104 protein-coding genes, 1 pseudogene, 2 riboswitches and 1 other annotated feature are annotated in these 100,686 nt (G+C 31.0%); of the genes and pseudogenes, 83 read left to right on the forward strand and 22 right to left on the reverse strand.

The genetic code is table 11. The annotated features are described in order from the left end of the window. From F553_RS0103175 to F553_RS0103195, 5 genes are all read left to right on the forward strand, one after another. Positions 1-296, forward strand: a 296-nt coding sequence (locus F553_RS0103175; RefSeq protein WP_018998966.1) for an IS3 family transposase, incomplete at its 5' end; no start/stop codon positions are given. A gap of 295 nt (positions 297-591) precedes the next feature. Continuing rightward, positions 592-1,191, forward strand: a complete 600-nt coding sequence (locus F553_RS0103180) for a cytidylate kinase-like family protein (protein WP_018998967.1) — start codon at positions 592-594, stop codon at positions 1,189-1,191. 49 nt (positions 1,192-1,240) lie between these two features. Beyond that, positions 1,241-2,653 (forward strand): glycoside-pentoside-hexuronide (GPH):cation symporter, encoded by a 1,413-nt coding sequence (locus F553_RS0103185; protein ID WP_008538160.1) that lies wholly within the window; start codon positions 1,241-1,243, stop codon positions 2,651-2,653. Positions 2,654-2,826: 173 nt separating this feature from the next. Further along, positions 2,827-3,333 carry a hypothetical protein gene (locus tag F553_RS0103190; protein WP_018998968.1) on the forward strand — a complete coding sequence of 169 codons (507 nt, stop codon included), beginning with the start codon at positions 2,827-2,829 and terminating at the stop codon, positions 3,331-3,333. A 144-nt stretch (positions 3,334-3,477) separates the two neighbouring features. Beyond that, the gene (locus F553_RS0103195) at positions 3,478-4,023 is read left to right on the forward strand and encodes a flavodoxin family protein (protein ID WP_018998969.1); all 546 of its coding nucleotides are present in this window, start codon (positions 3,478-3,480) and stop codon (positions 4,021-4,023) included. Between the two features lie 53 nt (positions 4,024-4,076). On the opposite strand, the gene hcp is transcribed toward F553_RS0103195, so the two are convergent. The 3 genes from hcp to F553_RS0103210 form a co-directional block, all read right to left on the reverse strand. Further along, positions 4,077-5,711 (reverse strand): hydroxylamine reductase, encoded by a 1,635-nt coding sequence (gene hcp, locus F553_RS0103200; protein WP_018998970.1) that lies wholly within the window; start codon positions 5,709-5,711, stop codon positions 4,077-4,079. A gap of 164 nt (positions 5,712-5,875) precedes the next feature. Beyond that, positions 5,876-6,925 carry a YeiH family protein gene (locus tag F553_RS0103205; RefSeq protein ID WP_018998971.1) on the reverse strand — a complete coding sequence of 350 codons (1,050 nt, stop codon included), beginning with the start codon at positions 6,923-6,925 and terminating at the stop codon, positions 5,876-5,878. 113 nt (positions 6,926-7,038) lie between these two features. Continuing rightward, complete coding sequence (locus tag F553_RS0103210) at positions 7,039-7,860, reverse strand: carbon-nitrogen hydrolase family protein (protein WP_018998972.1); 822 nt, start codon at positions 7,858-7,860, stop codon at positions 7,039-7,041. Between the two features lie 94 nt (positions 7,861-7,954). Between F553_RS0103210 and F553_RS0103215 the strand changes: the two genes are divergently transcribed. The 17 genes from F553_RS0103215 to F553_RS0103295 all read left to right on the forward strand — a co-directional run bounded on the left by F553_RS0103215 (position 7,955) and on the right by F553_RS0103295 (position 21,577). Next, the gene (locus tag F553_RS0103215) at positions 7,955-8,644 is read left to right on the forward strand and encodes a DUF305 domain-containing protein (protein ID WP_018998973.1); all 690 of its coding nucleotides are present in this window, start codon (positions 7,955-7,957) and stop codon (positions 8,642-8,644) included. Between the two features lie 119 nt (positions 8,645-8,763). After that, entirely contained in the window at positions 8,764-9,705 is a 942-nt protein-coding gene (prmA, locus tag F553_RS0103220) for a 50S ribosomal protein L11 methyltransferase (protein ID WP_008538154.1), read from the forward strand. Then, on the forward strand, positions 9,702-10,442 hold the full coding sequence (locus F553_RS0103225) for a 16S rRNA (uracil(1498)-N(3))-methyltransferase (RefSeq protein ID WP_018998974.1): 741 nt from the start codon (positions 9,702-9,704) through the stop codon (positions 10,440-10,442). The genes prmA and F553_RS0103225 overlap by 4 nt, the downstream gene beginning before the upstream one ends. A gap of 127 nt (positions 10,443-10,569) precedes the next feature. Next, positions 10,570-11,871, forward strand: coding sequence for a tRNA (N(6)-L-threonylcarbamoyladenosine(37)-C(2))-methylthiotransferase MtaB (gene mtaB / locus F553_RS0103230; RefSeq protein ID WP_018998975.1), 1,302 nt, complete (start codon positions 10,570-10,572; stop codon positions 11,869-11,871). Between the two features lie 168 nt (positions 11,872-12,039). Continuing rightward, a complete protein-coding gene (locus F553_RS0103235; RefSeq protein WP_018998976.1) occupies positions 12,040-12,387 on the forward strand; it encodes a histidine triad nucleotide-binding protein in 348 nt (115 codons plus the stop codon). 132 nt (positions 12,388-12,519) lie between these two features. Continuing rightward, positions 12,520-12,702, forward strand: coding sequence for a 30S ribosomal protein S21 (gene rpsU / locus F553_RS0103240; RefSeq protein ID WP_008538150.1), 183 nt, complete (start codon positions 12,520-12,522; stop codon positions 12,700-12,702). A gap of 26 nt (positions 12,703-12,728) precedes the next feature. Then, complete coding sequence (locus F553_RS0103245) at positions 12,729-13,178, forward strand: GatB/YqeY domain-containing protein (protein ID WP_018998977.1); 450 nt, start codon at positions 12,729-12,731, stop codon at positions 13,176-13,178. A gap of 79 nt (positions 13,179-13,257) precedes the next feature. Beyond that, on the forward strand, positions 13,258-14,619 hold the full coding sequence (locus tag F553_RS0103250) for an MATE family efflux transporter (protein ID WP_008538147.1): 1,362 nt from the start codon (positions 13,258-13,260) through the stop codon (positions 14,617-14,619). 123 nt (positions 14,620-14,742) lie between these two features. Next, positions 14,743-15,375: an NfeD family protein gene (locus F553_RS0103255; protein WP_018998978.1), complete on the forward strand. Its 633-nt coding sequence runs from the start codon at positions 14,743-14,745 to the stop codon at positions 15,373-15,375. Between the two features lie 23 nt (positions 15,376-15,398). Next, positions 15,399-16,397 (forward strand): flotillin-like protein FloA, encoded by a 999-nt coding sequence (gene floA / locus F553_RS0103260; protein ID WP_018998979.1) that lies wholly within the window; start codon positions 15,399-15,401, stop codon positions 16,395-16,397. Between the two features lie 6 nt (positions 16,398-16,403). Continuing rightward, positions 16,404-16,907, forward strand: a complete 504-nt coding sequence (locus tag F553_RS0103265; RefSeq protein WP_244263930.1) for a hypothetical protein — start codon at positions 16,404-16,406, stop codon at positions 16,905-16,907. Positions 16,908-17,122: 215 nt separating this feature from the next. Then, positions 17,123-18,136, forward strand: a complete 1,014-nt coding sequence (locus tag F553_RS0103270; protein WP_018998981.1) for a PhoH family protein — start codon at positions 17,123-17,125, stop codon at positions 18,134-18,136. 47 nt (positions 18,137-18,183) lie between these two features. Further along, positions 18,184-18,648, forward strand: a complete 465-nt coding sequence (ybeY, locus tag F553_RS0103275; RefSeq protein WP_018998982.1) for an rRNA maturation RNase YbeY — start codon at positions 18,184-18,186, stop codon at positions 18,646-18,648. Between the two features lie 15 nt (positions 18,649-18,663). Continuing rightward, positions 18,664-19,560, forward strand: a complete 897-nt coding sequence (gene era, locus F553_RS0103280) for a GTPase Era (RefSeq protein ID WP_018998983.1) — start codon at positions 18,664-18,666, stop codon at positions 19,558-19,560. Between the two features lie 20 nt (positions 19,561-19,580). Next, positions 19,581-20,258 carry a DUF502 domain-containing protein gene (locus F553_RS0103285; protein WP_018998984.1) on the forward strand — a complete coding sequence of 226 codons (678 nt, stop codon included), beginning with the start codon at positions 19,581-19,583 and terminating at the stop codon, positions 20,256-20,258. A 26-nt stretch (positions 20,259-20,284) separates the two neighbouring features. Further along, positions 20,285-21,025: a DNA repair protein RecO gene (recO, locus tag F553_RS0103290; protein WP_008538138.1), complete on the forward strand. Its 741-nt coding sequence runs from the start codon at positions 20,285-20,287 to the stop codon at positions 21,023-21,025. Between the two features lie 129 nt (positions 21,026-21,154). After that, positions 21,155-21,577, forward strand: coding sequence for a universal stress protein (locus F553_RS0103295; protein WP_018998985.1), 423 nt, complete (start codon positions 21,155-21,157; stop codon positions 21,575-21,577). Between the two features lie 75 nt (positions 21,578-21,652). Here F553_RS0103295 and priA read toward each other — a convergent pair whose 3' ends face one another. After that, a complete protein-coding gene (gene priA, locus F553_RS0103300; protein ID WP_018998986.1) occupies positions 21,653-24,079 on the reverse strand; it encodes a primosomal protein N' in 2,427 nt (808 codons plus the stop codon). A 248-nt stretch (positions 24,080-24,327) separates the two neighbouring features. Here priA and F553_RS12175 point away from each other — a divergent pair, with 248 nt between their 5' ends. Next, a complete protein-coding gene (locus tag F553_RS12175) occupies positions 24,328-24,594 on the forward strand; it encodes a hypothetical protein (protein ID WP_018998987.1) in 267 nt (88 codons plus the stop codon). 49 nt (positions 24,595-24,643) lie between these two features. On the opposite strand, the gene metK is transcribed toward F553_RS12175, so the two are convergent. The 3 genes from metK to clpB form a co-directional block, all read right to left on the reverse strand. After that, a complete protein-coding gene (gene metK / locus F553_RS0103310) occupies positions 24,644-25,828 on the reverse strand; it encodes a methionine adenosyltransferase (RefSeq protein ID WP_018998988.1) in 1,185 nt (394 codons plus the stop codon). A 96-nt stretch (positions 25,829-25,924) separates the two neighbouring features. Further along, positions 25,925-26,029, reverse strand: a riboswitch (SAM riboswitch). 140 nt (positions 26,030-26,169) lie between these two features. Next, positions 26,170-28,056, reverse strand: a complete 1,887-nt coding sequence (locus tag F553_RS0103315; RefSeq protein ID WP_018998989.1) for a glutamine synthetase — start codon at positions 28,054-28,056, stop codon at positions 26,170-26,172. Positions 28,057-28,491: 435 nt separating this feature from the next. After that, positions 28,492-31,080 (reverse strand): ATP-dependent chaperone ClpB, encoded by a 2,589-nt coding sequence (gene clpB, locus F553_RS11645; protein ID WP_018998990.1) that lies wholly within the window; start codon positions 31,078-31,080, stop codon positions 28,492-28,494. 251 nt (positions 31,081-31,331) lie between these two features. Here clpB and F553_RS0103325 point away from each other — a divergent pair, with 251 nt between their 5' ends. Further along, a complete protein-coding gene (locus tag F553_RS0103325) occupies positions 31,332-31,841 on the forward strand; it encodes a DNA-deoxyinosine glycosylase (RefSeq protein WP_018998991.1) in 510 nt (169 codons plus the stop codon). A 59-nt stretch (positions 31,842-31,900) separates the two neighbouring features. Here F553_RS0103325 and lepB read toward each other — a convergent pair whose 3' ends face one another. Further along, complete coding sequence (lepB, locus tag F553_RS0103330) at positions 31,901-32,437, reverse strand: signal peptidase I (protein ID WP_018998992.1); 537 nt, start codon at positions 32,435-32,437, stop codon at positions 31,901-31,903. Positions 32,438-32,512: 75 nt separating this feature from the next. After that, positions 32,513-32,854 carry a 50S ribosomal protein L19 gene (gene rplS, locus F553_RS0103335; protein ID WP_008538128.1) on the reverse strand — a complete coding sequence of 114 codons (342 nt, stop codon included), beginning with the start codon at positions 32,852-32,854 and terminating at the stop codon, positions 32,513-32,515. 163 nt (positions 32,855-33,017) lie between these two features. Then, positions 33,018-33,124: riboswitch (TPP riboswitch) on the forward strand. Between the two features lie 71 nt (positions 33,125-33,195). Here rplS and F553_RS0103340 point away from each other — a divergent pair. The 18 genes from F553_RS0103340 (at position 33,196) to F553_RS0103425 (ending at position 55,102) form a co-directional block, all read left to right on the forward strand. Further along, positions 33,196-34,422, forward strand: a complete 1,227-nt coding sequence (locus F553_RS0103340; protein WP_018998993.1) for a cytosine permease — start codon at positions 33,196-33,198, stop codon at positions 34,420-34,422. Positions 34,423-34,504: 82 nt separating this feature from the next. Further along, positions 34,505-34,676 (forward strand) — a binding site (T-box leader). A 66-nt stretch (positions 34,677-34,742) separates the two neighbouring features. Next, entirely contained in the window at positions 34,743-35,621 is an 879-nt protein-coding gene (glyQ, locus tag F553_RS0103345) for a glycine--tRNA ligase subunit alpha (RefSeq protein ID WP_008538126.1), read from the forward strand. A gap of 2 nt (positions 35,622-35,623) precedes the next feature. Continuing rightward, a complete protein-coding gene (glyS, locus tag F553_RS0103350) occupies positions 35,624-37,681 on the forward strand; it encodes a glycine--tRNA ligase subunit beta (protein WP_018998994.1) in 2,058 nt (685 codons plus the stop codon). Between the two features lie 272 nt (positions 37,682-37,953). After that, the gene (cas10, locus tag F553_RS0103355; protein WP_018998995.1) at positions 37,954-40,437 is read left to right on the forward strand and encodes a type III-A CRISPR-associated protein Cas10/Csm1; all 2,484 of its coding nucleotides are present in this window, start codon (positions 37,954-37,956) and stop codon (positions 40,435-40,437) included. A 6-nt stretch (positions 40,438-40,443) separates the two neighbouring features. Then, complete coding sequence (csm2, locus tag F553_RS0103360) at positions 40,444-40,839, forward strand: type III-A CRISPR-associated protein Csm2 (protein ID WP_018998996.1); 396 nt, start codon at positions 40,444-40,446, stop codon at positions 40,837-40,839. Next, on the forward strand, positions 40,839-41,534 hold the full coding sequence (gene csm3, locus F553_RS11650) for a type III-A CRISPR-associated RAMP protein Csm3 (RefSeq protein ID WP_018998997.1): 696 nt from the start codon (positions 40,839-40,841) through the stop codon (positions 41,532-41,534). Before csm2 ends, csm3 begins: the two co-directional genes overlap by 1 nt. Then, positions 41,534-42,556, forward strand: a complete 1,023-nt coding sequence (gene csm4, locus F553_RS0103370) for a type III-A CRISPR-associated RAMP protein Csm4 (RefSeq protein WP_018998998.1) — start codon at positions 41,534-41,536, stop codon at positions 42,554-42,556. Before csm3 ends, csm4 begins: the two co-directional genes overlap by 1 nt. After that, positions 42,549-43,733 carry a type III-A CRISPR-associated RAMP protein Csm5 gene (gene csm5, locus F553_RS0103375; RefSeq protein ID WP_018998999.1) on the forward strand — a complete coding sequence of 395 codons (1,185 nt, stop codon included), beginning with the start codon at positions 42,549-42,551 and terminating at the stop codon, positions 43,731-43,733. The genes csm4 and csm5 overlap by 8 nt, the downstream gene beginning before the upstream one ends. A gap of 2 nt (positions 43,734-43,735) precedes the next feature. After that, positions 43,736-44,506, forward strand: a complete 771-nt coding sequence (cas6, locus tag F553_RS0103380) for a CRISPR system precrRNA processing endoribonuclease RAMP protein Cas6 (RefSeq protein WP_018999000.1) — start codon at positions 43,736-43,738, stop codon at positions 44,504-44,506. A gap of 722 nt (positions 44,507-45,228) precedes the next feature. Then, positions 45,229-45,933 carry a CRISPR-associated endoribonuclease Cas6 gene (gene cas6, locus F553_RS0103385; protein WP_018999001.1) on the forward strand — a complete coding sequence of 235 codons (705 nt, stop codon included), beginning with the start codon at positions 45,229-45,231 and terminating at the stop codon, positions 45,931-45,933. 167 nt (positions 45,934-46,100) lie between these two features. Then, complete coding sequence (locus F553_RS0103390) at positions 46,101-46,541, forward strand: FHA domain-containing protein (protein WP_008538123.1); 441 nt, start codon at positions 46,101-46,103, stop codon at positions 46,539-46,541. A 5-nt stretch (positions 46,542-46,546) separates the two neighbouring features. After that, complete coding sequence (locus tag F553_RS0103395; protein WP_018999002.1) at positions 46,547-47,254, forward strand: Stp1/IreP family PP2C-type Ser/Thr phosphatase; 708 nt, start codon at positions 46,547-46,549, stop codon at positions 47,252-47,254. Continuing rightward, a complete protein-coding gene (locus tag F553_RS0103400; protein WP_018999003.1) occupies positions 47,251-48,495 on the forward strand; it encodes an FtsW/RodA/SpoVE family cell cycle protein in 1,245 nt (414 codons plus the stop codon). The genes F553_RS0103395 and F553_RS0103400 overlap by 4 nt, the downstream gene beginning before the upstream one ends. Before the next feature lie 2 nt (positions 48,496-48,497). Continuing rightward, positions 48,498-49,919 (forward strand): peptidoglycan D,D-transpeptidase FtsI family protein, encoded by a 1,422-nt coding sequence (locus F553_RS0103405; protein ID WP_018999004.1) that lies wholly within the window; start codon positions 48,498-48,500, stop codon positions 49,917-49,919. A 1-nt stretch (position 49,920) separates the two neighbouring features. After that, complete coding sequence (gene pknB / locus F553_RS0103410) at positions 49,921-51,729, forward strand: Stk1 family PASTA domain-containing Ser/Thr kinase (RefSeq protein ID WP_018999005.1); 1,809 nt, start codon at positions 49,921-49,923, stop codon at positions 51,727-51,729. A 52-nt stretch (positions 51,730-51,781) separates the two neighbouring features. Beyond that, entirely contained in the window at positions 51,782-52,507 is a 726-nt protein-coding gene (queC, locus tag F553_RS0103415; RefSeq protein ID WP_018999006.1) for a 7-cyano-7-deazaguanine synthase QueC, read from the forward strand. 4 nt (positions 52,508-52,511) lie between these two features. Beyond that, on the forward strand, positions 52,512-53,300 hold the full coding sequence (gene folE2 / locus F553_RS0103420; RefSeq protein WP_008538116.1) for a GTP cyclohydrolase FolE2: 789 nt from the start codon (positions 52,512-52,514) through the stop codon (positions 53,298-53,300). 155 nt (positions 53,301-53,455) lie between these two features. After that, on the forward strand, positions 53,456-55,102 hold the full coding sequence (locus F553_RS0103425) for a glycoside hydrolase family 36 protein (protein WP_018999007.1): 1,647 nt from the start codon (positions 53,456-53,458) through the stop codon (positions 55,100-55,102). 1 nt (position 55,103) lies between these two features. On the opposite strand, the gene F553_RS0103430 is transcribed toward F553_RS0103425, so the two are convergent. Continuing rightward, on the reverse strand, positions 55,104-55,949 hold the full coding sequence (locus F553_RS0103430) for an AraC family transcriptional regulator (RefSeq protein ID WP_018999008.1): 846 nt from the start codon (positions 55,947-55,949) through the stop codon (positions 55,104-55,106). A gap of 181 nt (positions 55,950-56,130) precedes the next feature. Here F553_RS0103430 and F553_RS0103435 point away from each other — a divergent pair, with 181 nt between their 5' ends. The 9 genes from F553_RS0103435 to F553_RS0103475 all read left to right on the forward strand — a co-directional run bounded on the left by F553_RS0103435 (position 56,131) and on the right by F553_RS0103475 (position 63,290). Continuing rightward, positions 56,131-56,994, forward strand: a complete 864-nt coding sequence (locus F553_RS0103435; protein ID WP_018999009.1) for a PHP domain-containing protein — start codon at positions 56,131-56,133, stop codon at positions 56,992-56,994. A gap of 154 nt (positions 56,995-57,148) precedes the next feature. Beyond that, the gene (rd, locus tag F553_RS0103440) at positions 57,149-57,310 is read left to right on the forward strand and encodes a rubredoxin (protein WP_008538112.1); all 162 of its coding nucleotides are present in this window, start codon (positions 57,149-57,151) and stop codon (positions 57,308-57,310) included. Between the two features lie 91 nt (positions 57,311-57,401). Next, positions 57,402-58,187, forward strand: coding sequence for a metal ABC transporter ATP-binding protein (locus F553_RS0103445; protein ID WP_018999010.1), 786 nt, complete (start codon positions 57,402-57,404; stop codon positions 58,185-58,187). After that, a complete protein-coding gene (locus F553_RS0103450; RefSeq protein ID WP_018999011.1) occupies positions 58,187-59,032 on the forward strand; it encodes a metal ABC transporter permease in 846 nt (281 codons plus the stop codon). Before F553_RS0103445 ends, F553_RS0103450 begins: the two co-directional genes overlap by 1 nt. 93 nt (positions 59,033-59,125) lie before the next feature. Beyond that, positions 59,126-59,764 carry an endonuclease III gene (gene nth, locus F553_RS0103455; protein WP_008538108.1) on the forward strand — a complete coding sequence of 213 codons (639 nt, stop codon included), beginning with the start codon at positions 59,126-59,128 and terminating at the stop codon, positions 59,762-59,764. Positions 59,765-59,790: 26 nt separating this feature from the next. Then, complete coding sequence (locus F553_RS0103460; protein WP_018999012.1) at positions 59,791-60,243, forward strand: N-acetyltransferase; 453 nt, start codon at positions 59,791-59,793, stop codon at positions 60,241-60,243. Positions 60,244-60,408: 165 nt separating this feature from the next. Continuing rightward, the gene (locus tag F553_RS0103465; protein ID WP_018999013.1) at positions 60,409-62,115 is read left to right on the forward strand and encodes a DUF262 domain-containing protein; all 1,707 of its coding nucleotides are present in this window, start codon (positions 60,409-60,411) and stop codon (positions 62,113-62,115) included. A gap of 49 nt (positions 62,116-62,164) precedes the next feature. Continuing rightward, on the forward strand, positions 62,165-62,347 hold the full coding sequence (locus tag F553_RS0103470) for a hypothetical protein (RefSeq protein WP_018999014.1): 183 nt from the start codon (positions 62,165-62,167) through the stop codon (positions 62,345-62,347). Positions 62,348-62,414: 67 nt separating this feature from the next. Further along, the gene (locus tag F553_RS0103475) at positions 62,415-63,290 is read left to right on the forward strand and encodes a DUF5131 family protein (RefSeq protein ID WP_018999015.1); all 876 of its coding nucleotides are present in this window, start codon (positions 62,415-62,417) and stop codon (positions 63,288-63,290) included. Between the two features lie 40 nt (positions 63,291-63,330). Here the strand turns inward: F553_RS0103475 and F553_RS0103480 are convergent, their stop codons facing one another. Further along, on the reverse strand, positions 63,331-63,735 hold the full coding sequence (locus F553_RS0103480; protein ID WP_018999016.1) for a C-GCAxxG-C-C family protein: 405 nt from the start codon (positions 63,733-63,735) through the stop codon (positions 63,331-63,333). Positions 63,736-63,848: 113 nt separating this feature from the next. On the opposite strand from F553_RS0103480, the gene F553_RS0103485 reads away from it, so the two are divergent. Continuing rightward, positions 63,849-64,595, forward strand: coding sequence for a copper homeostasis protein CutC (locus F553_RS0103485; protein WP_018999017.1), 747 nt, complete (start codon positions 63,849-63,851; stop codon positions 64,593-64,595). Between the two features lie 58 nt (positions 64,596-64,653). Continuing rightward, positions 64,654-66,567, forward strand: coding sequence for an LTA synthase family protein (locus F553_RS0103490; protein ID WP_244263931.1), 1,914 nt, complete (start codon positions 64,654-64,656; stop codon positions 66,565-66,567). Between the two features lie 52 nt (positions 66,568-66,619). On the opposite strand, the gene F553_RS0103495 is transcribed toward F553_RS0103490, so the two are convergent. The 4 genes from F553_RS0103495 to F553_RS0103510 form a co-directional block, all read right to left on the reverse strand. Beyond that, entirely contained in the window at positions 66,620-67,378 is a 759-nt protein-coding gene (locus tag F553_RS0103495; protein ID WP_018999019.1) for a DeoR/GlpR family DNA-binding transcription regulator, read from the reverse strand. 55 nt (positions 67,379-67,433) lie between these two features. Beyond that, positions 67,434-68,288, reverse strand: coding sequence for a 23S rRNA (guanosine(2251)-2'-O)-methyltransferase RlmB (gene rlmB, locus F553_RS0103500; RefSeq protein WP_008538099.1), 855 nt, complete (start codon positions 68,286-68,288; stop codon positions 67,434-67,436). Positions 68,289-68,320: 32 nt separating this feature from the next. After that, positions 68,321-69,007, reverse strand: a complete 687-nt coding sequence (gene thyX / locus F553_RS0103505; protein WP_026296914.1) for an FAD-dependent thymidylate synthase — start codon at positions 69,005-69,007, stop codon at positions 68,321-68,323. A gap of 140 nt (positions 69,008-69,147) precedes the next feature. Continuing rightward, positions 69,148-70,065, reverse strand: a complete 918-nt coding sequence (locus F553_RS0103510; RefSeq protein WP_018999020.1) for an NAD(P)/FAD-dependent oxidoreductase — start codon at positions 70,063-70,065, stop codon at positions 69,148-69,150. A 195-nt stretch (positions 70,066-70,260) separates the two neighbouring features. On the opposite strand from F553_RS0103510, the gene F553_RS0103515 reads away from it, so the two are divergent. From F553_RS0103515 to F553_RS0103525, 3 genes are read left to right on the forward strand one after another with little or no spacing between them, the layout of a single operon-like run. Then, complete coding sequence (locus tag F553_RS0103515; RefSeq protein ID WP_008538096.1) at positions 70,261-70,590, forward strand: plasmid mobilization protein; 330 nt, start codon at positions 70,261-70,263, stop codon at positions 70,588-70,590. Beyond that, positions 70,542-71,657, forward strand: a complete 1,116-nt coding sequence (locus tag F553_RS0103520) for a relaxase/mobilization nuclease domain-containing protein (protein WP_018999021.1) — start codon at positions 70,542-70,544, stop codon at positions 71,655-71,657. Before F553_RS0103515 ends, F553_RS0103520 begins: the two co-directional genes overlap by 49 nt. A gap of 14 nt (positions 71,658-71,671) precedes the next feature. Further along, positions 71,672-72,538 (forward strand): DMT family transporter, encoded by an 867-nt coding sequence (locus F553_RS0103525; protein WP_026296915.1) that lies wholly within the window; start codon positions 71,672-71,674, stop codon positions 72,536-72,538. A 32-nt stretch (positions 72,539-72,570) separates the two neighbouring features. Here the strand turns inward: F553_RS0103525 and F553_RS0103530 are convergent, their stop codons facing one another. Beyond that, positions 72,571-73,215 carry a lactate utilization protein gene (locus tag F553_RS0103530; protein ID WP_018999023.1) on the reverse strand — a complete coding sequence of 215 codons (645 nt, stop codon included), beginning with the start codon at positions 73,213-73,215 and terminating at the stop codon, positions 72,571-72,573. A gap of 192 nt (positions 73,216-73,407) precedes the next feature. On the opposite strand from F553_RS0103530, the gene trpS reads away from it, so the two are divergent. The 5 genes from trpS (at position 73,408) to folK (ending at position 79,305) form a co-directional block, all read left to right on the forward strand. Next, positions 73,408-74,502: a tryptophan--tRNA ligase gene (gene trpS, locus F553_RS0103535; RefSeq protein WP_018999024.1), complete on the forward strand. Its 1,095-nt coding sequence runs from the start codon at positions 73,408-73,410 to the stop codon at positions 74,500-74,502. A 481-nt stretch (positions 74,503-74,983) separates the two neighbouring features. Continuing rightward, the gene (locus tag F553_RS0103540; RefSeq protein ID WP_018999025.1) at positions 74,984-77,032 is read left to right on the forward strand and encodes an OPT family oligopeptide transporter; all 2,049 of its coding nucleotides are present in this window, start codon (positions 74,984-74,986) and stop codon (positions 77,030-77,032) included. Positions 77,033-77,155: 123 nt separating this feature from the next. Further along, entirely contained in the window at positions 77,156-77,644 is a 489-nt protein-coding gene (locus F553_RS0103545) for an HD domain-containing protein (RefSeq protein WP_018999026.1), read from the forward strand. 18 nt (positions 77,645-77,662) lie between these two features. Continuing rightward, complete coding sequence (folP, locus tag F553_RS0103550; protein ID WP_018999027.1) at positions 77,663-78,481, forward strand: dihydropteroate synthase; 819 nt, start codon at positions 77,663-77,665, stop codon at positions 78,479-78,481. Beyond that, on the forward strand, positions 78,481-79,305 hold the full coding sequence (gene folK, locus F553_RS0103555; protein ID WP_008538086.1) for a 2-amino-4-hydroxy-6-hydroxymethyldihydropteridine diphosphokinase: 825 nt from the start codon (positions 78,481-78,483) through the stop codon (positions 79,303-79,305). Before folP ends, folK begins: the two co-directional genes overlap by 1 nt. A gap of 54 nt (positions 79,306-79,359) precedes the next feature. Here folK and F553_RS0103560 read toward each other — a convergent pair whose 3' ends face one another. From F553_RS0103560 to def, 3 genes are all read right to left on the reverse strand, one after another. Then, positions 79,360-80,127, reverse strand: a complete 768-nt coding sequence (locus tag F553_RS0103560) for a DUF116 domain-containing protein (RefSeq protein ID WP_018999028.1) — start codon at positions 80,125-80,127, stop codon at positions 79,360-79,362. 89 nt (positions 80,128-80,216) lie between these two features. Further along, positions 80,217-81,152, reverse strand: coding sequence for a methionyl-tRNA formyltransferase (gene fmt / locus F553_RS0103565; protein ID WP_018999029.1), 936 nt, complete (start codon positions 81,150-81,152; stop codon positions 80,217-80,219). 12 nt (positions 81,153-81,164) lie between these two features. Beyond that, positions 81,165-81,623, reverse strand: a complete 459-nt coding sequence (def, locus tag F553_RS0103570; protein ID WP_018999030.1) for a peptide deformylase — start codon at positions 81,621-81,623, stop codon at positions 81,165-81,167. Positions 81,624-81,752: 129 nt separating this feature from the next. On the opposite strand from def, the gene F553_RS0103575 reads away from it, so the two are divergent. From F553_RS0103575 to F553_RS0103650, 16 genes are all read left to right on the forward strand, one after another. Beyond that, positions 81,753-82,316 (forward strand): NYN domain-containing protein, encoded by a 564-nt coding sequence (locus F553_RS0103575; protein WP_018999031.1) that lies wholly within the window; start codon positions 81,753-81,755, stop codon positions 82,314-82,316. Positions 82,317-82,531: 215 nt separating this feature from the next. Beyond that, positions 82,532-82,978, forward strand: a complete 447-nt coding sequence (locus F553_RS0103580; RefSeq protein ID WP_018999032.1) for a ribosome maturation factor RimP — start codon at positions 82,532-82,534, stop codon at positions 82,976-82,978. A 28-nt stretch (positions 82,979-83,006) separates the two neighbouring features. Further along, a complete protein-coding gene (gene nusA, locus F553_RS0103585; protein ID WP_008538080.1) occupies positions 83,007-84,122 on the forward strand; it encodes a transcription termination factor NusA in 1,116 nt (371 codons plus the stop codon). Between the two features lie 19 nt (positions 84,123-84,141). Next, complete coding sequence (rnpM, locus tag F553_RS0103590; RefSeq protein ID WP_018999033.1) at positions 84,142-84,408, forward strand: RNase P modulator RnpM; 267 nt, start codon at positions 84,142-84,144, stop codon at positions 84,406-84,408. Further along, on the forward strand, positions 84,401-84,715 hold the full coding sequence (locus F553_RS0103595; RefSeq protein ID WP_018999034.1) for a L7Ae/L30e/S12e/Gadd45 family ribosomal protein: 315 nt from the start codon (positions 84,401-84,403) through the stop codon (positions 84,713-84,715). The genes rnpM and F553_RS0103595 overlap by 8 nt, the downstream gene beginning before the upstream one ends. 19 nt (positions 84,716-84,734) lie before the next feature. Then, the gene (gene infB, locus F553_RS0103600; RefSeq protein ID WP_018999035.1) at positions 84,735-87,032 is read left to right on the forward strand and encodes a translation initiation factor IF-2; all 2,298 of its coding nucleotides are present in this window, start codon (positions 84,735-84,737) and stop codon (positions 87,030-87,032) included. Positions 87,033-87,043: 11 nt separating this feature from the next. Then, complete coding sequence (gene rbfA / locus F553_RS0103605) at positions 87,044-87,400, forward strand: 30S ribosome-binding factor RbfA (RefSeq protein ID WP_008538075.1); 357 nt, start codon at positions 87,044-87,046, stop codon at positions 87,398-87,400. Next, positions 87,400-88,353 (forward strand): DHH family phosphoesterase, encoded by a 954-nt coding sequence (locus tag F553_RS0103610; RefSeq protein WP_018999036.1) that lies wholly within the window; start codon positions 87,400-87,402, stop codon positions 88,351-88,353. The genes rbfA and F553_RS0103610 overlap by 1 nt, the downstream gene beginning before the upstream one ends. Then, on the forward strand, positions 88,346-89,218 hold the full coding sequence (gene truB, locus F553_RS0103615; RefSeq protein WP_018999037.1) for a tRNA pseudouridine(55) synthase TruB: 873 nt from the start codon (positions 88,346-88,348) through the stop codon (positions 89,216-89,218). The genes F553_RS0103610 and truB overlap by 8 nt, the downstream gene beginning before the upstream one ends. A 113-nt stretch (positions 89,219-89,331) precedes the next feature. Continuing rightward, complete coding sequence (locus F553_RS0103620; protein WP_018999038.1) at positions 89,332-90,063, forward strand: pseudouridine synthase; 732 nt, start codon at positions 89,332-89,334, stop codon at positions 90,061-90,063. After that, complete coding sequence (locus F553_RS0103625) at positions 90,063-91,301, forward strand: BaiN/RdsA family NAD(P)/FAD-dependent oxidoreductase (protein ID WP_018999039.1); 1,239 nt, start codon at positions 90,063-90,065, stop codon at positions 91,299-91,301. Before F553_RS0103620 ends, F553_RS0103625 begins: the two co-directional genes overlap by 1 nt. Before the next feature lie 98 nt (positions 91,302-91,399). Further along, entirely contained in the window at positions 91,400-91,819 is a 420-nt protein-coding gene (locus F553_RS0103630) for an RrF2 family transcriptional regulator (RefSeq protein ID WP_008538069.1), read from the forward strand. Positions 91,820-91,911: 92 nt separating this feature from the next. After that, on the forward strand, positions 91,912-92,694 hold the full coding sequence (locus F553_RS0103635) for an EcsC family protein (RefSeq protein WP_018999040.1): 783 nt from the start codon (positions 91,912-91,914) through the stop codon (positions 92,692-92,694). Positions 92,695-92,708: 14 nt separating this feature from the next. Continuing rightward, on the forward strand, positions 92,709-93,695 hold the full coding sequence (locus F553_RS0103640) for a Gfo/Idh/MocA family protein (RefSeq protein WP_018999041.1): 987 nt from the start codon (positions 92,709-92,711) through the stop codon (positions 93,693-93,695). A gap of 160 nt (positions 93,696-93,855) precedes the next feature. Beyond that, on the forward strand, positions 93,856-94,740 hold the full coding sequence (locus tag F553_RS0103645) for an amidohydrolase family protein (protein WP_018999042.1): 885 nt from the start codon (positions 93,856-93,858) through the stop codon (positions 94,738-94,740). Further along, on the forward strand, positions 94,733-95,236 hold the full coding sequence (locus F553_RS0103650; protein ID WP_008538065.1) for an LptA/OstA family protein: 504 nt from the start codon (positions 94,733-94,735) through the stop codon (positions 95,234-95,236). The genes F553_RS0103645 and F553_RS0103650 overlap by 8 nt, the downstream gene beginning before the upstream one ends. Positions 95,237-95,297: 61 nt before the next feature. On the opposite strand, the gene F553_RS0103655 is transcribed toward F553_RS0103650, so the two are convergent. Next, complete coding sequence (locus F553_RS0103655) at positions 95,298-96,380, reverse strand: iron-containing alcohol dehydrogenase family protein (RefSeq protein ID WP_018999043.1); 1,083 nt, start codon at positions 96,378-96,380, stop codon at positions 95,298-95,300. Between the two features lie 177 nt (positions 96,381-96,557). Here F553_RS0103655 and F553_RS0103660 point away from each other — a divergent pair, with 177 nt between their 5' ends. Together F553_RS0103660 and F553_RS0103665 are read left to right on the forward strand one after the other, a co-directional pair. Then, positions 96,558-96,719: a hypothetical protein gene (locus F553_RS0103660; RefSeq protein WP_018999044.1), complete on the forward strand. Its 162-nt coding sequence runs from the start codon at positions 96,558-96,560 to the stop codon at positions 96,717-96,719. Between the two features lie 3 nt (positions 96,720-96,722). After that, on the forward strand, positions 96,723-97,175 hold the full coding sequence (locus F553_RS0103665) for an ImmA/IrrE family metallo-endopeptidase (RefSeq protein WP_008538062.1): 453 nt from the start codon (positions 96,723-96,725) through the stop codon (positions 97,173-97,175). A 44-nt stretch (positions 97,176-97,219) separates the two neighbouring features. Here F553_RS0103665 and F553_RS0103670 read toward each other — a convergent pair whose 3' ends face one another. Next, positions 97,220-97,780, reverse strand: a complete 561-nt coding sequence (locus tag F553_RS0103670; RefSeq protein ID WP_018999045.1) for a flavodoxin family protein — start codon at positions 97,778-97,780, stop codon at positions 97,220-97,222. Positions 97,781-97,882: 102 nt separating this feature from the next. Between F553_RS0103670 and F553_RS0103675 the strand changes: the two genes are divergently transcribed. Further along, entirely contained in the window at positions 97,883-98,224 is a 342-nt protein-coding gene (locus tag F553_RS0103675) for a winged helix-turn-helix transcriptional regulator (RefSeq protein WP_018999046.1), read from the forward strand. 38 nt (positions 98,225-98,262) lie between these two features. On the opposite strand, the gene F553_RS0103680 is transcribed toward F553_RS0103675, so the two are convergent. Continuing rightward, positions 98,263-99,096 carry an AraC family transcriptional regulator gene (locus F553_RS0103680; protein WP_018999047.1) on the reverse strand — a complete coding sequence of 278 codons (834 nt, stop codon included), beginning with the start codon at positions 99,094-99,096 and terminating at the stop codon, positions 98,263-98,265. Positions 99,097-99,217: 121 nt separating this feature from the next. Here F553_RS0103680 and F553_RS12270 point away from each other — a divergent pair. The 3 genes and pseudogenes from F553_RS12270 (at position 99,218) to F553_RS0103690 (ending at position 100,595) form a co-directional block, all read left to right on the forward strand. Further along, positions 99,218-99,898: pseudogene (locus F553_RS12270) on the forward strand (glycoside hydrolase family 32 protein). Further along, entirely contained in the window at positions 99,886-100,053 is a 168-nt protein-coding gene (locus tag F553_RS12725; RefSeq protein WP_367997742.1) for a GH32 C-terminal domain-containing protein, read from the forward strand. Before F553_RS12270 ends, F553_RS12725 begins: the two are co-directional and overlap by 13 nt. An 11-nt stretch (positions 100,054-100,064) precedes the next feature. Further along, on the forward strand, positions 100,065-100,595 hold the full coding sequence (locus tag F553_RS0103690; protein ID WP_018999049.1) for a PTS transporter subunit EIIB: 531 nt from the start codon (positions 100,065-100,067) through the stop codon (positions 100,593-100,595). Positions 100,596-100,686: the final 91 nt, after the last annotated feature.

The raw sequence follows: 100,686 nt of genomic DNA on the forward strand, positions 1-100,686 counted from the left end.
TACACTCAGACCAAGGATGGCAGTATCAGAATAAAAAATATCAAAAATTATTAAAAGAAAAAGGCATTATCCAAAGCATGAGCCGAAAAGGCAATTGCTTAGATAATGCCGTAATAGAAAATTTCTTTGGTTTACTAAAAAGCGAATTATTCTATTTAAAAAAATTCAAATCCGTTGAAGATTTTATAAAAGAGTTAAAATCTTATATAAAATATTATAATACAAAACGGATAAAGATAAAACTAAAAGGACTTAGTCCTGTAGAATACAGAACTAAGTCTCAATTAGTAGCTTAATTAATATGTCCAATATTTTGGGTGCATATCATTTTAGTACAGTTCTTTTTTATAATTTTACATAATATACAACATTTAAACAAATTTTAGCAACATAAAACATTGCTATTGGTAACGATATAAAATATAATAATAACAAAGCTTTTAGATAGAAATGTACATTTCATGTTAATTGTAAACGTTTTCAAAATAAAAATTTTCAAAAAAATCATATACTTTTATTTATTATTATATATTTGATAAGTTGAGCATTTTCTTATTTATTATATTTTAATATTAAAGAGAGGGATTTAATATGAACTCAAATACAGTAATTACAATAAGTAGACAGTATGGTTGCGGTGGTCGTGAATTAGCTGAAATTTTAGCTAAAAAATTAAATGTAAAATTGTACGATAGACAAATTGTGCATATCGCAGCAGCTAAATTAGGTATTAATGATTTATCTGAACAAGATTTATTAGATTTAGAAAATACTGTTCATCCATTGACATTGACATTCATGCCATTCCATTCTTTTGGTACTCGCATGGGTGAATCTAGTAGAGGCATGTTCTTATCTGAAGCTAGTGTAGTAAGAAAACTTGCTAATGATGGATCATGTGTTATCTTAGGTCGTTGCGCTGATTATGTATTAGAAGATATGCCAAACCATTTCTCTATCTTCGTTTGTGCAAATGATGAATATAGAGAAAAAAGAGGTAAAGAAGTTTACGAAGGTAAAACTTTGAAAGAATTGGACGCAGAAAACGAAAAAAGAGCTAGATATTACAATTATTACACAGGTAAAAAATGGGGCGAAGCTTCTAACTATGATTTAATTGTAAATACTAGCAATGCTCCTTTAGATAAAATAGCTGATGCTATCATCGAATATATTAACACAGTTAAATAATTTTTAGTGTAGTCATTAAATTTTTAATAACATAATGGGAGGCCTTTATATGTCAAGATTTTTATCACGTGTGGCATATGCGTGCGGTACCTTTGGGCATGACTTTTTCTATGCAATGATTGGTACTTATTTTATGATTTTCGTAACAAGTAATTTATTTAATACAGATGATACAAGTTATAATGAATATATGATCGGTCTTGTAACAACAGTTATTCTTGTTATTCGTGTTGCGGAACTTTTCATTGACCCATTCATTGGTAATACTATCGATAAAACAAAAACTAGATGGGGTAAATTTAAACCTTGGGTTCTTTCTGGTGCAGTTATTGCCGCAGTTACTTTAGCTATCTTATTTACAGATATTGGCGGTTTAGCTGAAACAAGCCCTATAATGTACTTAATTGTTTTCGCTATCTTATATATAATTATGGATATTTTCTATTCAGCAAAAGACGTTGCTATTTGGTCCATGATACCAGCACTTTCTTTTGACTCTCGTGAACGTGAAATTACAGCTACTTATGCACGTATTGGTTCTGTATTCGGTGGTCAGCTCGTAACTATCATTGTTATTCCAATTGTTTTAGCTTTCTCTGAAAATAGCAATGGTGGTGCAGGTGATGCTACAGGTTGGTTCGCATTTGCTGCAATTGGTGGTTTAATTGCTACTGTAGGTGCTATCATTCTTGGTATTGGTACAAAAGAACATGACTCTGCTCTTCGTGAAAACAAAACAGATACATCTTTTGGACAAGTTTTCTCTGTATTAATGAAAAATGACCAGCTCTTATGGATTGCATTTGCTTATCTTATCTTTGGTTTAGGTCAAAACCTTATCAATAACTTCAACCTTTACTATTTCATTTATGTATTAGGTGATTCTTCTCAGTTCTCCTTCTTAGGTGTAATCAATGTTATCATTGGTTTAATGGCAGTTGCTTTATTCCCATCATTAACTAAAAAATTCAGCAGACGTAATTTATTCTTCTATTCTATCGCTATTATGTTAATTGCAGTAGTTATTTACTACTTTGCAGGTCAAAATGTATATTTAACATTACTTGGTGCTGGTTTATTTGCATTACCACAGCCACTTATCTTCCTTGTTGTATTAATGACAATCACAGATACTGTTGAATATGGTCAATTAAAACTTGGTCATCGTGATGAAGCACTCGTACTTTGTGTACGTCCTTTAATTGATAAATTAGGCGGTGCTATCACATCTGCTATCGTAGGCTTCACAGCTGTTTGGGTTGGTATGTCTGGTAATAAAGTTACAGCAGAAAGCATAACTCCTGATAATTTACTCAACTTCCAAATTATCATGTTTGCAATTCCATTTATCTTACTCATCATTGCAACATTCATTTACAAAGCTAAAGTTAAATTAACAGAAGAAAAACATGCTGAAATTGTTAGAGAACTTGAACGTACTTGGGGTAAAGATAATAAATAATTGATATGAAAGTTATAAAAAGGATATTCTTTTTAAAGAATATCCTTTTTTTATGTTTAAATATAATTATTAAAAATTAAAATTTTATTGAATTTTCATTTAAATAGACGTTTTATAAATATAATGGTATTATTATTAATAGAAATTTGAAGAGAAAAGAGGCCTGGCACTAAATGAAAGTTTATCTCTATATTAATAAACAAGGGTTTAAAGAAAATACTTTTAGAGTAGCTTTTAAAGAATTGGTAAAAGTTGTGAAAGACGAGCAAAGTAAGCCTACTGCTTATTTAGTAGGTAAGTATGAAGTAAGGGATTATGAACATAGTTACGATGTGCCTTATAATAAAAAATACGAAAATAGATATTTTGCTATACCTATCAGCGACAGAGAAAAAGGTTTCTTTAATTTAACAACTATTTTTTGCAATAATGATTTGAGCGATTATGAAGTAATCAATGAAGCAACTTTAAATGCAGTGATTAATACTTTACTTAAAGAAGCAGATGAAAGATTATCTAGTAGTATTAGCTTAGAATATGTGGGTGGACGTTCTAAAGAAAATCATAATATCATTGAAGATATTTCAGCTTCTTCTTTTATTGCTATGATTAATATGTTAAATACTTGGGCAAAAGAAGAAAAACAGGAAACTGAATTTAAATTACAAATTGAATTTTAATAATATTAATAATGGAATTATATTTAAGGGATTGGCTTTATGCTTAATCCCTTTTTATTTTTGTTTAATTAGTTGTAAAAACAACAGAATTTATATCTTTTTTATTTATAATAATAATTAATTTATAAGAAAAGAGTGTGTATAATGAAAAAATGGTTGATAGTTTATTCTAGTGTAACTGGAAATACAAAACAGATAGCAGAGGCTATTTATGATGGTTTTGGTGAAAATGTAGCAGATATTTTTGCTATACGAGATGAATTTAATCTTGAGGATTATGATAATATTGCTGTGGGATATTGGCTCACTCGTGGCGAACCAGATAAAATGGTACAGGAATTATTGAAAAAATTAAATAATAAAACAGTAATTTTATTTCAAACACAAGGGGCAGAATTAAATAGTGAACATTCTATAACTGCTTTTGCTAGAGCTGCTAGTTATTTAGGAGAAAATTGCAAAGTATTGGGAACTTTTGCCAGTCAAGGAAAAATAAATCCAGCAATGCTGGAAAGACGCAAAAATGCTGATAAAAATGATCCTCATGCAGCGACACCTCGTAATCTTGAACGTTGGCAAAAAGCTTCAATGCATCCTAATGAAGAAGATTTTTCTCGAGCAAAAGAATTTGTTAAGGCCATGCAACGAAAAATAGCTTTGAGAGAAAAATATTTAAATATGAAAAAATAAAGAAAGTAAAAAAAGACGGGTTTAATACCGTCTTTTTTGTTGTGTTTTAAGTTTTAGATAAGAGATTTAATATCTTCTTCTACACTATTGATACCAGAAATACCGAAGTTATCCACAAGAACTTTAGCTACATTTGGAGATAAGAAAGCTGGAAGTGTAGGGCCAAGTTTTATATTTTTAACACCAAGATAAAGAAGTGCTAAAAGAACGATAACAGCTTTTTGTTCATACCATGCGATATTATAAGCAATTGGTAATTCATTGATATCATCTAAGCCAAATACTTCTTTAAGTTTTAAAGCAATCAAAGCGAGTGAATAGCTATCATTACATTGACCAGCATCTAAAACGCGAGGAATACCACCGATATCGCCTAGATTTAATTTATTGTATTTATATTTTGCACAGCCAGCAGTTAAGATAACTGTATCTTGAGGAAGTGATTTAGCAAAGTCAGTATAATAATTTCTAGCTAATTGACGACCATCACAGCCTGCCATAACTACAAATTTTTTGATAGCACCAGATTTTACAGCTTCAACTACTTTATCAGCAAGAGCTAAGACTTGATTATGAGCAAAACCACCTACGATAGAGCCTGTTTCAATTTGTGTTGGTGGTGGGCATTTTTTGGCATGTTCAATAATAGCAGAAAAATCTTTAGTTTCGCCGATTTCGCCAGGAATATGTTTGCAACCTGCAAAGCCAACAACACCTGTAGTATAAATTCTATCTTTATATTCAGCTTTTGGTGGTACAAGACAGTTAGTAGTCAATAAAATAGGGCCGTTAAAGGATAAAAATTCTTCTTTTTGTTTCCACCAAGCATTGCCGTAGTTACCTGCAAAGTTTTTATATTTTTTGAAGAATGGATAATAATGTGCTGGAAGCATTTCACTATGTGTATATACATCGACACCAGTTCCTTGAGTTTGTTCAAGAAGCATTTCTAAATCGCGTAAATCATGACCAGAAATCAAAATTGCTGGATTATTGCGAACACCGATATCTACAGATGTGATTTCTGGATTTCCATAGCGAGAAGTATTAGCTTCATCTAAAAGTGCCATGACTTTTACACCGAAAGCACCGGTTTCTAAAGCAAGAGCTGTTAATTCTTCTCCAGATAAATTATTATCAACAGTTTTAGCTAAAGTAGCTTGTAAAAATGAGTCAATTTCATCATTAAATTTACCAAGGGCATTTGCATGTTTATTATATGCTGCCATACCTTTTAAACCATAAGTGATTAATTCACGAAGACTGCGAATATCTTCATTTTCAGTAGCTAAAACGCCGATAGTAGCACCTTTTACTAGGTAAGTATTTTCATCATTAGTAGTCCAAAGAGCTACAGGGGATAAATTATTTTTATTTTGTAATTTTGCAAGTAATTCTTGTTTATAATTTAAAGTGTCTGTGATGCGTTTAATGATAATATCATCATCAAAATTAGCGTTAGTGATAGTGATAAAAAGATTTTCACAGATAAATTGATTTAATTTACGACTGATATCTTGTTTTTCTTGACGAAGTTTAGTAGTGATTTCGCAAAGACCTTTAGTTGCATAAATTAATAAATCTTGCAGTGTAGCAGTAGTGGCAGATTTCCCACAAACACCTACACGAGTACAGCCTGTGCATTGAGCTGTTTCTTGACATTGAAAGCAAAACATTTTATTTTCCATAATTATCTCTCCAATAATTTTATTTGTGATTTAATTGATATGCTTATTATACTTAACCTTGATTTAAAAGTATGTTGTAAAAACAACAGATTTAAAGATAAAAATAAAAAAGCTAGAACATATCTGAAAAGACATATTCTAGCTTAATTTTTATAATTTATTTTTTACCACAAACCTAAAAGATGTTGAACAAATAAACTTACGCAGGCAATAGCTACCCAACAGCAAAAGCCCATGATGATAGGACGACCACCATTTTTTATTAAATCAACGATATCAGTATGAAGACCAATAGCGCCCATTGCCATGATGATGAAATATTTACTGAAAAATTTCATTAAAGCAAAGAAAGATAAAATAGCAGAAGATATTTCAGCAGAAAAAATATTTCTATCCATAAAATAATTTAAGAAAGTAGTAATAATAGAAGCAATGATGAAATATAAAATAAACATTGGAAATGCAGATTTTATACTAGCTTTGTTTTGACCAGAAGCTTTTTTAGCTTGATAAAAGCCTAAAACTAATGTGATAGGAATAATAGCAAGTGTTCTAGTGAGTTTTACGATAGTAGCACCAGTTAAAACTTCTGTACCAGTATTATGCATGCTATCCCAAGAAGAAGCTGCTGCTGTAACAGAAGAAGTATCATTGACAGCAGTACCTGCAAAGATAGCAAAACCATGATCAGATAAACCTAAAAAATTACCCAAAGTAGGGAAAATTAAAGCAGCGATGATATTAAATAAGAAGATAACAGATATGGCTTGAGCTATTTCTTTATGATTAGCGTCAATGACAGGTGCTGTTGCAGCGATTGCAGAACCACCACAAATAGAAGAACCTACACCGATTAAGATAGAAGATTTTGCAGGAATATTGATTAATTTAAAAATTATGTAGGCTGTAATGAATGAAGTGGCAATTGTAGAAATGATGATTGGCAAAGATGTAGCACCTACAGCGATAACAGTGCTTAAGTTTAGACCAAAGCCCAATAAAATAACAGCATATTGTAAAACTTTTTTAGAAGTGAATGTAATACCACTTTTTAAGATATCTTTTTCGCGAACAAATTTTGATAATAGCATACCAAGTAAAATGGCAAAAACAGGACCGCCAATGATTTCAAATTCTTTACCTAAAAAATAAGCAGGTAAGGCTAAGACGAAACAAAGAAATACTCCTTGAAAGCGGTCTTTAATTAATAACATATAATAACACCTCCTATATTTAATTACCTATTAAATATTTATTTTTAATTGGTAATTTTTATAACAAGGAGATATTTTAACTTATTTTTTTATTTTGTGCAAGTTTATAAGTTTTATTTTTGTGTTAATTCATAGATATCTAAACGACGATGTCTTAAAAGTGGTATCTGTTCACGAACGAGATTAATTTCATTTAAATTTATAGTTGTAAATAAAGCAGTTTCTTCAAAATCTGCTTGATTTAAAATTTTTCCCCATGGTGAAACAATAATGCTATGACCATAAGAATGATAAGAAGCATTTAAATTTCTAGCAGGAGCTGTACCAATGGTGAATACTTGATTATCTACAGCACGACTTTGGAATAATAATTCCCAATGAAGTGGGCCTGTGGTCATATTGAAAGCAGCGGGAACAAGGATAATTTTTGCTCCTAAATTTACCATTAATCGAGCGAGTTCAGGGAAGCGGAAATCATAACAAATGCACAATCCAATTTTGCCCCATTTCGTATCGAAGACAGTGATATTATTACCAGCAGATAAAGTATCTGATTCTTTAAAGCGTTGACCATTTTTCACATCAATATCGAATAAATGCATTTTGCGATGTTTAGCGATGCAATTACCATTATTATCAAAGACATAAGCTGTATTAAATAAATGATTTTGGACATCTTTTTCAGGAATAGAGCCTGCACTTAAATAGATATTATATTTTTTAGCTAGATTTTGACAAAATTTGTAAGTAATATCTCCTTCGAATTCAGCATATAAAGGAAAAGATTTATTATCATAAGGACAGTTAAACATTTCTGGTAAGGTTACAATGTCAGGCTGAAGATGAAGAAATTTTTTGAGATAAGCTTCAATGTAATTTAATGTTTGTTCCTTTGAAGATAAGACTTTTGTTTGTAATTGTAAAATATTAAGCATAGATACCTCCAAGAATATTATTGTTATATTGACAATTATAAAGCTAAATCATATAATTTCACTATGAAATATTAAATAATAAGAGGTTGGAAAAATGAAAAAAATAATTTTAGCTATAACTTGTGCGTCAATTATTAGTAGTGTAAATAGTTTTGGTGTGGCAAATGCACATTATCATGATTATCATGGACATCATGATATGAATATAAATACGCAGACAAATCGTCTAAATTTTGACCCATTAATCAATAATGAAATTGTAGATAGTATGCATATGCCGATGATGAATGAAGAATTTGTACAAAGTGGCAATGTGGATAAAGATTTTATCGCTAATATGATACCACATCATCAAGGTGCAATAGATTCTGCAAAATTAATTTTAGAATATGGCAGTAATGAAGAAGTAAAAGCAATAGCTCGTAATATTATAAAGACACAGACAAAAGAAATTGAAGATTTCAATGAGCTTTTAGCTAATGGAGATTTTAGCAATAGTAATTTAAGTGAAAAAGCTTATGCTGAATTTGTGGCTAAAGAAAAAGAAAATATGGCGGAAATGATGAATAAAATGATTGCTGTAACTAGAACTCGCGATAAAAAAACAGCAGATTATACTTTTGTTTTGGCAATGAAATATCATCATGAAGGTGCGCTAGAAGCTAGTAAACAGATTTTAGTATATACAAAAAATCCGCAAATAAGAAAAATTGCTAAAAATATCATTAAAGACCAAGCAAAAGAAATAAAACAATTTGATAAATTAATAGAGCAAGGTTTATAATAAATGAGAATGTAAATTAAATATATTTTTTATAATGAATGGTTTACATTTGTCAAAGCAAAACGTATAATAATCTTTATGTGTTTTGATTTAGTATTTATTTAAGGAGGAATTTACCCGTGAAATGGGCTGAAATTAGCATTCAAACTTCACATGAGGCTACTGAAGCTGTAGCAGAGATTTTTCATGAACTTGGAGCATCTGGTGTATTAATTGAAGACCCAGAACTTGTGAATACTTATATTCATTCTGGAGCTTGGGATTATACAGATATACCACTTGCTGAAGAAACAGAAGTTGTTACAGTGAAAGCATGGCTTCCTACTGATGAGGATTTACCAAGTAAATTAGAACAGTTGCGTTTGCATATTGATGAAATGAGCCAATTTTTAGATAAGGGTTCAGGCGTGATTAATTGCAGTGAAATCCAAGATGAAGATTGGGCTAATAATTGGAAGCAATTTTTCCATCCAGAACGCATTGGTGAAAAAATTGTAGTAAAGCCATCTTGGGAAGAATACACTCCATTAGATAATGATATAGTAATTGAATTAGACCCTGGTATGGCATTTGGTACAGGTACACATGCTACAACATCTATGTGCATTCAATTATTAGAAGAATATGTAAAACCAGAAATGAAAGTTTTCGATGTTGGTACAGGTAGTGGTATTTTAGCAATTGCTGCTTCCAAATTAGGAGCAAAAGATATCGAGGCTGCAGATTATGATAATGTGGCAGTTGATGTTGCCAGAGAAAATATCGAAAAAAATCATGAATGTGAAAATATCAAGATTTTCCAAAGCGATTTATTAAAAAATATGAATGGCAAAGCTGATTTAATTATAGCTAATATTATAGCAGATATCATTATTCGCATGTTTAATGATGTAGATAATTATTTAAATCAGCATGGTGCTATTTTGACAAGTGGTATAATTGCTGACCGTATAGCAGATGTTACTAAAGCTGCTGAAGAACATGGCTTTATGGTAGAAAAAATGAATGAAAAAGCTGGTTGGGCTGCGATTATTTTCCGTCGTAAGGAAGATATGCAATGAGACGTTTATTTATAGATGAATGTCTAAGTGAAGATATCATGATTAAAGGCGATGATGCAAAACATCTTCTTTATGCTATGAGAGTAAGACCTGAACAGGTTTTTACTATTGTTGATAGAGAAAGTAAAGTAGCACAGGCAAAAGTAATCTCTTGTACGAGTGATACAGTGCAATTAAAATTATTGCAGTATATAGAAGATGCTGATACAGAAGCACCTATAGAAGTAGTCGTTGCACAATGTTTACCTAAAGGCGATAAAATGGAATTTATCGTGCAAAAAGCGGTGGAATTAGGAGCATCAAGTGTTGTTCCTGTAGTTAGCCGTCATTGTGTAGTGAAATATGATGATAAGAAAAAATTAGCTCGTCAACAAAAATGGCAGAAAATCGCTGATGAAGCAGTAAAACAGTGCGGTAGAACAATAAAGCCGACAGTTGAAGCTATTGTGAGTTTAGAGCAATTAGCAAAAGATTATGCGGATTATACTCGTTTTATTTGCTATGAAGCAGAAGATGAGCAAAGTTTTAAAGAAATGTTACAATCAGCAGATAGTAAAAAATATCTTATCTTGATTGGCCCAGAAGGTGGTTTTGCTCCAGAAGAAGTGCAATTATGCAAAGATGCTGGATTTAAAAGTATATCTATGGGAAAACGTATTTTGCGAGCTGAAACTGCATCAATTGCAGCACTTACTATCGTCATGTATGAAAAAGGCGATTTAGGTTGTATTTATTAATTTTTGATTTAGATTTAATATTAAAGATTTTTGTTTAGTATAACTATCTTATAGGAGACTGTAATTTAGTTATACTAATTTTATATTAGTAGTTTTTTAGTTTTATTTTAATTGAGGAAGTGAAATTTTGCCAAAAGTTGCATTAACAACACTTGGTTGTAAAGTTAATCAAGTAGAAACAGAAATTATGGAAGGTCTATTTCGTAATCGTGGCTATGAAATAGTGGATTTTTCTGAACCTGCTGATTTTTATATTATAAATACTTGTTCTGTTACTCACTTAGGTGAGCGCAAATCTCGTCAATTAATTCGTAGAGCAAATCGTTTAAATGATAATGCTATCATAGCTGTAACAGGGTGCTATGCACAGATTGCTTCTGATGAAATCAGCAAGATTGAAGGTGTTCGCGTAGTAATCGGTACTAAACAGCGCGATAAAATAGTTGATTTGGTGGAAAAAGCAGCTCGTGAAGATGGTTTATTTAATGAAGTAAATGATGTTATGCATATGCATGAATTTGAAGATATCCCTCTTTATGGTACACCACATCGCACAAGAGCCTTCTTAAAAATTCAAGATGGTTGTTGTAATTTCTGTTCATATTGTATTATTCCATATACTAGAGGGCCTATTCGTTCACGTAAATTGGAAAGTATAAAAACAGCAGTAGACCAATTAGTAGAAGAAAATTTCCATGAAATAGTATTTACTGGTATTCATTTAGGTGCTTATGGTAGAGATTTTAAAGGTGAAAATATTTCTTTAAGCGATGCTGTAGAAATTTGTTTAGCTAATGAAAATTTAAAAAGATTGCGACTAGGTTCTTTAGAGTCTATTGAAATATCTCCTAGATTATTGGAATTAGTGAAGACTCATAAACGCTTTACTAAGCATTTACATTTACCACTACAAGCGGGTAGTGATGAGATTTTAAAAGCGATGAACCGCCATTATACTACAGCAGAATTTGCTAGATTGATAGAAAATATTCGCCGTGAAGTTCCAGATATTGCTATATCTACAGATATTATCGTTGGTTTCCCTGGAGAAACAGATGAATTATTCCAAAAATCTTTGGAATTTGCTAAATCTATGGGATTTATGAAAATGCATGTATTCCCTTATTCTAAACGAGCAGGTACTCCAGCTGCCAAAATGACAAATCAAATTGATGAAGCAGTGAAAAAACAAAGAGTTCATTTGATGCAAAAGATGGCAGAACAATCAGCAACTGAGTTCTATCAAAGATTTTTAGGACGCGAATTAGAAGTTTTATTTGAACAAGAACAAGATGGTTATATGGAAGGCTTGACTTCAAATTATATAAGAGTATATATCAAAAATGATGGAGAAATAACTTCTGGTGATATTCGCCTTGTAAAATTAGTTAAATTATTTAAAGATGGTATTTTAGGTGAATTAATTTAAAATTTGTCTAAATAAAAAAAGGATTTTACTAATTTTATAACGAATATATATATAGTTATAGAGTTAGTATTAAAGTTTAAGTAAATTTTATTTAAACTAGGTATATATTAAATATTTATTTGATATGTCAATTCTATACTAATTAAACTATAAAAGGAGGTGCCTTATATGTCAGATTGTATTTTTTGTAAAATAGCAAATAAAGAAATTCCAACTCAAGCTGTATATGAAGATGACATGGTCATTGCTTTTAATGATTTAGAGCCACAAGCTCCTGTTCATGTATTAGTTATTCCTAAAAAACATATTGCTAGTCTTCTTGCAACAACTGCTGAAGATAAAGAACTTTTAGCACATATCACTTGTGAAGTAATGCCTATGCTTGCTAAAAAATTGAATATTGCAGAAACTGGCTTCCGTACTGTAGCAAATACAGGGGAAGAGGGTGGCCAAACAGTTCAGCACCTTCATTTCCACCTACTTGGCGGTCGCTCTATGCAATGGCCACCAGGCTGATAAAAAAATCATATCAAATTTGTATATAATTGCAGGTTATGGTTGACAATGCACTTATAAGCAAGGTATAATATTTGGGTATGATTATTAAGTACAACACTCCCGTGTTAGGTGGAGGGGAGGGAAATATAAATGTCATCTGAAATCAAAGTTGGTAAAAACGAAACAATTGATAGCGCTCTCCGTAGATTTAAACGTACTTGCCAGAAAGCTGGTACTTTAGCTGAAGTTAGAAAACGTGAGCATTATGAAAAACCAAGCGTAAAACGCAAAAAGAAATCAGAAGCTGCTAGAAAACGCAGATACAGAGCTTAATTAGCTCACAAACGGAGGTAATTCATATGTCACTTAAAGCCCAGTTAATGGACGACATGAAAGCTGCTATGAAAGCCAAAGAAGACGGAAAACAGAAACTTGCTGTTATCCGCATGGTTCGTTCAGCTATTCGTCAGACTGAAATTGATGGTCAAAAAGAACTTGATGATAACGATATAATTGCACTTATTAGCAAAGAAGTAAAAATGCGTAAAGATTCTATAGATGAATTTAAAAAAGGCGGTCGTGAAGATTTAGTCGCACAGACTGAAGCTGAAATTGCCGTTTTAATGCCATATTTACCAGAACAGTTATCAGAAGAAGAAGTTAGAACGTTGGTTAAAGAAGCAATTGCTGCTACTAATGCAACAACTCCTAAAGATATGGGTAAAGTCATGGGACAGCTCATGCCTAAAGTTAAAGGACGCGCTGACGGAAAAATGGTTAATACCATCGTCAAAGAATTACTAGGTTAATTATGAAAACAGATAAGATTACTAGATAGTGGTCTTATCTGTTTTTTTATATAAATTTATTAGGTGTAGGTGAAGGAATATGCAAGAAAAACAAAATGATTTTACGAAAAATAGTATGGCATATAATATTATGAGTTTAGCTATTCCTATGACCATAGCACAGTTGATAAATGTTTTATATAGTCTTGTAGATAGAATGTACATAGGGCATTTAGCACAAAATTCTACTTTAGCTTTGACGGGATTAGGAATTACTTTTCCTATTATTATGTTAGTTACAGCAGTTACTAATTTATTTGGTATGGGTGGAGCACCACTTTGTTCTATCGCTAGAGGTAGAGGCGATGATGAAAGGGCAGAAAAAATAATAGGTAATTCTTTTGCCATGCTGATTATCTGTAGTTGTATTTTAATAATTATTGGCTTAGTGATGAAAAAGTCCTTATTATATTTATTTGGGGCAAGTGATGAAACATATCCTTATGCTAATGAATATTTCTCTATTTATATTTGGGGAAGTATTTTTGTAATGGTAGGACTAGGCATGAATACTTTTATTAATGCTCAAGGTTTTGCAAAAAAAGGAATGCTCACTATATTAATTGGTGCGATAATTAATATTATCTTAGACCCTATTTTTATCTTTGGTTTAGATTTAGGTATAAAAGGTGCTGCTATCGCTACTGTCATTGCACAATTTATTTCAGCATCATGGGTATTGCATTTTTTATTTAGTGATAAGGCAATTTATCGCATTAAAAAATCTTGCATGAAATTAGATTTTAAATTAATAAAAGAAATTGTTTCTCTAGGATTTTCAGGTTTTGTTTTTGCCACTACAGGGAGTTTAGTGCAGATTGTCTGCAATAATGTATTGTTATTTTGGGGCGGAAATATTTATGTAGGCATAATGACAGTACTAAATTCTATACGTGATGTTTTGCAAATGACAATAGAAGGCATTCGCTCAGGTGCTCAACCTGTTATCAGTTATAATTATGGTGCAGGGCAATATTTACGTGTAAGGCAGGGCATAAAATTTTTGACAAAGATAGCACTATTATATACAAGTATAGCTTGGTGCATATTAGATTTTTTCCCAGAGTTTTTTATTCATCTATTTAATAGTGAAGAAGAAATGTTATTGCTTGGCGTGCCAGCATTACATATATATTTTTTAGGATTTTTTATGATGGCTTTTCAATCTGCTGGACAGACAACGTTTATATCGTTAGGCATGGGAAAATATGCAACGTTTTTTTCGCTGTTTCGTAAAGTCATTTTAGTTATCCCATTGACGATTTTTTTACCAAATTTATGGGATTTAGGTGTATATGGAGTCTTTTATGCTGAAATGATTTCAAATTTTGTGGGCGGTATAGCATGTTTTTCTACTATGATGATGGTCGTCTGGAGACGATTAGGAAAATTAAATAAATAAGTAAGAATAAGTAATTTAAACTATTGTTTAGATTACTTATTTTTTTATAAAAAGGTTTATTATGAGATATTGTCGAATATATTATTTATATTGTTGAATAGAAAAATAAAAGGAAGTGATAATATGGACTTTATTATAGATTCAAGTATATTGCAATCATTGCTTTTGAGTGTTATATTTCTAGCTATTTTAGTAGAGATAAAAACAGGAGGTACAGGCATAGGGGCATTACTAGGTATCATAGCAGCTGGCGTATTTTTTGGCAGTAGTTATGTGAAAGGTTTAGTCAGTTTATATCAGATTGCAATATTTATTGTGGGGATTATTTTTATCATAATTGAAATATTAACCCCAACAATAGGATTACTTGCAGGACTCGGAGTAGTAGCCATATTATATAGTTTGATTTTAGCTATGGGTGGCGATATTGATGCAATGTTGATGATGGCAATTTCTTTTGTTATTGCGATAATAATTTTTGCATTGATAATAAAAAAATTACCTACGAGCAAATTATGGAGTAAAATAATTTTGACAAAGACATCTTCTAGTGAAGAAGGTTATGTAAGTAGCGTAGATTATTCAAGATATTTGCATAAAGAAGGGATTGTTTTGACAGAACTAAGACCTTCTGGAAGTGTGAAAATTGATGATGATGTATTAGATGTTGTATCTGAAGGTAGTTATATCAGTAAAGGCGAAAAAATTCGTGTAGTAAAAATTGAAGGTATGCGTATTATTGTACGTAAAATCTAAAATAAATTTAAGGAGGATTAATCATGGAAGCGATTATCGGTTCTGGTTTTATCGTAGTAATTGTCATTGTGGCGATTATGTTATTTTTGCATTTTGTACCTATAGGATTGTGGATTTCAGCATTAGCATCAAATGTTCATGTAGGTATATTTACATTAGTTGGTATGAGAATGCGTAGAGTTCCGCCACAAAAAATTGTATTGCCACTAATCAAGGCAAATAAAGCAGGATTAAGTGTCAATGTAAATCAACTTGAAGCACATTATTTAGCTGGCGGTAATGTGGATAAAGTAGTCGATGCACTCATTGCTGCTCATAGAGCGCAAATACCACTTCCATTTGAACGCAGTGCAGCTATTGACCTTGCAGGTCGTGATGTATTAGAAGCTGTACAAATGAGCGTAAATCCAAAAGTTATTGAAACACCTGTTGTATCTGCTGTGGCTAGAAATGGTATTGAATTAAAAATTAAAGCAAGGGTTACAGTTCGAGCTAATATTGATAGATTAGTCGGTGGTGCTGGTGAGCCTACAATTATTGCTCGTGTTGGTGAAGGGATAGTAACATCAGTTGGTTCTTCAGAAGCTCATACAGATGTACTTGCTAATCCAGATGATATATCTAAAACTGTACTTGGCAAAGGTTTGGATGCGGGAACAGCTTTTGAAATTTTATCCATTGATATAGCCGATGTTGATGTAGGCAGAAATATCGGTGCAGAACTTCAGACAGACCAAGCAGAAGCTGATAAACGTATAGCTCAAGCAAAAGCCGAAGAAAGACGTGCTATGGCTGTGGCTAAAGAACAGGAAATGAAAGCATATACTCAAGAAATGGAAGCTCGTGTAGTTGAAGCTCAATCAGAAGTTCCACACGCATTAGCAAAAGCTCTTCGTGAAGGTAAACTTGGTGTAATGGATTATTATAATTTAAATAATATCAATGCTGATACGCAAATGCGAGAAGCAATAAGTAAAACAGGAGATAGTACAGTCCCACAAGGACAAGTACCAATAAAATAATTTATCATGGAAGGATTAGCACCTTTTCTGCTCTTTTTGTTTTTTATGATAATAAATATCTATACTGGTCAAAAACGTAGAGAGCAAAAAAAGAAACAAAAACAAGAATTTCCTGATATATATGATAATCCATCACCAAGACAAAATAGAAAAAGAAATCTTGATTATATGATGGCAAAGCCAAAGGTGAACAATGATAATATTGAAATTGTGGCAAATGATTTACAACAAGAAAAAATAAATGATTTAGCACAATATATCGATAAATATGAACAGGATTTGCAAAATAGATATCAAGAAAAATTAAAGCAAAATAGAACTAATCTACAGGCAAAAGATTTTATTCAACAAACAGAGATAAAAGCTGTAGATAAGGATAAAAAAATACAAATAGATATTGAAAAAGAGCATATAATAAAAGCAATAACGTATGCTCAAGTTTTAGAACAACCAAAATCACTGCAATATTTAAAGCAATTTGGTATAAAACGCGTAATTCATAAAGATTAAAATAAAGCTATAATCATTAGGAATTTTAAGAAAAATAAAATTTTATAATGGTTATAGCTTTTTTTATTTATATAATTTATAATAGAAAAGGATTGATTTTCATAAAAATTTAATAAGAAGTCTTTAAGTAATTTTTTGGTAAAAAGATTTAGCACTATAGAATGAATATGTTATAATGAGAATATGACTATTACTTTAAAAATAATGGAGGGCGAATGCTTTTGCCAAATTTTGCAGAAATAAAAATACCTTTTCAAGACAGAGCAGAAACAATTGGTATTCTTGGTGAAAATGATGAATTTTTGCGAGTTTTAAATGATAGTTTTGCCTGTCGTATTGTTGGTAGAGGTACAGATTTATCAATCAATGGTGAAGAAGGAGAAGTAAATGCTGCCAGTCAAGTCATTGAAGCTTTGCTTTTATTGTATAGACAAGGTACAAAGCTTACAATGCATGAGGTTCGATATAGTATAAAGCTGGTTAAAGCAGGTCAATCTAATGAATTAAAATCTTTATTTACAGATGTATTGACTGTTACTTCAAGAGGAAAATGCGTTCGACCAAAGACTATTGGACAGAAAATTTATATTGATGCTATTCGTCGTCATAGCATAACTTTTGGTTTAGGTCCAGCTGGTACAGGGAAAACTTATTTAGCTGTAGTCATGGCTGTTATGGCACTTCGCAATAATGAAGTAGATAAACTTATTTTGACTCGTCCAGCAGTTGAAGCAGGAGAACGTTTGGGCTTTTTACCTGGTGATTTACAAGAAAAAATCGATCCATATTTAAGACCGCTATATGATGCATTACAAGATATTTTAGGTTTAGAAGCTTATCAAAAATTATTAGCTAGAAATATCATTGAAATAGCACCGCTTGCATATATGCGTGGTCGCACATTAGAAAGAGCTTTTGTCATCTTAGATGAAGCTCAAAATACTACACCTAGACAGATGAAGATGTTTTTAACTCGTTTAGGTTTTGGTTCAAAAATGGTAGTAAATGGTGATTTGAGTCAGATTGATTTGCCAAGAGGTAGTGGCTCAGGTTTGACACAGGCGACAAAAATATTAGATGGATTAGAAGGTATTTCTGTGATACATTTTGATGATAGAGATGTTATTCGTCATGATGTTGTTGCACGAATTATTAGAGCTTATGATGCTTATGAAGCTGCTAATTTGCCTAGTGAGAATAAAGATAAGAATTTCTATAAACATAGTTGATAAAGTAATAAATAACAAATTTAATTTACTAAATGGGAGATTTTATTATGGAAATAATTTTAAGCAATTTACTTGAAAATCTTGAAGTAGATGAAAAATTAAGTGATACAGTGAAAGAAGCTGTAGAAAAAGTTGGTCAATTATATGCTTTAGATAATGCAGAAGTGAGCATTACGCTTACAGATAATGAACATATTCATGAAATAAATCGTGAATATAGAAAAGTGGATAGACCAACAGATGTAATATCTTTTGCTTTGAATGAAGGTGATGAACCTAATATTGAAGGAGAAATTCCTGTAAATATGTTAGGTGATATTATTATTTCTGTAGAAAAAGCGATAGAACAAGCTGGCGATTATGGTCATAGTGTTCGTCGTGAAATAGCATTTTTGACAGTTCATGGTATGCTTCATTTGTTGGGATATGACCATATAGAAGAAGCTGACCGTGTAGAAATGCGAAAAGAAGAAGATTTTGTTATGGAACAATTAGGAATAAGTAGAGATTAAAAAGGAGTTAATTTTTTGGAGAATAAACATTTTAAATCAGGTTTTGTAGCAGTTATTGGTAGACCAAATGTAGGAAAATCTACATTGATAAACAGTCTTATTGGACAGAAAATAGCGATAATGTCTGATAAACCACAGACTACACGCAATAAAATTATGTGTGTATTGACTACAGATAATGAACAAGTAATTTTCTTAGATACGCCAGGTATTCATAAACCTTTGCATAAATTAGGTGAATACATGGTAAAAGCAGCAGAAGGCACATTAAAAGAAGTTGATGCTATTTTATTTGTAGTTGATGCTACTGAAGATTTAGGTGGCGGTGAACGTTATATTATGGAACGTTTGCAAGCTACAAAAAAACCAGTTATTTTGATTGTAAATAAATTGGATTTAATTGATAGACAATCCGTATTGCCGATAATTGAAAAATATATGAAAGCATATGATTTTGCAGGTGTAGTGCCAATTTCTGCTAAAGAAAAAATGAATTTGGATAGCTTACTTGCAGAATTAAATAAATATTTACCAGAAGGGCCACAGTATTATCCAGCAGATACAGTAACTGACCAACCAGAACGTTTGATAGCTGCGGAAATGATACGTGAAAAGGTACTTCATTTGACTCGTGATGAAATACCACATGCTATAGCTGTAGATATTGAGGAAATGAAATCCCGTGCTAATGATAAAGTTTATATTCGTGCAACTATCTATGTTGAACGTGAATCACAAAAGGGAATTGTCATTGGTAAACGTGGTGCATTATTAAAAGAAATAGGGGCATTAGCTCGCAAAGATATCGAGACAATGCTTGGCTCTAAAACTTATTTAGATTTGTGGGTAAAAGTCAAGAAAGATTGGCGCGACCGCAGTAATGTACTTCGTGAATTAGGTTTTAGAGATTGATAAAGGAAGACGTGCTTAACATGATGAATAGATTATCACATTATTTTATTAATGGGCTTATAGTATTAGTACCAATTGTTATAACTTATTTTGTAATTGCTACAGTATTTGCTTTAGTAGAAGGTATTGTAGAAAGTTATATACCACTTAAATTTCCAGGTGCAGGTGTAGCCTTATTAATTATCGTTATTTTAGTTGCTGGCTGGATAACATCAACTTGGACATGGGCTTCTCAGCGAATTATCAGCTATTTTGAAACAGTAGTAGATAAAATTCCAGTTGTAAAATTTATTTACAATAGTGTTAAGCGTGTTTCTACAATGTTATTTGAATCAAAAACGATGTTTAGTCAAGTCGTTTTAATTCCTTATCCACATCCAAATGTAAAAACTATTGGATTTTTAATGCCAAAACCATCATCATTACTTGCTCCATATTTAAGTAAAGATGAAGAATATGAATCTGTATTTTTACCATGGAGTTTAAATATGACTTCTGGATTTAATGTATTTGTACCTAAAAAAGATATAATTTATGTGGATATCTCTGTAGAAGATGCTTTTCAATATATATTGACAGCTGGTGGTGTAATGCCAGGTGCTGATGTAAAAGCAGATTTAGCAAAAATACAAGAAGTTAAGGAAAAAATGGAAAAAGCTCAACAAGAAAAAAATATAGATTCTGTTGAAAACAAGTAAAATATTAAAAGGGAAAATAAACTAATATGGCTATTTATACAACAGAAGTATTAGTTTTAGGTGTAAAAAATTGGGGTAACGCAGATAAAATCGTTACCCTTTTATCACCTACTTATGGAAAAATAACAGCAGCAGCATATGGTTGTCGACGTCCTAAAAGTCCATTAGCAGCATCTATGCAACCTTTTTCATGGTTAGATATTCAATTATCTAAAGGCGAAAAGATGGATACAGTTCGCCAGTGTGAACATAAAGGATTTTTTTCTGATTTATATGAGGATTTGACGGCAATGGCATATGCTTCTTTTATTGCAGAATTAGCTAAAGAATTATGCAGTGAAGATGAGCCACAAGCAGAGATTTATGAAAAATTATTAAAGATTTTGCCTTGTCTAACAAAATTTAATCCTCGTATTTGTGCTTTAGCTAGTGCTTATCAGATTTTTGAATATACTGGCTGTCAACTTCATTATAGTCAGTGTGCATTATGTGGAAGTAAAATTGAAGGAGATTGTCATTTTGATGCCATGCAAGGTGGAGCAATCTGCACATCTTGTAGTCAAGGAAAGCAGATAAATTATCCAGCTTCTGTAAGATTATTTATAGAACATCTTTTACATTTAGATTGGGACAATCCACCTAAATTTCAAGTAAAAGGTATTGATTTGATAAATGCTGAAAAAATTCTATTAGATTATATACAATCCTTAATTGGTAAGCCTTTTAAATCGCTTACTTTTATTAAGCAAGTTACAAGTTTATCGTAAATAAATTTTATAAAAATATTTGCAAAATTTATTCAAAAAAGCAGGATTTTTAGCTATATATGCAGAATATAATTAATATAAAATAACTTGAAAATATATTATAATCAAGGCACCAAGGAGGGTTTGGTTATGGATAACGTAAAACGTATTTTAGTTCCAATCGATAGCTCTGAAATTGCTGAACGTGCTATGCAACAGGCTATAAAAATTAATCGCTTTAATGAAGCAGAAGTTCATATTTTATATGTAGCAGATATTAATAAGTTAGCAATTAATGCTTATTTGTCTGGTAACGTATTGATTGAAATTGAAAAAGCAGGTCAACGCATTTTAAATGCAGCAAAAGAATTGTTCCCAGAAGGAATGAAAATTGTTTGTGCATATAGAACTGGAGACCCAGCTGAAGCAATTAGAGATTATGAAAAAGAAATTTCTGCAGATTTAATTGTTATGGGTAGTAGAGGTTTAGGTCTTGTACGAGGTGTATTGCTTGGTAGCGTAAGTAAATATGTGTTAGAACATGCCAAATGCCCAGTTTTGATTGTAAAATAATATAAATATTAATTAAAAAACTAACCCCAATAATTAGTACATTCTAGTTATTGGGGTTTTTGTTTTGTATTGAATTTAATTTGTATTAATAGGGTTAATATCCACTGTTATATTTTTATCAATATCTACTTTACATTCACGCAAATAATTTCGTAAGGTATCTAAATAATTTGTTTTTAATAGTAAATTAAAGCGATACATTCCTTTGAAATTTGCGATTAAAGATGGAGCAGGGCCCATGACAATAATATTTTTATTATCTTGAAATTTATCTTTGATGAGTTTTTTTAAATTTTGTGCTTTAGTTAAAGCATTTTCTTCATTTTCGTCTTGAATTATTAATTTTATAAGCTGACAGAAAGGCGGATAATACATAGCTTTACGCAATAAAATTTCTTCATTATAAAAATGATTATAATCTTGTTGAATACCGCATTGTACAGCATAATGTTCTAAATTATACGTTTGTACGATTACTTGTCCACGTTTATTTTTTCTACCAGCACGACCAGCCGTTTGAGTTATTAAACCAAAACAACGTTCGCCTGCTCTAAAATCTGGTAAATTTAGGCTAGAGTCTGCACTTATGATGCCAACAGCTGTTACAGTAGGTATATCATGACCTTTAGCGACCATTTGTGTACCTAATAAAATATCATATAGACCAGCTTTAAATTGCCTTAAGATATCTAAATGAGCGAATTTTTTGCCAGTAGTATCTCTATCTAAGCGAATTATTCTAGCTTGAGGAAATAAAGTGGATAATTCTTCTTCAAGTTTTTCTGTTCCTGAGCCGAAAAATTTAATATATTTACTATTACATTTTGGGCAGATAGTAGGAACAGTTTCGGTGATATCACAATGATGGCATTGTAAAATACCACGGCGATGATAAACAAGTGGTAAACCGCAGTATTTGCATTTGATAACATGACCGCAAGCTCTGCACATTACAAAAGTAGAAAAACCTCTGCGATTTAACATGATGATAATTTGTTCTTTTTTAGCTAGAGTATCTGCAATTAATTCTTTTAGTTTTAAAGAAATAATTTTTCGATTGCCCATGCGTAGTTCTTCACGCATGTCCACTCCTTCAATATATGGTAAGGGGAGGTTATCTATTCGATTAGGCATTTTTAATAAAACATATTCGCCTATTTGCGCTTTGTAATAACTCTCTAAAGAAGGTGTAGCACTACCCATGATTAAAGTAGCATGATAAATTTCAGCCATTTTTTCAATGATATCATGACTGTGGTATCGAGGTGATTCATCTTGCTTATATGAAGGATCATGTTCTTCGTCCATTACAATTAAGCCTAAATCTTCAAATGGAGCAAATAATGCTGAACGAGCTCCAATGATGATACCTACTTGTTTCGTGCGAATTCGCCAAAATGTATCATTTCTTTCTCCAACGGATAATCTACTATGAATAACAGCGACATCATCAGTAAAATATTCTTTAAAGGAAGTTACTAATTGCCCTGTAAGGACGATTTCAGGAACTAATATAAGGACTTGTTTACCTAAAGCACGTGCTTTTAAAGCCATTTCTATATAGATTTGAGTTTTGCCACTACCTGTAACGCCATATAGTAAAAATTTTTGCTTTCCTTGATGTTGAGCTATTTCTATATTTTTTAAGGCTGTCATTTGCTCTGATGTTAGCTTTTTATTTGTATTTTGTTTAGTAGTTATTTGGTGATAGCTATCTCGCAATATTTGTTTCTTTTCTAATTTTATATAGTCTAAATCAGCAAGTGCTTTTAACGTAGGTAGAGAGATTTTTTCATTTGCTAAATCTTTAGTAGAAGCTTCTTTTATTTTAGCTAAATATAATAGAGCTTTTTTTTGAGCTGGTTTATTTTTTAAAGTTGCTAAAATATCATCATTAACTGTTACATTTAAAGAAGCATAAGTGATATAAATTTTATTAGCTTTTGTTTTATAAGTATAATCTCGGATAATTAGTTTTTTGGCGATGAGTTTATCTAATAAAGAAGATAAATTATCAATTGTGCTGAATTTATGTCGTAAAGTCAATAAATCAGTATTTTTTTGTAGAGAAAGATATTCAAGCAAAGATATTTCAATTGCTGATAGTTTATTTTTAGGGAATAAATCATATTCTTGTTGGTTGATATTAAAAATAGGGCGAATTTGTACACTATTTTTTCCGGGGATAAATAACCGCATAGTTTCGCCTAAAGAACATAGATAAAAATCAGCCATCCATTTGGCGGTAGTATACATTTGAGGTGTAAACCAAGCTTCCGTATCAATAATATCTTTGATTTCTTTTAATTTAGTTATATCTATATTATGTTCATTATTTGCATATATTTTAATAATAAAGCCTTCCATAATTCTATTGCCGAAAGGTACTAAAACACGACAACCTTCTTTTAAAATATCAAATTTCTCAGGAATTATATAAGTGTAAGCCTTAGCAATACTTTTAACGGGAATATTAATATATATATCTGCAAGTTTTTTCATATAATCACGTACCTAATCAAGTAATATGTTTATATTATAATATATCTATTTAATTTTAGAAAATAAGAAAATATGAGAGAGGATATTTTATATGTATTACAGAATTTTATAATTAAAATAATTTGCGTGAAGGAGAATTTTTATGAATCCATTATTAAGAAGATTATTGCTAATTATATTGGGAATATCGATAGCATTTTCGTTTTTATCGTTTTTTTCGGCAAAATAGATTGAAAGGAGATTTTATAATGTTAAAAAACAGAATTAAAAAATCTATTGGTATTTTAACTATGGCATGTTTCTTAGCAACACCTATTAGTTATGTCATAAGTGCAAATACAACAGAGGCTGCTCCACCACCTCCACCTAGACATAGGATGGCACCACCTCCACCACCACAGCATAAAGCACCAGATTGGAAAAAAGCACCACCACCTCATCAAGACAGATGGAAGCCGGCACCTAAAAAACAAGATCCACCGCCTCCACCACCTAGACATAGTCGTCATAGATAAAATAAAACCTCTGATAAATAATTTATCAGAGGTTTTTTATATAATATTATTATAAACCAGCTTGTTTTCTTAATGTTTCAGCTTTATCAGTATGTTCCCAAGGAAGATCTACATCTGTACGACCGAAATGACCATAAGCTGCTGTTTGAGCATAAATTGGACGGCGTAAGTCTAATTCTTTAATGATACCTGCTGGGCGAAGGTCAAAGTTATCATTTACAAGTTTTGTGATAACGTCTTCAGCTACTTTATTAGTGCCAAAAGTATTGATGCTGATAGATACAGGTTTTGCAACACCAATAGCGTATGCTAATTGGATTTCACATTTATCAGCAAGACCAGCAGCTACGATATTTTTAGCTACATAACGAGCGGCATATGCTGCAGAACGGTCTACTTTTGTTGGATCTTTACCGGAGAAAGCTCCGCCACCATGACGAGCCATACCACCATAAGTATCAACAATGATTTTGCGACCAGTAAGACCAGTATCACCTTGTGGACCACCGATAACGAATTTACCAGTAGGATTGATGAAATATTTTGTTTCAGCTGTTAAAAGTTCAGCAGGAACAACAGGTTTAATTACTTTTTCCATGAGGTCTTGTTTAATTTGTTCTAAAGTAACATCTGGGTCATGTTGAGTGGAGATAACAATAGTATCTACAGCAACAGGTTTACCATCTTCATAAACAACTGTTACTTGAGTTTTACCATCTGGACGAAGATAAGAGAGTTCACCAGATTTTCTAACTTCAGTAAGACGACGAGCGAGTTTATGAGCTAAAGCGATAGGAAGAGGCATATATTCAGGAGTTTCATTTGTAGCATAACCGAACATCATACCCTGGTCACCAGCACCGAGATCTGTTTCGTCTGCTTCGCCTTCTTTTGCTTCTAAAGATTTATCTACACCCATAGCAATATCAGGGGACTGTTCATCAATAGATAAAGAAATACCACAAGTATCGCAGTCTAAACCGAATTTTGCACGAGTATAACCGATATTGCGGATAGTTTCACGAACGATAGATGGAATATCTACATAGCAATCAGTGGATATTTCACCAGCTACATGGATTTGACCAGTCATAGCGAAAGTTTCACAAGCTACACGACCATTTGGATCTTTGGCTAAAATTGCATCTAAAATGCTATCAGAAATTTGGTCTGCTACTTTATCAGGATGACCTTCAGTAACAGATTCAGAAGTAAATAATACTCTGTTGGACATTTAGGAACCTCCTAGTATATTTTTTTATATCTTAACAATTAAAAAATAACATAAAAAAAACTCTCTAAACTTAAACGCGAGAGAGTTTATATCCATCTCTCATCTTCTAAGTAAAACTTAAAGGATTTGGCACCGTTTGATAAATGCTCAATGGTTGCCGCAACGTCATTGGGCCAGTCCCTCAGTTGCTCTTGATGAGTTATTCTATATAATTGCTAATCATTATCATATAGAAAAAATAGATTTTTGTCAATATCTTTGTTATAAAAATAATTTATCATTCTAATCTAAAATATAAATAAGAAGGCTCCTAAAAATAGAAGCCTTCTTGGAGAATTTTATTAAATCATATTGTTTCTATAAGTTGCATAGAGTTCTTTTAATTCTTCCATTTTATCATACATTTCTACCTGTAAGCTAGAAGCTGTAGCAAAATCTCCAGAATTTAAAGCATTGATTAACTGAGTGAATAAGGATTTATTATCGATGCTGTCTTTAGCAAGATAATAACGAATGCGGTTGAGTTTATTCCAGTTGTAAGAATCTTCATCAGTTACATATGCAGATTTAATTTCTTTAAATTTGCTGATAAGCATACGATTTTCAGGAATAATACGGCTGATAAGTTCAGTTTTCCAACGAATTAATTCACCTTCAACAAATGCATCGATAATTTTATCGCTGAATGCTTTACCTTCAGTTAAAACTGCACGTTTTTCAGGATATTTTTTCAAGTTAGAGAAGTTTTCCCAAACTGTTGCAGGATGTACACCAAAACGTTGATGACGTTCTTCTTCAGTATAATCTTCAAATACATCATCTTCAGCACGATAAGCACGGTCTTTTTCTAAGTAACCAGCATCATCACCTACATCTTTGGAGATTTCAGCAAGTAATTCAGCAGTAGTTTTAGTAACAGCGTATTTAACACCATCAAGGATAGATGTATAAATAGCAGCAAGTACAAGGTAAGTATTTGTATATGGATTACAAGCACGAAGTTCAAAACGAGTAGCTTTTGGATTATTGATATCACGAATAAGACCAGCTAAAATTGTACGGTTACGAGATGGAACTTCTGGGTTATGACCTAAAGAAGTAACTATACATACAGGAGCTTCAAAACCTGGTTTTAAACGATTTAAAGAGTCATTAGTTGCGGATACAAATGGGTTGATAACTTCATAGTTTTTAAGTAAGCCCATGATAGCACCATAACCTACAGCACTCATATAATCTTTTTTCATATCAGTTGGTGCGAATAAGTTTACGAAAGAACCATCATTCATAATAGCACCCATACCGAAATGAGTATGTTCACCATTACCAGCAAGACCGATCATAGGTTTTGCTTTGAAGTTTACTTCAAGACCATTTTCACGGAAGATTTCTTTTACAAGGATACGAACAACAAGTTCATTATCAGCAGCTTGAAGTGCATCAGCGAATTTCCAGTCAATTTCTACCTGTTCGCAAACATGAGTCATATTACCATCAGTATCCATATGACCTTTCATACCACCAACTTCTTTATGACCCATTTCAGGGGAAAGACCATAAGCTTCAAGAGCTAACATGCACTGTTCAAGAGCTGTACGAACAGCACCGCGTGTACGTTGCCAATATTGTTCTTGCATAACCTGAGATGCGGACATTTCAGGGATATCTGCTTCACTAAGTGGAGTTTTTACCCAGAATTCAAGTTCAGTAGCGGAAGTAAATACGATATCTTTTACATCTGCGCCATTGATGTGTTCTAAGCCGGAGATTTTAGCATTATTTTTAAAGAGGTCTAATAAACCTTTTTTTACATAAGTTAAAGTGTTAGCTAAGATGGAACGGGAGTCTACAGCTTTGCCATCATGAATAAGAGCTGCAGGAATACGGAGAGTACCAACTGGTTTACCGAGTTCATCATCATAGCTTTCGATATTGTAATCAACAAACCAATTAACAGTAGGATCAATTGGCATATCTACTTTAGCATTATTTAATGTAGCAATACCTGTTAATACTACAGAAGAACCATCTGTTTGAACAGCAGAGCCATTATAGAAAGAGTCAATATCTTCAAGAAAAACTCTCATAGGAATTTTTTCATCAGTATCATTACCAGCTAAATCGATACCTACTAAAGAAACAAATTTAATTTCAGGATGTTGTTTCAATGTAGCAATAATATCTTCTTTTTTAGAATTTGCAGGGATAACATATAATAAATCGTTCATTAAAAGACCCACCTTTTATTTATTAACAAAAATTTATGTAGCAACTAAAAAAAGCCGTATGAAAACAATTCTGACTACATTAATAATATAATATCCCCCTAAAAATATAAAATTAAAATAAACTAATAAGTTAATTTATATATTTTTTAGACTGAAACAATTACAATACTAATGTACAGATGTCTCATATGGCCCCATTGCCTTTGCTGTTCTGTTTTACGTGATTTATAATATCATATTCAAAAGTGTTTGTCTAGTAGTTATTTTTTATTTTTAATTGTAACATTGTATTTTTATTGTTTATTTTTTGTAAAAAGTTGTTAAATATTTAAAATAGCTTAATATTTTTATAAAAAAATACACCCTAAAAGATATACAATAAATACCTTTTAGGGTGTATAGATTAATTTTATTTAAAGATTATTTATTTAAATATTATGCTTCCATTTTACGAATTGGATTAAATGTGAATTCTTCACCGTTTACATTAATATCTACAGTGTCGCCTTCTTTGATATTACCTTTGATGATTTCTTTACTTAGTTGAGTTTCTACAGTATGAGATAATAATCTACGAAGTGGACGAGCACCAAAGTTTGGTTCAAAACCTTCATCTGCAAGTTTAGTCAAAGCTTCATCAGACCAAGAAAGTGAAATATTAACTTGATGTTGTAGACGTTTATTGAGATTTTCGAGCATGATGCGAGCAATTTGACGTACTTGTTCTTTAGCTAAAGCTTTGAATACGATAATATCGTCAACACGATTTAAAAATTCAGGACGGAAATAATCTTTTAAGATATCGCGTACTAATTTTTCAGCTGTAGCAAAATCTTTTTGATTTAAGATTTCATGACTGCCTAAGTTTGAAGTCATAATGATAACAGTATTTTTGAAGTTTACAACTCTACCTTTACCATCAGTTAAACGACCATCATCTAAGATTTGTAATAATACATTGAATACATCACGATGAGCTTTTTCGATTTCATCAAGTAAAATTACGCTATATGGACGACGACGAACTGCTTCAGTGAGTTGACCACCTTCATCATAGCCAACATATCCTGGAGGAGCCCCGATTAAACGAGCTACAGAATGTTTTTCCATATATTCGCTCATATCGATACGAATGATACTGCGTTCATCATCAAATAGACTTTCAGCTAAAGTTTTTGCAAGTTCAGTTTTACCTACACCAGTAGGGCCGAGGAAAATGAAAGAACCGATTGGACGATTAGGGTCTTTGATACCAGCACGAGCACGGATGATAGCTTCACTTACGGCTTTTACAGCTTCATCTTGACCGACAACACGTTCATGAAGAACATCTTCTAAATGCACGAGTTTTTCTCTTTCACCTGTGAGCATTTTAGTAACAGGAATACCAGTCCAACGACTTACTACTTGGGCAATATCTTCTTCAGATACTTCTTCTTTTAAGAGACGATTGCCTTCTTCATCATGAACAGCTTTTTCCATTTCTTCAAGTTCTTTTTGAAGTTGTGGTAATTTACCGTATTTGATTTCAGAAGCTTTGGCATAATCGCCACTGCGTTGAGCTTTTTCCATTTCAGTATTGGCACTATCCATTTCTTTTTTGATAGCACGTACACGAACAATACCTTGTTTTTCTTTATCCCATTTTGCTTTTAATTCATTTTCTTCATTTTGTAATTTAGTTTTTTCATCAATGAGTTTAGCAAGTTTTTCTTTAGATGCTTCATCAGTTTCTTTATTTAATGCTTCTTCTTCTATTTGTAATTGCATGATTTTACGACGCAATTTTTCAATAGGTTCTGGCATAGATTCGATTTCAGTACGAAGTTTAGCAGCAGCTTCATCAACTAAGTCGATAGCTTTATCTGGTAAAAATCTATCGGAGATATATCTATCAGATAATACAGCTGCAGAAACAAGTGCATTATCACGAATTCTTACACCGTGATGAACTTCATAACGTTCTTTTAAGCCACGCAAGATAGAAATAGTATCTTCTACAGATGGCTGACCTACCATTACAGGTTGGAAACGACGTTCAAGAGCTGTATCTTTTTCAATATATTTACGGTATTCATTTAAAGTAGTAGCACCAATACAGCGGAGTTGTCCACGTGCTAACATTGGTTTTAATAAGTTACCAGCATCCATAGCACCTTCAGTTGCACCAGCACCTACTACAGTATGAATTTCATCGATGAATAATAAAATCTGTCCATCAGATTTAGAGATTTCATTTAATACAGATTTTAGACGTTCTTCGAATTCACCACGATATTTAGCACCAGCGATTAATGAACCCATATCGAGAGAATATAATGTTTTATTTTTTAGAGATTCTGGAACATCACCTGCTACGATACGGCGAGCTAGACCTTCAACGATAGCAGTTTTACCAACACCAGGTTCACCGATTAATACTGGGTTATTTTTAGTACGACGAGATAAGATTTCGATAGTACGGCGGATTTCTTCATCACGGCCAATAACAGGGTCGAGTTTACCAACTCTTGCCATAGCTGTTAAATCACGACCGTATTTTTCAAGTGATTTATAACCACTTTCAGGATTATCACTATTTACATTTTGTTTACGTTCTGATTTGATTACAGATTGAATTTTATTTTGATGTAGATTAAATTCTCTACATAATGCTTGCATTTCGTCATCACTATCGCTGACAATAGCTAATAATAAATGTTCTGTGCTTATATATTCATCGTTCATGTTTTCAGCTAGTTTTGCTGCTCTACCTAATACACGAACCATTTCTGTACTCATGCCTAAACGACTTTGACCTTTTACGCTAGGAATTTTTTTGAGTATTTGTTCTAATTTTGCTTTGAGCATAGGTAAATCTACTCTACATTCAGCAAAAATAGTAGCAAGTAAACCTTCTGGTTCTTTAATCAAAGCAGAAAGAACATGAGCAGATGTAATTTCTTGATGATAGCGAAGTGCTGCTTCTTGCTGTGCAGATTGCATAGCTTCTAAAACTTTTTGTGTATATTTTTCTTCACCCATGATTTATACCTCCAAGTCATGATGAGTAACATTTCGATTAATAATATTATAAAAACAATAATACAGTAAACATAAATACTAAAGTAATAATTTATGTTATACTTTAGTTTCATATTTGCTTACAAAACATATTATAAAAGCTAAAAGTCAAATTGTCAAACATTATTTTGACTTTTTGACATTTATTTTTAAAAATTTTTTATCTATACTAAAAATCTTTATATTATAATAAGATAGAGGTGATTTTATTTATGGAAAGACTCATAGGATTTGCCCCATCTATTGATGAAAATTGTACAACTATTATCTTAGGTTCAATGCCAAGTGTGAAATCTTTGGAACAGCAACAATATTATGCTCATCCTCAAAATAGATTTTGGAAATTAATGGCTATATTTTTTAATGAAGGAATAATACCAACTATTTATCAAGAGCGATTAGAATTATTGAGAAAAAATCATATTGCTCTTTGGGACTCCATAGATTCTTGTATTCGAGAAGGTAGTTTAGATAGTGCTATTTGCGATGAAGTGCCAAATGATTTTAAAGCTTTATTTGCCAAATATCCTAAGATAAAAACTATTTGTTTTAATGGTGGGAAATCTTTTCAGTGCTTTAAGAAATATAATAAAGATATTTTAAAAGATGAAACATATACTTTTTATACTTTACCATCTACAAGTCCAGCAAATGCTAAATTTCGTTTGCCGATGCTTCAAGAAGTTTGGCAACAAGCTTTAACTAGACATATAAATAAATAGATTTTATAAAATAAAAAAGGTACCTACAAAATAATTTCATAGGTACCTTTTCGTTATTATCATGGTAATGTTCTTAATTTATCAAGTGGCCAGAAGATGAGTATTGCTTTACCTTTGATTAAATCAAATGGTACCATGCCTACATCAGCGAAACGACTATCTTCGGAATTATTGCGATTATCGCCCATTACAAAGATATGTCCTTCTGGTACAGTAGCCAGTGGATAATCTCCTCTAGTTGTGCTTAAGATATATGGTTCATTTTTTAATTCACCATTTACATAAACATGACCATCTTTGATTTCAATAGTATCTCCAGGAATTGCAATTACACGTTTGATAAAATCACGGCTAGGGTCTTTTGGATATTGGAATACCAAGATATCACCGCGTTCAGGGTCATGTAAATTATAAATAAATTTATTAACGACTAAACGCTCTTGATTTTGTAATGTCGGACGCATAGAAGGTCCATCAACTAAATATAATTCTACTACAAAATGACGAATGAATAAGGCTAAGACAACAGCGATAGCTATAGAAATAACCCAATCTTTAATTTCACTACCTAAAGATGACTCTTTTTTATCAGCCATGATAATCCTCCCTCTACTAGAACATACTAATAAAACAAAAGGGACTTGCCATAGGCAGTCCCTCTTATGAAGATATTAGCGTCTTTCTTTAATACGAGCAGCTTTACCAGTAAGGTTACGAAGATAATAAAGTTTTGCTCTACGAACAATACCTCTACGAGTAACTTCGATTTTTGCAAGGCGTGGGGAATGTACTGGGAAAGTACGTTCAATACCAACACCATAAGAAATTCTTCTTACTGTGAAGTTTTCACGAACGCCAGAACCTTGGCGAGCGATTACAACACCTTCGAACATCTGAATACGTTCGTTGGATCCTTCAACTACTTTTACATGTACGCGAACGCTATCGCCAGGGATAAATTTAGGGATATCGTTACGTAATTGTTCCTGTTCTAAAGCCTGAATAATATTCATTATTTTTCCTCCTTAATTCAAACGTTCATATAAGAATATCTCACAGCGGACCGTTTGTTGCATACTAGGTTATTTTATCATATAAAAATGGGCTATGCAATATATTTTTTGGAGATTTTTCGAGAATTTGACAAATATTTTAGGATAATTTATATTAAAGGCAGAATATGAAAAAGGGAGCTTGTAGACAGGCTGAGAGGAAGTTGTGAACTTCGACCTATGACCTGATTTGGATAATGCCAACGTAGGGAAATATTAGTTTGATTACGTATTTTCAAGGAAATGGCATGGCTATTTCCTTTTTTATTTTTAAATATTTTTATTTTTTATGAGGTGATTTTTTGTCTACATTTTTTACATCAACAAATAATTCTAGTTTTAATGTATCATTGATTTGGTTTGGTACAGCAGTTTCTGTGGCTGAAATCATGACGGGAACTTTTTTAGCACCACTTGGCATGAAAGATGGATTTTTAGCTATTTTAGTAGGTCATGTAATTGGCGGAATTATTCTTTACTTAGCAGGGATTATCGGTGCTAATAAACGTTGCAGTGCTTCTGAAAGTATTAATTTATCTTTTGGTAAGTTGGGTTCTGTTAGTTTCTCTCTATTAAATACTATTCAATTAATAGGTTGGACTTCTATAATGACCATCATTGGGGCACAAGCTTTCAATAAATTAATGGCATCTTTATGGAATATGGGAGAAAATACTATTTTATGGACAATTATCATAGGTCTTTTTCCTTGCATTTGGATTTTTAGTACAATGGATTTTGTAAGTAAGATAAATAAAGTAGTAATGCTTTGTTTATTGCTTGCTTCTTTATATTTAGGTTTTGGGGCTGTAGTTTCTGCAAATGAAGTGGTAACTTCTTTAGATGAAAGTATGAGTTTTGGCATGGCGGTAGAATTGAATATTGCTATGTGTTTATCATGGATGCCAGTTATTTCAGATTATACAAGAACACTTAAAAATCAATCTACAGGTACATTGAGCTGTGTAGTGGCATATTGTTTTGGCAGTATTTTAATGTATACAATTGGCTTAGGTAGTGCTGTTCATTATGGTATAACAGATATTTGTGATATTTTCATGTTATCTGGATTGGGTGTTATTTCTTTAGTTGTTATTTTATTATCTACAGTAACAACTAATTTTATTACGATAAATTCTTCAAGTATTTGTTTAAATCATATTAGTAATCAATTAGATGTAAAATATACAGCATTTTTTGTATGTATAATTTCTACATTGCTTGCTATTTTCTTATCCATGGAACAATATGAAACTTTCCTTTATTTTATAGCAGCAACTTTTGCACCGTTATTTGCTATTGCTTTTTCTGAATATTTCTTTAGTCATAATATTTATCATCAAAATTCATTTATCACTGGTAAAAATTGTCTTTTATGGTTAATTGGTTTTATAGCTTATGAATTGTTGATTGATTATAGCACTTTTATTGGGATTACTGTGCCAGTTATGTTAGCTATAGCCATTATTAATATTTTTGTTAATCAATTGATTGGAGCAAAAAAATTTAGTTTAAATAAGAGATATTAAAAGTATTTTATTATTTAGCTATAAATCTAAAAGTAAACAACATAAATATATTGACAAGGATTTTTTCTTTTGCTAGACTTTATGTACAGCAATGAACTAGAAAAGTAACTTTAATCAGCGAGTAGTGATGGTGTAAGACTACAAAAAGTGAATGGCACTAGGGAGCTTTATAATAATAAATAACATTCTAAAGAGGACTTAAATATATTTAAGTCAATCAGGGTGGAACCGCGGGAATACATCTCGTCCCTGTAACATTTTGTTGTTACATGGGCGAGATTTTTTATTTTGTCGCCCATGAATATCAAGGAGGTATATTTATGACATTTCAGGAAATTATCCTGACTTTGCAGGAATTTTGGTCTAAGCAAGGCTGTATTTTAGCTCAACCTTATGACGTGGAAAAAGGTGCAGGTACTATGAACCCTTCTACATTTTTACGTGTACTTGGCCCTGAACCTTGGCATGTAGCATATGTAGAACCATCTCGTCGTCCAGCTGATGGTCGTTATGGTGAAAATCCTAACCGTTTATTCCAACATCATCAATTTCAGGTAATTATGAAACCATCTCCTGATAATATTCAGGAACTTTATTTACAGAGCTTAGCAAAACTCGGTATTAATGAAAAAGAACATGATATCCGTTTTGTTGAAGATAACTGGGAATCTCCAACACTTGGTGCTTGGGGTCTTGGTTGGGAAGTTTGGCTCGATGGTATGGAAATCACACAGTTTACTTATTTCCAACAAGTAGGTAGTGTTGATGTAAAACCTGTAGCTTCTGAAATCACTTATGGTCTTGAACGTATTGCAATGTATATTCAAGAAAAAGAAAATGTTTATGATATTGATTGGAATGGCACATACACTTATGGTGATGTATTCCATCAAAATGAATTTGAACAATCCACTTACAACTTTGAACTTGCAGATACTGCTCTTTTATTTGACCTTTTCGATAAATACGAAAAAGAAGCTGTTCGCGTAATTGAGCTTGGCTATGTTCATCCAGCATATGATTATGTATTGAAATGTTCTCATACATTTAACTTGCTTGATTCTCGTGGAGCAATCAGCGTATCTGAACGTACAGCGTTTATTTCTCGTGTACGTAATCTTGCTCGTCTTTGTGCTCAATGTTATTTAAAACAGCGTGAAGAACTCGGCTATCCTCTCTTGAAGAAAGGAGCAAAATAATAATGGCTAAAGATTTATTATTAGAAATTGGTACAGAAGAAGTTCCTGCTCATTTTATGCCAGGAATTTTAGCTCAATTAAAAGAAAAAGCAACTGCAAAATTTCAAGAAATGCGTCTTGATTTTGATGAAGTAACAACTCTTGGTACACCTCGCAGAACTGCACTTTTAGTAAAAAATCTTGCAGAAACTCAACAAGGTGCATCTAGTGAATATAAAGGCCCATCTACTGCTATCGCTTTTGATAAAGATGGCAATCCTACAAAAGCAGCTATCGGTTTTGCTCGTGGTAAAAAAGTAGATGTTGCTGATTTAGTAGTAAAAGATGGTTATGTATATGCTGTTTCTAGCGAAGAAGGCAAACAGACTGTAGAACTTTTACCTACTTTATTAAAAGAATTGGTAGAAGGTTTGAACTTCCCTAAAAATATGCGTTGGGGCGATTTAGATTTCCGCTTTGTACGTCCACTTCGTTGGCTCGTAGCTTTGTATGATGAAGAAGTAATTGATTTTACAGTAGCTAATGTAAAATCTGGTCGCGTATCTCGTGGTCATCGTTTCTTAAGTGAAGGCGATTTCACAATCAATAAAGCAAGTGATTATGAACAAGCTTGTAAAGATGCATTCATTATTGTAGACCAAGAAAAACGTCGCGATATCATCAAAGCACAGATTGAAGAAATTGCAAAAACTCATAACGGTCATGCAGAAATCACTGAAGATTTATTAGAAGAAGTAATTTATCTTGTAGAATATCCAACAGCACTTTGCGGAACTTTTGAAGATAAATATCTTAAATTACCAAAAGAAGCAGTAATGACTCCAATGAGAGATCATCAGCGTTATTTCCCTGTTTTAGATGATAATAACAATTTATTACCATTATTTATCACAGTTCGTAACGGTGGCGATTATTGCTTAGATAAAGTACAGCATGGTAATGAACGTGTACTTCGTGCAAGACTTGCTGATGCTCAATTCTTCTTTGATGAAGATAGAAAACATAGTCTTTATGATTATGTAGAAAAATTAAAAACTGTAGTATTCCAAGAAGGTCTTGGTACAATTTATGATAAAGCTAATCGTTTAGCAGAACTTTCTGCTTTCATTGGCGAAAAAGTAAATGCTACAGAAGCTGAAATAAAAACAACTAAACGTGCTGCAATCTTAGCAAAAGCTGACCTTGTATCTGCTATGGTTTGTGAATTTACTGAACTTCAAGGTATCATGGGTCGTGAATATGCACTTTTAGATGGTGAAGGTCAAGAAGTAGCAACTGCTATTTATGAACATTATATGCCACGTTTTGCAGGTGATGCAGAACCAGCTAGCGTAGCAGGTCGTCTTGTTTCTTTAGCTGATAAAATGGATAATATCGTAGCTACATTTAGCCGTGGACTTGTGCCAACAGGTTCTCAAGATCCATTTGCACTCCGTCGTCAAGCTCTTGGCATTGTGCATACAATCATTGAAGCAAACTACACTATTTCTATCAGTGAAATTGCAGATAAAGCAATGGATTTACTCAATATCACTGATAGTGAAAAACGTGCTGAAATCCAGAAAAATGTAGCAGAATTCTTCACTTTACGTCTTAAAAATGTACTTGGCGATAACGATGTTCGCTATGACATTATTGACGCTGTACTTGAAAATGCAGATGAAGTTGCAGGCACTTATGCTAAAGCTTGTGTAACAGCTCAAGAAATCGCTTCTGGTGTATTAAATGATGCAATTCAAGCTTTTGTACGTGTAGGTAACATCAGCAAAAAAGCAGAAAATAATGTTATTAATGAAGCATTATTTACATTAGATGAAGAAAAAGCTCTTTATAATACTTATGTAGCAGTAGCTAAAGATGTAGAAACTGCTTTAAATAATAAAGATTATAAAACAGCTATTGATAAAATGCAGGAACTCACTGCACCAATCAATAATTTCTTTGATAATGTAATGGTTATGGATAAAGACGAACAAATTAAAAATAATCGTCTTGCACTTCTTAAAAATATTGATACACTTATTAAATCTATTGCAGATTTCGGTAAAATCGTATTATAAGAATGATTGATAAAAGGCTAGGTAGTTAAATGTTAGGTTTAACTATCTAGCTTTTTGTTATTAAAAATGAAACTAAATAAAACAATAAAAAGACTTGTTATAGTTATTTTTCTATAGCAAGTCTTTTTTTGTAGATATTTACTAATGCTAAAATCAGAGAAAAAAGCAGGATTTATATAATATGGTGTTTAAAAATATAAAGATGAGTTGTAAATTCTATTGATTTGGGAAAATGAATTATAGATTTAATTTAAAAAGTAGAGGATATATAAATGAAGGAAAAAGAAATTTTAATCAAAGGTGCTTTACTGCATGATATAGGAAAAGTATGTTATCGTACGGGTAAAAGGATAAATCATTCTAAATTAGGTGGAGATTTTTTAGAGCAGTATTTAAAACCAAATGAAGAGGCAGAGCGTTTATTGAATTGTGTGAGATATCACCATAAAGATTATCTTCAAAAAGCTAAATTAGATAAAAATGATTTAGCATATATTGTTTATGAAGCAGATAATATTGCTTCAGGCATGGATAGACGAGAAAATGAAGGAGAAGAAAAGGGTTTTGATCCGAAATTAAATTTGGATAGTATATTTAGTGTTTTTTATAGTGATAAAAAAATACAAGTAGCAAATAAATATTTTTTAATATATAAAGATATAAATAAATCATTCAATTATCCACGAACAGATATTTCTTTGGCAACGAATAGTAATTATGAAGCTTTATTGAATAAGATAAAATCACATTTTATCACAAAAGATATAAGTCAGATATCGATAAATCAATTATTGCAAATTCTAGAAGAAGGTTTTTCATATGTACCATCGAGTACAAATAGAGCAGAAGTTTGTGATATTTCATTATATGTTCATTCAAAAATAACATCAGCAGTGGCTAGTTGTATGAAATTATATTTTGATGAACAACAGATACAAGATTATAAAAAATATTGTTTTAATAGTGGCAGTAAAATTTTTAGAAATGAAAAAATATATCTTTTAATTTCTGGTGATATATCAGGTATACAGGATTTTATTTATACTATTCCATCAAAAGGTGCTTTGAAAACCTTGAGAGGTCGCTCACTTTATATTGATTTATTATTAGAAGAATTTATAGATGAATATTTAGAGCAAATAGGACTATCAAGAGCAAATGTATTATATTCTGGTGGAGGGCATTTTTATATTTTAGCTCCGAATATAGAAGATACAAAAAAAGCTATAGATAAATTACAAGCAAAGATGAATAGATGGCTGATGGAAAATATAGGCATTAATCTATATTTAGCTATCGGTACGGCTGAATGCAGTGCTAATAATTTGATGAAATCTGAAGCTCAAGGAAATTTATTCGCTATAGTTAATAAAAAATTAAAAGATGATAAAACTATACGATATAGCAAAGATGAAAATTTTTTAGAGCATATATTTAATGTAGAAAAGGAAAAAGATACAGCTAAAAAAGAATGTAATATCTGTCATAATTTAGTGGATAAACTTTGGAAATATAATAGTGATGAAGAAATTGCTTGTGAATTTTGTCTGAATTTATATAAATTAGGGCAAGATATATTGACACAAGATTTAGTTTTTGTCATCAGTGAGGAAAAAATAGATGGTGGCATCAAAATTTTTGGCAAAGATAAAGATTTATATATGTATGCTGTAAATATAGAAGATATAGATATGTTTAAAGGAAAAATCCTGCGTATTTATAGTAAAAATAATCTTTTAGAAAGTGATTTGGCTATACGTTTATATTTAGCAGATTATAGTGCCAAAAATGAAAATGATGAGGTCATGACTTTTGATGATTTAGCTAAGAGTAGTTGTAAAACAGATAAAGGTATAAAAAGATTAGGCGTATTGCGATTAGATATAGATGATTTAGGTATAGCTTTTAGCAGTGGTTTTGTAAGCGATAAAGATAAAATAGAAGATAATTTAAGATACGCTACCTTATCTCGCTATGCGGATTTATCAAAAGATATATCTATGTTTTTTAAAGTGGCGATAAATAAAATCTGTGCTGGCGATTTAACAGGGTGTGTAGATTTTGAAGAGAAAGCTTTCAATATTTTTGGCATAGCTAAAGCCCCAAAACGCAAGGTAAATATTATTTATGCTGGCGGTGATGATTTATTTTTAGTCGGTGCATGGGACGAAGTATTGGAAGTAGCAATAGATATAAATAGAGCTTTCAAACAATTTACTAATGGAAGATTGACACTTAGTGCAGGTATGGCAATGTTTAGCCCGACATATCCTATTAGTAAGATGGCAGAGATTGCAGGTTTATTAGTACAAATGAGTAAAAATAGGAAAGATAAAAATAGCATAGCTTTATTTGGTATGGAAACGAATTTAAAAGCAAATGGTAAGCCAGAGTGTAAGCATATATATACATGGGTGGATTTTGAGATGAAGGTCTGCAAAGAGAAGATGAATTATTTATTAGCTCGTCTTTCTTTTGATGGTGATAAATTTAATAAATTATCTGTAGGAAAGAGTTTAATTTATAGATTGATGGATTTAATACAATTAGCAGATGAAGATAAATTGAATATAGCAAGATTTGCTTATGTATTGGCGAGAATGCAACCTAAACAAGATAAAGATGAGCAAAAAAGAAAAATATATGAAAATTTTGTAAGTAAAATGTATCAATGGATAAATAATAATGAAGATAAAAAGCAATTAGCAACTGCTTTAAATTTATTAGTATATTATTTAAGAGATAAAAAGGAGTAAATATTTATGGAAAATATAGTGGATAAAGCGGAATTAGCAATAAAATCTATACGTAAACCAAATAAAAAAAATCATGATAAATTAGTTATAGAGCTAAAAACTAATCAAATAAGAAAAATTTTGACAGCGGTGAATATCTTAAAAAATAAAGTAGATATCTATAAAATAGCTAATCCTCAAGCAAAAAAATTAGATGAAGAATTGCAAATGGAAATAGAATTTTTGCGTGTGAATATGTCTTATCAAGCAGGTAGAGATAATTTAGTTAGGGAGTTTATAGAAAAAGCAGATTTATTGAATATGGTAAAAGACATCAATGGCGATATAAAAGCTTTTGAGAATTTTTGTAGATATATAGAGGCTTTAGTGGCATTTCATAAATTTTATGGAGGACAAGAATAATGATGAATATACAAGGACAAAGACAATTACAGGGGAAATTATTTATTACGGCAAATTTGAAACTCATAACAGGTATGCATATAGGGGCAAATAGTGATTTTGCACCTATTGGGGCGGTGGATAGTCCATTTATTCGCGATTGTCTGACTCATGAACCAATTATTCCTGGTAGTTCTTTGAAGGGAAAAATTCGCACTTTATTAGCTAAGAGTAGATGTAAAAATTTAATTTTAAATAATATAGATGACGATGATGAAGTGATATCGCGTTTATTTGGTTCAGCAGGGAAAAAAGGAGCTTGTTTTGCAAGATTGCAGTTTTTTGATTTATTTTTGACTCGTGAAAGTGTAGAAGTATTTAAAAATCTCGATACAGATACGTATATTGGCGAGATAAAATGGGAAAATACCATAGCGAGATTGACAGGTTCGGCAAATCCTCGTCAGATTGAAAGAGTACCCGCTGGGGCAGAATTTGAATTTAAACTTGTTTATAATATTGAAGATGAAGAGCAGATAGATGAAGATATGAAAATTTTAGCTCAAGGTTTTCAATTATTACAGATGGATTATCTTGGCGGACATGGTTCTCGTGGATATGGTAGAGTGAAATTCAGTGATTTTAAAGTTAAAGCTATAAATAAGAAAATTGATGCTGATGAATATGAATATTTTTTTGAAGGGAAATGTTCATAATGAAATATAGAGCTTATTTTTTAGAGTTTTTGACACCTGTGCATTTTGCGGATAATAATTTTGGCGGAGATTTAGAAAAAGCTAGTTTTTATTGTAGTGCAGATACTTATTTTAGTGCCATTTGTTCAGAAGCTAATTTAATTTCTAAGGAAATACTACAAAGCATTATGGAAAAATTTGAGCAGAGAAAATTAGCGATATCCAGTTTATTTCCTTATTATTATTTTGCCTCAAATGATGATTTACAATTATATTTGCCAAAGATATATTTATCTGTGGATAATTTGTCGAAGCTAGACTCTTATTCTGAACAGAAAAAATACAGTAGATTATGGAAGCAAAATGATAAAGAAGATTTTATCCGCATTAGTGAAATTAAAAATTGGCTACAATCTATAAATGATAAAGAAGTATATAGCATAGATAATCCTATTTTTGCCATAGAAAATACAATGGAAAAAGTAGCTTGTAGAGGTCAAGAGCCTTTACCTTATTTTGTGAATAGCTATAAATTCAATGATAATGCAGGATTGTATTTTATCTTGGGTTATGAAGATGATGTTGACGCTATTATTATGGAAAAAATAATAGAAAGTCTAGGTTATAGTGGTATTGGTGGCAAAAAAAGCAGTGGTTATGGTAAATATAAATTTTTTAGAAATCCTAAAATTTTAAATGGAGAAATTAGCAAATATAGAGATGTTTTGATTTTAACTAAAATGATAAATATGGATATGAGTGTAAATAGGGGCAGAAAATTATGTATAGCACCATTATTGCCTAGAAAAGAAGATGTAAAATATATATCTGTTGGCAATTATAAGATTGTAAAACGCAGTGGTTTTATCTATGACCAAAATACACATAATAAGAAGCGAAAAAATAATCTATATATGTTAGCAGAAGGTTCTTGTTTGATGAAGTATTTAGAAGGCATGATGCTAAAAGAAGAATATGAGGGCATATCTTATCCTATTTATCGAAATGGTATGGGTATGTTTGTGGGGATAGATTATGAATAATACGAATTTGATAGAATTTAATAAAATGTATCTGGATATCATCACACCTGTCAATATAGCCAGCAATGAAAAGTTAAATACTACAGATTATATATATGATAGTAAAAATCAAGTAGCATATTTTTTAAATCCTTTGTTGTGGCATAAATTTATTTATATGAAAAAATTATTTCCTGCTTATATGGATTTTATCAATGATAAGACTAAACCACGAAAAATATTATATAAATGGTTGATAGAGCAAGGTTATAATATCGAGGATATAAAAGAAGTCGTAAAATATAAATTAATCGCACATGAAAATATAGATAAGATAAGTAAAGATAGTTTAAATGATATTATTTTGCAGACAAAATTAATAGATGGCAGAGCTTATATACCAGGTAGTACGCTAAAAGGCTTGATAAGAACGGCTATTTTATATGATTTATTGCAAAAAAATCCGCATTTAAAACAAAGACTTTGGCAAAGTTTGGAAAGAGCTATAAATGGTAATAAATCTTATGATGAAATAAAAAGGGTTGAAAATAATTTAAATAGATTATTGACGGCTGAAATAGAAGGTACAGGAAAGAGAGAATATACGAAATACGATAAGAAAAGTACAAAAATTGAGTATTATAATTTTATGCAGGGAATAAAATTAAGTGATGCTATGGCAAAGACAGAGCATAATAACTTAGTTTTATTGAAAAAAATTGATTTAGCAGTGAAAGATAATTATATAAAAGAAAATTCGCTAAGTGTTTATCGTGAATGTATAGAGCCGAAGACGAGATTTTATTTTGATATGCAGATAGAAAAAAGATTTACGCAAAAGTTAAATATAAATTCAGCAGAAGATATTTTAATAATGATACAAAATTTCTTTGACGCTAGTAATGAATTATTATCATCTGCTTTTGGCAAAGATTATGGATTTTTATTTAATGATGCGAACTTAGGTAATACTTATATCGGTGGTGGTACAGGCTTTTTGACGAAAACTCTAGTGGCTTATCTAGCACCTACAAAGATGAAAGCAAAAGAATTTATCAGTAGATATTTAAATATGAAATTCAAACAAAGAGTAAAGCCTGGTATAAGAGATACGAAGATTGCGCCACGAACATTGAAAGCTACAAAATATAATGGAAAATTGACTTTGCTAGGTATAGCGAAGATAGGTAAAGTATAATTATGTTGAAAATAATTGAGATAGTATTAAAAGCTAAAGCTGATGAAAAAATACAAAAGACAGAAAAATCTTTGGCGTCAATTATGAATGATATTTTGATGCAATATGTAGACGACAAGTATAGAGAATATTTATCTATGCAGATGATAAAGCCATATACGCAATATATAATAAAAGATATAGAGGCTGAAGATATATATTATTGGCGGATTGCAACACTAAATCAAGAAGCTACAGAAAATATAGCTTATAGATTGATGGATAAATTGACGAAGGAAAATTGTGAGTTTATAACAGCTGATAAGATAGTATTTCAGATAGAGAAGAAAAGTTATATTCATAGTGCTACATATAAGCAATTAGTAACGAAATATTTTACACGTAGATTGAAAAGTAGCTATATTGAATTTAACTTTTTGACACCGACTTTATTGTTTGGCGAAGAAGACAAAATGATTTGTCAACCGCATGATATAATAATGAATTTAGTCGCTATCTGGAATCTATTTGCCATTGATGAAAAATTGTATGAACAAGATTTAATTGAAAATCTAGCACAAGAAATACAGCTAGATGATTATGAAGTCGTTTTAAGACCACAGCTGATAAATGGCAAAAAAAGACCTACATTTCAAGGAAAATGTAGGTTTAGTTTAAAAAATAATATAATGGCAAATAAAATAATCTTAATGCTGGCAGAATTTTCTCAGTATACATCAATAGGAGTAAATACTCATCTAGGTATGGGAGCAATACAGATAAAATTAAATTAAAGCAAAATAAAAAGGCTTGTTATAGAAAAATAACTATAACAAGTCTTTTTTTGTACAGTATCTGTTGATATTTATCAGGTGAATTTTCTGGAAGTGGAAACATGATACTAATGTTTTCGTACAGTATCTGTTGATATTTATCAAAACATAAATCAACATAACGGAGGTTTTTATAATGTTTTCGTACAGTATCTGTTGATATTTATCAGACGAAGACTCAAAAAGCGTATACTATATTGATTAGTTTTCGTACAGTATCTGTTGATATTTATCATTATGCTAACATAGTTAAAGAAAAATCTATTCAAGTTTTCGTACAGTATCTGTTGATATTTATCAAACAGCAGGTATTGCAGGCATAATAACGGTTTCATAGTTTTCGTACAGTATCTGTTGATATTTATCGTCATAATATATTATAACTGATTTCAGCATATTAGTTTTCGTACAGTAACTGTTGATATTTATCCCGCAAATATTAAAAAGAAGGGCAAGAAGGCTCAAGTTTTCGTACAGTAACTGCTGATATTTATCCCCTTAAAGATTAAGGTTTATAAAATATATTATAGATGAAAATAGTGATTTTATCAAGGTTTAGGGATTTTTTACAAGTGAAAAGGATTTTGAGAATTTAATGACGAATTTTTGTTATGATTATTGATATATAAATATTAAAAAAGATGAATATATCACTTGGTAAATTCAAAGAAAGGGGCATTTTGATGAAAGTTTATCAAATACGCATAAAATTATATTTATTAAAGGATATCATGGCACAATATGTGCAAATCATGTTGACTAGATTTATTGATAAAAGTTTATTTGCAAAAGAAAATCTAGGAAAATTACATAATACAAATACATATAAAAATTATTGCTATGATTTATTATCGCCATTGGAAAAAGATAAAATCTATAAAAAAGGCAAGATATATACTTTGACCATCAGAACTATTGATGAGGATATGGCAGAATTTTTCTATGAAGTTTGTCCAAATATAAATACTAGAGAATTTAAAGGTCTGACAGCAGAAAAAAGAGTTTTGCCACGAAAAATAATAGAGTTTATCTATACTTTGACACCAATGATAATTAAGGCAGAAAATGGTTATTGGAAAAATTGCATGAGTCAAGAAGAATTTGAACAGCGATTTATCATTAATTTAGCTAAGAAAATAAATAATTTTAAAGGTGATATAAATGATAAAGATGAAATAAATATGGAAAAATTTTATTCCACTATAGAATTTTTAAATAAAACACCTGTGCCAATGAAATATAAAAATATAAAACTTCTCGGCGATAAAGTGCGTCTTGCTGTCTTGGATGATGAAAAATCTCAAGAAATGGCATATTTATCTTTAGGCGTGGGCTTAGGTGAGATGAATTCACGAGGAGCAGGTTTTGTGAATTATCGTTGGCTATAAATTTAAACTAGATGATTGAGGAAAAAACTTGATTGTCTAGTTTTTTTATAGAAAGATTTATATATATAATTAGGAAAAAACTTTATTATAATAATGGTTTTGAAGTTGCTTTATCTAGGATTTATGCCTATAATAAAGTATTGATATATCTTTGATGAGGTGGTCAAATGGCAAGTAAAGCTTTTTTAGTAGCACTACAGTATGGAATGCTTCTTTGTATCTGTGGTTATATTTTTGTAACTGTAAAATCCATGTTCAAAGATTTGAAAAGCACTTCCAGCTTAAAGCCAGTGAAAGAAGAATCTGCACAAAATGAAGTGGCTTTAATAGTGCTAGAAGCAGCAGATCCTAAATTGGCTAATAAGAAAATATCTTTTTCTGGTCAAATCTCTATCGGTAGAGGTAAAGAAAATGATATTGTATTAGATGATATTTACGTATCACATCATCATGCTGTTATTAGTCCAGTTCGCAATCTTTATCAGATTGAGGATTTACAAAGTCGAAATCACACCTATATAAATGGTAATATTCTTAATGGCAAAGAATTTTTACAAAATGGTGATGTTATAAAAATAGGTTGTGTATCATTCCGTTTTGAGAGGTGAGAGCTATGATAATTACTCATGCTACTGATATTGGTTGTGTACGTACTACAAATGAAGATAGTTATCTTTGTATTGAACCACATATTTATGCAGTTGCAGATGGCATGGGAGGACATGCAGCTGGAGAGATTGCCAGTCGCATAATGGTGGATACTATAAAATTTCATTTGGAGAATAAAAATCCTGATGAATGTAGTGAAGAATGTTTAAAATCTGTTGTCTTAGAAGCGAATAAACAAATTATGAAAGCTTCTAGTGAAAATCCTGATTATAATGGCATGGGGACTACGATTAGTCTATTTTATGTTCATTATGGCTATGCCACATGGGCTCATGTAGGTGATAGCAGAATTTACTTATTGCGCAATGGTCAAATTTATCAATTGACAAATGACCATTCTTTGGTGAATGAATTATTAAAACAAAATAAAATCACAGCACAGGAAGCTGAAAATTATCCACATAAGAATATTTTAACAAGAGCAGCTGGTGTTTCTGTGAATTTAAATGTAGATACAGGTTATTGTGATATTTTACAAGCAGATAAATTCCTTATTTGCTCTGATGGCCTTACAAATATGATAGATAATGAGGAGCTAAAAAATATCTGTTATGATAGTAATATAAAAGATAAAGCTCAACATTTAGTACAAAGAGCAATTAATTATGGTGGAAAAGACAATATTACATGTATCGTGGTGGAAATATCATGATAAAAAAGGGATATATTACATTAGTATTTTCAATTTTATTATTATTTTTGGGTACATTATTAATCAATATCAAAAATAATACTTTGACTAATGAAGCATTTATTCCAGCTGGAATATTATCTGTTATTTTTATCGTAGTACAGATAATAAGCGTCAGATTGCGAAAAAATGCGGATAATTATTTATTATCATTAGTTATGTTTATGTCGAGTATCAGTGCTATCATGATTTTGCGATTGAAGCCAGATTTATATATGCATCAGATAGTATGGATATGTATAGGGCTTATTGTATTTTTGATAATTGTAACAGTATCTGATAGGTTGTTAGAATTATTGGATTATCCTTATGTACTAGGATTTGGAGCTTTGATAATTATTTGTTCTGTACTTATATTTGGGACAGATATCGGTGGTAACCGCAACTGGATTATCTTAGGGCCTATTCAAGTACAGCCTTCAGAATTTGCGAAATTATTGATTATAGCCTTTTTATCTTCGTTTTTATCCGAAAATAAAAATGTCTTAGTATTGCCTAGCCGTGGCTGGAAATTCATTCATTTACCGCCATTTAGATTTTTGGCTCCATTGTTATTGATATGGAGTGCATCAATTTTGATGTTTGTAAGTCTTCGAGATTTAGGCTCAGCATTATTATTTTTTGGCATAGTTGTCATCATGACTTATGTGGCTACAGGTAAAAAATTATATGTAGCGATAGCATTATTTTTCTTTTCATTATCTTCATATATAAGTTATTTATTGTTTGCTCACGTGCAAACTCGTGTAGCTATTTGGTTACATCCTTGGGACGACCCGATGGGCAGTGCTTATCAAATAGTACAATCATTATTTGCTTTTGGTTATGGCGGAGTTTTCGGCACAGGATATACATCTGGCTTTCCTCGTTTAATACCAGAAGTTCATACTGATTTTATTTTTGCTGCTATTGGAGAAGAATTTGGTTTAATAGGTGTAACCTTTTTATTGTTGGCATATTTATTATTATTTATGCGAGGCATAAAAGCTGCTTTACTTTTGACTAATGAAAAATATAAATTGATGGCATTTGGCTTAGCTATAACTTTATTATTACAGACATTCATCATATTAGCTGGTGTAACTAAGCTGTTACCACTCACAGGTATTACTTTACCTTTTATTAGTTATGGTGGTAGTTCTATGGTTTCATCTTTCATTTCACTAGGGCTATTATATGCTCTCAGTAGTAAGGAGAGATAAGTTTGCATAGACAAAATAGTATAGATAAACATATATATACAATCGTAAAAGTATTTATTGGCTTATTTGCAATAATCTTTATTAATCTAGCATATATTCAAATATATCAAGCTGAAGATTTATTAAAAGATAGTCATAATTCACATGTAGCAGAAAAAGCATTACAAGTACAACGTGGTAAAATTTTAGATAGAAATGGCGTGGTGCTTGCAGATACTACAGTGGAAAAAGATGGATTTAAAAGGGTATATCCTTATGGCGAGATTTTCGCTTCGCCAATTGGTTATGTAAGTGATAAATTAGGTTATGCTGGCATAGAAAGTACGCAAAATACTTATCTTGCTGGTAATAATTTAGTATTACATGCATTAGGGCCTATTTCTCAAATTTTTGAACAAAATGTGGGCAATGATGTTCATTTAACACTCAATGCAGATTATCAACAAGCAGCTTATGAAGCTTTAGGTAATCGTAAAGGAGCAGTTGTAGTTTTAAATCGTAAAACTGGTGAAGTATTAGCAATGGTTAGTAGACCAATGTTTAATCCAAATACAATTGATGAAGACTGGGATAATCTTCGTGTAGATGAAAATAGTCCTTTATTAAATCGTGCCAGTCAAGGTTTATATCCACCAGGTTCAGTAATCAAGCCTATGATAGGTGATGGTGTATTGACAAGTGGAGTAGCAACTACAGATACTGTGGTTAATTGTACAGGGGCTTTGCAATTAAGCGGAGGATATTCTCTATCAGATAGTAGTGGAGAAGTTCACGGTGGTGTGAATTTAGCCAAAGCTATAGAAGAATCTTGTAATAGTTATTTTGGTACAATGGGTATACGTTTAGGTAGTGATGGTTTAAAAGAAACTTTCTCTCGTTTTGGTTATGACCAAGAACTTGATACAGATTTCATCAATAATAAACCACAATTACCTGATTTTGATAATTTAAGTGATGGAGAACTTGCTCAAGTAGGTATTGGGCAATCTACTTTACTCGTAACACCGCTTCGCATGGCTATGTTAGCTGGAAGTATAGGGAATGAAGGTATCATGATGAAACCTTTCGTAGTAAATGCCATTACAGCTCCAGATAATAGTATTTTAGAACAACATCAACCAATGACTTGGCGACAAGTATCTTCACCAGAAACAATAAATATCATCTATGAAGATATGAAAAATGTTATTAATCATGGTACAGGTACAAGAGCCAAAGTTCCTGGTATTGAAATGATAGGTAAAACAGGTACTGCTGAAAATTCTACAGGCAAAGATCACGCTTGGTTTATTGGTTGTGCAAATATGCCAAATGAAGATATTGCATTTGCTGTTATCGTAGAAAATAGCGGATTTGGTGGTAGTGAGGCTGCACCTATTATAAAAAATATACTCACAAGTATTTTAGCAAAGGAAGGGAAGTAAAATGTCTACGCTCTTAGACAATCGTTATGAATTAATTGAACGTATAGGCGACGGTGGTATGGCAGAAGTTTATCGTGCTCATGATAAGATGTTAGACCGTTTCGTGGCTGTTAAAATTTTACATCCGCAATTTACAAGTGATGAATCATTTGTAACAAGATTTCGTCGTGAAGCTCAAGGAGCTGCTAAATTATCACATCCGAATATTGTTAGTATTTATGATGTAGGCTCTTGTGATGGTAAATACTATATAGTAATGGAATATATAAAAGGAGAAACTTTAAAAGATAAAATAAATCGTGAAGCTCCTTTGCCAATAGATGTAACACTTAAAATTGTACAGGAAATAGCAGAAGCTTTAGAAAATGCCCATGCAAACCATCTTGTACATTGTGATATTAAACCGCATAATATTTTAATCAATGAAGCAGGTCATGTAAAAGTAGCTGATTTTGGTATAGCTAGAGCTACATCATCATCAACAATAACATATACAGGTACAATTGTAGGTTCTGTACATTATTTTTCTCCAGAACAAGCAAAAGGTCATACTATTAGCCCTAAATCAGATATTTATTCTTTAGGTGTAGTAATGTATGAAATGCTTACAGGTAAAGTTCCTTTTACAGGAGAAACTGCTGTCAGTATTGCGATAAAACATCTTCAAGAACCACCAATTCCACCACATGAATTGCGTCCAGATATACCAGCAATTGTTGAAGCTATAGTATTAAAAGCAATGGATAAAAATCCAGATAATCGTTTCTCTAGTACAGAAATGATTAAAGAAATTGAGCAGGCAAAAAGAAAACCATTTGCAAAGGTTAATGTATCAACAGAAGATCCTTTTGCAACAAGAGTGCTTACTAGTGAAGAAATAGAACAATTACAAAATATTGAACCTAAGAAAACTACAGTAACACCAAATTATAGTCAGCCTGTATATCAAGAAAATAAGGCAGAGCCTCAGAGAAAATCAAAGAATTCCTTTAATAAAACATTTATTATGGGCTTGATTTTTATTCTAGTATTAGGTTTTGGTGTAGGTGCATTTTTATCCTATGGTGATTTTTGGAGCAGTAAAACTGTAGAAGTTCCAAATGTAGTAGGTATGAGTCAAGCACAGGCTGAAGAAACTTTGAAAGCAGAAAACTTGCGTGTAGAAATAGCAGAAACTTTTGATGAATCAGTGCCAGTAGGAAAAGTTGCTTCACAAACTCCAGAAGCTGGTAAAACTGTAAAAGAATCTCGCTTAGTTACTATTTATATAAGTAAAGGCGGAGAAGAAATCAATATGATTAATTTAGTAGGTTTGAGCCAAAGTGAAGCAGAAAATCAACTTGCTAAATTGAAATTGAAGATTGGTCAAGTTACAGCAGAGTATTCTGATAAACCAAGTGGAACAGTATTAAAACAATCTATATCTGCTAATAATAAAGTTAAAAAAGGTGCTAATATAGATATTGTAGTAAGTAAAGGTAAAGAAGTTAAAAAAGTATCTGTACCAAATGTAGTTGGACAATCTGTAGATTCTGCAAGAGCTACTCTAGAAGCACAAGGATTTAATGTAAGTGCAAGTGCTTCATCTGGTAGTGTAACAGCACAAAGTGTATCAGCTGGTTCTCAAGTAGAAACAGGTACTACTATTGAATTGACTGTATCTTCTGGTAGTGCAGATAGACATGAAAATAGCACAAATACAAATGTACCAGATAAAAATGAACAAACAAATACTACTAATACAGGAACAACTAATACAACAACACCAGAAAAACCAGCGATAGAAGTTCCACAAAGACAAAGAGATTAGTATAATAGAATTAAATTAGTTTTATGAAATAAATATTAAAGGAGGATTTTTAATGAATGCTGTTATTTTATTATCAGGTGGATTAGATTCTACAACTTGTATGGCAGTGGCAAAACAACAAGGATATGATTTATATCCTATAAGTTTTAACTATCATCAACGTAATAAAATTGAATTAGAAGGTGCTAAGGAAATTGCTAAATTCTTTGGTGCTAAAAGACATTTAATTATTGATACAAATATGAATGCTATTGGCGGTTCAGCTCTAACTGATGAAAATATAAAAGTTCCAGAAGGTAATGTTGAGAGAAAAGATAATGATGTTCCAGTAACATATGTACCATCAAGAAATTTGATTTTCTTAAGCTATGCTTTAGGTTATGCTGAAGTAGTAAAAGCTGATGCTATCTTTATCGGTGTAAATGCAGTTGATTTTTCTGGATATCCTGATTGTAGACCAGAATTTATTCAAAAATTCCAGGATATGGCAGATTATGCTTGCAAAACTACAGCTGTTGACGGCAAAAAAATAAAGATTGTAACACCGCTACAGACTTTATCTAAAAAAGAAATTATTCAATTAGGTACAAAATTAGGAGCACCGTATCATTTAACTCGCAGTTGCTATAATGGTAGAGAAAAAGCTTGTGGTGTTTGCGATAGCTGTAAACTTCGTTTAAGAGGTTTTGCTGAAGCAGGAATAAAAGACCCTATAGCTTATGAAAAAAATTATAATGATGTAACTAAAAATCATATTGCTTATGAAAACGGAGAGTGAAAATTTGCAAGATGTACAAAATAGAGTAGATAAACGAGGTATTGCCATTCAACGAGTGGGCATTAGTGATGTTTATTTACCATTACAAATAAAGCAAGAACAGCATAGCCAGCCAGTTATGGCTAGATTAAAATTTACTGTGGATTTGCCTATGGAATATAAAGGTACACATATGAGCCGTTTTCAAGAAATTTTGACGAAATGGCATACCAATCCTATTGGGCAAGCTGAAATAGGCAATATTTTAGATGAAGCTATCACTAAATTAAGTTCTAATTCAGCACATTTGTCTATGAGTTTTAAATATTTTATAGAAAAAACTGCTCCAGTTAGTGGTAAAAAATCTTTATTGGATTTAGATTGCAAAGTAAGTGCTGTAAAAACAGCTAGTAAAAATTCTATGCCATTTACACTAGCTATAAAAATACCAGTAACATCTCTTTGTCCATGCAGTAAAGAAATCTCGGCATATGGGGCACATAATCAACGCAGTATTATTTCTGTAAAAATAAATTATGATGGCAAAAAAACAGCTATAAATATTAAAGATATTGTAAGCTTGATAGAAGCACAAGCTTCTTGTCCATTATATCCATTATTAAAACGTGAAGATGAAAAATATGTAACAGAAAAAGCATATGAAAATCCGAAGTTTGTAGAAGATATTTTACGTGATTGTGTTTTAGCACTTAGAACATTAGATGATATTCATTACTTCTCTGTGGAATGTGAAAACTTTGAGTCCATTCATAATCATAATGCTTATGCTAGTCATGTAGAATATTTAAAATAAAAATCAAAGCCTAGATTATAGTTTTATAGTCTAGGCTATTTTTTATAAAAGACATTTAGCAATGTTTATAATTTATGTAATCATGGTATTTTGGGCTTTTAAAGTATATAATTTTCTCATAATTGATAATAAAACAAAAATTATGAGGTGAGTTTATGTTAAAGAATATATTGAAAGTAAATAGACCGGATTTTATTGAGTTGACTACAGAAACAAAAACTGTAACTGCTAAATGGGAAAATGATGATTATAATTTAGATGATATAAATGTTAAGCTAAATCAGGATAATGAACATTTAGCTATTTTTCTTACTGCTCAAACTTCAAAAGTGAAATGGATAAAATTGAGATGGAATAATTTGAGTTGGGATAAAAATGTTCGTTTTTTAGGTGATGCATGGGAACGTGGATATGGTGATATGGAATGGAAAGGTATGAACCCTAATCGTTTTATGCCATGGTATTTCTGTGCTAAAAGTGAAGCAAAATCTGTTTGTTATGGGGTAAAAGTAAGACCTTCAGCAATGTGTTTTTGGCAAGTGGATTCTTTAGGTATGACTTTATTTTTAGATGTTCGTTGTGGTGGTAGCGGTGTAAATCTAAAAGGTAGAGTGATTAAGCTTGCTGATGTTATAGCTTGTGAAATGCGTGATTGCACTAGTTTTGAAGCTATGCAAGAATTTTGCGGTCAGATGTGTGAAGACCCAATTTTGCCTAAATATCCTGTTTATGGTAGCAATAACTGGTATTATGCTTATGGCAAAAGTTCAGAAAGTGAAATTCTAGCTGATTGTGATTATATTTTAAATTTAACAAAAGATATAGAAAATAAACCATATATGGTTATTGATGATTGTTGGCAAGAACATCACCGTTTAAATGAATATAATGGTGGCCCATGGACAAAAGGAAATGAAAAATTCCCTGATATGAAAGCTTTAGCTGAGAAATTAGTACAAAAAGGCGTGCGTCCAGGTATTTGGGTGAGATTATTATTAAATGAAGATGAAAATATAAAAAATGAGTGGAGATTATCACACAATAATTGTATTGACCCAACTAATCCAGAAGCACTTAATTATATTAAAGAAGATATCAAGAGAATTTGTAATTGGGGATATACTTTAATCAAACATGATTTTTCTACTTTTGATTTATTTGGCAAATGGGGCTTTCAAATGAGTCCACTTGTAACAGATGATGGTTGGCATTTTTATGATGATAGTTTGACAAGTGCCGAAGTGGTGAAATTATTATATAAAGCTATTTTAGATGCAAGTGTGGAAGCTTCAAACGGAGAGACTTTGATACTTGGCTGTAATACTATAGGTCATTTAGGTGCAGGTTATATGCATATTAATCGTACTGGTGATGATACAAGTGGTGTTATTTGGGAAAGAACTAGATTTATGGGTGTGAATACGTTAGCTTTTCGTTTACCACAGCATGGCAAATTCTATGAAATTGATGCTGATTGTGTAGGTATTGATGGCGGTATTTCATGGTCAATGAATAAACAATGGGCAGATGTATTAGCGCAAAGTGGAACACCTTTATTTATTTCTGTTAGACCAAATATTTTAGATGAAACAGAAAAACAAGAATTACATGAGATTTTAAAAGTAGCATCTAAGCAAGAACATCATGTAATTCCTGTTGATTGGGAAGAAACTACTTGCCCAGAGCATTGGCAGGATAAAGACCATGATATAGATTGCAAATATCAATGGTTTGAAGAAACTGGTTTGAAATTTAATCCAAATTCAATACGTTATCAAACTTTTTTAGCTATGGTTGAATGATTTAATATTTTACTAAATCGTTTGGTTGGAGATAGTGTTGACGATATTCTCGTGGAGAGATATTCGTAACTTGTTTAAATGCACGTGAAAAAGCAAAAGCATTTTTATAGCCACATGATAAAGCTACGCTATAAATAGGAATTTTCGTTTTGCTTAAAAGTTCACGTGCATTTGCTATTTTAGCATTAGTTAAAAATTGCTGTGGCGAAGTATTTAATTCTTGTTTAAATAATGCATATAAATGACTTCTGCTGATATTGAGATATCTAGCGATATCATTTACACTTAGATTAGTAAAAGTATTTTTTTCAATATATTCAATCGCTTTAGTTACATAAAAACTATTATTTAATTCAACCTTGTTATAAACACTTTGTAAAGCCTCATGAAGTTTGGCAAAAATGAGATATAATTTACTTTGTAGATAACATTCATTGGCAGGTGTTAGTTGATGATAAGAGAGCATTTCTTTGATTATTTCATAGATGGTTTGATTGCAAGATAGATTGATAATGGGATTATCCGTATTTAAATTTGATTGTTTAAGTAGGTGGGGCACATAATCGCCATTGAAACAAATCCATGTATAAGTCCATGGGTTTGTAGGTTCTGCTTTATATAAAGTTACTGTTCCAGGTTCTGTGAGAAAACATTGATTTTCATTTAATTTATAATGTTTATTATTTAAATAATAATGACCTTGACCTTGCAAGATAAAATGAAGCATATAATAATTGCGAACAGCTGGTCCATAAGAATGTGTAGCACCACATTTTTCCCAGCCACAGGATACTAAATATAAATCTTTAGAACTAGTTTTATATTCCATAATTGCAACATCAGCCATAAGTACACCTCATTTTTAAAATATATTTATATTATTTATCCTAAAGTTAACAAGAGATGATGTCAATTAAAAGAATTGGGAAAATATTTTATTTAATTGGCTTTAATTATAATGAAAATAAGTGTAAGATTAATAATATGATTAATTTTTGTAAATAAAATATATAAGGGAGGACAATAATGTGATTGATTTGCATGTACATTCTACAATGTCTGATGGAACGTATACTCCTAGTCAATTGATAAAATTGGCTAAAGATAAAGGATTAAAGGCTATAGCTTTGACTGACCATGATACTATATATGGTAATAAAGAAGCTCGTGAGGCTGCTAAAAAATATGATATGGAATTTATTCATGGTATGGAATTAAGTTTAAATTATAATAATCATCAAATTCACGTAGTAGCTTTAGGTTTTGATGAAGAAAGTAAAGCGTTTAAAGATTTTTATCATGAATTAAGACAGAAAAAACAATCGTCTATAGTATCTGTTATTGATTATTTACAAAAACAAGGATTAGACATTTCGGTAGAAAAAGTAGAACCTTTTATAGCTGGTGGTGCATTAGATAAATATGCTATTTTACGCTATTTAGTATCTGATAAATCAAAAGCAGGAGATATTCAGTATTTATGGGATAGATATATTGATCCTGCTTTTAATAATTTGAATTTGAAGATAACAGAAAATCCAAAGGCAGAAGATGCAATCCAAGCTATGAAAAAAGCTGGGGCTGTTACATCTTTAGCTCATTTTCATAAAAAGATAGGTTTTAAAAATTATACAAGAGAAGAACAAGAAGCAAATATAAAGTATTTACATGAAATTGGTTTAGATGGTATGGAAGCATATTATCCAAATTATAGTGAAGATGATGAAAAATTTGCTCATTATTTGATTGAAAAATATAGTTTAGTGCCAACTGGTGGTACTGATTTTCATGGTGCTAATCGACCATCTGTAGATTTAGGCAGTGGTACAAATAATAATTTAGATGTACCATATGAATTTTATCAAAATATTTGTAAGTTAATAAAGCGTTAGTTTTAATAAATATTTAAAATATAATTATTTGTGGATAATAATTAATATTAATAGTTGACAAAGAGAAGTATTAATTATATTATATAAATATAATATGAAATGAATTTAGTATATAAAAGCTAAGACAAATAAAATATATTGGAGGCTATTAATTATGAAAAAATGGGTTTGTACTGTATGCGGTTGGGTTTATGATGAAGAACTTGGAGATCAAGATTATGATTTAGCTCCTGGTGTAGCTTTTGAAGATTTACCAGAAGATTTTGTATGCCCATTATGCGGTGTTGGTAAAGACCAATTTGAAGAAGAAGCTTAATTAAATTTTATAAAATTAAGACATTAACGCAGTATTGCCAATTTTTTAGTTGGTATACTGCGTTATTTAGTTTATCTAGTGAGGTGTAATTTTGTTTAAAAGAAAATATCATCATAATGCTTCATCAGAAGATTGTAATAAACTTTGTTGTACCAAAATAGAAAATTTTTCAGCTCATGCTGGAGATACAGAAATATTTACAGATGTGAATATGCATATTCATTGTGGACAATTAACAGCTTTAATCGGGCCAAATGGAGCAGGAAAATCTACATTATTAAAATGTATTTTAGGGCAAGTACCTCATAGTGGGAAATTACATTATGTAGATGCTAAAGGAAAACATACAGGAAATCCTATTATAGGTTATGTACCACAGTATTTGCGTTTTGACCGTACTTCGCCTACTAGTGTAATGGATTTTTTTGCAGCCTGTTTATCAAAATATCCTGTATGGCTCTGTAGTATGAAAAAATTAAGACCAAAAGTTTTAGAAAGTTTGCGTAGGGTAAAAGCTGAACATTTAATTGATAGAAGATTAGGAGCTTTATCTGGCGGTGAAATGCAACGTGTATTATTATCTCTAGCTTTAAATCCAATGCCAGATTTATTATTGTTAGATGAGCCAGTATCTGGGGTAGATCACAATGGTTTGAAATTATTCTATGAGATTGTATCCGAGCTTAGAGAAAAAGAAGATATGGCAATTGTTTTGATATCACATGATTTACCACTTGTAGCTCAATATGCTGACCAAGTTGTTTTGTTGAATAAAAAAGTGATTTGTAAAGGAACACCACAAGAAGTATTCAATCGTAAAGAAACAAAAGCATTATTTGGTAATATTGTAGCTCCATTAGAAGAGGAGGCAGAATAATGTTAGATATTATTTATAATGGTTTAGATGTGATTTTGCCTTTTGCTTGGATAAATCATGTATTTATGAAAAATGCTTTTTTGGCAGTGTTGATGATTACACCACTTTTGGGAATTTTAAGCACTATGGTTGTCAGCAATCGCATGGCATTTTTTTCTGATTCATTAGGTCATGGAGCATTTACAGGTGTTGCTGTAGGTGTATTATTAGGCAGTGGTGAGCCACTTGTTTCGTTGATTATATTTTCGATAATTTTTGCGGCTCTAATCACATATATTAAACATCGCAGTAGTGCTTCAACAGATACAATTATTGGTGTCTTTTCTTCGGCAGGTATAGCAATAGGTCTTATCTTGATGTCGCATGGCGGCAATTTTAGTAATTATACTTCATATTTTATTGGTGATATTTTAAGCATTACAGCTGATGAGCTTGTATATTTATTCATAACTTTTATTGTCGTTGTGATTGCATGGTGTTTCTTATTTAATCAGATTTTGATAATTAGTATAAATGATGGTTTTGCTGCTAGTAGAGGTATTAAGACTTTATATATTGAAATGATTTTTGCATCTATTGTAGCTGTAGTTGTTTCTATAAGTATTCAATGGGTAGGATTATTAATTATAAATTCATTGTTGATTTTGCCAGCGGCAGCGGCTAGAAATATAGCAGTTAATGCTAGACAATATCATGCTTTATCTATTTGCTTTGCTATTTGTGCAGGGCTTTTAGGTCTTGTGATTTCTTATTATGCTGATATTGCAACTGGGGCAACCATTGCTATTTTTGCGGCAATTATATTTTTTATTACATTATTTTTACGCCCATATTTTCAAAATTAATATATTTAGTTTGTAATTTTACTAGATTTAATATTTTTATTGTGATATACTTAGGTTTACAAGTTTACTTTAATGTATAAAAATGAGGTTTTTATGAAAATAACTAAAAAAATAAAAGATGAAATGTTGGAGATTTTAGAAACGACGTATAAAGATGCTAAGCCAGCTTTAATTTTTAATAACCCTTTTGAATTGTTGATTGCAGTTATATTGTCAGCACAATGTACGGATAAACGCGTGAATATAACTACAGCTCGTTTATTTGCTAAGGCAAATACTCCAGAAAAGATTTTGGAAATGGGTGTTACTGCTTTAGAAGAAGAAATACGTGATTGTGGATTATTTAGAAATAAGGCAAAGAATATAATAGCTACTTGTCATAAATTATGTAGTGATTATAATGGTGAAGTGCCTGAGCAATTCGAAGAATTATTGAAGTTGCCAGGTGTAGGAAGAAAAACGGCAAATGTTGTTTCAAGCATTGCGTTTAATCGTCCTGCTATAGCTGTGGATACACATGTATTTAGAGTATCCAATCGTTTGAAATTAGCTGTAGGTAATACACCTGATGAGGTAGAAAAAGGATTGCAAAAGGCAATACCGATGGAAAAATGGTCAGATGCACATCATTGGCTTATTTGGCATGGTCGTAAACTTTGTAGAGCAAGAAATCCTCTATGTGGTGATTGTCCACTTAAAGATATTTGCCCTTCTGCATTATTGCAAGCTTGATATAATTATATTGAGGAGATGTTTTAATGATTTATCGCAAGGCTACATTTAACGATGTTGAAGAAATATATAATTTAGTAAATTTATATGCTCAAGAAGGAGTAATGTTAGCACGTTCTCGAAATACTTTATATGAAACTTTGAGAGATATGTATGTTGCTGAAGAAGATGGTGAAATACTAGGTGTGGGAGGTCTGCATATAGTTTGGGATGAATTGGCAGAAGTTCGCACTTTAGCAGTAGCTAAAAAAGCTTTACGTCGTCATATTGGTGCAAATATCGTGGAACATCTCATTGAAGAAGGAAAAGCTTTAGGTATAAGAAAAGTTTTCACATTGACATATCAAGATAAATTTTTTGGCAGTTTAGGATTTAAAGTAGTAACGAAAGATGATTTGCCACAAAAAGTTTGGAAGGATTGTATAGATTGCCCAAAATTCCCAAATTGCGACGAAATCGCCATGGAGATGTATATTTGATAGATTAAATAAAAGCTGGCTATTGAGTCAGCTTTATTTTTTTGTCTTTATAAAAATCAAGGTTTAAGCTAAAATTGAATTATAAATTGTGGATATTTGAAATTAATACATAATATAGGATTAAGATATAAAATTTTCGGTGATTTTTATATAGGAGATGATTTTTTGCAAGCAGGAGAAACAACTTTAAATAAATTATTAAATACATCTCGTCAGTTTATAGTACCTATCTTTCAAAGAAATTATAGTTGGCAAAAAAGCCAATATGAACAATTATGGTTTGATATTTTACGTGCTAGTAAATTTAAAGAAAAACAAAATCATTTTATTGGCTCTATTGTATATATTGATATGGGGACGCCAGCGGGACGACCTCAACAATTATTATTGATTGATGGTCAACAACGTTTGACGACAATTTCTATTTTATTATGTGCAATAAAAGATTATGTGCAGAAATTCAATTTAGAAACTAAGCTTATCAATTTAGCAAAGATAAAAAATCAATTTTTATATAATAGTGATGAAATAGATGAAGATAGATATAAATTATTGTTGAATGTGCAAGATAAGGAAACGTATATAAAATTAATAGATAATACAATATTTACAGTGAATAAGCCTGCTACAAATATCATTAAATGTTATGAATTTTTTTATGAACATATAGAAGATTTTATAAAACAAGATGGGCAAATTGATGAAATTTATGCAGGTATTTTTAAATTGAGTTTAGTGTCAATATCTTTGGATAAAGATAGCGATAATCCTCAGATGATTTTTGAAAGTATGAATTCTACAGGTAAAGATTTATCGCAAACGGATTTATTACGCAATTATTTATTGATGGATTTGACGCCAGAAAAGCAAACTAGATTGTATAAAACATATTGGAAACCTATGGAAGAATTATTTGGCGAAGACATTTATAAAAATGATGTAAATAAATTTGATTATTTTATCCGTGATTTTTTAACTTTAAAGAGTGATACAGGTTATATTTGTAAGATAAATAATGTATATGAGAATTTTAAGCGTTATTATTTAGATAATAATTGTGAGAAATTCGCAGTTTTGAGGGATTTATTTACTTATGCCAAATACTATGCTTGCATTGATTTATTGCAAGAAAAAGATGATGAGCTTAAACTATATTGGCAAGAATTTAAGAAACTAGATAGTCATGTAGTATATCCATTTTTATTGAAATTGTATGATGATTATAGTCGTCAGATATTGATTAAAGAAGATTTTAAAAAGATTTTGCAAGTAGTGATAAGTTATTTATGGCGTAGAGCTATTTGTGAAATACCGACAAATTCACTTAGCAAAACTTTTGCTACTTTATATCAATCTGTGGATAAAGATGATTATGTAAATAGTGTTATCAAGGCTTTTGTATTTAAATCAAGTTATAAACGATTTCCATCTGATTATGAAGTTCGAGAAAAATTGCAAACGAAGGATATATATCATTTTCGCTTGCGTAAATATTTACTAGAAGCGTTAGAAAATTATTATCATAAAGAGCCCATTGATTTAAATACAGCAAATTACACTATAGAACATATTATGCCTCAAAATATAGAACATAATCTGTTATGGCAACAAATGTTAGGCGAAGATTGGCAAGAGGTGCATAGCTTGTATTTGCATACTTTGGGCAATTTGACGATAACGGGATATAATGCAGAAATGAGCAATAAATCTTTTGTGGAAAAAGTAAATGGTGAGAGTGGATTTAAGCATAGTCATTTAAAATTAAATGAAAGCATTGCTCAATGTGATGTATGGAATAAAAAAGCTATTCAACGAAGAACAAATATATTGACGGATATAATTTTAAAAATATGGAAATATCCAGAGTTTTGAAGTGTTGTTAAGATAAGTATTTATTTAAATAAATTAATGAGGTGATTTTATGAAATATTGTCCATACTGTAATCAAATGGTTTCTCCAGTGAAAAGACCATCATGGTTTTTATTTATATTTTTATCAGTAATTACTGGTGGCAGTTGGATTTTTATCTATGCTATATATTATTTTTTGTTTAAAAAAGAACAATGCCCTATTTGCGGTGGAAAAGATTTAAGGAAGAGATAGAATATATAAGCCCTAGAAACTTTTATTTATTAGATTTTGGGGCTTATTATTTTTAGAAGGTGAAATGATGCATGACATATGGAACCCATGGCATGGTTGTTTTAAATATAGTGAGGGCTGTAAAAATTGTTATATGTATTATCTAGATAAGATAAGAGGTAATAGTGGAGCCTACATCTATAAAGTAAAGGCAAATTTTTATTATCCATTAGCTAAAAATAGACAAGGCGAATATAAGATAAAAAGTGGTGAACAAATAAGGGTTTGTATGACATCAGATTTTTTCTTAAAAGAAGCTGATGAGTGGCGAGAAGAAGCATGGAGAATAATAAAAGCTAGAAGTGATGTTATATTTATATTGATAACAAAAAGAGCAGAAAGAATAAGAGCATGTTTACCTAAAAATTGGGACGATGGTTGGGAAAATGTGTTTTTGCATGTAACTTGTGAAAATCAAAAGCGTGCAGATGAGAGAATACCAATATTATTGAATTTGCCATTTAAACATAAAGGGATAATTGTTGCTCCATTTTTGGAAAATGTAAGTATAGAAAAATATTTAAAAAATGGAGAAATTGAACAGGTAATTTGTGGCGGAGAAAATTATAATGGAGCTAGAGTTTGTAATTTCGATTGGGTGAAAAACTTGCGCCAAGAATGTGTAAAAGCAAATATTACATTTTGTTTTATGGAAACAGGAACAGTTTTTATGAAAGATAAAAAAATATATAATTTGCCCTCAAAGGAATTACAAAGTAAGATGGCTTTTAAATCTAAAATGAATTATCAAGGCAAAGAAATAGTTTTTAAATTATATGACCAATTTGGGAGATTATTAGACAAGGAAAAATTGTATAAAAGAAGTTTTAAACTAAAATGTAATGAATGTGCTAGTAAACTTATCTGTAATGGTTGTAGTGAGTGCAAGCAAGATTGTAAATAAAAAACCTAATCTCTAGAATAATTAGAGATTAGGTTTTCAATTAATGACTTTTTTCGTATTCAGTTAAAACTTGTTCAAGAATTTCAGCTGTAGCTTTTACTGTATTTAAACAATGTACTTCTTGAGAGTAATGTTTTGCTTTAATTTGACAGCAAAGTCTTGAAGAAAAATGATTTTGAAATGCTCTAACTAAGTTTAACATTATAGGCTTTAAGTGAGTAGTTTCATGAGCTCTTGTTTCAATATATTTACTTGAGATAACACATGCTGAACCACTTAAAGCTCCACATACATCACCAACATGGAAACCACCACCAAATGCGCCTGTCATTTTTAGAGCCTTTTCATCAAGATTTAAATTATAATATTCATTACCTGCACGAATAAGACTTTCTGCACAATTATAACCTTGTATGTAATATTTTTCTGCTATGTCTTTTAACATAATATGATTTTTTCTCCTTTATTAAAGATATATAATACTATATTATAACATATATTTTTAAATACTAGCAAAATAGTATATAATAAGCATATAAAATGAAGTGAGGTCGTAAAATGAATAGAATGATTGAAATTTGTTGTGGTAGTTATGAAGATGCCATAAATGCTTATAGAAGTGGAGCAAAGAGAATAGAATTAAATTCAGCTTTGCATTTAGGAGGACTTACGCCAAGTATAGCTACTTTAGAATTAATTAAAAGAAATACAGATTTAGAAGTTATTTGTATGGTAAGACCAAGAGGAGCTGGTTTTTGCTATAGTGATTTAGAAAAAAAGCAGATTTTTGCCGAAGCAAAAGCTTTATTAGAGCATGGTGCTGATGGATTAGCTTTTGGCTTTTTGACTGAAGATAGAGCGATTGATTTAGAATGTACACAAAAAATGGTAAATCTAGTACATTCCTATGGAAAGACAGCAGTATTTCATAGAGCCTTTGATTGTGTAAAAGATGAAAAAACAGCTATAAATGAATTAATAAAATTAAACATAAATAGAGTATTAACTAGTGGATTGAAAGCAACAGCTATAGAAGGCAAAGAATTGATTAGAAGTTTACAAAAAACAGTAGGAGCAAAAATAGAGATTTTAGCAGGTAGTGGTATTAATAAAGATAATGCAAAAGATTTAATAGAATATACAAAAGTAAAGCAGATACATTCATCTTGTAGGGCATGGAAAGAAGATAAAACAACTTTTGGTGATTTTGTGAATTATGCATTTGCTCAAGGTGAAAATAAAGCTTGTTATGATTATGTAGATGAAAATTTAGTGAGAAATTTAATTAAAGCTGTTAATGAATAATTTTTTATAAGTTAGGAGAATGATTTTGCAGTTAAAATGGGAGAGTTTTAATTATAATTTGAAGAGAGATTTCAAATTATTTATTTTTGTTTGGTTATATTTAAATTTATTACGTGTAATTTCATTGATAACGATGAAAAGTTATGCTGGTGATATAAATTTAAATGATATTTTGTTGACTATCTATTATGGGGCAAGAATTAGTTTAAAAACAGCAGGCGTGCTTATGCTATTTACATTTATTTTTGTTACATTAATAGGTTGGTTGATAAATAAGCATTTAGATAAATTGAGATTAGGACTATCAGCAGTATTTTTATTTATATTGAATTTTTTATTTGTAGCAAAATATTTTTATTATAGGGAATTTCATACTAATTTTAATGAAATGGTATTTAATGCTGTAAATGATGATGTAAAAGCTTTATTTTATACAATGATAGAGCAATATCATTTATTGGAAGGTACAGTAATCATTATTTTATTTACAGCTATAGTCGTATATATATTGAAAAAGTATCTTGCTTGGCAGTGGATAAAAAAATCTTTTAAATTTGAAAAAAGTTTTATATTTAAAATATCAGTTATAGTATTTACTTTAGTTTTTGCTTTATTTGTACGCTTTGGTGCTAGTTTTTCTTATGCAAAATCCATTCATTGGGAAAACTGTGCAAAGACAAAGGATACTTTTCTTAATGAGATAATTTTAGATGATATGCAAGCTATCTATCGAGGATATTCTATTAAAAAACGTATTGATAATGGCGTGATTTATGGCGTGCATAAAGAAAATATTACCCAGAATGTAGAGTTTTTAGCGAAAAATAGTGATGCTTATCGTCTGCAAAAACAAGACTTAAGTCAAATTGATAGTAATTTAGTATATCAAGCTCATGGTAATATAATTGATAAAAAACAGCATATATTTATTATAATCGGTGAAAGTTTTGCTCAATGGCCATTATTAGATAAATATGCAAATCTGCAATTAGGCGAAAATGTGCGAGCTATTATGCAAAAAGATAATGCAACATATACACATAATTTTATGCCTAATGGTGCATTTACACCTATGGCAGTAAATGCTATTATTTGTGGTTTATCTGATGTAAATATATATCCTAATCATCAATATGAGTCATATAAGCAGGTATATGCTACATCTTTTGCGCCGCAGATAAAAAAATTAGGATATAAAACACAGTTTTGGTATGCTGGTTTTAGTGGTTGGGAAAGAATAAAAGATTTTGCTTTGGCACAAGGCTTTGATGAATTTCATTGTGCATCAGATTATCAATATCCATCAGGTAATGTATGGGGCTGTGATGACGAATTTATTTTTGATAAGTTAAAGCAAGAAGTAGCTCAAAATGATGAACCTACAGTATATGTGATTTTATCTGTATCAAATCATGCGCCTTATAGTGTAGATTTAGCAAAAGCAGGTTTTCCGAAAGAAGAAGTGCGAGCTAAATTACCTGTAAATGTGCAAAATAATGAAGATTTATTAAATAAATTAGGTCATTATTGGTATACAGATAAAGTGATTGGCAATTTTGTTGAAGATATTGAAACAACATATCCTAAAGAAAATCTATTTGTAATTACTGGTGATCATGCTGATAGAACAAATATAGAAGTAAAGCCAACATTATTTAATAGATATACTGTGCCATGTGTCATTTATGGTGATGGTATTACAAAGAATATATTATCAGATGAAGTGGCTGGCGGTCATATTAATATTGGGGCAACTATATTTGAATTGATAGCGCCACAAGGTTTTGAATATTATAGTTTAGGTAAATCATTAACAAGAGGAGCAAATGTAGGCTTTAATGATAGTGTTTGGCTTAATACTGTAGATATAGGTAAATTAGATGGAAATGAACCAATAGAAGTAGAAAAAACTTTGGAAGCATATAGGACAATTTCATGGTGGAGAAGCATAAAAGGTAATTTAATTCCATAAAAAATAGCCATTTTCCAAATTTCTAAATGAGAGATAAGGAAAATGGCCATTTTTATTCAATGAGAAGACCTTTATTTTTATATTTTTCTTTTAATATTGGTGAGATATTATCATCTGTTAATAATAAATCAACATTATCTAGATTTAATACTTTTTGTTTTGAACGTTTGCCAATCTTACTAGAATCCATTATGGCAATTACTTTTTCTGAACGTTGAGATAATAATTTAATAATACCTATTTCGGACATGCGAAAATCGGTGAAGCCATCTTTATAATTTATAGCATTAATAGATAAAAAGGCAATATCAGGAAAATATTGACCAAATTCTTGTTCGCAAGTAGTACCATAAGTTGATTTTTCTTGAGAATCAATAATTTCGCCAATAGAAACAATTTTTATTGCTGGATTTTGAATTAAAATATTAATGGCTGCTAAATTATTAGTAATGACAGTAATATTATCTTTTTTAAAAACTAATTCTTGGGCTAATATAGTATTAGTTGTTCCGGAATTTAAAGCAATGATTGCATTGGGTTTAATATAAGCTAATGCTTTTCGTGCAGCTTCTCGTTTTAATTTTATATTGAGAACTTCCCTACCGGTAAAATTGGATAAAGACGGCAATGAATCAGGTAAACAAGCACCGCCACGTATACATTTTATTAGACCACTTTGTTCCATAGTTTTTAAATCACGGCGAACAGTATCAACAGAAACATTTAATAAATCTTTTAAATCATTGATTTTTACAATAGCTTGTAATTGTACTTGTTGCAAGATTAATTCTACACGTTCATTATAAAGCATGAAATAATCACCACTTAAGATAAAATAAGATTTTGCTCAAATAAATATAAATAAATTATTTTAAAGTACGTTGTTTTAAAACTTCATAAGCTAAGATAGCAGCAGCATTAGAAGCATTTAAAGAGTTTACTTTGCCACGCATTGGGATTTTGACGATGAAATCGCAAGCATTTTTTGTAAGACGGCTAACACCACGACCTTCACTGCCGATAACTAAAACGAGAGGGCCTGTCATATTAGCATCATAATAATTTTCTGTACCGTCCATGTCTGCTCCAGCTACCCAAAGACCTTTTTGTTTTAATTCTTCTAAAGTTTGTACTACATTACCAATGCGAGCTACAGGAACATATTCTAAAGCTCCAGCAGAAGTTTTAGCTACGATAGAAGATAATGGGCAACTGCGATGTTTAGGAATTAAAATACCATGAGCACCAACAGCATCAGCAGTACGTAAGATTGCACCGAGATTATGAGGGTCTTCTAATTCATCTAATAAGATGATGAATGGATCTTCATTGCGTTCTTTAGCAAGATTTAAAATATCATCAAGTTCTACATAATCAACAGGAGCTGCATAAGCTGCAATACCTTGATGACGTTGACCGCCACAGATTTGATCAAGTTTTTCAGTATTTACATTTTGTACAATGATACGACGTTCTCTAGCAAGTGTCATAATTTCAGGCATAGAACCACCATGTGCGCTATCTGCGATCAAGATGCGATTGATAGAACGACCACTTTTTAAGGCTTCACGAACAGCATTGCGACCAAGTAAGATATCTTCACTGATTTCTACTTTTTTAGGTTTAATTTGTTTTGTATCATTTATTTTTTTCTTCGGACGAGGACTTACTACAAATTTATTTTTTTTATCTTTTTTAGGTTTATTTTTTGTTGGACGCATGATAATCTCCTTTTTTATTAATATTTTATAAATTATTCTTCACGTAATTTAAGCATTTCTTTAAATTTACCACAAGTCATAGCACCTTCAGGGCAACGACCAGTGCGAACACAAGTTGCACCTGCATTTTTGAATAAAAGTGGAGCTACTTTTTTTACTTCAGCAAGCATTAAATATGCCATTTGACGAATTTCCCATTGAGCACGATTACAGCAACGAAGAGAGAAGAAGTTAAGAAGTGAACGAGCATTAAATGTTGCTAAAACTTTCGTTTCTGTAGCATTAGCTAAAACATAACGAGCATCTTCTTTAGGAACATCCATAGCTACTAATTCATCATAAGTTTGGCGAATTGTATGCATTAGATTTTCAAATTTTGCCTTAGCTTCATCATTTTCAGCGATTGATGGCGGTAAAATATATTCAAAATCATGTTCACTTACATAACGCTGAGATTGTTGAGAATAAGAAGCAATACGATGGCGTACTAATTGATGAGTGAGTACGCGAGAAATACCTTCAATGGCAAATGTAAAAGTAACATGTTCCATAGTGGAAGCATGACCCATGCTGATAATTTTTTCTACAAGTTTAGTAACTTGTTCATCAGTCATTTTTTCGGATAATTCCTCTGCACCAGCAGGAGAATAACAAAGACGAGCTGCCATAGCTACAGTACGCTCTGGTTCAGCAGTATATTTCATAAGTTTAACTTTAATCAAAGTAAAGCACTCTCCTAATATAAATTAAGTAAATTAATTATAACTAGTTTTAAAACTTTTCACAAGTAAAGTACAGTAAAAAAGAGCAATACTAATAATTTACATTTAACAATTAGTATTGCTCTTTGAGTATAGAATTAAATTTCGTTTAAATAATCTGTTACAGATTTAATAGCATTGGCACCATCAGAAGCAGCAGTTAAAACTTGACGTAAATCTTTTGTACGCAAATCACCAGCTACAAAAAATCCTTTGGCATTTGTTTTACCTGTTTCATCAGCAATAACATAACCAGCATCATCAGTATTGACAAAATCAGGTACTAATTGATTATTAGGTATCATGCCCACTGCTACGAAAATTCCATCTACAGGAATATCTACAATTTCGCCAGTCTTTTTATATTCGATTTCAATCGCAGAAACTTTTTTATCCCCTTTGATAGATTTTGGCAAAGCAGATTTTACAAATTCCACATTTGGCATAGCAAAAATTTTTTCTTGGGAATGTTTATCTCCACGCAATTCATCACGACGATGGATTAAATAAACTTTTTCACAGATTTTGGCAAGGAATAAAACATCTTCAAGAGCAGTATTTCCGCCACCGATAACAGCAGTTGTCTTATTGCGATAAAAAGCACCATCACAAGTAGCACAATAATAAACACCACGGCTTAAATATTGCTGTTCTCCAGGAACATTCAAAGTACGAGGATTAGCACCAGTAGCCAAAACGACAGATTTAGTTAAAATAGGTGCTTGACCTTCGATTTCTACAGTATATGAATTATCCTCATTTTGTTTAATAGCAGTTACAGTCGCTTCTTTAATTTCAGCACCTAATTTTTCAGCATGTTCTTGAAGTGCCATAGAAAAAGAAGCCCCATCAATATTAGGCATACCAGGATAATTATCTAAATCATTAGTAGTAACAATCTGACCACCACTATAACCAGCTTTTTCCAAAACAACATAATTCAAAGCCGCACGAGAAGCATATATAGCAGCAGCAAGACCAGCAGGACCACTGCCAATAATAACAGTATCTAACATAAAATCACCTACAATATAAAATCAATATTTCTTATAAAATAATAATTATTATCCATTAACTAAATTATAATATAAAAAACAACAAAATGTCTACAAAAATATTGCAGAAAAAAGAATCATAATATATAGTAAAAGAAAGGGATAGAAGTAAAGAAACAAGCTTAGCAAAAGTCTAGACGAAGAAAGGAATAAAAAATGAAAAAAAAATCTCCTCGCCTACAATTAAATATAAGATTAACTCCCGAACAAAATGAATTAATAAAACAAAAACTAGAACAAACACAAATATCAAAAACTCAGCTAATAATAGACAGCATAAACAACAACCCAATATACATAATACCCAACCTAGAACAAACAATATCGCAAATAAAATACCTAGGAAATAAAGTAAACGAATTATCTAATAAAATAGAAACAAAAGATGAAAATACAGAAAAACTACTACAAGAAATCCAGCAAGGATGTGATGAATTTTGGCAATTATTAAAGTCGTTAAAGCAGGAAAAACAAAAGCAAGTCTAAAATCAGCTCTAAATTATATTGCTAATGAAGAAAAAATAACTACAATAACAGGGAAAAAATTAATAACTCCGTTGAATTGTTGGGGTTCATTAAAAAATATATATGATACAATGATAGCAACAAAAGAGCTATATCGAAAAGCAATAGATAATAGAAACAGTGAAATGTATAAACATTTTCAGCAATCATTTAAGCCAAATGAAATAACTCCAGAAAAAGCCCATGAAATAGGAAAAAAATGGGCAATGCAAAATTTTGCTCAAGATGGTTTTGAAGTATGTATATGTACTCACTTAGATACAGAACATATACATAATCACTTTATCATCAATTCAGTAAATGCTATAACAGGAAAGACAATAGAAATACATGCCAATAAAACTTTAGAAAAATTAAAATATAGTTCTGATGAATTATGTAGAGAATATAATTTATCAGTCATTGAAAGAGATATATTTGCTCAAAATAAAAATCATGAATATAATATGCGTAAAAAATATAGCTTTTTAAGAGAACAATTTAGAGATTTAACGTGGCAGAAAACAGTTTATGATAAAATAATAGCTATTTTAAATAAAAGTAGAAATAAAGACTTTAAATATTTTGAGCAGGAATTATTAAAAGTTGGCATAAAATTGGAACATGAACGTTTAAAGAAAGATTTAATCTTTAATTATATTGATGAAAATAGAAAAGTTAGTGATAAAACTTTAGCTAAAACTTTTCATGATGATAAAATTCTACGTAGTAATATTGAAATGATATGGGGAAAAACTCTTCAATATGATTTAGATAAAAAAATATATTTATCCGAAAAAAAACAAGGATTTTATAATTTGATAGAGAATTTAATAAAAACAATTGATAATATAAATAAATTAAATATAAAAACTAAAGTAGAGTTTTATATATTTATGGAAAAACAAGGTTGGTTAATAAAAGAAACTCAAACAGGTAAAGCTTTTTATAATCAAGAACATGATAGATATTTATACGATAATACTATTTATAAAATTTTAGAAAATAAAGCGTATTGTTTGAAATATATAGAACAAAATTTAATGTAAAAGGGGCTTTACTAATGGGAGTAGCGATGAAAGGTCATTTATTGGCACTATTTACAATCATCTGTTGGGGAACAACATTTATATCCACTAAAATATTATTAGTAGATTTTTCGCCAATTGAGATATTATTAACAAGATTTGTAATCGGTCTTAGTATTTTATATATAATCAGACCAGAACCTTTGAAGTTAAGACATGAAGAACATCGTTTATATTTGGTAGTGGCAGCATTATCAGGAATTACTTTATATTATTTGATGGAAAATATTGCATTGACATATACATATGCTTCAAATGTTGGAATTATTTCATCAACAGCTCCTTTTTTTGCTGCTATTTTAGCTAGTTTTACATTGCGAAAACATGCAATAACAGGGCCTTTTATTGTAGGATTTATAATTTCAATGATAGGTATAGTATTTATTGCCTTAGAAGAAAGTAGTTTGAATATCAATCCTAAAGGCGATATCTTAGCTTTAGGAGCTGCTGTTTTATGGGCTGTTTATGCTGTAGTATTAAAGAAAATTTGTGCATTTGGCTATGATATGATAGTTATTACAAGAGAAATTTTTCTTTATGGTGTAATTTTAATGATACCACCAGTTATTTTTATGGGTTTTAATATTGACTTAATTTATTTATTGGAACCAGTAAATTTAGCAAATATGTTGTATTTAGGAATTGGTGCTTCAGCAATTTGTTTTTTGACATGGAATTTCGCTACGAAGTATTTAGGTGTGGTAAAGACTACAGTATATATATATGCTTGCCCAGTGGTAACAGTAATTACTGCTTATTTAGTATTAAATGAGCCAATAACTTTATATAAATTAATAGGTATGATATTAGCTATTGTTGGCTTAGTTATATCACAAAGATAAAGAAAGCTCTCAGATATTCTGAGAGCTTTTTATTATAAGCCTAGATTTTCGCCTACTAGGATAACTTTTATTTTTTTGGCTGGACGACAAATACGAGTAGTAACCATATAAGCACAGCAACTATCACTAGATAAGCAATTATGACAAGCACCAGTCTGATTACATGGTGTTTTAGCATTAGGAAAACGTTGCACAACGCTAGGAGCGGCTATATTTCTAGCACGAGCATAAGCATCATCTAGAGTTTTTACTACTTTATTCATACCTGCGATTATGATTACGTTTTTAGGTCCATAAATCATGGCAGCAACACGATTGCCGTTGCCGTCGATATTTACTAATTGACCATCTTCACTGATAGCATTAGAGCTCATAAGGAAAGTATCACAAAGTAGAGCTTTACGCATGAGGTCAAGTCGTTCTTCTGGTGATTTGGCACTATCGCGGTCAATTACTTGATAATGTTCTTTTATATAGGATAATAAATTAATTTCATCAATAGAAATAGAGCCTCCCCATGAAACAACATCTTTTTCAGGGATTAATTTAATTGCTTGGGCTAAAGCTTCTTCTTTGGTGCTACAGTAATAAGCTTCAAAATGACGTTTAGTTAGAGCTTTTACTACATTAGGGCCTAATTTGTCATAACGCAATTGTTGAGGTAAATTTCTAGCCATAAAATCATCTCCAATATAAATAGTATTTACTTATATTATAATATAAAATTTCTTTATCAAGGATATATAATAATGAAGAAAAATAAGTACTTAATTAAATTGATATTTACAAAAGAGATTTAAATCTATATTATATTAAATATATAAATATTAATAATAAAGTTTATTAGTAATAGATTGCGGAGGTTAATTATGGGTAAAATTATTTTAACAGGAGATAGACCTACTGGTCGTTTACATATTGGTCATTATGTAGGTTCTTTAAAAAGACGTGTAGAATTACAAAATTCTGGAGAATTTGAAAAGATTTTCATTATGATTGCTGATGCTCAAGCACTTACAGATAATGCAGATAATCCAGAAAAAGTTCGTCAGAATGTATTAGAAGTAGCTTTGGATTATTTAGCTTGTGGCATTGACCCTAAAAAATCCACAATTTTTGTGCAATCACAAATTCCACAGCTTTGCGAATTGACATGTTATTATATGAACCTTGTTACTGTATCTCGTTTACAGAGAAATCCTACAGTTAAATCTGAAATTCAAATGCGTAATTTTGAAGCAAGTATTCCTGTTGGCTTTTTAGCTTATCCAGTAAGTCAGGCTTCTGATATTACAGCTTTTAAAGCGACAACTATACCAGTTGGTGAAGACCAAGAACCAATGATTGAACAGACAAGAGAAATTGTTCGTCGTTTTAATATGTTATACAATACAGAAACTTTAGTAGAACCAGATATCTTACTTCCAGATAATAAAGCTTGTTTGCGTCTTCCTGGCATTGATGGTAAAGCTAAAATGAGTAAATCCTTAGGAAACTGCATTTATTTATCTGATGAAGCTGATGTCATTAAACAAAAAGTAATGAGCATGTATACAGACCCTGACCATATCAAAGTTTCTGACCCAGGTAAAATAGAAGGTAATACAGTATTTATTTACTTAGATGCATTCTGCAAAGATGAACATTTTGCTAAATATTTACCTGATTATAATAATTTAGATGAATTAAAAGCTCATTATCAACGTGGTGGTCTTGGTGATGTTAAAGTTAAAAAATTCTTGAATGCTGTATTACAAGAAGAATTTGAACCAATTAGAAATCGTCGTAAAGAATATCAAAAAGATATTGCTTATGTATATCAGATTTTAAAAGAAGGTTCTGAAGTAGCTCGTGAAGTGGCTCAACAAACGTTGCATGAAGTAAAAGATGCTATGAAAATAAATTATTTTGATGATATTGAATTATTAAATCAACAGATTGATAAATATAAAGAAGTTAAATAATTATTTTAGGAAAACTTCCCATAGAATTTTATTTTTTAGATTTTATGGGGAGTTTTTTATTTTTAATAGCAATAAAATAACTTTAATAATTAATGCATATTTTTTCATTTTTTTCGATAATAAATTTAAAGTATTACTAAAATATAATAAAATAAGAATGTCTTTTAACAGAGTACTGGATTGTAAAATATAACTTTACATTAAGTTTATGCTGTTAATGGATATAAATAAATTGTTAACTTGTGAAATTGGTATTTTCTTCTTAATATGGACATTATGATAAATAAAAATATAATTTCTAAGAAAATAATCTGTATTTATTAGATTTTTGTTTGCTTTATATAAAATTTTAGTAAAAAACAAGAGCTTTTTACGTAATTTATGTAAAAATAAAAATGTTTTTAATGTGTATTTAGTATTGCACTTTGTACAATACTATTGTACAATATATCATGATTTTATAAAAAAGGAGATTTTATTTATGAAAAATCATGATTTCATGAGCCATGAATTAAAATTGCCTGAACTTACACTTAGAGGGGTTATACTTGGTTTATTTATAACAATAGTATTTACTGCATCTAACGTGTATCTAGGATTGAAAGTAGGACTTACATTTTCTTCTGCTATTCCAGCTGCAATTATTTCTATGGCTATCTTGCGTATGTGCAAGGATTCTAATATCTTAGAAAATAACCTTGTACAGACTCAAGCATCTGCTGCTGGTACATTATCCGCAGTAATTTTCGTTATTCCTGGTTTATTGATGATTGGTTATTGGCAAGGCTTCCAATTTTGGCAAACTTTAATGATTTGCGCATGTGGTGGTTGCTTAGGGGTATTATTCACTATTCCACTTCGTCGTGCAATGGTAGTTAATACAGATTTGCCTTATCCAGAAGGTCGTGCTGCTGCTGAAATTTTGAAAGTTGGTAGTGCTAGTGTTAGCGAGAAAAAAGGCGTTACTGGCATGAAAGATATTGTAAGTGGTGGTGTTATCGCTGCACTTATTAATCTATTTTCTAGTGGATTTGGATATCTTTCCGCTGAAATGATGAATTGGATTCATTTGGGCAAAAATGTAGTAACTTGTCTTCCATTAGGTTTTTCTCCTGCTTTATTAGGTGCAGGTTACCTTATTGGTCTTGCTAGTGGTTTAGCAATTTTATTTGGTTTAGTTGTTACTTGGTTAGGTTTTGTACCATATTTCATGTCTATATCTGATATTCCAACTGGTGTAGATATTGGTGAAGTAGCTACTAGCATTTGGTCTTCTAAAATTCGTTTTATGGGTGCAGGTACAATTGGTATTGCTGCTATTTGGACTTTAATTACTTTATTAAAACCTATTTTAGATGGTATTAAAATGTCTATTAAAGCTGTATCTGATAATAGTGTATCTAACGATAATTTACATCGTATGGATACTGATATGACACCAAAAAGCATTGGTATTGTATTCGTATTAATCATTATCGGTTTAATAGGTGTATTCTATTCCTTCTTAGCTGGTGGCAATTTATCCACAGGTATGACTTTGTTGTACATAGTAGTTGGTATTATTGTTGTTGTAGGTATGGGCTTCTTCGTAGCTGCTGCTTGCGGTTACATGGCAGGTCTTATCGGTACTTCTTCCAGTCCAATTTCTGGTATTGGTATTTTAGGTATCATTGTTTCTTCCCTTGTAGTATTAGCATTAGGTAACCTTGCAGGTTTATTCAGCTCTGAATATGGTACTTTATTTGCTACTGCATTTGCTATTTTTATTACAAGTGTTATTACAAGTATTGCTGCTATTTCTAATGATAATTTACAGGATTTAAAAACTGGTTTACTTGTTGGTGCAACTCCATGGAAACAGCAGGTAGCTTTATTAATCGGTTGTATCGCTGGTGCGATTGCTATTGCTCCTGTACTCAACTTACTTTATGAAGCATATGGTTTCCCAGGTGCAATGCCTCGTCCTGATATGGATCCAAATCAGGTATTGTCTGCTCCACAGGCTACTTTGATGGCAACAATTGCTAAAGGTATTTTCAATAATAGCATGGATTGGTCATATATTCTTTATGGTGTAATCTTTGGTATTATCATTATCATCATTGATGTACTCTTGAAAAAATCTACAAAAAATCTTAGCTTACCACCTCTTGCTGTAGGTATGGGTATATATCTTCCTCCAACTTTACAGATGCCACTTGTAGTAGGTGCTGTACTTTCTTATGTAGTAAATCGTTATTTACGTAAACGTGCAGAAGTTCGTAGCCCTCAGAATGTTGCTGATGATGTAGATACATGCAATCGTCGTGGTATCTTATTTGCCTCTGGTATGATCGTTGGTGAATCTTTAATGGGTGTATTACTTGCTGGTGTTATCGTTGTTTCTGTAACATCTGGCGGTAGTGAAGCTCCACTTCGTATGGTAGGCGATAGCTTTGGTGATACAGCTCAATGGCTTGGCTTATTAGTAAATATTTTATTAATTATTGAATTTGCTCGTCGTGTTATCACTGCGAAATTAAATAAATAATTAGTGTAATAAAAAACGACTTCTATGATAATTTGAGTAGAAGTCGTTTTTTTATTGTTTAATTGTAGGATTTCTTTTATAATGATTTATATGTATTTTTTAGAATTTTAGGGAGCAAAGAAGATGAATTTTGATTGTAAAAATACGATTATACAACATAGAATATTTAAGAAATGTTATAAAGAGATAGCTAAAGAGGAAACAAATCGTATTTTTTGCCGACATGACATGAGTCATTTTTTAGATGTGGCTAGATTGATGATGATTTTAAATGTAAAAGAAGATTTAAAAATTAGTGATGATATGATTTATGCGACAGCTTTACTACATGATATTGGTCGTCATATTCAATATCGTCAAGGAATTGGTCATGAAATATCTAGTGCGCAGATTGCTCCTTTAATTTTAGATGATTGTGATTTCACTGTAGAAGAAAAAAATCAAATCATTGAAGCTATTTTAAAACATAGAGATAGTAAAACTAGTGAAGAAAAGAATTTAAATGGGTTATTGTATCGAGCTGATAAAATGAGCAGGGCTTGTTTTTGTTGTCAAGTTGAGCCTATTTGTAATTGGAAAGATGAAAAGAAAAATTTAAAATTAAAATATTAATTATTTGAGGTATTTTTTATGAAAATTGGTAGTAGAGAGTTTGATTTTGGTAGACATACTTATATTATGGGAATTTTGAATGTAACACCTGATTCATTTTCCGATGGTGGTAGATTTAATTCTTTAGATAAAGCTTTATTTCATGCACAAGAAATGATAAAAGAGGGTGTAGATATCATAGATGTTGGTGGGGAGTCAACAAGACCTGGATATACGCTTTTGAGTGATGATGAAGAAATATCACGTATTGTTCCTGTTATTGAAAATTTGAAAAAAGAGTTTGATGTGCCGATATCTTTAGATACATATAAGGGAAATGTAGCTAAAGAAGGAATAAAAGCAGGTGCTGATTTAATCAATGATATTTGGGGCTTAAAATATGATGATATTTTGGCTAAAGTTATAGCAGAAAATAATGCAGCTTGCTGTTTGATGCATAATCGCAAAGATACGAATTATAAAGATTTTTTGACTGATGTAGTGGAGGATTTACAAGAAACTATAGATATTGCTCAAAAAGCTGGAATAAAAGAAGATAAAATAATTTTAGATCCTGGTATTGGTTTTGCTAAAACATATGAGCAAAATTTAATTATGTTAAAAAATTTATCTAGTCTACACAAATTGAATTTTCCTTTATTATTAGGAGCTTCAAGAAAATCTGTGGTAGGATTGACTTTGGATTTACCTGCTGATGAGAGAGTAGAAGGTACAATTACTACATCTATTATGGCAGTGTTAGCAGATTATGATTTTGTACGAGTTCATGATATAAAAGAAAATTTAAGAGCTATAAAAATGGCAGAAGCTATAAAATATGCTGGAGGTAATTTTTGATGGATATAATTCGCATTGATAATTTAGAAGTATATGCTTATCATGGAGTATATGATGAAGAAAAAGAAAAAGGTCAGTATTTTTATGTTAATGCTGAATTATATACAAATACAAGAAAAGCTGGCATGAATGATGATTTAGACGCTTCTACTAATTATGGAACAGTATGCGATTTTATTCATGATTTTATGACTAAGCATACTTATGATTTGATTGAAACTGTAGCTGAACAATTAGCACAGGCATTATTATTGGAGTTTAAATTAGTAAAAAGTGTTTTATTAGAAATCAGAAAGCCACATGCACCTATTGAAAAGGAATTTGAGTCCGTATCTGTAGAAATTGAACGTGGTTGGCATGAAGCTTTTGTAGCGTTCGGCTCTAATTTAGGAGATAAAGAGAAATTTATAGACGAAGCTATTGAAGCTTTGAGCAATTTACCGCAAATAAATATAGTGGCTATTTCAGATAAAATTGTTACAGAACCATATGGAAATGTGGAACAAGATGTATTTTTAAATGGTGTTATGAAGATAGAAACACTTTTACCAGCAGATGAATTATTACAGATTTTACAAAAAGTAGAGGAACATGCAGGTAGAGAACGTAAAATACATTGGGGACCTAGAACTTTGGATTTAGATATAATTTTTTATGATGATGATATTATAAGTGAAGATGATTTGATAGTTCCGCATCCAGATATGAAAAATCGTGATTTTGTATTAAAACCATTAATGCAGATTGCTCCGTATAAATTACATCCTGTATACAGAAAAACCATTAGCGATATGTATGCTGAATTGATGGCTAAAAAACAGTAGAAATAAAAAAGTTGTAATCAAATGATATATAATCAAGCGATTACAACTTTTTTGTTATTTAATAAATTGTTTAATTGTTTGTTCGACTAATTCTAAATCTACAGTGGTATTATAACAAGGGCCGTTAGGTCGAATATTTAAAACTCCAGCAGCTGGTAGAGGATATACGTCTTGTATGCCACTTGTTAAATCACGTTCACAAGCAATAGCTAATAACATTTTAGGGCGGAGTTCTTTGGCGATTTTACGAGCTAAAGTTCCACCTGTTGCTACACGGAAATGAAAACCCATTCTATTTGCCATATCGATTAATGGTCCAATAGTACATTGATTGCAATGCTTACAATTATTGATGTCATGAGTTATTTTGTGTGGGCAAGTTGCTAGTTGTAGACAGTGTGGGGAGATAACTAATAAGTCTTTAGCTTCTACTTTGATGTTTTTATGTGTGAGTATATAGTTATTTAAGGCAATAAAAGAACGTTCAATTTCACGTCGTCCTATGCCGAAGATTTTTCCCCACAATATGATAATAGGGAAAAGAAAATTGATAAAATTGAAGATATATTTATCAAGAAAAGAAAAGGCTTTTATATTTGCTATGTTGAAAATCATATTTAAAATGAATAGACAACAGAAAATAAATACTATGCTAACAATGGTAAAAGCTAATTGGGCAATAAAAGCTAAGTCTAAAACAACTAGGCGTGGATAACATAACCAAATAATCAAATAGGTGAAAAACATTATACTAAATAAGCTAATAGTAGCTAATTTTATAAATAAGCGTTTTTTAGTATTTTTTAAAATATCATTATACATATAGTTTATCCTAATCTTTCGTGTAGTGTAAAATTGGTAAAAAATTAGTAAGAAAGCGAAAATAGCTAGGCTACTTTCGCTTGTTACGTTTAGATAAAAGATACATTATTTTCAAGTTCTTGTTTATGACCGTTTATATATGAACTTGCTGGCATTTTTGCTTTATTAGGTGGCTGAATTTCAAGAAGTTCAATCGCACCTTCACCAGTAGCTACAATAATACTTTGTTTAGTTAATTTTATGATTTGACCAGGATTTCCAGTTCCTGTAGTTACTCTTGTTTGCCAGATTTTAAATTTCTTATTGTTTAAAGTAGTATAAGCGACTGGCCAAGAATTCAATCCACGTACTAAATTATGGATATCTTGGGCAGATTTTGTCCAATCAATGCGACAATTATCATTGTTTAACATTTTAGCATAGCAAGATAAATTGTCATCTTGTTTTTCACGAGGAGCTTTATTTTCTTCGATTAATTGAACTGTTTGCAATAATAAATCAGCACCTTGAACCATTAATTTGTCATGAAGTTGTGCTGTAGTCATATCTGGAGTGATTTCAGTAGTAGCTTTTAATATCATATCGCCAGTATCTAAACCAACGTCCATATACATAGTAGTGATACCAGTTTCTTTATCACCACTGATGATTGACCAGTGGATTGGAGCTGCACCGCGCCAACGAGGTAATAATGAACCATGTACATTTACACAACCAAGTGGCGGTATATCAAGTATTTCTTTAGAGAGAATTTGACCAAAAGCGACAACGATAATTAAATCAGGTTTTAATTCGCGAAGCTCAGCTACACATTCTGGTGTTTTGATTTTTTCTGGCTGATATACTGGTAAATTATGTTTTAGAGCATATTCTTTGACAGGGGACATAGCTAATTTTTGACCACGTCCTTTTGGTCTGTCTGGTTGTGTATATACAGCAGTTACATTGTAGTGTTGATTTAAAATATCTAAGCAAGGTACAGCAAATTCTGGAGTACCCATGAAAACAATATTTTTTATTGGCATGGAAAACACCTCTTATTTTTGAGCTTTATGAAGATTATTGGCAATATCGATAAATAATCTTCCATGTAAATGGTCTATTTCGTGTTGAAGACAACGTGCAAGAAGTCCTGTAGCAGTAATGCGATGACGTTTTCCACGACGATTTAAATATTCAACGCTTACTTTAGCAGCACGTTCTACTTCACCATAAATTTCGGGTACACTTAAACAGCCTTCAGTGTCTATTTCAGTGCCTTCTTTGCGAATAATAGTAGGATTGATAAGTTCTAAAAGTCCTTCACCTACATCGATAACTACTACTTGGATAGATTGACCAACTTGTGGTGCAGCAAGACCTACACCATTAGCTTTATACATAGTTTCTGCCATATCATCAAGTAAAGTACGGATTGTTTTATCAATTCTTTCAATTGGTTGAGCTTGTTGTTTTAAAACAAGGTCACCAGCTTTTTTTATATCTAAAATAGCCACGAGAATTCCTCCTATAAATTCAAAATTAACTGATATAAATTTTAACATAGGAAAGAGTATAAAGCAAAGATAATAGTATTTATGGTATAATAAGAAATGTCAAAAAATTGAATTGGAGAATAATAGCTTATGAATAGAAGTAGAACATATTTGACACCAAATCGACATGAAAAATACATGGTAGTAGATGGCTATAATATAATAAATGCATGGGAAAGTTTAAAGAAATTCATCAATGATGATTTAGATTTTGCTAGAGAAAAATTAATTCATCTTTTAATGGAATATGGACAATATGAAAAATATGATATTACTATAGTTTTTGATGCACAATATACTAATGCGGAAGAAAATGTCGAAGAAAAATCTAAACATTGTAAAGTAGTTTATACAAAGGAAAAAGAGACAGCTGATAGTTATATTGAACGCAGTGTATATGAAGCTACTAAATATTATGGTAGAGAAGTATATGTAGTAACTTCTGATGGAGCAGAGCAGTCTTTGATTTTAGGAGCAGGAGCATATCGTATTTCTGCAAATGAATTATGGCGAAGAATAAAACATAGCAAAAAAAATATTCGCGATGAATATACAGGTGAGCATGTATTGCCATTGAGAAGAAGTGAAATCGGTTCAAGAATAAATGATGAAGTCATGGCAAAATTAGATGAACTCAGAAAAAGAAAAAGTTAAATGAAATAATTCAGATTTAATAATATGATGATAAGCTATTGCAAATAGTAGAAATTATTTTATAGAGATATTTTTTGTATAAATGTATAAAATCTTGCATAGATAAATTTTCTATGCTATACTAGTTAAAGAAGTTAATTTGATTATTCCTTAAAGAGTGGGTAGACGCCCACTCTTTACTTTATATTGGGGATAATATTACAGGAGGTGTTTCGATGGCAAATCGTGTGGAAGAAGCAGTTGAAAAAATTGCTGAAGAAATTTTAGCTAATACTGATTATGAACTTGTTGATGTAGAGTATGTAAAAGAACGTGATTGGTTTTTACGTGTATACATCGATAAAGAAGGTGGCATTGGCCTTGATGATTGTCAGGAAGTAAGCGGCCTACTGGATGAAAAGCTTGAAGAATTAAATATTATCAATGACCGCTATATTTTGGAAGTGTCTTCACCAGGACTTGACCGTGCGTTGAAAAAAGAAAAAGATTTTAAACGCGAAATGGGCAAAGTGGTAGATATTACATTATATAAGGCTATTGATGGTGAAAAAATGTTGACTGGTAAATTAACTGGTTATACAAAAGATATTATTACTATTGATAAAACTAGAGAAATAGCATTAAAAGATATTGCTTTAGTTAGATTGCATATTGATTTTTAAATTAAGATTAAGGAGTAAATGTAATTAAATGGCAACCAAAGATAAAGGCTTTTTAGATGCGTTAAAAGAAGTTGGACAGGAGAAAGGCATAGCACCAGAAGTATTATTTGAAGCAGTAGAAGCAGCATTGGTATCTGCTTATAAAAGAAATTTCAACACTGCTTCTAATGTGCGTGTGTATTTAGAAAGAGCAACTGGCGAATTTCATGTATACGCTCAGAAAAAAGTTGTAGAAAAAGTGGAAAATAAAGTTACAGAGATTTCTTTATTACAAGCTCAAAAACAATTTGGCGAAAGCATTGTTTTAGATGATGTAGTAGAAGTAGAAGTAACACCTGCTAACTTTGGACGCATTGCAGCTCAAACTGCAAAACAAGTAGTAGTACAGCGTATTAGAGAAGCAGAACGTGGTATTATTTATGAGGAATATTCTAACCGTTCTAGTGATATTTTAACTGGTACTGTACAGAGAATGGAAGGTCATAATGTATTTATTGACCTTGGTAAAACAGAAGCTGTACTTGCACCATCTGAACAGATCAGCACAGAACAATATAAACATAATGACCGCATTAAAGTTTATGTGGTAGAAGTAAAGAGAACTTCTAAAGGTCCTCAGATTTTAGTATCTCGTACACATCCTGGCTTATTGAAAAGATTATTTGAACTTGAAGTACCTGAAATTCAAGAAGGTACAGTTGAAATTAAATCTGTAGCTCGTGAACCAGGCATGCGTTCCAAAATAGCGGTATTTTCTGCAAATGAAGAAATCGATCCAGTTGGTTCTTGTGTAGGTCAAAAAGGTTTACGTGTTCAAGCAGTAGTAGATGAACTTCGTGGCGAAAAAATTGATATCGTAAAATGGAATGAAGACCCAGCAAAATATATAGCAAATTCTTTAAGTCCTGCAAAAGTTGTATCTGTTGCAGTAAATGAAGAAAAGAAAATGTCTAGAGTAATCGTACCAGATTATCAATTATCTTTAGCTATTGGTAAAGAAGGACAAAACGCTAGATTGGCTGCAAAACTCACTGGTTGGAAAATCGACATTAAGAGCGAAACTCAAGCTGCAGAAGAAGGCTTTGATTCAGACGATATGAACATGGTTAATGTTGTAAGTGAAGAATCTTTTTCTGTAGATTAATAATAGGGAGCGATAAGTAATGAAAAAACTTCCTGTTCGTTTATGTGTGGGTTGTCAAGAACCTCATAATAAACGTGAAATGATTCGTATAGTTAAAAGTCCAGAAGGTGAATTCAGTGTAGATTTCACAGGTAAGAAATCTGGACGTGGTGCTTATATTTGTAAGAATATTGAATGTCTAAATACAGCAGTGAAACAGCGTCGTTTAGAGAAATCTTTTAAATGTCAGATAGATAATTCAGTATATGAACAGCTAAAAGAGGAATTTGCCAAACTTGATGAATAATAAGGTTAAATTAATAAATATTGTAAGCATTGCATGTCGTGCTGGTAAAGTTATGTCTGGAGAATTTGTCATTGAAAAAGCTTTAAGTAGTAAAAATAATATTAAATTGATATTATTGGCAAATGATGTTGCTGATGCGACAAAAGCTAAATATGAAAAAATGGCAAAAAATAGTAAAGTTTTGTTGAGATATACAGAACTTACAAAAGATGAGATGGCAAATTCTATTGGAAAAACTGATAGAGCAGCTATAGCGATTTGTGATGAAGGCTTTAAGAAAGCCATTTTAAAGATATTGGATAATTGAAAACCCTGGGGGTGGCTTAATGTCCAAATATAGAATTTATCAATTAGCTAAAGAGTTTTCTTTAGATAGCAAAAAAATAATTGATATTTTAAATAAAAATAATATTAATGTTAGTAACAACCTAAACTTGGTTGGTGAGAAAGAACGTGAGGTTATAGCTAGTATCGTGAATAATAAAGATAATAATAAACAACAAACAGCAAAAAAAAATAATCAGCAGAATGTAAATCATAAAAATAATAATTCTGCAAATAATAATAACAACAACAATAAAAACAAAAACAATCAGAATAATACACATCAGAACAATAATCGCAATAATACTAGAAATAATGCTAGTACAAATGAACATAAAACAAAAAATACTCCAGTAAATAATACTGCTAATAATAAAAATCGTAACAATAAAAATAATCGTCCACAAAATAACGATAAAAACAACAATCGCAATAACAATAAGAAAAATAATAACAACAATAATAATTTTAATAATAAATTTGCTGGCAATAAAAAGAATAAAGGCAAAAATACTAAGCCTGTAGTGGAAAACAAACCACAAGAAATCATTCGTCCAAAACATATTAAAGTTGGCGAAACAATTACAGTTAAAGAATTAGCTAGTAAAATGACATACCCTGTAACAGATGTTATCAAAAAATTGATGTTACTCGGTACAATGGCTACAATTAATCAGGAACTTGATTTTGAAACAGCTTCTTTGATTGCAGAAGAATTTGGTATTGCTGTAGAAGAACTTCCACCTGAAGTTGATTTAACAGAAATCCCAGAATTTGAAGATGACCCTAAAAACTTAGCACTTCGTCCTCCTGTTGTAACAGTAATGGGACACGTTGACCATGGTAAAACTTCTTTACTTGATGCTATCCGTAAAACATCTGTAACATCAAATGAAGCAGGTGGTATTACTCAGCATATCGGTGCATATCAAGTTATGTGTAATGGTCAAAAAATTGTATTCTTAGATACACCAGGTCATGAAGCTTTCACAGCTATGCGTGCTCGTGGTGCTCAGGTTACAGATATAGCTGTACTTGTAGTTGCAGCTGATGATGGTGTTATGCCTCAGACTTTAGAAGCTATCAACCATGCTAAGGCAGCAAAAGTGCCAATCGTTGTAGCTATTAATAAAATGGATAAACCAGGTGCAAATCCTGACCATGTAAAACAACAGCTTGCTGAACATGAACTCATTCCAGAAGAATGGGGCGGTACTACAATCATGGTACCTGTTTCCGCGAAGAAAAAAGAAGGTATTAATGACCTTTTAGAAATGATCTTATTAGTAGCAGAAGTACAAGAACTCAAAGCTAATGCTAATCGCGAAGCTCGTGGTGTAGTAATCGAAGCACGTCTTGATAAAGGTCGTGGTCCTGTAGCTTCTGTACTTGTACAAAATGGTACACTTCATATCGGTGATTTTATTATTGCAGGTACTGCTTGTGGTAAAGTTCGTGCAATGATTAATGACCGTGGTGAAAAAGTTAAAAAAGCTGGTCCTTCTATGCCAGTAGAAATTTTAGGTCTTGCTGATGTTCCAGAAGCTGGGGACGAACTTGCAGCATTAGATGAAAAACTTGCTAAAACTATTGCTGAAAAACGTATTGAAAAACAGCGTAATGAACTTATGCGTTCTAAGAAAGTTTCTTTAGATGATTTATTCAATCAGATTAACGAAGGCGATATCAAAGAATTAAATATCTTGATTAAAGCTGACGTTCAAGGTTCTGTAGAAGCAGTATCTTCTTCACTTTTAGGTCTTAATAAAAATGAAAGCGAAGTTCGTGTAAGTATCGTTCACTCTGGTGTTGGTGCTGTAACTGAATCTGACGTAATGCTCGCTTCTGCAGCAAATGCTTTAATTATTGCATTTAACGTACGTCCAGATGCAAATGCACGTAAATTAGCTGATACTGAAAAAATTGATATTCATACTTATCGCGTAATTTATGAAGCTATTGATGATATTCAGGCAGCTATGAAAGGTATGCTTGCACCTAAATATAAAGAAGTAATTCAAGGTAAAGTAGAAATTCGTCAAGTTATGAAATTCTCCAAAGCTTTAGTTGCTGGTTCTTATGTACTTGAAGGTAAAGTATGTAATAACTCTAAAATCCGTATTATTCGTGATAATATTGTATTATACGAAGGTCAGATTGAATCTTTACGTCGTTTCAAAGATGATGTAAAAGAAGTAGCAACTGGTTATGAATGCGGTATTACTATTGATAATTATCGTGACTTTAAAGAAGGCGATATCCTTGAAGTATATGATATGGAAGAAATTCCACAGAAATAAGGAGTATATTAATGGGAAGCGTTCGTATAGAAAAAGTACAAGAATTGATTAAACAAGAAGCTAGTGAAATCATCATGCGAGAATTGAAAGACCCTCGTATCGGTTTTGTAACTATTACAGAAGTTGATGTATCTAGTGATTTACACAATGCTAAATTATATGTAAGTATTTTAGGCAGTGATAAACAAATCGAAGATACATGGAAGGGCTTAAATTCTTCCTTAGGTTTTATTCGCAGAGAATTAGCGCATCGTATTCGTTTAAAATTTATTCCAGAAATTAAATTTTTTATGGATACTTCACTTCAATATAGTGCACATATTCAAGAATTATTGATAAAAGTGCAAAAAGATGAGGAGCAAAAATAATGGAAGTAACACTAAAACAAGCTGGTGAATTAATTGAAAAAGCTAATAAAATAGTGTTATCTTCTCATGTAAATCCTGATGGTGATAATGTTGGTTCAACTTTAGGGCTATATCATGCCCTAAAGGGAACTAATAAAGATATAAAAATTTTATTAGATGATGATTTACCAGATAATCTCGGTATGATGGAAGGTTTAGATTTATATCAAAAACCTCAAGATGGTGAGATTATAGAGTGTGATTTACTTGTGATTTTAGATGTTGATGTTGACCGTATCGGCAGAGTAAAAGATGTAGTAAAAGCACCTATTTTGAATTTAGACCATCATATATCTAATACAAAAGTATCTGATTATTGCTATGTTGATGCTAAAGCGGCAGCTACAGCTCAAATTGTCTATAGTTTAATAAAAGAAATGAATTGGCAATTTAATTTAGAAGCAGCTACATGTATTTATACAGGTCTTTGTTCTGATACAGGATTTTTCTGTTATAGCAATACAACACCGTATACATTAAAAGCTGCTGCGGAATTATTAGAAATTGGTGTAAAACCAGATAAAATTTCTGAAGTATTTTACCAACGTTCCTTTTCTAGTGTAAAGGCAGCTGGAAGAGCTATAGATACTATTGAGTTGTATCATGATGGCAAAATTGCTTTGATGATTATTGATAAGGCTTTAAAAGAGTCTGCTGATAATACAGAGGGCTTTGTTAATTTTGCTAGAAATATTCGTGGTGTAGATGTAGCTGTGATGATTAAATATGCTGATGATGAAGTAACTAGAGTAAGCATGCGTTCAAAATCAGTAAATGTCAGTGAGATTGCTCAATCTATTGGCGGTGGCGGTCATATTCGTGCAGCTGGTGCGACTGTATATAAAAATCTTATGGAAGCAAAAGATATCGTACTTAATGCTATTATCAAAGGAATGAATAAAGAAAATGCCTAATGGATTTGTAAATGTTTTGAAGGCACCAGGAATAACTTCACATGATATTGTATCTCATTTACGTAAAGTTTATGGATTGAAAAAAGTTGGTCATGCTGGGACTTTAGACCCTGCTGCTGCTGGAGTTTTGCCAGTGGCACTGGGAAAAGCTACAAGAATGCTTGAGTATATGGACGATGTAGATAAGTCCTATAAAGTAGAAGTAACTTTTGGTCTAAGCACTGATACTGGTGATGACACTGGAAAAATCATTGAAACGATGGAAAATTATACTATGCCTACAGCTGAAAAAGTAAAAGAGGCATTAGAAACATTTCGTGGTGAAATAAAACAAAGACCACCAATGTATTCAGCTATTAGAATTAATGGTGAAAAAGCGTATAATTTGGCTCGTAAAAATATAGAAGTAGAAATGCCAGAAAGAGATGTTGTCATTCATGATATTAAATTTCAAGAGATGACACAAAATGGTTTTATTTTTGAAGTAGTTTGTTCTAAAGGTACTTATATTCGCAGCTTATGTATGGATATTGGTAAATATTTAGGAATACCTACAGTGATGAGTTTCTTAATTCGCACTCATGTGGGAGCATTTAAATTAGAAGATGCATTTACTACAGAAGAAATAGGTTTATTACCACATGTGGCGCTATTATCAATAGATTTTCCGATAAAGCATTTACCAAAATATGTTATTTCTGATGAAGAAGCAGTAATGATTAAACAAGGTAAACAAATTGCTGTTAAAGAAGATGAAGAAATAACAGAAAAATTTATTCGTTTATATAAAGATAAAGAGTTTGCTGGTATAGGTCGTTATGTATTTAGCGAACATAAGATAGCACCACATAAGGTAGTATTATAAAATGAGAAATATAAGAGTATGAATGATAAGAAATTCATACTCTTTTTTCATAAAGATGATATTTATTATATGATATAATTTGATATAGATAATAAAATATAAGGAGAATTATTTTGCAAGAAAGATTACAAAAATTTTTAGCTCGTACAGGGATTGCTTCTCGTCGTGGAGCAGAAAAATTAATTACAGATGGTAAAATTCGCGTCAATGGGGTAGTTGTTACTGAATTAGGTACGAAAGTTGACCCAGTGAAAGATAAAGTTTCTTATAATGGAAAAATGCTTAAAGTAGAAGCAAAAAAAGTTTATTATATGCTCAATAAACCAAAAGGGTATATTTCTAGTGTAAAAGATGAAAAAGGTAGAAAAACAGTTGTAGATATTTTATCTGATGTAGAAGAAAGAATTTTCCCTATTGGTCGTTTGGATTATAATACAGAAGGTTTATTATTACTCACAAATGATGGCGAATTTATGAATAAATTATTGCACCCTAAGTATGAAATTGGCAAAACTTATGTTGCAAGAATAGATGGCATTATTAATATGGAAGATTTGGATAAATTAGCAAATGGTGTGAAATTGGAAGATGGCAAGACTGCACCTGCTGATGTGTATTTAGATTCCATAAATAAAACTTTGAAAGAATCTCGTGTGGAAATCACTATTTATGAAGGGAAAAATCGTCAAGTTCGTCGTATGTTCAAGGCTTTAGGATATGAAGTTAAAGCTTTAAAACGCATAGCTTTTGCAGGTCTTACTTTGAGTAAATTAAAACGTGGAGAATATAGAAAATTAACTGAAACTGAATTATTGCGTTTGCGTAAAAAAATAGGAGATAAATAATGCGTAAAGTTATTGTTGTTGGCGGTGGTGCTGCTGGACTGATGGCGGCTGTCAGTGCTGCACAAAATGGTGCAGAAGTGATGTTGTTGGAAAAAAACAATCGCTTGGGTAAAAAATTGTTAATTACTGGTAAAGGTCGTTGCAATGTAACAAATACAGCACCATTGCAAGAGTTTGTAAAAAATATTCATGGTAATGGTAGATTTTTATATAGTGTATTTAGCAAATTTTTTAATTGGGATATCAGAAGCTTTTTTGAAGAATTAGATGTGCCATTAAAAGAAGAACGCGGTGGACGAATTTTCCCTGTAAGTGATAAAGCAATTGATATTGTAAATGCTTTTGAAAAGGTATTGCATAGATTGGCTGTACAGATAAAGTTAAATGAAAGTGTAAAATTTTTAAAAGTAGATAATAATAAAGTAACAGGTGTAATCACTGAAGAAGATAAATTATATGAAGCTGATGCTGTTATTTTAGCTACAGGTGGCTCATCTTTCCCTGGAACAGGTTCAACAGGTGATGGTTATCGTATGGCAAAACAGATAGGTCATACTATTGAAGATTTATTTCCAGCACTTGTACCTTTAGAATGTGAAGAAGATTGGGTAAAAGATTTCCAAGGTTTATCACTTCGTAATGTAAATTTAAAGGTATTAGTTGATGGTGATGTAAAAAAAGAAATGTTTGGTGAAATGTTATTCACTCATTTTGGTGTAAGTGGGCCAATCATTTTGACTTTAAGTCGTGATATTGCTAAATGGTTAAGAGAAGGAAAATTGGTAGAATTATCTTTAAATCTCAAACCTGCTTTGACAAAAGAACAGCTTGATAAACGCATTTGTAGAGATTTTGAAAAATACAGTAGAAAACAAATAAAAAATGCTTTAGGCGATTTATTGCCAAGCAAGATGATTAGTACAGTGATTGATTTAGCTTTTATTGATGAAAATAAATTTGTAAATCAAATAAGCAAGGCTGAACGTGAAAGATTAGTTGACTTATTGCAAGATATGGTGATGACTGTTACAAAGACAAGACCTCTTAGCGAAGCTATTGTAACAGCTGGCGGTATTTCTACAAAAGAAATAAATCCTAAAACTATGGAGTCAAAACTAATTAAAGATTTGTATTGTGTTGGCGAAGTAGTAGATGTAGACGCTTTTACAGGCGGATATAATTTGCAAGCAGCTTTTTCTATGGGCTTTGTTGCTGGTGAAGCTAGTAGTTTAGAGTAATATTTTTTAGCAAATAGTTTTTTTGAAAAAAATTTCATGCTATACTATAAATTAGATAGGATTTATTTAATTTTATAGTAAGGTGGGATTGAAGCTCGATGAAAATATCAACTAAAGGTAGATATGCATTGCGATTGATGTTAGATATCGCATTAAATGATGCAAAAACACCGGTTCGAATAAAGGATATTGCTGAACGACAGCAGATTTCAGATAAGTATCTGGAACAAATAGTATCTAGTTTAAATAAGGCAGGATTTGTAAAAAGCTTGCGTGGACCGCAGGGCGGATATCGACTGACTAAAAAACCAGAAGAGTATACAGTAGGCATGATTTTACGTTTGATAGAGGGAAGTTTAGCCCCAGTAGCTTGCCTTGATGATGATATCAATAATTGTACACGTGCAGATAGATGTCCAACATTAATTCTTTGGGAAAAATTATATGATGCTATAAGTGAAGTTGTGGATAATATTACTTTGGCGGATTTAATTAGTTGGCAAAAAAATATGAAGTAGAGGAAAAAGATTAATTAATATGCCTACTAAGGTAAATTAATTAATCTTTTTTTGTAATTAATTTTATTGTGGAGAATAAGGAGGGTATCTTAATGTATGATGAATATATAGAAAAACAATTGGTAGAAATCAGTAAATGGGAACAGCAAAAACCCAGTGTAGTCAATACTGGCATGAATAAGATTTTTTCACCTATGAGTAAATTTACGAGAAAAGTAATTCCAGAGGTGGTAGTAGAAAAAGCAATATATCATGCTCATGATATTGGTCAAAAATTAGCAAGTAAAAATGATATTTTGAAAAATGCTGGTGTAGATACTATCGAAGAATTGCGTCATAAGGATTTGGCTTTATCTGATAAGTTGGCTAGTAATGTGCATAAATGGGCGATAGGTTTTGCTGGTTCTGAAGGATTTGCTACAGGGCTTGGCGGTACAGCAACAATGGTAGCTGATGTGGGGGCTGTTATAGTTTTAGCTTTTAGAACTATTCATAAGATTGCTATGTGTTATGGATATGAAGTTAAATCAGATGAAGATAAAGAATTTGTGTTGAATATTTTATCTGTATCAGGTGCTAATGATATGAAGGAGAAAAAGGAAGCATTATTAGCATTGAAATCAGATTTTTTACAAAAGAAAATAATTGAAGAAGTTTTAATGAGCAATTTAGTCAAGAAAGTTGCTAAACAATTGGGTATTAATTTGACTAAACGTAAGTTGATGCAGATAATGCCGATTATAGGAGCAGGCATAGGTGCAGCAGTTAATGCTTCATATATAAATGATATCGCATGGACAGCTCGTCGTTCGTATCAATTAAAATGGCTTGCTGATAATGAATATATAGATGCTAATAATTTGAATAATATTTAAGGAGTTTTAATTTAATGAAACAGATGAAAGTTGGTATTGTAGGAACAGGTTTAATCGCTTCTTTGATGGCAAAAACGTTGAATGGATTAAATGATGAAAATATAAAAAATTATGCAGTAGCCTCAAGAACTTTAACTAAGGCAAAAGCATTTGCAGATGAATATAAAATAGAAAAAGCTTATGGTTCTTATATGGAATTAATTCAAGATAAAGATATTGATTTAGTCTATATTGCCGTACCACATAATGAGCATTATCGCATAGCTAAATTATGTATAGAAAATAAAAAGAATGTTTTGTGTGAAAAACCTTTTACTGTAAATGCAGAAGAAACAAAGGATTTATTAGCTTTAGCTAAGGAAAATAATGTACTTATCACTGAAGCAATTTGGACAAGATATATGCCTTCACGAAAATTAATAAATGATGTTATTGCTTCTGGCATTATAGGGCAAGTACATTCAATTCAGGCAAATTTAGGTTATCCGCTTAAAGATGTGAAACGCATGATTTCTCCAGAACTTGCTGGCGGTGCATTGCTTGATGTAGGTGTATATACAGTTAACTTTGCTTTAATGGTATTTGGCAATGATATAAAAGATATTTTTGCCAAAGCTGTGATGTCAGATAAAGGTGTAGATTTGACAGATAGTATAACAATCACTTGGAATGATGGGAAAATGGCAGTTCTTCATGCTTCTATGATGACACCAACAGATAGATGTGGTTTTATTTATGGAGAAAAAGGCTATATTTGTGTAACTAATATCAATAATCCTGAAGCGATAAAAATTTATGATGTAGAACATAATTTAATCAAAGAAGTAGAAATACCAAAACAAGTAACAGGATATGAATATGAAGTTTTAGTTTGTGCTAAAGCGATTGATAAAAATGAATTAGAATGTGAAACAATGCCACATAAAGAAACTATTTTCGTCATGGAAATATTAGATAAAATACGCAATCAATGGAATATGAAATATCCTTTTGAAAAATAAATAAGTAGAAAAAGAAAACGCCTTATGATTAAGGCGTTTTTACATTGATAAATAATTTTAATGATAATTTAATCAAACTAGGTGAGTAAGTTTATTGAGCTTAAGATAGATAATTTGTATAATAGAGTTTAGATAGGGTATAGATTTAAGAGGTGAAAATATGATGGATAAAATTATAGATTGTCATATGCATTTTTCAGCTAAAGGGATATTTAATAAAACAGCTGAAAATATTGGTTTAAAATGTACCTTAGAAGAAGTACAAAATGAATTTAAGAAAAATAATATAGTTTTAGGTATTGGCATGGGTGTGGATATTTGCGAAGAAAATAATCTTAGTAATCCACAGATAATATATCATGGAAAAGAAAAATTTCCACCTTTTTTAGCACAATGTTTAGGTATTAATGCATTGGCTATTAATAAGGAAAATCTTAAAGATACATTAGATAGCTTTAAGCAAAAATTAGAAGAAAATTCAACAGTTGGATTAAAGATTTATACAGGATATCAACCGTATTTAGCTACAGATAAGAAATATAGAGATTTTTATAAATTAGCACAGAAATATGATGTACCAGTGGTTTTTCATATGGGCGATACAGCAAATTCAATGGGAAAATTAAAATATTCACAGCCTTTAATCATAGATGAAGTGGCTGTTGATTTCCCTAAGGTGAAATTTGTAATTGCTCATTGCGGAACTCCATGGGTGGCTGATGCAGTGGAAGTAGTAGCTAAAAATAAAAATGTATATATGGATTTGTCAGGTTTGATGGAAGGCAAATTTAAAGCTAAAAAGCAGATAAAAGAATTTGAACCATATTTAAATATATTTAGGACATGGTTTAATTATTTACATGATTATCAAAAATTGATGTATGGCTCTGATTGGCCTTTAGTGGATATGAAAGAGTATATTAAAGTAATACAATCAATAATACCTAAAAAGGCTTATGATGATGTATTTTATCATAATGCTTTGAAGGTTTTTGATAGATTACCAGAATATTTAAAGAAACAGGAGAAAAAAATTTATGATTAAATTAAAGCTTTTAATAAAATCAATGTTTTTAGTTTGTGTATTGATGTTATCTATGGTAGGAGTATCTAGTGCAAGTGTATCCGTAACATCTGATAGCAAGTATTTTGATATTTCCTCAGGTTGTTTTGTACTTGAAGGAAATGTCTTAGTAAAGACTGATACAAGAACTATAGGAGCAGATAAAGCTCGTGTCAATTTAGTAACTAAAGAAGTATGGGCAAATGGCAATGTATATGTGGAAGAACCTCAAGAAGAAATTAAATTTAAAGGTGGCAGTGTCTATGCTTCTGATGAATTAAAAACAGCGATTATAAAAGGCGATGCTATTTTAGAAAGACCAGATATAACTATTCAAGCAGAAAAATGTTCTTTTAATTGGCGAACTAAAATAGCAGAATTTAGTGGATTAGTAGAAGTACATCAAGATGGCAAAACAAATGTATATGATGTAATTCAATATGATGTAATTAATAATAAAATTATTGATGCAAAATAATAAAAAATATATTTGATAAAAATAAAAGGCACTTATTAGTGCCTTTTTTGGTTAATTTTTGTTAATTTAAATGTTCTTGATGATAAATTTCTAAATCCATGATAGCATCATAAACCATTTCACGAGTGATTTTGTATGGTACATGGACAATATCATTTGTGGTCATTACTTTATCTAATACAATATCGAGTTCTTCTTTAGTGCTGATTTCAATATCTTTTAGACAAGTTGGTAATTTAGCTTGGCGATTAAATGCATAAACTTTTTCAAATTCAGTTTGTTGTTTATCTAAGAGTAACATTACAAGTACGCCATAGCTTACAAGTTCGCCGTGAAGATGTTTTTCTCCTTGAGGAAGCATAGTGCAACCATAATATATAGAGTGAGCAAGACAACTATTGTAATCATTTATAACAAGCACAGAAACAAGACCTGTACTTACGATTATAGTTAATACTACTTGTTCTAAAGCTTCACTTACTTGATGATTTTTAGCAGAAGTCAAAGCTTCAAGACCATATTGCAATAAAGTATCAGAACAATTTTTGCTGATTTGTACACCTAAAGCATTTGTATGGCTCATTTCATCATTACGAGAGGAAAAGCCCGTTTCATATTGTTTGGATAAAGCATCACCGATACCAGCCCAAATATATTCATAAGGAGCTTCAGTGATTATTTTTGTATTGATAAAGCTATGTAGAGGGCTTTTTTGAGGGAAATATAATTCTTTGAAGCTATGAGTTTCATCATCATAAATTACGCAAACAGCTGTTACAGGAGAGCAGTTAGAAGCTATTGTTGGAAAGGAAAAAACAGGCTTATTTTCCATATCGCAAAGAGTTTTGCAAGTATCAATAGCACGACCACCGCCTACAGCAAAAACCATATCTGCTTTTTGAAATTGAGGATTTTGGGCAAGTTTTTTTATATTAGCATAAGTAGAGTCGCCACCGTACCAGATAAAATCAATTATTTCGATATTAGAATTATGTACTCCAGCTAAAAGGGCATCTTTGGCTTTAGAAATTGCTGTTTTACCACCGATAACTACAGCTGTTTTGCCATAAGCACCACAAACTTTTGGAATTTGATTGTAAACATCACTGCCTACACTATATGAAGGTAAAAATACTGTATTCATAAATAAAACCACCTTATAATTAAATAATATCTTTAATATTATTATTTAAAACTTTTTGTATTTGCAAAGTGATTAATAGTTTATAACTAAAAAATAAAATTGTCAAGTTGTAAACTATATAATTAAAAAAATAAGTATGATATAATAATATAAAAAATTATATTAGGCGGTGATTTTATGGGTAAGGATAAAGGTTTGGAAAAATTTTTAAAAGAAGCAGAAGTTTTATTTGATGGTAATACATATAAGTTGAATATAGAAGAAAAAAATCAGATACAAGAAGCATTAGAAATAGCTTTTTGGGACGCAAAAGAAAGAAATAAACGAAAGAAAAAATAAATTATGCGAAAAAATATAAAATTAAGAGTGAAAAATTTAGTTAATAAATATCAAACAGCAGATCCATTTGCATTGGCAAAGGAATTAGATGTAAATATTTTATATGTGCCACTTCCTGAAAAGATACGTGGAATATTGGTGCGTGTTTTGCGAAAAAAGACTATTTTATTGAATGATAAATTGAATTATGAAGCTCAAAAAATCGTAATTTGTCATGAACTTGGTCATGTGCGTATGCATTGGCATGCAGGTTATTTTTTTCAACATGAAGGAATATATTATTCTCCTGCTCGTTATGAATGTGAAGCAAATGAGTTTGCTATTCATTTATTGAATTATTCTAGTGATTTTATTTATGATAAAGATTATATATTAGAAGTATTGGCTAAGGAAAATCCCAATCCATATGAAGTGCATAAAATCATCAATGCTTTGATGCAGATTGAAAGTATTTAAAAATACCAGCTAAAATGATAGCTGGTATTTTATTTATCAGATGATTATTGAATAGATTTTCCTAAATCTTCAGCTTGTTTTAATTGCTCTGGTTTATTTAAAATATCGCCAATATTCATATTTCCTCCAGCATAGACAATGCCTAGATTTTTCCAACCTAAATGAGATATTAATCCTTCATAAAAAGCTTTAACTGGTGCAAAATTATCAGAGGTATTTCCTTCTGAAGCCATAAGTAAAATACATTCTTTTTGTGGATTTTCATAATTTGGATTTAATTCGGCTATAGCGAATAAACGATCAAAAGCACATTTTAGTTGACCTGTGATGCCCCAATAATACATAGGAGAAGCTAAGACTATGATGTCTGCTGTCTTGTATACAGGATAGATTTGCGACATATCATCTTTTTGTACACAAGGAGTATCTTCGTTTTTACCTCCATTACAACAACCAAGACAGCCATGAATATTCATTTTTTGTAAATCAAAGCAAGTAACTTCATGACCTACAGTTTCTGCTCCTTTAGTAAAATATTTGATGAGTTCTTTTGTATTGCCATTTATTCTGGGACTTCCATTTAAAATACAGATTTTTTTATGCATAAATTTACACCTCCAATGTTTATATTTATAATTATAACAGTGTAGATTATTTGCTTGAAGTACGCACATTTTTGTTAGATACTAACCAAAAGGAGAGTTTTGATGTTTAAAAATTATATTGAAAATGCCAATTTTGAAGATACAGGTTTTAGTTATACTTTATCATTAATACGAGGCAAGTATAAAATGGTTATTTTATATTGTTTGATGGAATTTAATATTGTCAGATACAATGAATTAAAAAGATATATAAAGACTATCTCACATAAAACACTTGCAGTATTTTTGAAAGAATTGGAAAAAGATGGCTTAATAATACGAAAGGAATATCCACAAATACCACCTAAAGTAGAGTATAGTTTATCAGATAGGGGAAAATCGCTCATGGAAATTTTAGATAGATTATGTGTATGGGGAGAGATACATAAAAATGATATGAAATAAAAAAGTCTAGTAAATTTACTAGACTTTTAGGTGGAAAATTATTTTTCTGCATAATATTTTCTATACATAGAAGGTGAAATAGAAAATTCTTTCTTAAAGGTACGCGAAAAGGCTAATTGGTCGTCAAATCCTAATGAGGAAGCAATAATGGCAATAGAAAGCTCAGTAGTTATTAAAAGGCTACGGGCTTTTTTTAGTTTTAGTTGCATTATATATTGTTTCGGTGATAAATGAAATTTTTCGTGGAATATGCGAGTTAGATAATTAGGATGAATGCCAAATTTTTTAGCGATATCTTTTAGAATTAATTTTTCTGCATAGTTGACGTCAAAATAAAATTTTAAATCATTAGCGAGAGATTTAGTTTGCATTTGATTTTCAGATAGATTAATATCCTCAAATAGTTGTGCGAGAATGAGGAATAAGAGGCTATTGGCTTTTAGATAATGAATGACATTATTTTCTTGAAGATTAATAATTTCATCAATTAGCGTTTTATATTTTGTTATATCTAAATTGTGAATGATATAAATATCATCAGTTTTTTTCATCATTTGATAGATATAGTTTTGAGAATTAATCCCTAAAAAACTAATCCATGTATAGCACCAGGGATTAGTAGCCGAAGCTTTGTAATAAGAAATTTTTCCCGAAGGAATTAAAAAAGCATCTCCTTGTTTTAGATTAAAAGTCTGTTCATTGATGTGAAGGGTACCTTCGCCACTGATGACAAAATGAATTAATTGATAATCTCTATATTTAGGACCATAACTATATCCAGGTTGACATTTTTCATAACCAGCACTGTAGAAGGATAAATCAGATAAAGATTTATAATGTGTACTATGTTGAGTCTCTTTATATTCTTTCATAGTTAATATTATAAAATAAAAAGTTTGTTTTTTCCATATTTTAGTAAAGAAATACTATAGAAAAATTACTGTAAATATTATTTAATATATATGTACTTTTAATGAAGGAGAAGCAAGAAAAATGAAGCAGTTTGTTAGACAAAAATTTCATTTAGAGCCTAATGTAGGATTACTAAATGACCCTAATGGATTAATCCAATACAAGGGAATTTATTATGTGTTTTTTCAATGGAATAGGTTTGAAAAAAATCATACATATAAGGAGTGGGGATTATTTACTTCGAAAAATTTAATTGATTGAAGCTTCAAAGGAAGTGCTATTATACCAGACCAAGAATATGATTTTAATGGGGTATATTCAGGGAGTAGTTATGTTATAAAGGATAAATTATATATTTTTTATACAGGTAATAGGAAATATGATAATGAGCGGAAAAGCAGTCAATGTTTAGCTATTTCTAATAATGGGAGAAATTTTCTAAAAAAAGGAATAATTATAAATACACCAATAAAATATAGTGAACATTTTAGAGACCCTAAAATTTTTGCAGGTAAAAATAATGATTTCTTTTTAGTCATAGGTGCGCAAACAAAACAAACAAAATTAGGAGCAATTGCATTATATCATTCTCTTGATGGTGAAAATTGGCAATATATGGGAAGTTTGGCTACATCAAATACGTATCAAATGATAGAATGCCCTGATATGTTTCGCATGGGAGATAAATATATATTATTTTACTGTCCACAATATAGAGATAATGAAAAGGATATACCTTTAGTTTCTCTGTGTATAAAGTAATTGATTTGGAATTGTGGATAGACAATTCTAGTATAGAAATATTTATAAATGAAGGTGAAAAAGTATTTTCATCAAGAATATATCGTAAACATGAAAAGATATCAATAAGTGGGAATTTATGTGGTGAATTAATAGCGAAAAATATAGATAGGTAGGAGAGCAAATTATGGGAAATAAAGAATTAGCACAAAAGATTATTGAGTTAGTAGGAAATAAAGAAAATATCGTTTCAGTTAGACATTGCGCTACAAGATTGAGAATTGTTGTAAGAGATAAAGATAAAATACAAGTGAAAATGATAGAAAGCATAGAAAAGGTAAAAGGTTCATTTTTTAATTCTGGGCAATATCAAATTATATTGGGAACGGGTTTAGTAAATCGAATTTATAATGAAGTTATAAATATAATCGGCGAAAGTAATAATGCAGATGAGGTAAAATATGGCAATAGTTTTCAAAGAGCGATAAGAATGTTTTCTGATGTATTTGTGCCTATTATACCTGTATTAGTTGCTACTGGTCTTTTTATGGGTGTTCGTGGTTTACTTATGCAAGATGCTGTATTGGCTATCTTAGGAATTGATGCTACAAATATACCAGAATCTATGTTGACTTTTTCTAAAATATTAACAGATACTGCATTTGCTTTTTTACCAAATGCGAGCGTAAAGCCCCTAAATTTATTTATGGGGATATAAGCTCGCTAAAAAACAATGATTCGATATCATTGTTTTTTATTGTATTATATTTTTAATAGTTATATAATACTTTTATGAAATATAAATCAAA

Origin of the sequence: Megamonas rupellensis DSM 19944 (genome assembly GCF_000378365.1) — a bacterium.
GTDB lineage: Bacteria > Bacillota > Negativicutes > Selenomonadales > Selenomonadaceae > Megamonas > Megamonas funiformis.

Bases quoted from the DNA above. Each gene is read 5' to 3' on its own strand.
- F553_RS0103180 (WP_018998967.1), top strand. From the start codon at position 592: ATGAACTCAAATACAGTAATTACAATAAGTAGACAGTATGGTTGCGGT.
- F553_RS0103185 (WP_008538160.1), top strand. From the start codon at position 1,241: ATGTCAAGATTTTTATCACGTGTGGCATATGCGTGCGGTACCTTTGGG.
- F553_RS0103190 (WP_018998968.1), top strand. From the start codon at position 2,827: ATGAAAGTTTATCTCTATATTAATAAACAAGGGTTTAAAGAAAATACT.
- F553_RS0103195 (WP_018998969.1), top strand. From the start codon at position 3,478: ATGAAAAAATGGTTGATAGTTTATTCTAGTGTAACTGGAAATACAAAA.
- hcp (WP_018998970.1), bottom strand. From the start codon at position 5,711: ATGGAAAATAAAATGTTTTGCTTTCAATGTCAAGAAACAGCTCAATGC.
- F553_RS0103205 (WP_018998971.1), bottom strand. From the start codon at position 6,925: ATGTTATTAATTAAAGACCGCTTTCAAGGAGTATTTCTTTGTTTCGTC.
- F553_RS0103210 (WP_018998972.1), bottom strand. From the start codon at position 7,860: ATGCTTAATATTTTACAATTACAAACAAAAGTCTTATCTTCAAAGGAA.
- F553_RS0103215 (WP_018998973.1), top strand. From the start codon at position 7,955: ATGAAAAAAATAATTTTAGCTATAACTTGTGCGTCAATTATTAGTAGT.
- F553_RS0103225 (WP_018998974.1), top strand. From the start codon at position 9,702: ATGAGACGTTTATTTATAGATGAATGTCTAAGTGAAGATATCATGATT.
- F553_RS0103235 (WP_018998976.1), top strand. From the start codon at position 12,040: ATGTCAGATTGTATTTTTTGTAAAATAGCAAATAAAGAAATTCCAACT.
- rpsU (WP_008538150.1), top strand. From the start codon at position 12,520: ATGTCATCTGAAATCAAAGTTGGTAAAAACGAAACAATTGATAGCGCT.
- F553_RS0103245 (WP_018998977.1), top strand. From the start codon at position 12,729: ATGTCACTTAAAGCCCAGTTAATGGACGACATGAAAGCTGCTATGAAA.
- F553_RS0103250 (WP_008538147.1), top strand. From the start codon at position 13,258: ATGCAAGAAAAACAAAATGATTTTACGAAAAATAGTATGGCATATAAT.
- F553_RS0103255 (WP_018998978.1), top strand. From the start codon at position 14,743: ATGGACTTTATTATAGATTCAAGTATATTGCAATCATTGCTTTTGAGT.
- floA (WP_018998979.1), top strand. From the start codon at position 15,399: ATGGAAGCGATTATCGGTTCTGGTTTTATCGTAGTAATTGTCATTGTG.
- F553_RS0103265 (WP_244263930.1), top strand. From the start codon at position 16,404: ATGGAAGGATTAGCACCTTTTCTGCTCTTTTTGTTTTTTATGATAATA.
- F553_RS0103270 (WP_018998981.1), top strand. From the start codon at position 17,123: ATGCTTTTGCCAAATTTTGCAGAAATAAAAATACCTTTTCAAGACAGA.
- ybeY (WP_018998982.1), top strand. From the start codon at position 18,184: ATGGAAATAATTTTAAGCAATTTACTTGAAAATCTTGAAGTAGATGAA.
- F553_RS0103285 (WP_018998984.1), top strand. From the start codon at position 19,581: ATGATGAATAGATTATCACATTATTTTATTAATGGGCTTATAGTATTA.
- recO (WP_008538138.1), top strand. From the start codon at position 20,285: ATGGCTATTTATACAACAGAAGTATTAGTTTTAGGTGTAAAAAATTGG.
- F553_RS0103295 (WP_018998985.1), top strand. From the start codon at position 21,155: ATGGATAACGTAAAACGTATTTTAGTTCCAATCGATAGCTCTGAAATT.
- priA (WP_018998986.1), bottom strand. From the start codon at position 24,079: ATGAAAAAACTTGCAGATATATATATTAATATTCCCGTTAAAAGTATT.
- F553_RS12175 (WP_018998987.1), top strand. From the start codon at position 24,328: ATGTTAAAAAACAGAATTAAAAAATCTATTGGTATTTTAACTATGGCA.
- metK (WP_018998988.1), bottom strand. From the start codon at position 25,828: ATGTCCAACAGAGTATTATTTACTTCTGAATCTGTTACTGAAGGTCAT.
- F553_RS0103315 (WP_018998989.1), bottom strand. From the start codon at position 28,056: ATGAACGATTTATTATATGTTATCCCTGCAAATTCTAAAAAAGAAGAT.
- clpB (WP_018998990.1), bottom strand. From the start codon at position 31,080: ATGGGTGAAGAAAAATATACACAAAAAGTTTTAGAAGCTATGCAATCT.
- F553_RS0103325 (WP_018998991.1), top strand. From the start codon at position 31,332: ATGGAAAGACTCATAGGATTTGCCCCATCTATTGATGAAAATTGTACA.
- lepB (WP_018998992.1), bottom strand. From the start codon at position 32,437: ATGGCTGATAAAAAAGAGTCATCTTTAGGTAGTGAAATTAAAGATTGG.
- rplS (WP_008538128.1), bottom strand. From the start codon at position 32,854: ATGAATATTATTCAGGCTTTAGAACAGGAACAATTACGTAACGATATC.
- glyQ (WP_008538126.1), top strand. From the start codon at position 34,743: ATGACATTTCAGGAAATTATCCTGACTTTGCAGGAATTTTGGTCTAAG.
- glyS (WP_018998994.1), top strand. From the start codon at position 35,624: ATGGCTAAAGATTTATTATTAGAAATTGGTACAGAAGAAGTTCCTGCT.
- cas10 (WP_018998995.1), top strand. From the start codon at position 37,954: ATGAAGGAAAAAGAAATTTTAATCAAAGGTGCTTTACTGCATGATATA.
- csm2 (WP_018998996.1), top strand. From the start codon at position 40,444: ATGGAAAATATAGTGGATAAAGCGGAATTAGCAATAAAATCTATACGT.
- csm3 (WP_018998997.1), top strand. From the start codon at position 40,839: ATGATGAATATACAAGGACAAAGACAATTACAGGGGAAATTATTTATT.
- csm4 (WP_018998998.1), top strand. From the start codon at position 41,534: ATGAAATATAGAGCTTATTTTTTAGAGTTTTTGACACCTGTGCATTTT.
- csm5 (WP_018998999.1), top strand. From the start codon at position 42,549: ATGAATAATACGAATTTGATAGAATTTAATAAAATGTATCTGGATATC.
- cas6 (WP_018999000.1), top strand. From the start codon at position 43,736: ATGTTGAAAATAATTGAGATAGTATTAAAAGCTAAAGCTGATGAAAAA.
- cas6 (WP_018999001.1), top strand. From the start codon at position 45,229: ATGAAAGTTTATCAAATACGCATAAAATTATATTTATTAAAGGATATC.
- F553_RS0103390 (WP_008538123.1), top strand. From the start codon at position 46,101: ATGGCAAGTAAAGCTTTTTTAGTAGCACTACAGTATGGAATGCTTCTT.
- F553_RS0103395 (WP_018999002.1), top strand. From the start codon at position 46,547: ATGATAATTACTCATGCTACTGATATTGGTTGTGTACGTACTACAAAT.
- F553_RS0103400 (WP_018999003.1), top strand. From the start codon at position 47,251: ATGATAAAAAAGGGATATATTACATTAGTATTTTCAATTTTATTATTA.
- pknB (WP_018999005.1), top strand. From the start codon at position 49,921: ATGTCTACGCTCTTAGACAATCGTTATGAATTAATTGAACGTATAGGC.
- queC (WP_018999006.1), top strand. From the start codon at position 51,782: ATGAATGCTGTTATTTTATTATCAGGTGGATTAGATTCTACAACTTGT.
- F553_RS0103425 (WP_018999007.1), top strand. From the start codon at position 53,456: ATGTTAAAGAATATATTGAAAGTAAATAGACCGGATTTTATTGAGTTG.
- F553_RS0103430 (WP_018999008.1), bottom strand. From the start codon at position 55,949: ATGGCTGATGTTGCAATTATGGAATATAAAACTAGTTCTAAAGATTTA.
- rd (WP_008538112.1), top strand. From the start codon at position 57,149: ATGAAAAAATGGGTTTGTACTGTATGCGGTTGGGTTTATGATGAAGAA.
- F553_RS0103450 (WP_018999011.1), top strand. From the start codon at position 58,187: ATGTTAGATATTATTTATAATGGTTTAGATGTGATTTTGCCTTTTGCT.
- nth (WP_008538108.1), top strand. From the start codon at position 59,126: ATGAAAATAACTAAAAAAATAAAAGATGAAATGTTGGAGATTTTAGAA.
- F553_RS0103460 (WP_018999012.1), top strand. From the start codon at position 59,791: ATGATTTATCGCAAGGCTACATTTAACGATGTTGAAGAAATATATAAT.
- F553_RS0103470 (WP_018999014.1), top strand. From the start codon at position 62,165: ATGAAATATTGTCCATACTGTAATCAAATGGTTTCTCCAGTGAAAAGA.
- F553_RS0103475 (WP_018999015.1), top strand. From the start codon at position 62,415: ATGCATGACATATGGAACCCATGGCATGGTTGTTTTAAATATAGTGAG.
- F553_RS0103480 (WP_018999016.1), bottom strand. From the start codon at position 63,735: ATGTTAAAAGACATAGCAGAAAAATATTACATACAAGGTTATAATTGT.
- F553_RS0103485 (WP_018999017.1), top strand. From the start codon at position 63,849: ATGAATAGAATGATTGAAATTTGTTGTGGTAGTTATGAAGATGCCATA.
- F553_RS0103495 (WP_018999019.1), bottom strand. From the start codon at position 67,378: ATGCTTTATAATGAACGTGTAGAATTAATCTTGCAACAAGTACAATTA.
- rlmB (WP_008538099.1), bottom strand. From the start codon at position 68,288: ATGCGTCCAACAAAAAATAAACCTAAAAAAGATAAAAAAAATAAATTT.
- F553_RS0103510 (WP_018999020.1), bottom strand. From the start codon at position 70,065: ATGTTAGATACTGTTATTATTGGCAGTGGTCCTGCTGGTCTTGCTGCT.
- F553_RS0103515 (WP_008538096.1), top strand. From the start codon at position 70,261: ATGAAAAAAAAATCTCCTCGCCTACAATTAAATATAAGATTAACTCCC.
- F553_RS0103525 (WP_026296915.1), top strand. From the start codon at position 71,672: ATGGGAGTAGCGATGAAAGGTCATTTATTGGCACTATTTACAATCATC.
- F553_RS0103530 (WP_018999023.1), bottom strand. From the start codon at position 73,215: ATGGCTAGAAATTTACCTCAACAATTGCGTTATGACAAATTAGGCCCT.
- trpS (WP_018999024.1), top strand. From the start codon at position 73,408: ATGGGTAAAATTATTTTAACAGGAGATAGACCTACTGGTCGTTTACAT.
- F553_RS0103540 (WP_018999025.1), top strand. From the start codon at position 74,984: ATGAAAAATCATGATTTCATGAGCCATGAATTAAAATTGCCTGAACTT.
- F553_RS0103545 (WP_018999026.1), top strand. From the start codon at position 77,156: ATGAATTTTGATTGTAAAAATACGATTATACAACATAGAATATTTAAG.
- folP (WP_018999027.1), top strand. From the start codon at position 77,663: ATGAAAATTGGTAGTAGAGAGTTTGATTTTGGTAGACATACTTATATT.
- folK (WP_008538086.1), top strand. From the start codon at position 78,481: ATGGATATAATTCGCATTGATAATTTAGAAGTATATGCTTATCATGGA.
- F553_RS0103560 (WP_018999028.1), bottom strand. From the start codon at position 80,127: ATGTATAATGATATTTTAAAAAATACTAAAAAACGCTTATTTATAAAA.
- fmt (WP_018999029.1), bottom strand. From the start codon at position 81,152: ATGCCAATAAAAAATATTGTTTTCATGGGTACTCCAGAATTTGCTGTA.
- F553_RS0103575 (WP_018999031.1), top strand. From the start codon at position 81,753: ATGAATAGAAGTAGAACATATTTGACACCAAATCGACATGAAAAATAC.
- F553_RS0103580 (WP_018999032.1), top strand. From the start codon at position 82,532: ATGGCAAATCGTGTGGAAGAAGCAGTTGAAAAAATTGCTGAAGAAATT.
- nusA (WP_008538080.1), top strand. From the start codon at position 83,007: ATGGCAACCAAAGATAAAGGCTTTTTAGATGCGTTAAAAGAAGTTGGA.
- rnpM (WP_018999033.1), top strand. From the start codon at position 84,142: ATGAAAAAACTTCCTGTTCGTTTATGTGTGGGTTGTCAAGAACCTCAT.
- F553_RS0103595 (WP_018999034.1), top strand. From the start codon at position 84,401: ATGAATAATAAGGTTAAATTAATAAATATTGTAAGCATTGCATGTCGT.
- infB (WP_018999035.1), top strand. From the start codon at position 84,735: ATGTCCAAATATAGAATTTATCAATTAGCTAAAGAGTTTTCTTTAGAT.
- rbfA (WP_008538075.1), top strand. From the start codon at position 87,044: ATGGGAAGCGTTCGTATAGAAAAAGTACAAGAATTGATTAAACAAGAA.
- F553_RS0103610 (WP_018999036.1), top strand. From the start codon at position 87,400: ATGGAAGTAACACTAAAACAAGCTGGTGAATTAATTGAAAAAGCTAAT.
- truB (WP_018999037.1), top strand. From the start codon at position 88,346: ATGCCTAATGGATTTGTAAATGTTTTGAAGGCACCAGGAATAACTTCA.
- F553_RS0103625 (WP_018999039.1), top strand. From the start codon at position 90,063: ATGCGTAAAGTTATTGTTGTTGGCGGTGGTGCTGCTGGACTGATGGCG.
- F553_RS0103630 (WP_008538069.1), top strand. From the start codon at position 91,400: ATGAAAATATCAACTAAAGGTAGATATGCATTGCGATTGATGTTAGAT.
- F553_RS0103635 (WP_018999040.1), top strand. From the start codon at position 91,912: ATGTATGATGAATATATAGAAAAACAATTGGTAGAAATCAGTAAATGG.
- F553_RS0103640 (WP_018999041.1), top strand. From the start codon at position 92,709: ATGAAACAGATGAAAGTTGGTATTGTAGGAACAGGTTTAATCGCTTCT.
- F553_RS0103645 (WP_018999042.1), top strand. From the start codon at position 93,856: ATGATGGATAAAATTATAGATTGTCATATGCATTTTTCAGCTAAAGGG.
- F553_RS0103650 (WP_008538065.1), top strand. From the start codon at position 94,733: ATGATTAAATTAAAGCTTTTAATAAAATCAATGTTTTTAGTTTGTGTA.
- F553_RS0103655 (WP_018999043.1), bottom strand. From the start codon at position 96,380: ATGAATACAGTATTTTTACCTTCATATAGTGTAGGCAGTGATGTTTAC.
- F553_RS0103660 (WP_018999044.1), top strand. From the start codon at position 96,558: ATGGGTAAGGATAAAGGTTTGGAAAAATTTTTAAAAGAAGCAGAAGTT.
- F553_RS0103665 (WP_008538062.1), top strand. From the start codon at position 96,723: ATGCGAAAAAATATAAAATTAAGAGTGAAAAATTTAGTTAATAAATAT.
- F553_RS0103670 (WP_018999045.1), bottom strand. From the start codon at position 97,780: ATGCATAAAAAAATCTGTATTTTAAATGGAAGTCCCAGAATAAATGGC.
- F553_RS0103675 (WP_018999046.1), top strand. From the start codon at position 97,883: ATGTTTAAAAATTATATTGAAAATGCCAATTTTGAAGATACAGGTTTT.
- F553_RS0103680 (WP_018999047.1), bottom strand. From the start codon at position 99,096: ATGAAAGAATATAAAGAGACTCAACATAGTACACATTATAAATCTTTA.
- F553_RS0103690 (WP_018999049.1), top strand. From the start codon at position 100,065: ATGGGAAATAAAGAATTAGCACAAAAGATTATTGAGTTAGTAGGAAAT.